Source organism: Streptomyces sp. NPDC005492, assembly GCF_040605995.1.
Classification (GTDB): Bacteria; Actinomycetota; Actinomycetes; order Streptomycetales; family Streptomycetaceae; genus Streptomyces.
Genome location: NZ_JBEXDX010000004.1, coordinates 1 through 112,111 on the forward strand (window position 1 = coordinate 1; position 112,111 = coordinate 112,111).

The 112,111-nt window shown below is 70.0% G+C and carries 105 protein-coding genes and 5 pseudogenes (1 of these 110 cut by a window edge); 57 read left to right on the top strand and 53 right to left on the bottom strand.

What is annotated here, in order from left to right; genetic code table 11:
• Positions 1-144 precede the first annotated feature (144 nt).
• Complete coding sequence (locus ABZT04_RS07045; RefSeq protein WP_356053876.1) at positions 145-936, bottom strand: SigB/SigF/SigG family RNA polymerase sigma factor; 792 nt, start codon at positions 934-936, stop codon at positions 145-147.
• Positions 937-1,240: 304 nt separating this feature from the next.
• Here ABZT04_RS07045 and ABZT04_RS07050 point away from each other — a divergent pair, with 304 nt between their 5' ends.
• Positions 1,241-1,639, top strand: coding sequence for a DUF2795 domain-containing protein (locus tag ABZT04_RS07050; RefSeq protein ID WP_356054567.1), 399 nt, complete (start codon positions 1,241-1,243; stop codon positions 1,637-1,639).
• Positions 1,640-1,688: 49 nt separating this feature from the next.
• Here ABZT04_RS07050 and ABZT04_RS07055 read toward each other — a convergent pair whose 3' ends face one another.
• Complete coding sequence (locus ABZT04_RS07055; protein ID WP_356053878.1) at positions 1,689-2,066, bottom strand: winged helix-turn-helix domain-containing protein; 378 nt, start codon at positions 2,064-2,066, stop codon at positions 1,689-1,691.
• A 209-nt stretch (positions 2,067-2,275) separates the two neighbouring features.
• Between ABZT04_RS07055 and ABZT04_RS07060 the strand changes: the two genes are divergently transcribed.
• Together ABZT04_RS07060 and ABZT04_RS07065 are read left to right on the top strand one after the other, a co-directional pair.
• On the top strand, positions 2,276-2,956 hold the full coding sequence (locus tag ABZT04_RS07060; protein ID WP_356053880.1) for an anti-sigma factor antagonist: 681 nt from the start codon (positions 2,276-2,278) through the stop codon (positions 2,954-2,956).
• Between the two features lie 73 nt (positions 2,957-3,029).
• The gene (locus ABZT04_RS07065; protein WP_356053882.1) at positions 3,030-3,986 is read left to right on the top strand and encodes an LLM class F420-dependent oxidoreductase; all 957 of its coding nucleotides are present in this window, start codon (positions 3,030-3,032) and stop codon (positions 3,984-3,986) included.
• Here the strand turns inward: ABZT04_RS07065 and ABZT04_RS07070 are convergent.
• The gene (locus ABZT04_RS07070; RefSeq protein WP_356053884.1) at positions 3,950-5,008 is read right to left on the bottom strand and encodes a Ppx/GppA family phosphatase; all 1,059 of its coding nucleotides are present in this window, start codon (positions 5,006-5,008) and stop codon (positions 3,950-3,952) included. The genes ABZT04_RS07065 and ABZT04_RS07070 overlap by 37 nt on opposite strands.
• Before the next feature lie 29 nt (positions 5,009-5,037).
• Positions 5,038-5,999, bottom strand: a pseudogene (ligD, locus tag ABZT04_RS07075) (non-homologous end-joining DNA ligase).
• 135 nt (positions 6,000-6,134) lie between these two features.
• On the opposite strand from ligD, the gene ABZT04_RS07080 reads away from it, so the two are divergent.
• The 3 genes from ABZT04_RS07080 (at position 6,135) to ABZT04_RS07090 (ending at position 8,706) form a co-directional block, all read left to right on the top strand.
• Positions 6,135-6,701 carry a carboxymuconolactone decarboxylase family protein gene (locus ABZT04_RS07080; RefSeq protein WP_356053886.1) on the top strand — a complete coding sequence of 189 codons (567 nt, stop codon included), beginning with the start codon at positions 6,135-6,137 and terminating at the stop codon, positions 6,699-6,701.
• Positions 6,698-7,564, top strand: coding sequence for an RNA polymerase sigma-70 factor (locus ABZT04_RS07085; protein WP_356053888.1), 867 nt, complete (start codon positions 6,698-6,700; stop codon positions 7,562-7,564). The genes ABZT04_RS07080 and ABZT04_RS07085 overlap by 4 nt, the downstream gene beginning before the upstream one ends.
• Before the next feature lie 479 nt (positions 7,565-8,043).
• Positions 8,044-8,706 carry a TMEM175 family protein gene (locus tag ABZT04_RS07090; RefSeq protein WP_356053890.1) on the top strand — a complete coding sequence of 221 codons (663 nt, stop codon included), beginning with the start codon at positions 8,044-8,046 and terminating at the stop codon, positions 8,704-8,706.
• 22 nt (positions 8,707-8,728) lie between these two features.
• Here the strand turns inward: ABZT04_RS07090 and ABZT04_RS07095 are convergent, their stop codons facing one another.
• Positions 8,729-9,451: a ScbR family autoregulator-binding transcription factor gene (locus ABZT04_RS07095; protein WP_356053893.1), complete on the bottom strand. Its 723-nt coding sequence runs from the start codon at positions 9,449-9,451 to the stop codon at positions 8,729-8,731.
• 121 nt (positions 9,452-9,572) lie between these two features.
• Here ABZT04_RS07095 and ABZT04_RS07100 point away from each other — a divergent pair, with 121 nt between their 5' ends.
• Entirely contained in the window at positions 9,573-10,436 is an 864-nt protein-coding gene (locus tag ABZT04_RS07100) for a ScbA/BarX family gamma-butyrolactone biosynthesis protein (RefSeq protein ID WP_356053895.1), read from the top strand.
• Positions 10,437-10,520: 84 nt separating this feature from the next.
• Here ABZT04_RS07100 and ABZT04_RS07105 read toward each other — a convergent pair whose 3' ends face one another.
• On the bottom strand, positions 10,521-11,057 hold the full coding sequence (locus ABZT04_RS07105; RefSeq protein WP_356053897.1) for a TetR/AcrR family transcriptional regulator: 537 nt from the start codon (positions 11,055-11,057) through the stop codon (positions 10,521-10,523).
• Between the two features lie 75 nt (positions 11,058-11,132).
• On the opposite strand from ABZT04_RS07105, the gene ABZT04_RS07110 reads away from it, so the two are divergent.
• From ABZT04_RS07110 to ABZT04_RS07150, 9 genes are all read left to right on the top strand, one after another.
• The gene (locus ABZT04_RS07110; protein ID WP_356053899.1) at positions 11,133-12,182 is read left to right on the top strand and encodes an aldo/keto reductase; all 1,050 of its coding nucleotides are present in this window, start codon (positions 11,133-11,135) and stop codon (positions 12,180-12,182) included.
• 213 nt (positions 12,183-12,395) lie between these two features.
• Positions 12,396-12,899 carry a hypothetical protein gene (locus ABZT04_RS07115; protein WP_356053901.1) on the top strand — a complete coding sequence of 168 codons (504 nt, stop codon included), beginning with the start codon at positions 12,396-12,398 and terminating at the stop codon, positions 12,897-12,899.
• 34 nt (positions 12,900-12,933) lie between these two features.
• Complete coding sequence (locus ABZT04_RS07120; RefSeq protein WP_356053903.1) at positions 12,934-13,956, top strand: NAD-dependent epimerase/dehydratase family protein; 1,023 nt, start codon at positions 12,934-12,936, stop codon at positions 13,954-13,956.
• Positions 13,957-14,079: 123 nt separating this feature from the next.
• Positions 14,080-14,595, top strand: coding sequence for a hypothetical protein (locus ABZT04_RS07125; RefSeq protein WP_356053905.1), 516 nt, complete (start codon positions 14,080-14,082; stop codon positions 14,593-14,595).
• Between the two features lie 86 nt (positions 14,596-14,681).
• On the top strand, positions 14,682-15,875 hold the full coding sequence (locus ABZT04_RS07130; RefSeq protein WP_356053907.1) for a serine hydrolase domain-containing protein: 1,194 nt from the start codon (positions 14,682-14,684) through the stop codon (positions 15,873-15,875).
• Positions 15,876-16,022: 147 nt separating this feature from the next.
• Positions 16,023-17,423, top strand: coding sequence for a glutamate decarboxylase (locus ABZT04_RS07135; protein ID WP_356053909.1), 1,401 nt, complete (start codon positions 16,023-16,025; stop codon positions 17,421-17,423).
• Positions 17,424-17,620: 197 nt separating this feature from the next.
• Positions 17,621-17,779: a hypothetical protein gene (locus ABZT04_RS07140; RefSeq protein WP_356053911.1), complete on the top strand. Its 159-nt coding sequence runs from the start codon at positions 17,621-17,623 to the stop codon at positions 17,777-17,779.
• 465 nt (positions 17,780-18,244) lie between these two features.
• The gene (locus ABZT04_RS07145; RefSeq protein WP_356053913.1) at positions 18,245-19,486 is read left to right on the top strand and encodes a serine hydrolase domain-containing protein; all 1,242 of its coding nucleotides are present in this window, start codon (positions 18,245-18,247) and stop codon (positions 19,484-19,486) included.
• Between the two features lie 261 nt (positions 19,487-19,747).
• On the top strand, positions 19,748-20,827 hold the full coding sequence (locus tag ABZT04_RS07150) for a HAMP domain-containing sensor histidine kinase (RefSeq protein WP_356054569.1): 1,080 nt from the start codon (positions 19,748-19,750) through the stop codon (positions 20,825-20,827).
• Here ABZT04_RS07150 and ABZT04_RS07155 read toward each other — a convergent pair.
• From ABZT04_RS07155 to ABZT04_RS07165, 3 genes are read right to left on the bottom strand one after another with little or no spacing between them, the layout of a single operon-like run.
• Complete coding sequence (locus tag ABZT04_RS07155) at positions 20,799-20,945, bottom strand: hypothetical protein (protein ID WP_356053915.1); 147 nt, start codon at positions 20,943-20,945, stop codon at positions 20,799-20,801. The genes ABZT04_RS07150 and ABZT04_RS07155 overlap by 29 nt on opposite strands.
• A gap of 19 nt (positions 20,946-20,964) precedes the next feature.
• Complete coding sequence (locus ABZT04_RS07160) at positions 20,965-21,537, bottom strand: XRE family transcriptional regulator (protein ID WP_356053917.1); 573 nt, start codon at positions 21,535-21,537, stop codon at positions 20,965-20,967.
• Complete coding sequence (locus ABZT04_RS07165) at positions 21,537-22,259, bottom strand: metal-dependent hydrolase (protein WP_356053919.1); 723 nt, start codon at positions 22,257-22,259, stop codon at positions 21,537-21,539. Before ABZT04_RS07165 ends, ABZT04_RS07160 begins: the two co-directional genes overlap by 1 nt.
• 310 nt (positions 22,260-22,569) lie before the next feature.
• Here ABZT04_RS07165 and ABZT04_RS07170 point away from each other — a divergent pair, with 310 nt between their 5' ends.
• From ABZT04_RS07170 to ABZT04_RS07180, 3 genes are all read left to right on the top strand, one after another.
• Entirely contained in the window at positions 22,570-23,073 is a 504-nt protein-coding gene (locus ABZT04_RS07170) for a hypothetical protein (protein WP_356053921.1), read from the top strand.
• 294 nt (positions 23,074-23,367) lie between these two features.
• A complete protein-coding gene (locus ABZT04_RS07175; RefSeq protein WP_356053923.1) occupies positions 23,368-23,904 on the top strand; it encodes a glycerophosphodiester phosphodiesterase family protein in 537 nt (178 codons plus the stop codon).
• Positions 23,888-24,685 (top strand): inositol monophosphatase family protein, encoded by a 798-nt coding sequence (locus tag ABZT04_RS07180; RefSeq protein WP_356053925.1) that lies wholly within the window; start codon positions 23,888-23,890, stop codon positions 24,683-24,685. Before ABZT04_RS07175 ends, ABZT04_RS07180 begins: the two co-directional genes overlap by 17 nt.
• 33 nt (positions 24,686-24,718) lie before the next feature.
• Here ABZT04_RS07180 and ABZT04_RS07185 read toward each other — a convergent pair whose 3' ends face one another.
• The gene (locus ABZT04_RS07185; RefSeq protein ID WP_356053927.1) at positions 24,719-25,132 is read right to left on the bottom strand and encodes a DUF6069 family protein; all 414 of its coding nucleotides are present in this window, start codon (positions 25,130-25,132) and stop codon (positions 24,719-24,721) included.
• Positions 25,133-25,328: 196 nt separating this feature from the next.
• Here ABZT04_RS07185 and ABZT04_RS07190 point away from each other — a divergent pair, with 196 nt between their 5' ends.
• Complete coding sequence (locus ABZT04_RS07190; protein ID WP_356053929.1) at positions 25,329-26,105, top strand: SDR family oxidoreductase; 777 nt, start codon at positions 25,329-25,331, stop codon at positions 26,103-26,105.
• Between the two features lie 19 nt (positions 26,106-26,124).
• On the opposite strand, the gene ABZT04_RS07195 is transcribed toward ABZT04_RS07190, so the two are convergent.
• Positions 26,125-26,427, bottom strand: a complete 303-nt coding sequence (locus tag ABZT04_RS07195) for an antibiotic biosynthesis monooxygenase (RefSeq protein ID WP_356053931.1) — start codon at positions 26,425-26,427, stop codon at positions 26,125-26,127.
• A gap of 106 nt (positions 26,428-26,533) precedes the next feature.
• Between ABZT04_RS07195 and ABZT04_RS07200 the strand changes: the two genes are divergently transcribed.
• Positions 26,534-27,496 carry a helix-turn-helix domain-containing protein gene (locus ABZT04_RS07200; RefSeq protein WP_356053933.1) on the top strand — a complete coding sequence of 321 codons (963 nt, stop codon included), beginning with the start codon at positions 26,534-26,536 and terminating at the stop codon, positions 27,494-27,496.
• 12 nt (positions 27,497-27,508) lie between these two features.
• On the opposite strand, the gene ABZT04_RS07205 is transcribed toward ABZT04_RS07200, so the two are convergent.
• Positions 27,509-28,441, bottom strand: a complete 933-nt coding sequence (locus ABZT04_RS07205) for an NADP-dependent oxidoreductase (protein WP_356053935.1) — start codon at positions 28,439-28,441, stop codon at positions 27,509-27,511.
• Positions 28,438-28,893 (bottom strand): MarR family winged helix-turn-helix transcriptional regulator, encoded by a 456-nt coding sequence (locus ABZT04_RS07210; RefSeq protein ID WP_356053936.1) that lies wholly within the window; start codon positions 28,891-28,893, stop codon positions 28,438-28,440. Before ABZT04_RS07210 ends, ABZT04_RS07205 begins: the two co-directional genes overlap by 4 nt.
• A 129-nt stretch (positions 28,894-29,022) precedes the next feature.
• Here ABZT04_RS07210 and ABZT04_RS07215 point away from each other — a divergent pair, with 129 nt between their 5' ends.
• Complete coding sequence (locus ABZT04_RS07215) at positions 29,023-29,679, top strand: maleylpyruvate isomerase N-terminal domain-containing protein (RefSeq protein ID WP_356053937.1); 657 nt, start codon at positions 29,023-29,025, stop codon at positions 29,677-29,679.
• Positions 29,680-29,740: 61 nt separating this feature from the next.
• Here the strand turns inward: ABZT04_RS07215 and ABZT04_RS07220 are convergent, their stop codons facing one another.
• Positions 29,741-31,522: an FAD-binding dehydrogenase gene (locus ABZT04_RS07220; protein ID WP_356053939.1), complete on the bottom strand. Its 1,782-nt coding sequence runs from the start codon at positions 31,520-31,522 to the stop codon at positions 29,741-29,743.
• 145 nt (positions 31,523-31,667) lie between these two features.
• Positions 31,668-32,366, bottom strand: coding sequence for an SDR family NAD(P)-dependent oxidoreductase (locus ABZT04_RS07225; protein WP_356053941.1), 699 nt, complete (start codon positions 32,364-32,366; stop codon positions 31,668-31,670).
• A gap of 87 nt (positions 32,367-32,453) precedes the next feature.
• Here ABZT04_RS07225 and ABZT04_RS07230 point away from each other — a divergent pair, with 87 nt between their 5' ends.
• On the top strand, positions 32,454-33,338 hold the full coding sequence (locus ABZT04_RS07230; protein WP_356053943.1) for a helix-turn-helix transcriptional regulator: 885 nt from the start codon (positions 32,454-32,456) through the stop codon (positions 33,336-33,338).
• Positions 33,339-33,343: 5 nt separating this feature from the next.
• Here ABZT04_RS07230 and ABZT04_RS07235 read toward each other — a convergent pair whose 3' ends face one another.
• The 5 genes from ABZT04_RS07235 to ABZT04_RS07255 all read right to left on the bottom strand — a co-directional run bounded on the left by ABZT04_RS07235 (position 33,344) and on the right by ABZT04_RS07255 (position 38,512).
• On the bottom strand, positions 33,344-34,252 hold the full coding sequence (locus ABZT04_RS07235) for an expansin EXLX1 family cellulose-binding protein (protein ID WP_356053945.1): 909 nt from the start codon (positions 34,250-34,252) through the stop codon (positions 33,344-33,346).
• A gap of 165 nt (positions 34,253-34,417) precedes the next feature.
• Positions 34,418-35,011 carry a hypothetical protein gene (locus ABZT04_RS07240; RefSeq protein WP_356053947.1) on the bottom strand — a complete coding sequence of 198 codons (594 nt, stop codon included), beginning with the start codon at positions 35,009-35,011 and terminating at the stop codon, positions 34,418-34,420.
• Positions 35,012-35,234: 223 nt separating this feature from the next.
• A complete protein-coding gene (locus tag ABZT04_RS07245) occupies positions 35,235-35,564 on the bottom strand; it encodes a hypothetical protein (RefSeq protein WP_356053949.1) in 330 nt (109 codons plus the stop codon).
• Between the two features lie 130 nt (positions 35,565-35,694).
• Positions 35,695-37,131, bottom strand: a complete 1,437-nt coding sequence (locus ABZT04_RS07250; RefSeq protein WP_356053951.1) for a carboxylesterase family protein — start codon at positions 37,129-37,131, stop codon at positions 35,695-35,697.
• Positions 37,132-37,225: 94 nt separating this feature from the next.
• On the bottom strand, positions 37,226-38,512 hold the full coding sequence (locus tag ABZT04_RS07255) for an MFS transporter (RefSeq protein WP_356053953.1): 1,287 nt from the start codon (positions 38,510-38,512) through the stop codon (positions 37,226-37,228).
• 139 nt (positions 38,513-38,651) lie between these two features.
• Here ABZT04_RS07255 and ABZT04_RS07260 point away from each other — a divergent pair, with 139 nt between their 5' ends.
• The 7 genes from ABZT04_RS07260 (at position 38,652) to ABZT04_RS07290 (ending at position 50,691) form a co-directional block, all read left to right on the top strand.
• Positions 38,652-39,905, top strand: coding sequence for an ROK family transcriptional regulator (locus ABZT04_RS07260; protein ID WP_356053955.1), 1,254 nt, complete (start codon positions 38,652-38,654; stop codon positions 39,903-39,905).
• Positions 39,906-40,471: 566 nt separating this feature from the next.
• Positions 40,472-41,479 carry a LacI family DNA-binding transcriptional regulator gene (locus tag ABZT04_RS07265; RefSeq protein WP_356053957.1) on the top strand — a complete coding sequence of 336 codons (1,008 nt, stop codon included), beginning with the start codon at positions 40,472-40,474 and terminating at the stop codon, positions 41,477-41,479.
• Between the two features lie 267 nt (positions 41,480-41,746).
• Positions 41,747-43,081, top strand: coding sequence for an ABC transporter substrate-binding protein (locus tag ABZT04_RS07270; protein WP_356053959.1), 1,335 nt, complete (start codon positions 41,747-41,749; stop codon positions 43,079-43,081).
• 7 nt (positions 43,082-43,088) lie between these two features.
• Complete coding sequence (locus ABZT04_RS07275) at positions 43,089-44,036, top strand: sugar ABC transporter permease (RefSeq protein ID WP_356053961.1); 948 nt, start codon at positions 43,089-43,091, stop codon at positions 44,034-44,036.
• Positions 44,033-44,890, top strand: a complete 858-nt coding sequence (locus ABZT04_RS07280) for a carbohydrate ABC transporter permease (RefSeq protein WP_356053963.1) — start codon at positions 44,033-44,035, stop codon at positions 44,888-44,890. Before ABZT04_RS07275 ends, ABZT04_RS07280 begins: the two co-directional genes overlap by 4 nt.
• 29 nt (positions 44,891-44,919) lie before the next feature.
• Entirely contained in the window at positions 44,920-47,640 is a 2,721-nt protein-coding gene (locus ABZT04_RS07285; protein ID WP_356053965.1) for an alpha-mannosidase, read from the top strand.
• Between the two features lie 6 nt (positions 47,641-47,646).
• Positions 47,647-50,691, top strand: a complete 3,045-nt coding sequence (locus ABZT04_RS07290) for a glycoside hydrolase family 2 TIM barrel-domain containing protein (RefSeq protein WP_356053967.1) — start codon at positions 47,647-47,649, stop codon at positions 50,689-50,691.
• A 63-nt stretch (positions 50,692-50,754) separates the two neighbouring features.
• Here the strand turns inward: ABZT04_RS07290 and ABZT04_RS07295 are convergent, their stop codons facing one another.
• Genes ABZT04_RS07295 through ABZT04_RS07310 form a run of 4 tightly spaced genes read right to left on the bottom strand, consistent with a single transcriptional unit; the run spans position 50,755 to position 55,047 of the window.
• The gene (locus ABZT04_RS07295) at positions 50,755-51,813 is read right to left on the bottom strand and encodes an ABC transporter substrate-binding protein (RefSeq protein ID WP_356053969.1); all 1,059 of its coding nucleotides are present in this window, start codon (positions 51,811-51,813) and stop codon (positions 50,755-50,757) included.
• A 41-nt stretch (positions 51,814-51,854) separates the two neighbouring features.
• A complete protein-coding gene (gene purU, locus ABZT04_RS07300) occupies positions 51,855-52,760 on the bottom strand; it encodes a formyltetrahydrofolate deformylase (protein WP_356053971.1) in 906 nt (301 codons plus the stop codon).
• Complete coding sequence (locus ABZT04_RS07305; RefSeq protein WP_356053973.1) at positions 52,757-53,629, bottom strand: methylenetetrahydrofolate reductase; 873 nt, start codon at positions 53,627-53,629, stop codon at positions 52,757-52,759. The genes purU and ABZT04_RS07305 overlap by 4 nt, the downstream gene beginning before the upstream one ends.
• A 32-nt stretch (positions 53,630-53,661) precedes the next feature.
• Positions 53,662-55,047: an aminomethyl transferase family protein gene (locus ABZT04_RS07310; protein WP_356053975.1), complete on the bottom strand. Its 1,386-nt coding sequence runs from the start codon at positions 55,045-55,047 to the stop codon at positions 53,662-53,664.
• A 276-nt stretch (positions 55,048-55,323) separates the two neighbouring features.
• Between ABZT04_RS07310 and ABZT04_RS07315 the strand changes: the two genes are divergently transcribed.
• Positions 55,324-56,598, top strand: a complete 1,275-nt coding sequence (locus ABZT04_RS07315; protein ID WP_356053977.1) for a helix-turn-helix domain-containing protein — start codon at positions 55,324-55,326, stop codon at positions 56,596-56,598.
• Positions 56,595-57,485, top strand: a complete 891-nt coding sequence (locus ABZT04_RS07320) for a methylenetetrahydrofolate reductase (RefSeq protein WP_356053979.1) — start codon at positions 56,595-56,597, stop codon at positions 57,483-57,485. The genes ABZT04_RS07315 and ABZT04_RS07320 overlap by 4 nt, the downstream gene beginning before the upstream one ends.
• Before the next feature lie 36 nt (positions 57,486-57,521).
• On the opposite strand, the gene ABZT04_RS07325 is transcribed toward ABZT04_RS07320, so the two are convergent.
• The 11 genes from ABZT04_RS07325 to ABZT04_RS07375 all read right to left on the bottom strand — a co-directional run bounded on the left by ABZT04_RS07325 (position 57,522) and on the right by ABZT04_RS07375 (position 70,012).
• Positions 57,522-58,502, bottom strand: coding sequence for a sugar kinase (locus tag ABZT04_RS07325; protein WP_356053981.1), 981 nt, complete (start codon positions 58,500-58,502; stop codon positions 57,522-57,524).
• Positions 58,499-59,161: a bifunctional 4-hydroxy-2-oxoglutarate aldolase/2-dehydro-3-deoxy-phosphogluconate aldolase gene (locus ABZT04_RS07330; protein WP_356053983.1), complete on the bottom strand. Its 663-nt coding sequence runs from the start codon at positions 59,159-59,161 to the stop codon at positions 58,499-58,501. Before ABZT04_RS07330 ends, ABZT04_RS07325 begins: the two co-directional genes overlap by 4 nt.
• A gap of 30 nt (positions 59,162-59,191) precedes the next feature.
• Positions 59,192-60,010 (bottom strand): hypothetical protein, encoded by an 819-nt coding sequence (locus tag ABZT04_RS07335; protein WP_356053985.1) that lies wholly within the window; start codon positions 60,008-60,010, stop codon positions 59,192-59,194.
• Positions 60,007-61,152 (bottom strand): galactonate dehydratase, encoded by a 1,146-nt coding sequence (gene dgoD / locus ABZT04_RS07340; RefSeq protein WP_356053987.1) that lies wholly within the window; start codon positions 61,150-61,152, stop codon positions 60,007-60,009. The genes ABZT04_RS07335 and dgoD overlap by 4 nt, the downstream gene beginning before the upstream one ends.
• A complete protein-coding gene (locus tag ABZT04_RS07345; RefSeq protein WP_356053989.1) occupies positions 61,149-61,922 on the bottom strand; it encodes a FadR/GntR family transcriptional regulator in 774 nt (257 codons plus the stop codon). Before ABZT04_RS07345 ends, dgoD begins: the two co-directional genes overlap by 4 nt.
• A 34-nt stretch (positions 61,923-61,956) precedes the next feature.
• Positions 61,957-62,730: an SDR family NAD(P)-dependent oxidoreductase gene (locus tag ABZT04_RS07350; RefSeq protein ID WP_356053991.1), complete on the bottom strand. Its 774-nt coding sequence runs from the start codon at positions 62,728-62,730 to the stop codon at positions 61,957-61,959.
• Positions 62,731-62,781: 51 nt separating this feature from the next.
• On the bottom strand, positions 62,782-64,845 hold the full coding sequence (locus ABZT04_RS07355; RefSeq protein WP_356053993.1) for an alpha-galactosidase: 2,064 nt from the start codon (positions 64,843-64,845) through the stop codon (positions 62,782-62,784).
• The gene (locus ABZT04_RS07360; protein WP_356053995.1) at positions 64,842-65,690 is read right to left on the bottom strand and encodes a carbohydrate ABC transporter permease; all 849 of its coding nucleotides are present in this window, start codon (positions 65,688-65,690) and stop codon (positions 64,842-64,844) included. The genes ABZT04_RS07355 and ABZT04_RS07360 overlap by 4 nt, the downstream gene beginning before the upstream one ends.
• Positions 65,690-66,625: a sugar ABC transporter permease gene (locus ABZT04_RS07365; RefSeq protein WP_356053997.1), complete on the bottom strand. Its 936-nt coding sequence runs from the start codon at positions 66,623-66,625 to the stop codon at positions 65,690-65,692. The genes ABZT04_RS07360 and ABZT04_RS07365 overlap by 1 nt, the downstream gene beginning before the upstream one ends.
• A gap of 1 nt (position 66,626) precedes the next feature.
• The gene (locus ABZT04_RS07370; protein WP_356053999.1) at positions 66,627-67,916 is read right to left on the bottom strand and encodes an extracellular solute-binding protein; all 1,290 of its coding nucleotides are present in this window, start codon (positions 67,914-67,916) and stop codon (positions 66,627-66,629) included.
• Between the two features lie 74 nt (positions 67,917-67,990).
• Positions 67,991-70,012: a glycoside hydrolase family 27 protein gene (locus ABZT04_RS07375; RefSeq protein ID WP_356054571.1), complete on the bottom strand. Its 2,022-nt coding sequence runs from the start codon at positions 70,010-70,012 to the stop codon at positions 67,991-67,993.
• A gap of 343 nt (positions 70,013-70,355) precedes the next feature.
• Here ABZT04_RS07375 and ABZT04_RS07380 point away from each other — a divergent pair, with 343 nt between their 5' ends.
• A complete protein-coding gene (locus tag ABZT04_RS07380; RefSeq protein WP_356054001.1) occupies positions 70,356-74,426 on the top strand; it encodes a discoidin domain-containing protein in 4,071 nt (1,356 codons plus the stop codon).
• A gap of 30 nt (positions 74,427-74,456) precedes the next feature.
• Here ABZT04_RS07380 and ABZT04_RS07385 read toward each other — a convergent pair whose 3' ends face one another.
• Positions 74,457-74,903: an SRPBCC family protein gene (locus tag ABZT04_RS07385; protein WP_356054003.1), complete on the bottom strand. Its 447-nt coding sequence runs from the start codon at positions 74,901-74,903 to the stop codon at positions 74,457-74,459.
• A gap of 205 nt (positions 74,904-75,108) precedes the next feature.
• Here ABZT04_RS07385 and ABZT04_RS07390 point away from each other — a divergent pair, with 205 nt between their 5' ends.
• A complete protein-coding gene (locus tag ABZT04_RS07390) occupies positions 75,109-76,077 on the top strand; it encodes an ATP-binding cassette domain-containing protein (protein ID WP_356054005.1) in 969 nt (322 codons plus the stop codon).
• A complete protein-coding gene (locus ABZT04_RS07395; protein ID WP_356054007.1) occupies positions 76,074-76,886 on the top strand; it encodes an ABC transporter permease in 813 nt (270 codons plus the stop codon). Before ABZT04_RS07390 ends, ABZT04_RS07395 begins: the two co-directional genes overlap by 4 nt.
• On the opposite strand, the gene ABZT04_RS07400 is transcribed toward ABZT04_RS07395, so the two are convergent.
• From ABZT04_RS07400 to ABZT04_RS07410, 3 genes and pseudogenes are all read right to left on the bottom strand, one after another.
• Positions 76,867-80,016: a BTAD domain-containing putative transcriptional regulator gene (locus ABZT04_RS07400; protein WP_356054010.1), complete on the bottom strand. Its 3,150-nt coding sequence runs from the start codon at positions 80,014-80,016 to the stop codon at positions 76,867-76,869. The two genes, ABZT04_RS07395 and ABZT04_RS07400, sit on opposite strands and share 20 nt — an antisense overlap.
• 9 nt (positions 80,017-80,025) lie before the next feature.
• Entirely contained in the window at positions 80,026-81,300 is a 1,275-nt protein-coding gene (locus ABZT04_RS07405; protein WP_356054012.1) for an MFS transporter, read from the bottom strand.
• Between the two features lie 271 nt (positions 81,301-81,571).
• Positions 81,572-81,682, bottom strand: a pseudogene (locus tag ABZT04_RS07410) (DNA-binding response regulator); the annotation flags it as partial.
• Between the two features lie 95 nt (positions 81,683-81,777).
• Between ABZT04_RS07410 and ABZT04_RS07415 the strand changes: the two are divergent.
• From ABZT04_RS07415 to ABZT04_RS07435, 5 genes are read left to right on the top strand one after another with little or no spacing between them, the layout of a single operon-like run.
• Positions 81,778-82,434, top strand: coding sequence for a DUF6461 domain-containing protein (locus ABZT04_RS07415; protein ID WP_356054014.1), 657 nt, complete (start codon positions 81,778-81,780; stop codon positions 82,432-82,434).
• Between the two features lie 17 nt (positions 82,435-82,451).
• Positions 82,452-82,892, top strand: a complete 441-nt coding sequence (locus ABZT04_RS07420; RefSeq protein ID WP_356054017.1) for a MarR family transcriptional regulator — start codon at positions 82,452-82,454, stop codon at positions 82,890-82,892.
• Positions 82,893-82,920: 28 nt separating this feature from the next.
• Positions 82,921-84,678, top strand: a complete 1,758-nt coding sequence (locus tag ABZT04_RS07425; protein WP_356054019.1) for an MFS transporter — start codon at positions 82,921-82,923, stop codon at positions 84,676-84,678.
• 55 nt (positions 84,679-84,733) lie between these two features.
• Entirely contained in the window at positions 84,734-84,928 is a 195-nt protein-coding gene (locus ABZT04_RS07430; RefSeq protein WP_356054021.1) for a hypothetical protein, read from the top strand.
• Positions 84,925-85,497: a YbhB/YbcL family Raf kinase inhibitor-like protein gene (locus tag ABZT04_RS07435; protein WP_356054023.1), complete on the top strand. Its 573-nt coding sequence runs from the start codon at positions 84,925-84,927 to the stop codon at positions 85,495-85,497. Before ABZT04_RS07430 ends, ABZT04_RS07435 begins: the two co-directional genes overlap by 4 nt.
• Before the next feature lie 314 nt (positions 85,498-85,811).
• Here the strand turns inward: ABZT04_RS07435 and ABZT04_RS07440 are convergent, their stop codons facing one another.
• On the bottom strand, positions 85,812-86,699 hold the full coding sequence (locus ABZT04_RS07440) for a sugar phosphate isomerase/epimerase (protein WP_356054025.1): 888 nt from the start codon (positions 86,697-86,699) through the stop codon (positions 85,812-85,814).
• Between the two features lie 536 nt (positions 86,700-87,235).
• Between ABZT04_RS07440 and ABZT04_RS07445 the strand changes: the two genes are divergently transcribed.
• From ABZT04_RS07445 to ABZT04_RS07455, 3 genes and pseudogenes are all read left to right on the top strand, one after another.
• Positions 87,236-87,478, top strand: coding sequence for a hypothetical protein (locus ABZT04_RS07445; protein ID WP_356054027.1), 243 nt, complete (start codon positions 87,236-87,238; stop codon positions 87,476-87,478).
• A 78-nt stretch (positions 87,479-87,556) separates the two neighbouring features.
• A pseudogene (locus tag ABZT04_RS07450) lies at positions 87,557-88,093 on the top strand (alkene reductase); the annotation flags it as partial.
• A gap of 36 nt (positions 88,094-88,129) precedes the next feature.
• Positions 88,130-88,483, top strand: coding sequence for an antibiotic biosynthesis monooxygenase (locus ABZT04_RS07455; protein WP_356054029.1), 354 nt, complete (start codon positions 88,130-88,132; stop codon positions 88,481-88,483).
• Here the strand turns inward: ABZT04_RS07455 and ABZT04_RS07460 are convergent.
• The 3 genes from ABZT04_RS07460 to ABZT04_RS07470 form a co-directional block, all read right to left on the bottom strand.
• Positions 88,477-89,703: a cysteine desulfurase-like protein gene (locus ABZT04_RS07460; protein WP_356054031.1), complete on the bottom strand. Its 1,227-nt coding sequence runs from the start codon at positions 89,701-89,703 to the stop codon at positions 88,477-88,479. The genes ABZT04_RS07455 and ABZT04_RS07460 overlap by 7 nt on opposite strands.
• 100 nt (positions 89,704-89,803) lie before the next feature.
• On the bottom strand, positions 89,804-90,616 hold the full coding sequence (locus tag ABZT04_RS07465) for a LuxR C-terminal-related transcriptional regulator (protein ID WP_356054033.1): 813 nt from the start codon (positions 90,614-90,616) through the stop codon (positions 89,804-89,806).
• A 189-nt stretch (positions 90,617-90,805) separates the two neighbouring features.
• Entirely contained in the window at positions 90,806-91,300 is a 495-nt protein-coding gene (locus ABZT04_RS07470; RefSeq protein WP_356054035.1) for a PaaI family thioesterase, read from the bottom strand.
• A gap of 93 nt (positions 91,301-91,393) precedes the next feature.
• On the opposite strand from ABZT04_RS07470, the gene ABZT04_RS07475 reads away from it, so the two are divergent.
• Entirely contained in the window at positions 91,394-91,876 is a 483-nt protein-coding gene (locus ABZT04_RS07475) for a helix-turn-helix domain-containing protein (RefSeq protein ID WP_356054037.1), read from the top strand.
• On the opposite strand, the gene ABZT04_RS07480 is transcribed toward ABZT04_RS07475, so the two are convergent.
• Positions 91,865-93,922 carry a GH92 family glycosyl hydrolase gene (locus ABZT04_RS07480; RefSeq protein ID WP_356054039.1) on the bottom strand — a complete coding sequence of 686 codons (2,058 nt, stop codon included), beginning with the start codon at positions 93,920-93,922 and terminating at the stop codon, positions 91,865-91,867. The genes ABZT04_RS07475 and ABZT04_RS07480 overlap by 12 nt on opposite strands.
• Positions 93,923-94,130: 208 nt before the next feature.
• Positions 94,131-95,315 carry an alcohol dehydrogenase catalytic domain-containing protein gene (locus ABZT04_RS07485; RefSeq protein ID WP_356054041.1) on the bottom strand — a complete coding sequence of 395 codons (1,185 nt, stop codon included), beginning with the start codon at positions 95,313-95,315 and terminating at the stop codon, positions 94,131-94,133.
• Positions 95,316-95,522: 207 nt separating this feature from the next.
• On the opposite strand from ABZT04_RS07485, the gene ABZT04_RS07490 reads away from it, so the two are divergent.
• The 3 genes from ABZT04_RS07490 to ABZT04_RS07500 all read left to right on the top strand — a co-directional run bounded on the left by ABZT04_RS07490 (position 95,523) and on the right by ABZT04_RS07500 (position 97,535).
• Positions 95,523-96,539 carry an SDR family NAD(P)-dependent oxidoreductase gene (locus ABZT04_RS07490; RefSeq protein ID WP_356054043.1) on the top strand — a complete coding sequence of 339 codons (1,017 nt, stop codon included), beginning with the start codon at positions 95,523-95,525 and terminating at the stop codon, positions 96,537-96,539.
• Between the two features lie 117 nt (positions 96,540-96,656).
• The gene (locus tag ABZT04_RS07495; RefSeq protein WP_356054045.1) at positions 96,657-96,920 is read left to right on the top strand and encodes a DUF5133 domain-containing protein; all 264 of its coding nucleotides are present in this window, start codon (positions 96,657-96,659) and stop codon (positions 96,918-96,920) included.
• Positions 96,921-96,980: 60 nt separating this feature from the next.
• Entirely contained in the window at positions 96,981-97,535 is a 555-nt protein-coding gene (locus tag ABZT04_RS07500; RefSeq protein WP_356054047.1) for an isochorismatase family cysteine hydrolase, read from the top strand.
• Positions 97,536-97,559: 24 nt separating this feature from the next.
• Here ABZT04_RS07500 and ABZT04_RS07505 read toward each other — a convergent pair whose 3' ends face one another.
• Both ABZT04_RS07505 and ABZT04_RS07510 read right to left on the bottom strand, forming a co-directional pair.
• Entirely contained in the window at positions 97,560-98,258 is a 699-nt protein-coding gene (locus ABZT04_RS07505) for a UdgX family uracil-DNA binding protein (RefSeq protein ID WP_356054049.1), read from the bottom strand.
• Between the two features lie 12 nt (positions 98,259-98,270).
• The gene (locus ABZT04_RS07510; protein WP_356054051.1) at positions 98,271-98,657 is read right to left on the bottom strand and encodes a DUF6479 family protein; all 387 of its coding nucleotides are present in this window, start codon (positions 98,655-98,657) and stop codon (positions 98,271-98,273) included.
• Between the two features lie 224 nt (positions 98,658-98,881).
• On the opposite strand from ABZT04_RS07510, the gene ctaD reads away from it, so the two are divergent.
• Complete coding sequence (gene ctaD, locus ABZT04_RS07515; RefSeq protein WP_356054053.1) at positions 98,882-100,555, top strand: cytochrome c oxidase subunit I; 1,674 nt, start codon at positions 98,882-98,884, stop codon at positions 100,553-100,555.
• Positions 100,552-100,953, top strand: a complete 402-nt coding sequence (locus ABZT04_RS07520; RefSeq protein WP_356054055.1) for a cytochrome c oxidase subunit 4 — start codon at positions 100,552-100,554, stop codon at positions 100,951-100,953. The genes ctaD and ABZT04_RS07520 overlap by 4 nt, the downstream gene beginning before the upstream one ends.
• Here ABZT04_RS07520 and ABZT04_RS07525 read toward each other — a convergent pair.
• Together ABZT04_RS07525 and ABZT04_RS07530 are read right to left on the bottom strand one after the other, a co-directional pair.
• Positions 100,871-102,337, bottom strand: coding sequence for a ubiquinol-cytochrome c reductase cytochrome b subunit (locus ABZT04_RS07525; RefSeq protein WP_356054573.1), 1,467 nt, complete (start codon positions 102,335-102,337; stop codon positions 100,871-100,873). The two genes, ABZT04_RS07520 and ABZT04_RS07525, sit on opposite strands and share 83 nt — an antisense overlap.
• 250 nt (positions 102,338-102,587) lie before the next feature.
• The gene (locus tag ABZT04_RS07530) at positions 102,588-103,220 is read right to left on the bottom strand and encodes a type III effector protein (protein WP_356054057.1); all 633 of its coding nucleotides are present in this window, start codon (positions 103,218-103,220) and stop codon (positions 102,588-102,590) included.
• Positions 103,221-103,347: 127 nt separating this feature from the next.
• Between ABZT04_RS07530 and ABZT04_RS07535 the strand changes: the two genes are divergently transcribed.
• The 3 genes from ABZT04_RS07535 (at position 103,348) to ABZT04_RS07545 (ending at position 104,820) form a co-directional block, all read left to right on the top strand.
• Entirely contained in the window at positions 103,348-103,779 is a 432-nt protein-coding gene (locus ABZT04_RS07535) for an Hsp20/alpha crystallin family protein (RefSeq protein ID WP_356054059.1), read from the top strand.
• Between the two features lie 97 nt (positions 103,780-103,876).
• Positions 103,877-104,272, top strand: a complete 396-nt coding sequence (locus tag ABZT04_RS07540; RefSeq protein WP_356054061.1) for a DUF2267 domain-containing protein — start codon at positions 103,877-103,879, stop codon at positions 104,270-104,272.
• Between the two features lie 56 nt (positions 104,273-104,328).
• A complete protein-coding gene (locus ABZT04_RS07545) occupies positions 104,329-104,820 on the top strand; it encodes a DUF2267 domain-containing protein (protein ID WP_356054063.1) in 492 nt (163 codons plus the stop codon).
• A gap of 44 nt (positions 104,821-104,864) precedes the next feature.
• On the opposite strand, the gene ABZT04_RS07550 is transcribed toward ABZT04_RS07545, so the two are convergent.
• Complete coding sequence (locus ABZT04_RS07550; protein WP_356054065.1) at positions 104,865-105,515, bottom strand: TetR/AcrR family transcriptional regulator; 651 nt, start codon at positions 105,513-105,515, stop codon at positions 104,865-104,867.
• Positions 105,516-105,616: 101 nt separating this feature from the next.
• Between ABZT04_RS07550 and ABZT04_RS07555 the strand changes: the two are divergent.
• Positions 105,617-106,030 (top strand): annotated as a pseudogene (locus ABZT04_RS07555) (NADPH:quinone reductase); the annotation flags it as partial.
• A 28-nt stretch (positions 106,031-106,058) separates the two neighbouring features.
• On the opposite strand, the gene ABZT04_RS07560 reads toward ABZT04_RS07555, so the two are convergent.
• Positions 106,059-106,448: an NUDIX domain-containing protein gene (locus ABZT04_RS07560; protein ID WP_356054575.1), complete on the bottom strand. Its 390-nt coding sequence runs from the start codon at positions 106,446-106,448 to the stop codon at positions 106,059-106,061.
• A 246-nt stretch (positions 106,449-106,694) separates the two neighbouring features.
• Here ABZT04_RS07560 and ABZT04_RS07565 point away from each other — a divergent pair, with 246 nt between their 5' ends.
• Positions 106,695-107,546 (top strand): chitosanase, encoded by an 852-nt coding sequence (locus ABZT04_RS07565; protein WP_356054067.1) that lies wholly within the window; start codon positions 106,695-106,697, stop codon positions 107,544-107,546.
• 142 nt (positions 107,547-107,688) lie between these two features.
• Here ABZT04_RS07565 and ABZT04_RS07570 read toward each other — a convergent pair.
• A pseudogene (locus ABZT04_RS07570) lies at positions 107,689-108,333 on the bottom strand (carotenoid oxygenase family protein); the annotation flags it as partial.
• A 55-nt stretch (positions 108,334-108,388) separates the two neighbouring features.
• Here ABZT04_RS07570 and ABZT04_RS07575 point away from each other — a divergent pair.
• From ABZT04_RS07575 to ABZT04_RS07585, 3 genes are all read left to right on the top strand, one after another.
• Positions 108,389-108,709: a hypothetical protein gene (locus tag ABZT04_RS07575; protein WP_356054577.1), complete on the top strand. Its 321-nt coding sequence runs from the start codon at positions 108,389-108,391 to the stop codon at positions 108,707-108,709.
• Between the two features lie 464 nt (positions 108,710-109,173).
• Positions 109,174-109,905, top strand: a complete 732-nt coding sequence (locus ABZT04_RS07580; protein ID WP_356054069.1) for a GPR1/FUN34/YaaH family transporter — start codon at positions 109,174-109,176, stop codon at positions 109,903-109,905.
• Between the two features lie 31 nt (positions 109,906-109,936).
• Positions 109,937-111,712, top strand: a complete 1,776-nt coding sequence (locus tag ABZT04_RS07585) for a CocE/NonD family hydrolase (protein ID WP_356054071.1) — start codon at positions 109,937-109,939, stop codon at positions 111,710-111,712.
• Between the two features lie 36 nt (positions 111,713-111,748).
• Here the strand turns inward: ABZT04_RS07585 and ABZT04_RS07590 are convergent, their stop codons facing one another.
• Positions 111,749-112,111 carry the 3' portion of a TetR/AcrR family transcriptional regulator gene (locus ABZT04_RS07590; RefSeq protein WP_356054073.1) on the bottom strand. The gene runs 324 nt beyond the window's last position, so the window shows 363 of its 687 coding nt (coding positions 325-687); the start codon falls outside the window, past its right edge; it ends in the stop codon at positions 111,749-111,751.

Here is a 112,111-nt window from a genome sequence, read left to right on the forward strand (position 1 = left end):
GTTCAAGCTGGAACAGCAGGACGACGGCACGTACTTGCTGAAGTACGCGGGCTACGAGACGTCCGATCCGGGTGGTCCAGCCCGGTCTACCTCGGCCCGACCGATGCGAACGGCACCCTCAGCCGGGTCCACCTTCCCCAACCGCTAGGCCGCGTCGGCCAGCACCCTTTCCCGTACGGAGGCACAGGAGTTGCTGATGAGCCGGGAGACATGCATCTGGGAGACGCCGAGTTGCTCCGCGATGCAACTCTGGGTCATGCCCCGGAAGAAGCGCAGGTAGAGGATGGTGCGTTCACGCTCGGGCAGTTGCTGCAGGGCTGGCTTGACCGCCTCGCGGTCGACGACCAGGTCGAACCCGGCGTCACACTCCCCCAGCAGGCCGGCCAGTGTCATACCGGACTCCTCACCGGGCGACTCGGCGTCCAGCGAAAGCGCGGTGAAGCTGTCCAGCGCCTCAAGGCCGGCGCGGACGTCCTCCTCGCTCAGGTGCGTGTGCTCGGCGATCTCGGCGATGGTGGGGCGCCGGTCCGACCCCGCGGCGGACAGCTCCCGCACGGCGATGCGCACCCTGTTGCGGAGTTCCTGGACGCGCCGGGGGACGTGCAGGGCCCACATGTGGTCGCGGAAGTGGCGCTTGATCTCGCCGGTGACGGTCGGGACGGCGTAGCTCTCGAAGGCGTAGCCACGCTCGGGGTCGTAGCCGTCGACGGCCTTGACCAGGCCGAGGGCCGCTACCTGCCGCAGATCCTCGAAGGGCTCGCCCTTTCCTCGATAGCGGCCGGCGATGCGCTCCGCCATGGGAAGCCAGGCCCGCACGAGTTCGTCCCGCAGGACCTCTCGTTCGGTTCCGTCGGGCAGGTGCGCAAGGCGGTCGAAGGCCTCGGCGGTGCGGGGAGCGTCGTCGTGCGGATGACGCTTCCTGGTGGCTGTGTCCATAGTGCTCACAACTCCCTCAAGGGGTTGTCCGACGGACGGTCCCATGGGAGGGAGCACACACTGACCAGGCGAAACACACCCGTGACCGGTGTCCACCAGCTCCCACGGACGTGCCTCCTGTCCGAAGCACTCATTCCAGCGCCTTCCCCCGCGAAGAGCCACGAAACAATTACGCGGGCACCATCACACTCGGAGGCTAAAACGTGACCAAATGTGACAAAACGAGTGGCGGGTAGACGTGTCGCCTTCATGGTCACGGGTAGGCGACGGACTCCCCCTCCCCCCGACAGACAGGGAGCGAATGATGGAACGCGGAAGCGGCCGCCTGAGCGTCCACCGCGACGAGGAGATGAAGCACGAACTGCAGGGTCTGCTGCGCTCCGGGCACCCGACCCGGACCGAGGAGTGGAACGACCCGGAACCGACCGCCGACGACGATCCGGTGATCGCGGGCGGTCCCGTGGCACCGAGTGCCGCATCGGCGCCCCTGGAGACGGTGCGGCTCGAACTCGCGAGGATCCTGGGCCGTACGTCGTTCCCGGCGGGGCCGCGCGAACTGGCCGTCGTACTGCGGCAGAAGTACGCGGCGGACAGCCTGGTGGAGCCGGTGGAACGACTGCCGCGCGGCGCCCGCTACGCCTCGGTGCAGGAGTTGGCGGAGGCCGTGACGGACGCGTCAAGTGGGCGGCCGTCCAACACCTGAGTGAGGTAGGGGAGTTGACGATCCGTCAACAGTTCGTCAACTCCCGCCGTCACTCGGCGGGTTGGTGGTCGCGCTCGCCGGACGCGACCGATCGCGCATGCTCGTGCCCGCCGTCGCGCTTCGCGTCGTGCTGCGCGAGAGCGGAGAGCAGCATCTCGACGGTCATTCCGACCTCCGCCTCTGCGGGATGTCGCAGGATGGCCCCCGACTGGATGCGATACGCGTTGCTCCGGCCCTCCCGCGTGTGCGTGAGGTAGCCGTCCTGCTCCAGATCGGAAATGATTTTCTGGACGGCTCTCTCAGTGAGCCTGCAGCGCGCGGCGATGTCGCGGATGCGGGTGCGGTGATCTTCGGCGATCGCGGCCAGCACCCGGGCATGGCTGGTGAGGAACGTCCACCCTGTGTGCGTCTCGGATACTCCATCCATGACCCCAGCATAGGGCCTACCTTTCACGTATCCCAAGACACGAAATAGATTTCATGTATATCTTGACGTGCTAGATACGGGGGGTGAGACTTGGACAGGCAGAAAACAGGGTGGACGGCTCGGGAGAGACTGCCATGTCAGAACACGAGCGTTGCGCCACTCCCACGAGTGGAGTCCGGAGTGTCTGTGCGGTATCACCCGTCGTCGCGGTGGACCCCTCATCGGCCTCGCTGATGATCGTGTCGCACCGGGCGGGAGACCGGACGGTCGTGACCGTCTCCGGCGAGGTCGACATCGATACGGAACAGACGATGCAGCGCGCCCTTCGGCTGGCCCTCGCGCGGTCGCCGGGGGGCGTGGATCTCGACCTCACCGGGGTCGGTTTCTGCGACTGCTCCGGCCTCAACGTCCTGCTCCGGGCTCGCCGACAGGCCCTGGCGGACGGCAAGACCCTCGGCATCCGGGCCGCCGCTCCGGGGGTCGGGAGACTGCTCGACCTCACCGACACCGCGTCGCTGTTCACCCACGCGCCTGCGCCCGCGAACGGGGTCGTCCACGCCTGGCACGAACATTCCACGACAACGCACGAGCTCATGGAGGAGACCGGGGTGTCCGACGACGCCGAAGAGCTGCGCACCGAGGTGGTCCAGCTCAAGCGCGCCATGCTGACCCGGCCGGTCATCGACCTGGCACGCGGAGTCCTGATGGCCTCCTTCAGTCTCACCGCCGAGGACGCCTGGAACGTTCTGGTCGACGTCTCCCAGCACACGAACACCAAGCTCCATCAACTGGCCGAGGATCTTGTCGGCTCGGTGAACGGTGCGCCGCTGCCCGACCATGTGCAGCAGCGGATCTCCATCGCCGTCACCGAGATCGCCCGCCCGGCATAGAAACGGACGTTTCCCGGAGCGCTCCACGGCCACCCGGAGGGCGGACGATCGACTGCCCCGAGGAGAGAGCGCCATGACGGAGTTCGGATACTTCCTGTCCTGTGAGGAGCACGATCCCGCCGCGTTGGTGGAGCAGGCCAGGATGGCGGAACAGGCCGGGTTCACGTCCTTGTGGATCTCGGACCACTACCACCCCTGGAACGACGAGCAGGGGCAGAGCCCGTTCGTCTGGTCGGTGATCGGCGCGCTCTCACAGGCCGTCTCGCTTCCCGTGCAGACCGCGGTGACCTGCCCTCTCATCCGCATGCACCCGGCCGTCGTCGCCCAGGCGGCGGCCACCAGCGCCGTACAACTGGGCGGCCGGTTCCGGCTCGGCATCGGCAGCGGCGAGGCGCTCAACGAGCACATCCTTGGCGACGCCTGGCCCGAGGCCGATGTGCGCCTGGACATGTTGGAGGAAGCGGTGCACGTGATGCGCCAACTGTTCACCGGCGACCAGATCAGCCATCGCGGCAAGCACTACACGGTGGAGAACGCCCGCCTGTACACGGTGCCTGAGGAGCCGGTGCCCATCGACGTCTCGGCCTTCGGCCCGCACGCCGCCGAGGTGGCCGGCCGCATCGGGGACGGCTTCATCACGATGGCGCCGGACACCTCCGCCATCGAAAGGTTCCGCCGCAGCGGCGGCGGCACCAAACCCGTCTCCGCCGGCCTCAAGGTGTGCTGGGGAACCGACAAGGACGAAGCCGTCCGTACGGCGCACCGGCTCTGGGCCAATGAACAGCTCCCCGGCGAACTCGCCCAACTCCTGCCCACGCCACGGCACTTCGAGCAGGCCTCGGAGCTCGTCGGCCCCGACCGTGTCGAGGCAAACGTCACCTGCGGCGATGACCCGGACGCCCATGTGAAGGCCGTGCAACAGTACGTCGACGCCGGGTTCGACACCGTCTACGTCAACCAGATCGGGCCGGACCAGCAGGGCTTCTTCGACTTCTACCGCTCCAAAGTGCTGCCCCGCTTGGGTGACTGACGGGCCGTCAGGGCCGACTGCGGCACCGGTGCGATCCGCAGGTCGGCCCTCGCGGCGGGGGCCGCCTCGTCACTGCGCCGGGCCAGCTCCGTCCACCACGAACCGCCGTCCTCGATGTACCGCAGCAGTACGCCTTCACGGATGCCCCAGGGGCAGACGGTGACGGTCTTGATGCCGGTGAGCTTCATGGCCGTGTGCCCGACGACGGCTCCGGCCAGGCTCTGCGCGGACCGCGGCGCCGAGACACCGGGCAGCAGGGCCCGTTCGGACGCCGTCAGGGCGGCCAGCTTGTCGACGCCCACGCGGAGCTGGGTGCGCGCCAACTGCCGTTCAACGAAGGGCCCTTGGCGTCCGGGAGCGGCGCCGCAGAGCCGGGCCAGTTGCTGGAAGGTACGGGATGTCACGACGGTGGTCCGCGGCCCTTCCCAGCGGATCCGCGCGGCCACGTCCCGCAGTTGGTGGCGTACCTCGCGACGCAACGCCCTGACCGCCTGTTCGGGCGGCGGATCCTGGCCGTAGAAGAAGTCCCGGGTCAACCGGCCCGCGCCGAGCGGCAGCGACGCGACGAAATCGGGCAGCCGGCCGCGCCCGAAGGCGACCTCGAAGGAACCGCCGCCGATGTCGAACAGGGCGAGCGGTCCGGCCCGCCAGCCCATCCATCTCCGGGCACCGAGGAACGTCAACTCGCCGTCCACCTCACCAGGTAGCGTGCACAGCCGTACGCCGGTCGCGGCACGCACCGAGCGCAGCACGTCGAGCCGGTTCGGCGCGCCGCGGACGACGGCCGTCGCGAAGGCCAGTGGTCCCACGGCGCCCCACCGCCGGGCCGTCTCGGCGGCGGCGGACACCGCCTTCACGAGATGGCAGAGGGCTTCCTCGGGGATCTCCCCGCACGGTCCGACGCGTTCGGAGAGCCGTAGCTTCCACTTGGCCGTGTGCACGGGCAACGGCACGCCGTCCCCTACGTCCGCCACCACGAGCCGCACCGTGTTCGACCCCACGTCCACCACGCTCATTCGCATGAGCCGGTGAGTACCCAGAGGGGAACCGGTCAGTCGTCCTGCTTGATCTTCGGGTGCGCGGATCCCCGGGTACGCAGGCCGTCCAGTCGCCGTGCGGCCGGGCCGAGGGCCCGTCTCCGGCTCATCAGTCCCGCCCAGGGGTGGTGCGGGCCTGTTCCACGGCGTCGGCGATGGTCCAGCGGCGGGCGTCGAGGTCAGGATCGTCGAGTTGGTCCCAACTGATGGGGACGGCGACCGGAGCCCCGGGTTTCGCGCGGACGGCGAAGGGCGCCACGGCGGTCTGCGCGTAGCCGTTGCGCTGCACGTCGAGGTAGAGGCGCTCGCCGCGGTCCTTCTTGCGCGCGGCCGTGGTGAGCCGGTCCGGGTGTGCGTCGGCGAGCTGGTCGGCGACGTCCTTGGCGAAGCCGCGTACGTCGTCGAAGTCCTGGTGCCCGTCGAGGGGCACGACCAGATGCAGACCGCGCGAGCCGGTGGTCATCGGCGCGGACGGCAGCCGCAGTTCGTCGAGCAACTCGCCCAGCAGCAGGGCGGCTTCGCGTACGGCGGCGAAATCGTCCCCGGTCGACGGGTCGAGGTCGAAGACCAGCCGGTCGGGCCGGTGCGGCTGCCCGGCCCGGGACAGCCAGCGGTGCGGGGTGATGCAGGCCTGGTCGGCGAGGAAGACGAGCGTCGCGGCGTCGTCGCAGACGAGGTGCGTGACGGTGCCGCCCTCCTTGGACACCTCGACGCGTTTGATCCAGTCCGGGTAATGCTCCGGCACGTTCTTCTGCATGAACCGGGGGCCGTCGATCCCGTCCGGGTGCCGCTCCAGCATCAGCGGGCGCCCGCGCAGGTGCGGCAGCATGAAGGGGGCGACGGCCCGGTAGTACGCGACGAGGTCACCCTTCGTGTACCCCTTGCCGTCTCCCTCGGCGGGGAACAGCACCTTGTCGGGCCGATGGATGTCGAGACTGCGGCGGCCCGCGCGGACGGTCAGTGTCCCGGTCGTCATCGCGGTCGAGTACCCGCGCGCGAAATGCCCAATCCGAGTCCCCGACCCAAGGAACCGGTATCCGTGTCACATCGGTGCGCCCGCCGGTGTCTTCATGTCCAACCGCCCAACAGGCACACGAACAAGGAGAACACCGTGACGCTACGTATCCCGAAGGCCGAGCTGCCCGTCGAGCTCCGCGACACCATGATCAAGCAGTTGGGATCCGTGCCCGAGCCCGTCGAAGTGCTGTGGAACCATCCCGAACTCGCCGCCGCCAACCAGGAGTTCACGGCGATGGTGGGCACCTGGGACGCGGTCGACGCGAGCCTCAAGACGTTCGCGCACATGGCCGTCGCGGCACAGGTCGGGTGCAGTTGGTGCCTCGACATCAACTACTTCCTCGCCCTGAACCAGGACCTGGACCTCACCAAGGCCAGCCAGGTGCCGCGTTGGCGGGAGTCGGAGGTGTTCTCGCCGCTGGAGCGGGACATGCTGGAGTACGCGGAGGCCATGACGGACACGCCGACCACCGTCACCGACGAGTTGTCGAAGAGGCTGCTGGACCGGCTCGGCCCCGCCGCGCTGGTCGAACTCACCGTGTACATCGGCTTCGCCAACCTGGCGGCCAGGTGCAACACCGCGCACGGGATCACCTCGCAGGGCTACTCCGCCGCCTGCGAGATCCCGCTGGCCGCACGGGCAGGGAAGACGACGGCATGACCCAGGACCCGTTCGTCGCCCACCGCCGCCTGCTGTTCACCGTCGCCTACGAGATGCTCGGCTCGGCCGCCGACGCGGAGGACGTGTTGCAGGAGTCCTGGCTGCGGTGGGCCGACGTCGACCGGTCACAGGTCCGGGACCCGAGGTCGTATCTGATCCGGATCGTCACCCGCCAGGCGCTCAACCGGCTGCGCGCCGTGTCGCGCCGGCGCGAGGAGTATGTGGGCGAGTGGCTCCCGGAACCCCTGCTCACCACCCCTGATGTCGCCGAGGATGTCGAGCTCGCGGAGAGCGTGTCGATCGCGATGCTGACCGTGCTGGAGACGCTCGGGCCCACCGAGCGGGCGGTGTTCGTGCTCCGCGAGGTCTTCGAGCTGCCGTACGGCGAGATCGCCGAGGTCATCGGGAAGTCCGCGGCGACGGTACGGCAGGTGGCGCGGCGGGCCCGGGAGCATGTGGCGGCCCGACGGCCCCGGGTGCGGGTGAGCCGCTCGGAGCAGCAGGCCGTGGTGGAACGGTTCCTGCTCGCCCTGCGCACCGGGCAGTTGCAGGAGTTGATGGAGGTGATGGCACCGGACGTGGTGCTGGTGACCGACGGCGGAGGCGTGGTCGCCGCCGCGCTCACACCGATCCTCGGGGCCGAGACGGTGGCGCCGATCCTCGCCCGCGGGCACCAGTCGGTGGCCGCGTTCGACACCGTACCCATGTGGCTCAACGCCGAGCCCGCGGGCCGGATCGAGATCGACGGCGAGCCGTCCGCGATCAGTGTCGTGGTGGAGGACGGGCGGGTCACTCGGATCTATGTGGTGCGCAATCCGCGGAAGCTGACGCAGTTGGACAAGCCGACCGAACTCGTCAGGTGAATCGGCCGACGCCCCGAACGTCGCTTTGCAGAGGGGGAGTTGAGGCATTCGAGCACGACGACCGACATGGCCGTCAGCGGGGTGGCGGCGGCCTGGGGACGCTGCTGCTGCGGGGGGAGGGAGGCCCGGCCCCTGGTCCACCGAGGCGTAGGACGGGAGGGCCAAGCCGATCCGTTTCCTGGGCCGGTACGACCAGGTGCGCCGAGCCCTTACTTGGCCCATTTCCCCAAGAATTGGGGATGAGCGGCGGCTGTCACCCGCAGGTCGGCGACGAGGTCCTCCTCCTCGACCTCGTCGCCCTCCCAGGACCGGACCGGCCACGCCCCGATCGGTTCCCGACCGCGTGCGCCGATCTCTGCGCGATCGCCGTCAATTCGATGATCCTCTTGACGGCACGCCGACCACCAGCCGTGCGGGTAGGACCCGCAGTACCACTCCCCCGGCCGGGCCCCGCGCCGCTTGTGGCATCCTCTGCTGCCATGGATGTCTCGACTGATCAAGAACTGCCGTCCGGGGAACAGGACATGGAGATCCGGGCGGTCTCCGCCGACCGCCTCACGTTCTTCGGGGACGCGGTGGTCGCCATCGCGCTGACGTTGCTGGCTCTGGAGCTGCCGGTACCGGAGGGGAAGACCAACTCCGAGTTGTGGCACTCGGCCACGTCACACCGCGAGAGCTATCTGGCGTTCATGATCAGCTTCGTGGTGATCGCCGCGCACTGGCGCTCGCACCACCGGGTGTTCCGCTACGTCACGGCGACGAACACCCGGCTGTCGTCCCTGACCATGTACTGGCTCCTCATGCTGGTGATCACCCCGTTCGCGACGGACGTGATCGGCGGCGAGGGAGCGTTCCAGGCCCGGTTCGTCTTCTACGCCGCCGTGCAGTTCGCGGCCTGTCTCCTGTTCATACTGATGGTCCGTGAGGTAGGGCGTGACGACCTGTACCGCGTGGGCACTCCGCCCGAGGTGTTCTCCCGGGCGATCCGCCGGATCGGCATGGTGGCGCTGGGCTTCCTGGTCTCGATCCCGGTCTCGCTGCTGACCGGCTGGGCGTACCTGTGCTGGATCGTGGTACCGGTCATCGACTCGATCGTCGACGCACGCCGAAGCCGCTCCGGGCAGGAGCCCTCGGAGGCCTGAGCGGCCGGCGGTCCGTGTCCTGTCACTTCACGGTCGGCGCCGCCGACGCCAGAGACTCCGCCAGCAGCCCCCTCGCTCCCGCCAGACACTTCGCCGGGTCCGTGGGCGACGCCTGCAGGCCCGGCAGCAGCAGTATCCACAGATCGCTCACCGCCTCCTCGATGTTGCGGCGCTCGTTCAGCGCGTCGGAGACGGTGTGGGTGCCGAAGAAGCTGGAGACGAGGACGCGCGCGGTGCGCTCGGCATCCGTACCGGGGGCGAGTTCTCCCGCTTCCCCGGCGGCGGTCAGGATGCGTGAGGTGGCGTCGATCCACCCGACGAAGGGCCGGGGCAGGGAGACCGGGATCGTCCTGCGCTCGCTCCAGAGCCGGTTGCCTGCACGGACGATCACGTTGTCGCGGAATTCCCGGGCCACGGCGAGGCTGAGACCCACCAGCCGCTGGAGAACGGGCGCGTCCCGAGATTCCCAGTACTCCACAAATCGCGGCCATTCGGCGAAATGGGCTTCCAGAACACTCCGGGCCAGCCCCTCTTTACTGCCGAAATGGAAATAGATCGCACCACTGGTGTAGCCGCTCGTACGCGCCACGTCGCTGATGCTCGTACCGACGTACCCGTGCTGCTCGAACAGCACCGCGGCCGTCGCCAGAACAGCTCGCCGGGTGACTTCCGCACGTTCCTGCATTTTCTCGGTCGCCCCTGTCCTCCGTGCCGGATCGTCTTTTCCGGTGAATCTAGCCGACATGCGGTCGTTTCCTGGACGCATGCCAAAAAGCCGTAGCTTCTATTATTTAATGACCGAATCGCATCTTCCCGCACCTCCCGAAGCCGGTCCGGAACATCTGACACTGAGCTGGGACAGGTGCGTGTCCCGGACTCTCGTGCACCGGAAAGCGGTGGCCGAAGTACTGCTCACCGACGCTCTCGCGCTGGCCGACGGCAGTTTCCTCCTCGCCGCGCAGTGGCCACGCTCGTACACCTCGTCCGGCAACGGATCCGACGAACGGCACGATCCGATGCTGGCCGCCGAGACCATCCGGCAGGTCGGCCTGTACCTCTGCCAGCGTTTTCTGGGCGCCCCGGGCACCAGCAGGCCCGTCATCAGGAGTGTCGGCTTCCGGCTCGACAACAGCGCGGAGCCGGTGGTCGGTTACGGAGCCACCGATGTGGTGTGCCACGCGGAGGTGTACGACGTCCGCCGCGTGGCCGACGTGCCGTGGCCGGTCGCGCTGAGCGTGCGGATGCGATTCTCCGCCGCCGGGCGGGAGTTCGGCTCGGCCTTCGGACGGGTCCGCGTCCTCTCCGAGGAGGAGTACGAGACGCTCCGCGGCCCGTACGCCGCTGCCCATCCCGTCCCGGACGACGTGCACCGGCGGCCGTCGCACACCGAGGTGTCGGCCCCGTCTCCCGGTGACGTGATGCTGGTCCAGGAACCGTCCGGGGCCCTGCTGGTGGCGCCTGCCGATCTGCGTCACCCGCGGTTCTTCGACCACCCCAGTGACCACATCCCCGGCATGGTGCTGCTGGAGGCCGCCCGACAGGCTGCGTGCCTGGCGGGCGCCTCCCCCGGCCGGCTGAGCGGCTGCTACATGCGGGCCCTGCGCTTCACCGAATGGGACTCGCCCGCGCACATCGAGTGCGGACCGGCCGAGGACGGCTGGGCCTTCCAGGTCACCCAGGACGGCGATACGACGGCCGCCGGCACGCTGTCGTTCGCGACGGAGGGGTGAGTCCTCCACAGGAGGGCCGAACGATGTGAACCGGCCGTCGGTGAGTGGTTCCGAACCTCGGTGTGGAGCTAGGCCGCGCGCCGTTTACCGGTGCGCGCGGAGGCCGTCGAGGATGAGCGCGAGCATGTGGGGTGCCCGGTCCTCGGGGCTGGACGCGGCGCGCCACAAGGCGCCGGTGAGTTGGAGGAAGTCGCCGGGGTCGGCGTCCGGGCGGATGCTTCCGGCCTTCTTGCCGGCGTCGAGGAGCTCGGTGATCGCGGCGACGACCGGCCCGTAGCTCTGCTCACTGATCGTCTGGTGCGCGCCCGGGCTGAGGGCGTCCCCGAGACCGTGCTTTCTGCGCATGGCCTCGACGAGGTCGAGCGTCCAGTCGCGGAGCGCGTCCAGCGGAGGCAGTTGGGCCAGCAGGTCGGGCACGGTGCCGACGATGCGTGCCACCTCGTCCTGGTAGACGGCCAGGACCAGCGACTCGCGGGTGGGGAAGTTGCGGTACAGGGTGCCGGCGCCGACTCCCGCGCGCTGGGAGATCTGGTTCATCGATGTGCTGCCGTCCGCCGCGAGCGCTTCGCGTGCGGCGGCGAGGATGCGTGCCCTGTTCTCACGGGCGTCCGAACGGACCACGGGACCTCACGTTGCTAAGTGGAGAGTTCTCCACTACGTTATGCGGAGAGCTCTCCACATATTCTAAGGAGCGTCATGCATTACATCAAGCTCGGCATGACCGGCCTCGACGTGTCCCCGATCGCGATCGGCGCGATGACCTACGGCGAACCCGACCGCGGGCACCCCGTCTGGTCGAAGGGCGAAGAGGACGCGCGCCCGCTCATCCGGCACGCGCTGGAGGCGGGGATCAACTTCTTCGACACCGCGAACATGTACTCCAACGGCTCCAGCGAGGAGATCCTCGGCCGCGCGCTCAAGGACTTCGCCGACCGCGATGCCGTGGTGATCGCCACGAAGCTGCGCCATCCGATGCGGCTGGGACCCAACGGACGCGGCCTGTCGCGCAAGGCGATCATGACCGAGGTCGACCATTCGCTCCGCCGCCTCGGCACCGACTACATCGACCTCTACCAGATCCACCGCAACGACCACTCCACCCCATGGGAGGAGACCCTGGAGGCGCTCAGTGACCTCGTGAGGGCGGGCAAGGTCCGCTACCTCGGCGCCTCGTCCATGCACGCGTGGGAATTCGCGAAGGCGCTGCGCCTGCAGAAGGAGAACGGCTGGGCACGGTTCGTGTCGATGCAGGACCACTACAACCTCCTCGCCCGTGAGGAGGAGCGCGAGATGATCCCGCTGTGCCTGGACGAGGGCGTGGGCACGATCATCTGGTCGCCGTTGGCCCGCGGCCGCCTCGCCCGCGCGTGGGACGACGCCCGTGCGACGGACCGCTCCGAGACGGACGGCGCCTTCGCGGACCTGCTCTACTCGCCCGAGCAGGAGGCGTCCAACCACGCGATCATCGACGCGGTCGGGCAGGTCGCGGACGCCCATGGCGTCAGCCGCGCCCAGGTCGCACTCGCCTGGCTGCGAAGTCGGCCGGTCGTCACCGCGCCGCTGGTCGGCGCCGGTTCGGTCCGGCAGATCGACGAGGCCGTCGCCTCCCTCGACATCGAACTCACCGACGACGAAGTGCGCGCCCTGGAGGCCCCGTACACCCCCCGCTACGACTGGCAGGGCATCTCGGACGAAGCCGAGATGGAGGCAATCCGCCGACGCGTCCCCGGCATGGCACTGGCGTGAATCCCATCGTCCGCTCCGGTGCCGCTGCCCGCGCCGGAGCCCTCCTCATCCTTCTCGGCCCGCTCGTGTCCTGGGTCGCCGAGTTCATCACCGCCGCGGCGTGGCAGGACCCGCCGTACTCGCCCCTGTACAACTGGGTCAGCCACCTCGGCCTCACCGGTCCGCCGCAGACCGCGTTCGGACAGGTCGCCAACTCCCCCCCTCGGCGCCGTCATGGACAACGGCTGGGTGATCTACGGCAGCCTCTTGATCACCGGCGCGTTTCTCCTGTTCGATCCGCGCAAGGGCACCCGCCCGATCAGCATCATGATCCTCGCCGTCCTCGCCGGCATCGGGGTCTCACTCGTCGGCATCTTTCAGGGCTCCAACGCCAACGTCGACAACAGCCTGATCGCGTTCCACACCTACGGCGCGCAGGGCGTCATGCTCGCCGGCAACATCATGGCGATCGCCGTCGGAGCGAGCGAAACACGCATCGGTCTCACCAGGGCCCGGTCGATCGCGAGCATCACCCTCGGCACCGTAGGACTGATCGCGTTCCCCCTCTTCATGACCGACGTGTTCACCGGGTGGTTGTGGAACATCGGCCTCTTCGAACGCGCCGTGATCTACCCGATCATGATCGCCCACGCCCTCCTCGGAAGCGGCGTGGCCGCTGCCCAGCGGCATCGTGCGACGCACCCGCAGGCACCTCTTACAGCGCTGGTCGAGAGCTGAGGAGACACGTATGACACACGTAGAGGAGACGCACATGACACGCGTACTGGTCACCGGAGGAACCGGATTCATCGGGAGCTGGTGCGTTGAGGCCCTGTTCGACGCCGGGTACACCGTCCGCACCACGGTCCGCGAACTGCGGCGCGAGCCGGACTTGCGCTCCTGGCTGCACGCGGCCGCACCGTTCGACGACAACCGGCTCACGGTCGTACGCGCCGACCTCGAACACCCCGACGGCTGGGACGCCGCCGTCGCCGACTGCGACTTCGTCCTCCACGTCGCCTCGCCGACCCTGCGCCGTACGCCGGCGAACGACGACGACCTGGTGGTACCGGCACGCGAGGGCGTCCTGCGGGTGTTGCGCGCCGCCCGCGACGCCCGAGTGCGCCGGACCGTCCTGACCAGCGCCTTCGGCGCCATCGGCATCGGGCATCCCCCGCGCTCGACCCCGTTCACCGAGGAGGACTGGACCGACGTCGACAGCGACATCCCGCCCTACCAACGGTCCAAGACACTGGCCGAGCGCGCCGCCTGGCAGTTCGTCCAGGACGAAGGCGGTGGTCTGGAACTGGCGGCGGTTCATCCCGTGGGGGTCCTTGGACCGCTGCTCGGTCCGGACGACCCGCCATCCCTGCGTCTTGTCCGCCGAATGCTAGAGGGGCGGGTTCCCGCGTGCCCTCCCTTCGGGATGGGCTTCGTCGACGTGCGCGACGTCGCGGACCTGCACCTGCGCGCGATGACCGACCCGGCGGCCGCCGGCGAACGCTTCGTCGCCATCGCCGGACACAGCCTGCGCGTCATCGACATCGCACGCATTCTGCGTGACCGCCTGGGCGAGCGGGCCGCGAAGGCCCCGACCCGGGAAATGCCCGTATGGCTCGCCCGCACCCTGGGCATCGTGAACCCGGAACTGCGGCTGCTCAAGCACCAGCTCGGCCAGGATCTCGACGCCACGAGCACCAAGGCGGAGAAGCTTCTCGGGTGGCGGGCGCGTCCCATCGAGGACACCATCGCGGAGACCGCCGAGAGCCTCCTCTCCCACGGCATCGGGACCTGACCGTCCCGCAACCGACCGCCGCGCCAACACGCCCTCGGCCAGACGGAACAGCAACTCCCAGGCACTCAGTCGGGGCTCAAAACATGTCGCGCGGGACAGTCCTCCTCTCGCAGGATGACAGCCATGCAGCACGTCGAGTTCCTGAACTACCCGGACATTGAACGGCCGTTGGACCTCCAGTGGGGTGTCCGTATCGACGGCAGGGATCTGCGCGCGCACGCCGCCGACGCCACTCGCGGCCTCTGGCGTCTGGAGAGCGAGGACGAGGACGAGGGCCCGGCCGAGGAGGAGCGCTTCCTGCTTGCCCAGCACGGCGGTCTCAGCGTCTCCGAGATCGGCGACCCCGTACGCCACTTCCTCGGCGACCGGGCACCGAGCTTCGCCGATCCCGCCGCCGGTACGACCCCGGTGCTGGGCTGCTCCTGCGGTATCTGGGGCTGCTGGCCCCTCCTCGCGGTCATCACCGCCGCTCCCGACACCGTCACCTGGTCCTCGTTCCGGCAACCTTTCCGCAAGGAGTGGGGCGAACTCGCCATCGGCCCCTTCACCTTCGACCGCCCTGCCTACGAGGCCACGCTCACCGGGCCGACCCTCCTCACCTCGGATCCACTGCGCACGCTCGACGGGACGTTGCCGTGAAGGTCGGCGCCAGGGGGACAGCCTCCATCTCGATCCGGGGGTAGGCCGGATCGCACCCGACTCGACGCGAAAAATAGCCTGCAGCCATGATTCCGACTCTGCGGAAACACCTCACCGTCGCGCTCGGTGTCGCCATGCTCCTCGCCGCCGAGGTCTCGGCCGCCGTCGCCGAGCCCTCCCGTCCTTCCCCTGCGGACCAGTTGAGGCAGGATACCGAGGCGATCCACGCCCTCGGTGTCAGCGGTGTGCAGGCCCGCATGATCGCCCCTGACGGTCGGCAGTCGGTCGCCATCGCCGGTTCCGCCGACTTGGACACCGGCCGGCCAGTCTCTCCTGACGGCTACTTCCGCATGGCCAGCACGTCCAAGACGCTCATCGCGACCGTCGTCCTTCAACTGGAGGCCGAGGGCCGGCTGTCGCTGGACGACACGGTCGACCACTGGCTGCCAGGAGTAGTGCGGGGCAACGGCAACGACGGCAGCCGTATCACCGTCCGCCAACTGCTCCAGCACACCAGTGGCATCCACGACGACCTGCCCGGATACACCACGCCGGAGGAGTACTACCAGCAGCGCTACGACGTCTACAGTCCCGAGCTGCTGATCGCCCGCGCCATGGCCCACGCACCGGACTTCCCGCCCGGCGAGGGCTGGGAGTACTCCAACACCGGCTACCTCGTGCTCAGCGGCATCATCCATAAGGTCACCGGCCTGCCCGCCCACCGGGAGATCACCGAGCGCATCCTCCGCCCGCTCGGCCTCGACCACACTCGGTGGACCGGCGCCGCTCACACCCTGCCCCGACCGCACGCCACGGCCTACCAACTCTTCGGTCCCGGCTTCTTGGTGGACGTCTCCGACCAGGTACCGGTGGACCACGAGAACCTGGCGTTCGTCACGACCACACGCGACGAGAACCGCTTCCTCCGCGCACTGCTGTCGGGCCGTCTCCTGCCACCCCGACAGATGGCCGAGATGAAGCGGACCGTCCCCGTGAGCGCGGAGGTCCAGCAACTGTGGCCCGGTGGCCGCTACGGACTCGGCCTGGCCGAACGTCCTCTGAGCTGCGGCGGAACCTACTGGAGTCACGAAGGCGGGGACGGCGGCTACATCACCCTCAACGGCGTCACCGATGACGGCACCCGCAGCGCCGTGGTCTCCATGTCCGAGGCACGCGGCGACACCTTCGAGCACATCCTGGCCCAGGAGGACGCGGCCAGCACCCTCGTCGACCACGCGCTGTGCGGTCCGGCCGCCCACCCGAATCACCGGAAAAAGTAATGGCCAGTATGTACTAGGGAAAATCCAGTTCATCAGTCCGCAAATCGATCACTGGATCGGTGTAATCGGCACCTACGCCGTACCGCCTGGCGATCTAGCGTCGGAGTGCACGGGGGCCGCACGGACCAGAAAGGCATCCAGACACTCATGCCCATCCCGCATACCGACGTCATGCCCGAAGCCGAGTTCGACACCCCCGCCGTATCCCGCGGCATCGGGCAGCCGCCCGCCGTCAACCTGTTGGCGCCGGTCGACGAACTGCCCGAGTCGTCGTCGGCGCCCGACCTGGTCTGCCGCCGCGTACGCGACGAGCTGATGCTCGACGGCAACGCACGTCTCAACCTCGCGACCTTCGTGACGACCTGGATGGAGCCGCAGGCAAGGGAGTTGATGGCGGAGACCGCCGAGAAGAACCTCGCCGACCGCGCCGAGTACCCGCAGATCACGGCGATGGAGGAGCGCTGTGTACGGATGCTCGCCCGGCTCTGGCACGCGCCGCATCCCGAGCAGGTCCGCGGTTGCTCGACCACCGGTTCGAGCGAGGCCGCCATGCTCGGCGGACTCGCACTGAAGCGCCGCTGGCAGGAGCGCCGGCGCGCCCAGGGCAAGGACACCGCTCGCCCGAACCTCGTCATGGGCGCGAACGTCCAGGTGTGCTGGAAGAAGTTCGCCAACTACTTCGAGGTGGAACCGCGTTACGTCCCGATGGAGCCGGGCCGCTATCACCTCACCGCCGACACGCTCACCGCGTACTGCGACGACAACACCATCGGCGTGGTGACCGTCCTCGGTTCCACGTTCGACGGTTCCTACGAGCCGGTCGCCGACATCTGCATGGCCCTGGACGGATACCAGGCGGCCACCGGCACCGACATCCCCGTGCATGTCGACGGCGCGTCCGGCGCCATGGTGGCTCCGTTCCTCGACCCGGAGCTCATGTGGGACTTCCAGCTCGAACGCGTCGCCTCCATCAACACCTCGGGACACAAGTACGGGCACGTCTTCCCGGGCCTGGGCTGGGCGTTGTGGCGCGACGCCGAAGCCCTCCCCGACGACCTGGTGTTCGAGGTCGACTACCTCGGCGGCAGCTCGCCCAGCTTCACCCTCAACTTCTCCCGCCCGGGCGCGCATGTCGTCGCGCAGTACTACAGCTTCCTTCGCTACGGCTTCGAAGGGCTGCGGAATCTGGCGTCCCAGAGCCGGACCACGGCCCGCGCACTCGCCGCGCGCATCCGCACGATCGCCCCCTACGAGCTGATCACGGACGGCTCCGAACTCCCGGCCTTCGCCTTCCGGTTGGCCCCCGGCACCCAGGGCTTCACGGTGTTCGACGTCTCCCACGCCATGCGCGCACGCGGCTGGCATCTGCCCGCCTACAGCTTCCCCGCACCCTGCCAGGACGTCTCCGTCCTACGCCTGGTGGTACGCACCGGATTCACCGCCGAACTCGCCGGCATGTTCATCGCCGACCTGACCGAGGCCACCAGGGGCCTCCACACCGCTCGACCGACACCGGCAGCGCCACGCCAGCCCCTCGTCACCGCCTGACAACCGGGGTCGGAGCCAACTCGCCCTGAGGGAACGGGGGTTCGCGTCCGGTCCCGCCCGTACCGCAGCGCAGGCGTCCCCCGTGGCTGGGGTACCGGTGCCCCCAGACCGTGGCAGAACTGGGCGGGTTGGAGGACCAGTAGACGACGCGGGTGGCGGGCGGTGCGGTGCTGCCGGTCCCGCACCATGGGGCCGGCGTGGACCAGGACGCGCTGCCGCCGGAGTACCAGCGCGTCCTCGCCATCGTGCGCGACGCGGGCGGGGCGGTCACGGTCGAGCAGGTCGGCGAGGGTCTGGGGCTGGAGGCGGCGGTGCGGGGCAAGCTGTCCGACGGCCGCCACACCGTGCGCCTGTGACCAGCACTGCGCGCACGACCAGCGCCTGCTCGCCGCGAGGGCCTCGCGGCTGGACCGCGCTCTGCGCAAGATGGCCAGGCGGGCGGGGAGGTCGAGCCCGTCGAGGGCCCCTGATCCCCACCCGGCGCCGCACCGGGCAGCAAGCCGCTCTGGATCTCGACGGCCCGGCCGGGCCGGACTGGCGACGCCACCGCCGCACGCCACGGCAAGATCGCCGAGCACTCGCAGGCGGTCGGTCTCGCCCCTGTCCAACGCAGGCTCGCGCATCTGAAGAACTGTCGGAACCTCGACAGGACCTCCAAGACAGCCGCCCACGACCAGCTCGTTCGAGGATGGCGCAGGCTCCGTATATCGCGGGCGTATCGAAAATCGCATACGCCAACGCAACGGCCTTGCGTCTTCGGTGGAGGCATGAATCAGAGCGCATCACTGTCGGCACCAGATCCGTCCGACCGGGAAAGGACCGTGATCTTAGACCCGGATTCCGTACAGGGCGTCGACCGGCGGCGGCTGTTCGGATGGGGCGGGTTGGCCGCAGCCGGCGTGGTGGCGGCCGGAGTGCCGCTGGTGGGCTCCGGAATCGGCCACGCCGACTCGACCGGGGACGACCGGATCCCGCCTGACACCCTGCCCGGCGGAGCCTACGACCGATATGTGGCGCAACTGGCCGCCGAGGGCAAGTTCTCCGGCGTGGTGCTGCTGTCGCACCGGGGCCGGACGGTCCTGTCTCGCAGCTACGGCATGGCCGACAAGGAGAAGGGGATCCCCAACCGCGAGGGCATCGCGTTCAGCCTCAGTTCGGCGGGCAAGCCGTTCCACGCCGTGGCCATCTTGCAGCTGGCACAGCAGGGCAAGCTGCGGCTGACGGACACGGTGGGCGCCCACCTGACCGGCTTCGCCAAGGACATCGCCGAGCAGGTGACCCTCCACCACCTGCTGTCCGGCACCTCCGGGCTGGATTCCCCCGATGAGGACGTGCGACGCGTCTTCCAGAGCCGGGACGAGGTACAGGAATACTACGAGCAGCGGGCCAGGCAGGCGAAACTGGTGGGCGTCCCGGGCACTCCCGACACCGCCCACGCGGAGGCGGAGGTCACCATTTCCGCGCTGATCGTGGAGGCCGTGGCCGGCACGACGTACTGGGACCACGTCGAGGAGAACATCTTCAAGCGCTGCGGCATGACCAGCTCGGCGTTTCGCACCAGGCCGCAGTGGCTCACCGACCCGCACATCGCGCACCCGTACATGGAACTGGCCGACGGCAGCGTGGTGGACGCGCTCCGCAACCTGGACCAGGGCAGTCCGTACCCGGACGTACTCGGCAAGAACCCGGGCCGCGCCTTCATCGATGCCCCCGGGGACGGCGGCTTCGCCACCGCGCCGGATCTGGTCCGGTTCGCGCAGGCGCTGACCGACGGCACGGTGCTGGACCGGCCCTGGGCCGACGTGCTCTTCGGGGCCAAAATCCCCCACGGGCCGACATCGTTCGGTGCGTACGGGCTCGCGATCGACATCGTCAACGGCCAGTGGGAGTACCAGCGTGCCGGTGGAAACCCCGGTGTCGGCGCCAACTGGAGCATCTACCCGTACACCGGCTGGGTCGCCGTCACCCTCCTCAACCGCGACTCCGACAGCCTGACGGACATCCTCGAGCAGCAGACGCGGGCCATCACCGGCGCCGCACCCTCCGGCGGGGCGGGCGGCTGAGGTGGGCATGGCCTACGGGACGGTGCCGATGGTGTGGCTGACACGCCGCCGGCGCCCTGCTGTTCAGGCCGGCGTCGCGCCGCTGGTGGCGCACTTCGGCGGCCCCTACCTGGCCGAGGCGGTCCGTGCCGGTCTGCGGGTGGAGGCGATACCAACTCCGTGCTGGGTAAACGGCTCGGCGAACCATGGATCATCGCCACGGTGCCCGGCGTCGGCTACCGAATGGAGACCGGTATGAACACCGTCGCCCCGGCAGTACGTATGCATAGACGCCCAGGGCTCAGCGCTCGACTGAGACTCACCCTCAGCTACGCCGGATTCGTTCTGCTCGCCGGCGTTCTCCTGCTTGCCGTGGTGTGGGTGTTCCTGCTGCGCTACGTGCCTGACGGCGATGTGGGTCTTCTCAGGGTGGCGCCCAATCGCTACGTCCTCCTTCAGGTCTTCGTCCCCGCCGCAGCCGCGGCGATGGTCTTCCTGCTCGTCTTCGGGCTCGTCGGAGGATGGATGCTCGCCGGCCGGATGCTCTCACCACTCACACAGATCACGGATGCGGCGCGGACGACCGAGAACGGATCGCTGTCCCACCGGATCCGCATGAAGGGCCGCCAGGACGAATTCCGTGAACTCTCCGACGCGTTCGACTCAATGCTCGAACAACTGGAGTCCCACGTCGCCGAGCAGCAGCGATTCGCCGCGAACGCCTCCCACGAACTGCGCACCCCGCTGGCGATCTCGCGGACGCTCCTCGACGTCGCCCGCAAGGACCCCACGCGGGAAGGGGACGAACTCATCGAGCGCCTGCACGCGGTCAATGAGCGGGCGACCGACCTCACCGAGGCCCTCCTGCTGCTCAGCCGCAGCGACCGCGGAAACCTCATCCGCGAGAGCGTCGACCTCTCCCTCATCGCCGAAGAAGCCGCCGAAACGCTGCTTCCCTTCGCCGAACAGCGCCGGATCACGCTGGACGTCACCGGCGGACCGGCTCAGTCCAGCGGCTCCGCGGAGCTCCTGTTGCGGATGGCGGCCAACCTCGTCCAGAACGCCATCGTCCACAACCTCCCCGCCAATGGCACCGTAACGGTCCACACCGAGGCGCACGGCGACACGAGCGTGCTGCGAGTCGAGAACACAGGTCCACGGCTCCCACCGGAACTGGTACCGACCCTCATCGAACCCTTCCAACGCGGAACAGAACGCGTGCGCACCGACGAATACGCCGGCGTCGGCCTCGGCCTGGCCATCGTGCACAGCATCGTCCGCGCCCACGACGGGACCCTCGACCTCGTCCCCAGTCCCGCCGGCGGCCTCCTCGTCACGGTCCGGCTTCCCGGCACGCCATAGGCGGCGTTCCCCGAGCGGGCCCGTTCGGGCCGGCGGCCGCGTCGGCGACGGCGTGCGCCACCTGCGCGGCCGCCCCGGCCATGTGGTCGCTGATGGAGGCACGGCTGACGGTGCTCATGCGCGGGAGTTCCTCGGTCTCAGACGCTGATGGGGGAAGCGATCACGACGGTGACGTCGACCTCCTCAGTACCGGTCCGGTAGAAGTGCGGGGCGTCGCCGGCAAAGGCAAGCATGTCGCCCGGACCAAGGTCCTGCGGAGCGTCGACCGGCCCCGCCGTGACGTACCCGGTCGCGACCAGCAGATGCTCAATGGTGCCGGTGGCATGCGGCACACCCGCCAACTCCGTCTCCGGCGGAATACGCAGCCGCCAGATCTCCAGGCTGTTGCCGCTGCTGATCCGGCGCAGCAACTCCCGGGAAACTTCGCCCGGTTCGATGTCCGTGCCGGGGCGGAAGACCGGCCCGGTGTCCGCGTCACGCGCCAGCAGGTCGGCGATCGGGATCCGCAGGGCGATGGCGATGGCGTCGAGGGTGTCGATCGTCGGATTGCCGTTGCCGGCCTCCAACTGCGACAGCGTGGCCTTGCTCAGCCCGGCGCGCCGCGCCATCTCCGCGGCGCTCATCCCGCGCTGCTGACGGCGCAGCCGGATCTTCGCGCCGACGGCGGCCGCGGTGCTGCTCACCGGTTGGCGGCCGGACAGGGGCGTCATCAACGGCTCCGGTGGGTCGCACTGTAGGACACGCGGATACGGCCCTTCTTGACCTTCAGCGTCGGCAGCACCACGTCAGCCAGGTCCCCGAGGCTGCGGACATGTGTGCCGCCGCAGGGCGCGGAGTGCAGCGTGCCGAGATCCACCTCGCGCCGGCCGTCGGGGAGGGATCGCGCGGAGACCGGAAGATCATCGGCGACCGCGGTCGCCACCGCGGCGCGCAGGACGGCGGTCGCTTCCTCCCGTCCTTCCGGGTCGGCCAGCCGCGCGACCGTGTCGGGCGCCTGGAACTCGATCCGCGCCTGGCCGGGAAAGTGGATGCTCCCGGCCATCTCCCATCCCTGCGCCCGCCCGACCGCCTCGACGAGATGTCCGGCCGTGTGCAGTGCGGCGTGCAGCATCCGGGTCCGGAGATCGATGCGGGCCCGCGCCCGCTCCCCCACGGCGAGGGACGGCAGGCTGCCGTCCCCGGCCGCCGTCACCACGACCAGTCCGGACTCACGGTCCCGCACCGGAACGATCTCCGTGTCCGCCAGCCACCCCCGATCCGCGGGCTGGCCCCCGCCCTGCGGATGGAACAGACAGTGTTCGACGGCCGCCCATGGCGTCCCGTCCCTCTCGCCGACCGCGATCACCCGCGTATCGACCTGCTCCAGGTAGGTGTCGTCGAGATAGGCGCAGCTCTGCGCGCCCGTCCGAGCATCCGCGATTGAATGAACCATACGTTCACTATACCGAACTCCTGGCGGTCACCGAACGTACCGTTCGTTTTAGTCAACGCATCCGAGCGTCCGCTATCACGCCAATAACGCCGCCCACTCCGCCGCAGCCCGATGGCACGTCGACACCTACTGCGAGCCGCCCACACCCTCCCTGTGCCGTGCACCTATCCGCCCGAGCGGTCACTTCACACACTCCCCGCACCCCTGTCACACGAGAAACACATCAAGCCGATCCCGAACGGGGCACCGGCCATGGGGCAGACGGGGTGTGCGCGAACGCCTAGCCTCCCGGGCCATGCGATCACCACGTATGAGACGCCTGGGTCTCGCCACCGTCCTCGGTCTCCTCCTCGCCGTCTTCGGCCTGGCCCCGAGTGCGAGCGCGGCGGACGCCGACCTGACCTTCGCCACCGACTCCGCCACCACGACGCCCGGCGGCGCGGTGCAACTCTCGATGACGCTGACCAACAACAAGACCTACGACATCCTGTTCGTCTACCAGACGCTCGAACCCACCTGGCTGACCACCCAGCGGCCCGACCTCAAGTACAGCTTCACGAGCTGCGCCCTGACGACGGACACCGGCAGCACCCCCTGCTCCGGCGTCGGACCCACCGACATCGGCCCGGACTACGGCGCCACCATCCCGCCCGGGCAGAGCCGGACCGTGACCCTGACGCTGCAGATCGCCGCCGACTCGGCCTGCAACGGCGACATCGGCTTCTACTCGTACTACTACTCCGAGTTCAGCGACTCGACGAACGTCAGCGGCGGCCCGGTCTACACACCGGAGACACGCGTCCTCTGCGCCTGAGGCACCCGTTTCGCCCCGCCGATCGCCCGACCGGTGGGGCGAAGTACCTTGTCCGGCAGGCGTGTTCGCGCCCTGAGACCGACACCCTCACCACACGCCGCCGAAGTGTCGTCCTGAAAAAAGTCCCTGTTCATCGGGTTGTTCCCGAATCACCGGCACCCCTGTCTATCGTGCGCCGGAACAGATCGTTCCGCCCCGATCCAGAATGCCCGGAGCAACCACCATGTCCGTCCGGACCGTTGGCCGGCAGGCCCTGTCGTGCGCCGCCGACCCCGCCGTAGCAACGGAGGCGGCATGAGCGCGCGGCGTGCGCCGGCCGTCGCGCACCGGGGCGACCCCTGGGCCGCGGTGGAGAACACCCTGGACGCCGTACGACGAGCGGCGGGCGCGGGTGCCGCCGCGATCGAGGTGGACCTGCGTCGCACGGCGGACGGCGTCGTCGTACTGCACCACGACGACGATCTGCGCCGCCTGTGGGACCGCACCGAGTCGATCGCGGACCTGACCCTCGCCGAGCTGCGGGACCTCGCTCCGGGGGTCCCGACCCTGCGGGAGGCGCTGGAAGTCGCCGCCGGGGTACCCCTGTTGCTGGACACCGGGGACCCGGTGGTCGAGGTGGCGGCTCACGCGGAAGTCGGCCGACTGGGGCCGGTGGCGATGTTCTGCGGGGCCGCGGAGGCGGTGGCCTACTGGCATGCGCGGGACGTGCTGGTGAGCTGCTGGACGGTGGACGACGCGGGACGGGCGCGCCGAACTGCTCGCCTGGGTGTGGACGCGATCATAAGCAACGACGTGAACGGAGTGGTGAAGAGCTGTGGCGAACGGACATGACCTGGACGGCGCTCTGCGGGTGGCCGTGGAGTTGGCGGAGTGGGCGTCGGCGGCGATCCGGGACGGGAACGCCGGAGGCACGGGTCCGGTCCGGCAGAAGGCGAGCCCGGCCGACATCGTCACGGACACGGACGAGGCGGTGGAGCGGCACGTACGGGCGGTGCTGCGGCGGGAGTTCCCCGGCTGGGGCATCGACGGCGAGGAGTACGGCGCCGAGGACGGAACGTCGGACGAGGCCCCGCACTGGGTGATCGACCCCGTGGACGGAACGACCAACTACGCCCACGGACTTGGCTGGTGCTCGTTCTCGCTGGGTCTTGCGGAGCCGGACGGCACACCGCTGCTGGGGCTGGTGGCGGACCCGTGGCGGCGCGAGGTCTTCACCGCGGTGCGGGGCAAGGGTGCGCACCTGAACGGAACCCCGATCCGCGCGGCGGACCACACCACACTCACCGGCCATGTGTTCCTGACGGAATGGGCAGCCCACGCGCACTGGCCGGGGCTCGACCCCCTGCTCGCCCAACTCGCCGCCCGGCACTGCACGGCACGCGTCATGGGCTCGACCGCCCTCTCCCTGGTCCAGGTCGCGGCGGGCCGGGCGACGGCCGCCGCGATCGGCGAGTTCCACCCCGTCGACGGACTGCCGGCCCTGCTGATCGCGACCGAGGCGGGCGCGGTCGCCATGCCCCACCTCCCGGCCTACGACGAGCCGTTGCTGCTCGCAGCGCCATACGCGGCGGCGGAGGCACGGGAGTTGTGGCGCACGACGGTCGGACGGTGACGGGGTCCGACTCCGCTCGCCGCGGCGGACGACCTACGTCAGGGGCATGACCTTGCGGTAGGTGAACACCGCGGCCGTCGCGACCGTCACGTGCATCAGCAGCAGCGCCCCGACGCCGGTCGCGCCGCCGTTGCCGTACTGCAGGAAGTCGGGCACGAAGGAGACCAGGACGACGGTCGGCACCAGCCACCGCACCAAGGCCCGAGGATCCTTCGACACCCTGCGCATGACGGCCCATCCGACGGCACCCACCACCAGCCCGACCGCCGTCAGGAAGATGTACGAGGGTGCCTTCAGCGGGCTGAAATCATCGGGCGCGCCCGCCGCCAGGGCGATGAGCGCGATCACCGCGTCCGCCGCACAGGCCGCGACGATCGCGGCGAACACACCTCCCACCACAACGAGCGGACCACGGCGGACGGTGACTTTGTCAGAGGCGATAGACATGACAACTCCAGGGAGTGTGGTGACAGGAAGATCGTCAAGGGCCTCGTCAGGTCAGGCCGTTTGAAGCCTCAAACAAGAGTCTGACCGACATCGATTGAAACTTCAAGCGGGACGGGTGGTGCTCCCGTGGTCCCTCAGGCCGCCCACCACAAAAGGCAGTTGCCGATCCCATGCCGGTCGTGAACGATCTCGGAACATGACGAGTAGCGACGGCCACCCACCTGCCCGCCCCCTCGCACTGATCACCGGAGTGGGCCGGACCGTCGGCATCGGTGCGGGTATCGCCGATCGGCTGGCGGCCTCCGGCTGGGACATCGCCTTCACCTTTTGGTCTGCCTACGACGAACGCATGGACTGGGGCGTCGAGTCCGGCGCCACCGGCGCGATCACCGATGCCCTCGCCGTACACGGCGCCGCCACCAGGGCCGTCGAGGCGGACCTCGCCGACCCGGACTCTCCGGCCCAGGTCTTCGACGAGGTCGAAAGGCGACTCGGCAAGGTCACCGCCTTGGTGATGTGCCACTGCGAGTCGGTCGACTCCGGGCTGCTCGACACCACCGTCGAGAGCTTCGACCGGCACTTCGCGGTCAACGCGCGCGCCACATGGCTGCTGATCCGCGAGTACGGCCGGCGGTTCGCCGCCGCGCCGGGCAGTGGGCGGATCATCGCTCTCACCAGCGACCACACCGTGAACAACCTCCCGTACGGCGCGAGCAAGGGTGCCCTGGATCGGATCACCCTCGCCGCGGCCCATGAATTCGCCCACCTCGGTGTCACCGCCAACGTCATCAACCCGGGCCCGGTGGACACGGGTTGGATGACGGTCGAGGGGCGCGCGCACATGATTCGCCAGACGCCGCTGAACCGTCTCGGCACCCCGCGGGACACCGCTCACCTCGTCGACTTCCTCTGCTCGCCGGAAGGCCAGTGGATCAATGGCCAACTCCTCATGAGCAACGGCGGATTCGCGTAGCGCGCCCGTTTTACCGAGTTCAGGAGACCTTGACCCCCAGCAGGTCGACCGGGGCTATCACCGGCGGCGCGCTCAGCTTGGTCTGCGCGGCCTCCCCCAGCGCCTCGGCGATCCGGCCCGTCAGGTGGGCCTGACGTCCCTGCTCGTCCTCGAAGGTGTCGAAGACCCCGAAGGTCGTGGCGTTCTCACGGAACGCGAACCACGTCACCGTCTTCTCCTCCCGCTCGGCCAACTCCTGCGCACCGCGGAGCATGGCCTCCACCTCGTCGGCGAATTCGGGCTTGGCCTCGATGCGTACCAACAGACCGACCTTCACTGTCATCACTCCTTGCGTACGAACCGCCGGGCTCCCGGCGCACGACGAACCTATGGCGGCCGCCGGTGATCACATCAGTGGCAGAAACGACACGGTTGATATCGTTCCCGCCATGGATGTAGCGGTCGTCGTCTACGACGGGGTGTTCGACTCGGGGCTCTCGGCCATCCTCGATGTGCTGAGCTACGCCAACGCGTTGGGCGAGCGGATCCACGAGCCGTCGCCGACCTGGAACGTGACACTGGTCGGCCCCGCCCCGCAGGTGCGGACCCGTACCGGATTCCTCGTGGCTCCCGAGCCGCTGGAGCTCGCCGAGACGGCGGACCTTCTGGTCGTCCCGGCGCTCGGGCAGAGCGATGCCGCCGCGCTGCTCGACCATGTCGGCGGTGAGGAGTCCCGTCCGGTGCGGGACCTCGTGGTGCGAACTCGCGCCCGGGGTACGCCCGTTGCCTCGGCGTGCGCGGGTACCTTCCTCCTGGCCGAGGCGGGAGTGCTGGACGGGCTGCGCGCCACGACGACCTGGTGGTTGTCGCCGGCGTTCCGGAGCCGCTATCCCGAGGTGCGCCTCGATCACAGCCGGATGGTCATCGCCTGCGAGGGCATCACCACCGCCGGCGCGGCGTTCGGCCATGTCGATCTCGCGCTGGCGATCGTCCGGACCGGCAGCCCCGCGCTCGCCGACCTGGTCGCCCGCCATCTCGTGGTCGACGAACGCCCCTCGCAGGCCGCGTACACGATTCCCAGCGCACTGGCCCAGAGCGATCCCACCGTCGCGGCCTTCGAACTCTGGACCCGGGAGCATCTGGCCGAGCCCATCACCATCCCCGAGGCGGCCGGCGCCATCGGTGTGAGCGAGCGGACGCTGCAGCGTGCCGTGCAGCGCACCATGGGCACCTCACCCATCCGCTTCGTCCAGGACCTGCGGATCGAGCGCGCCTCCCATCTGCTGCGCACCACCGGTCTGTCCCTGGAGACCATCTCCAGGAAGGTCGGTTACGAACACCCCAATACCCTGCGGGTGTTGCTCCGCGAGCGCACCGGGAAGACCACGTCGGCCCTCCGCGGCAGCAAGTGATGTCGGGTCGGTTCAGGGGATGAGCACGATCTTCCCGCGCGTGTGGCGCTGTTCGAGTTCGGCGAACGCGTCGCGGACGCGGTCGAGCGGGTAGCTGGCGGCGATGGGGATCTCGATGCGGCCGGAGGCGACGAGGTCGGCCATCTCGGTGAGGACCTCGCGGGTCGAGGCGTCGACGCTGCCCGCGCTCCTGGTGCCGAGTTCCTGTGCCTTCTGGAACGAGATGATCGTCTCGATCCGGTCCACGGGGATGCCCAGATCGGCGGCGAGTTGGACGTATTGGGGACCGAAGAGGTCGATGAAGGCGTCGATCCCGTCGGGTGCGGCGGCGGTGAGGTTCTCGGCGAGCTGGTCACCGTACGGAACCGGCGTCGCGCCATGGGCGGTGAGCCAGTCGGCGTTGGCGGATGAGGCGATGCCGAGGACGTGTGCGCCCCGTACGGCGAGGAGTTGGACGACGACGGTACCCACGCCACCGGCGGCGGCCGAGACGGCGACGGTCTCACCGGGCTTGGGGGCCACCGCGTCCGCGGCGGCCCACGCGGTGCAGCCGACGACGTAGAGGCAACCGGCCACCTCCCAACTGAGGGCGTCCGGCTTGGGGATGAGCTGCGACGCCGGTACGACGACATGGGTGGCGTGGCTGGAACGGCCCCAGGAGAAGCCGAGGACCTCGTCGCCGAGGCTGAAGTCGCTGACGTCCGCGCCGAGTTCGGTGACGACACCGGCGAGGTCGCTGCCCTGGCCGGACGGGAACGTCGCGGGGAGCCGCTCGTGCATCGCGCCCGAACGGATCGCCGCCTCACCGGGGTTGATCCCGGCCGCCCTGACCTCGACGAGGACTTCCCCCGCGGCGGGTCGGGGCATGGGTACCTCTTCGACATGGAGGACGTCGCGGTCGCCGTACTGGTCGAAGCGCACGGCTCGTGCTGCTGCGGGGCTCATCGGGTCTCCTTCGTCAGGGGTGTCGGCGCGGGCGGGGTGGCGGCACGGAGCACGGCGAGCGCGTCGGCGAGGTGACCGAGTGCCGCGTCCGGGAGCGGAGCGGCCAGCCGGGCCGAGAGCTCGCGATCGAACACCGGTCCGGCCTCAGTCACCAACTCCTGTCCGGCCGCCGTCAGTTCGACGATCGAGGAGCGGCGGTCGGTGTCGTGGGGCCGCCGCGCGCAGTGGCCCAGTCTCTCCAGCCGGTCGACGGCCTGGCTGGCGCCGCCGACGGTGATCGAGAGGGCGGCGGCTATGTCGTTCACCCGGCAGGAGCCCGCGCGCTCGACGACGAGCAACACATTCAGACCGCCCAGGGTCACACCGCACTCGTCCCGGAGCCGGGCGTCGATCCCGTTCCACAGGTCCGTCTCGAAGCGCACCAGGTCGTCGAAGACTTGCCGTAGGTCCACGGGCAGGGCCCCTTCCCGCTAGATGCATTAGCTCTAATTATCTTAGCTCTAATGTACTGGAGGCACACCGCCGAATCACCTGACACGGTCCGCTTGCGGGCCGCTGTGACGTCGCCCTAGCGTTCCGGGATGGATCTCTTCTCACGCTCCTGGACCGCGCTGCTCACGGCGGTAGCCGACCTTGAGGACGAGGACTTCGCCCTGCCGTCGGGCTGCGCCGGCTGGCTGGTGCGGGATCTGGTCTGTCATCTGGTCATCGACGCCCAGGACGTGCTGATCACCCTCGTGACTCCGGCCGCCACGGAACCGACCCGCGACGCGGTGACCTACTGGACGGTCACACAGACGCCGCCCACCGGCCAGGACCCGCTCGACGCGCTGATCGTCCGGCTGGCCGCCGCGTACGAGGAGCCCTGGTTGCTCAAGTTCCATCTGGACGACGTCGGTTCGGCCGCAGGCCGTGCCGCCCGGCTCGCCGACCCGGCCCTGCGGGTCGGCACCCAGGGCGAGGTGCTCACCGCGGGCGACTATCTCTCCGCGTACGTCCTGGAGTGGACCCTGCACCATCTCGACCTGGTCGCGCACCTCCCGCACAGGCCGGGGCCGCCCGCCGAAACGCTCGCCGGGGCACGCGAGTTGCTGGAGAAAATCGCCGGAGCCGCCTTCCCCGCGCCCTTCTCCGACCGGGACGCCCTGCTCGTCGGTACCGGTCGGCGCGCTCCGACGGATGCGGAGAAGACACAACTGGGCGCGCTGAGCGCGAAGTTGCCGCTCGTCCTCGGGTGACACGTCGGCAACCCGGGGTGGCTGCACCCGAGTTGCCGACGAGCTGAGAACGCTGTACCACTCAGATCGCGGCCGCCGCCGCGCGTCCCGCCTGGCGGCCGGAGAACAGGCAGCCGCCGAGGAAGGTGCCCTCCATCGAGCGGTAGCCGTGCACTCCCCCGCCGCCAAACCCGGACACCTCACCGGCCGCGTACAGACCGGGAATCGGTGTGCCGGAGGCGTCCAGGACGCGGCCGGAGAGGTCGGTCTGAAGCCCGCCGAGGGTCTTGCGGGTGAGGATGTTGAGGCGGACGGCGATCAGCGGTCCTGCGCTCGGGTCCAGGATCTTGTGGATCGCGGCCGTGCGGCTGAGTGAATCCCCGGGGTAGGACAGGGCGTTGCGGATGCCCATCACCTGGGCGTCCTTCGAGTACGGGTTGTCGATCTCGCGGTCCCGTGCCTCGATCTGCCGCTGGAGGTCGGCCAGTTGGATGAGGCCGTCGCCGGTGAGCTTGTTCATGCCGAGGACCAGTTCGGAGAGGCTGGAGGCGGTGACGAAGTCGACCCCGTTCTTCCTGAACTTCTCGATCGGCTCCGGCGTCTGCCAGATGCGCGAGAGGAGCATCAGGATGTCCTTGTTGGTGAGGTCCGGGTTCTGCTCGGAGCCGGAGAGGGCGAACTCCTTCGCGATGATCTTGCTCGTGGTGATGAACCAGGAGTAGTCGTAGCCGCTCGCGGTGATCGAACCCAGGGTGTGGAGCGTGTCGTAGCCCGGCATGTCGGGGGCGGAGAAGCGCTTGCCCTTGGCGTCGAACCACATCGAGGACGGTCCCGGCAGGATGCGGATGCCGTGGTTGGGCCAGATCGGGTCGTAGTTCCTGAGGCCCTCGGTGTAGTGCCACATCCGGTCGGGGTTGACGATACGGCCGCCCGCCGACGCGGTGATCCCGAGCATCCGGCCGTCCACGTAGGCGGGTACGCCGGTGATCATGGTCTTGGGCGCGTTGCCGAGCCGGGCCGGCCAGTTCTGTCGTACGAGATCGTGGTTGGCGCCTATGCCGCCCGAGGTGACGATGACGACCGGGGCGCTGAGTTCGAAGTCGCCCACCACCGTGCGGGAGGTGGCCTTGCCGCGCTGAGCCGTGCTGGGTTCGAGGATCGCGCCGCGTACGCCGGTGACGGCGCCGCCGGTGCGGACGATCTCGTCGACACGGTGGCGGAACCTGAAGGTCACGTTCCCGCCGGCGACGCCGGCCCGCACCTGCTTCTCGAACGGCTCCACCACGGCCGGGCCGGTGCCCCAGGTGACATGGAAGCGGGGCACCGAGTTGCCGTGTCCGTCCGCGAGGCCGCCGCCGCGCTCGGCCCAGCCGACGATCGGGAACCAGCGGATACCGAGGCCGTAGAGCCAGGACCGCTTCTCGTTGGCCGCGAAGTCCACATACGCCTCGGCCCACTTGTGGGCCCAGTAGTCCTGGCCGGTCGGGTCGTCGATGCCGCGGTCGAAGCCGGCCGTGCCCAACCAGTCCTGCCAGGCCAGCTCTTGGGAGTCCTTGACGCCCATGAGCCGCTGCTCGTCGGAGTCGATCAGGAAGAGGCCGCCGAAGGACCAGAACGCCTGGCCGCCCAGGTTGGACTCGGGTTCCTGGTCCAGGAGCAGCACTTTCTTGCCTGCGGCGACGAGTTCGGCCGTCGCGACCAGTCCGGCGAGTCCGTGGCCGACGACGATGGCGTCGGCGTCCGAGGTGTCGGCCGCGAACGCCGGTACCGCGTGCGCCGCGAGGGCGGCGCCGGCGGCGACACCGCCGGCCACCGTCAGGGCTCTTCGTCTGCTGATCACCGTGGGGGACGGCGCATTTTCCATGGGGTGCCTTCCGAAAGACGTACGGGAGGTGCGGGAGGTGCGGGAGGTGTGACGGACACGTGGAGCGTGCCGCGACACCTCTGTTGTTACCGTCGGTAGCACCCAGGGAAACCAAGCTGTGTCGGGTGTGTTGCGGGAGTGGGCTTCAGGCCAGGTCGAGCGGACCGTCACGGTCGACGAAACGGCCCGAACCGGCGCCGGGACCCTCGGTCGCGAGCCGCACGATCGCGTCGGTTCCCTCGGTGACGGTCTGGGGGCCGCTGTGCCCGTTGAGATCGGTCGCCGTGTAGCCGGGATCGACGGCGTTGACGCGAACGTCCTTGAGGGCCTTGGCGTATTGGGTGGTCAGCATCGTGAGGGCAGCCTTGGAAGCGGTGTACAGGGGCGCTACGACGGAGGACTCGATCCGCGACAGGTCGTGGGTGATGGCGAGCGACCCCATGCCGCTGCTGACGTTGATGACGACCGGATCCGAGGACCGGCGCAGCAGCGGAAGGAAGGCGGTGGTCGTGCGGACCACGCCGAAGAGGTTGACGTCGAAGACTCCGAGCGCGTCCGCGCCGGTCAGCTCGGCGGGGTCGCCGTGCGGTCCGTGCACACCGGCGTTGTTGATCAGGACGTCGAGAACGCCTTCGTGTGCGGCGACATCGGCCGCGGCAGCGGCGACGGAGGCATCGTCGGTGACGTCGATACGGACGAACCGCGCGCCCAGCACTGCGGCGGCCGCAGCACCCCGTTCCTCGTCGCGGGCTCCGACGATCACGGTGTGGCCCAGGGCGAGGAGGCGGCGGGCGGTCTCGTGGCCGAGACCCTTGTTGGCTCCGGTGATGAACGTGGTGGTCATGCGTCGATCGTCCCCATCGGGCCGGAGCCGTGCCAGGGACGCCAGGACCGTAGGAACGGCATTACCAGGATCGGGAGTTGAGGCAGGATGGAGGGCATGGCGACGAACGAGGGGCTCGGGCTGGGTGCGACGATCCGGGCCTGGCGGGAGCGGCTGGCGCCGTCGGCCGTCGGACTGCCGTCCGGCCGATCGCGCCGCGCGGCCGGCCTGCGTCGGGAGGAACTCGCCGAGCGCGCCGGTCTGTCGGTCGACTACGTCGTGCGACTTGAGCAGGGGCGGTCCACGGCCCCCTCGGCCCAGGTCGTCGCCTCGCTGGCGCGCGCCCTGCGGCTGACCGACGTAGAGCGTGACCACCTCTACCGCATGGCCGGGCTGGTCCCGCCGAACGACGAGCCGATCCCCGACCGCATCCCGCCGGGCGTGCGGCGCGTGCTGAGTCGGCTCGGGGACGTGGCGGTCGCCGTGTTCGCCGCCGACTGGCAGTTGATCTGGTGGAACCACGGGTGGGCCGCCCTGCTCGGCGACCCCTCCACCAAGCCGCCCGAACTCCGCAACTTCGCCCGCGAGCGATTCCCGATCGGATCCGGCGACGACGTACGCATCGCCTCATGGCCGGTGTTGGTGCGCGACGGCGAGAGCTCGGACCTGGCCATCGTGTCCGACCTGCGCCGCGCCACCGGCCGCTTCCCCCACGACGCCCGCCTGGCCGGGCTGATCCGGCAACTCACCGCGGGCAACGCGACGTTCGCCCGGTTGTGGGCGAGCGGCACGGTGGCCGCGCACCGCGAGGACCGCAAGACGGTCGACCATCCCGGGGTCGGGCCCGTGGACGTGGACTGCGATGTCCTGACGGACGGCGACTCCGACCTGAAGATCGTCATCCTGACGGCGGCGCCGGGCAGTTCGGACGAGGCGCGGCTACGGCGGGCCATGGCCGACGCCAGCGACAGCACTCCCACGCCTGCCGTCTGAGTAGGTCAGTGCCGGGCGAACTGGACCCGCGTGGGCTGTGTGACGTTCGGTCGCACCGGGAGTGCGTCGCCGACGGTGAGTTGTTCGCCGAAGATGTCGGTGAGCCTGATCTCGCCGCCGCAGCCGGTGCCGTCCTCGGAGAGGAAGTAGTTGTAGTCGGCGCGCGCCAATTGACGCCAGCCACCACCCGCGCGGACCTCGAGGCGGGCCAGCGGATTGCGGTGACCGATCGCCTGGATGCCGCACCAGTAGCGGGTGGAACCGGTCTTGTAGCGGATCGAGATCGTGTCGGACGTACTGGGGCTCACCAGGTTCCAGGTGATCGGGATCCGCCCGGCGGAGGGGCTGGCGAGCTTGGCGAAGGCCTGGGCGCTGAGGTCGATCTGGCCGGGGGCGCAGTCCCCCGGGCACTCGTTGGTGATGCGGACCGTCACGGTGGCGCCGCTTGCCGCGCGCACGCGTACGTACGCCCCGCACGCCTTGGACGACTCGTAGTCGGCGGTGTTCATCGCGCCGGTCAGGACGTCACTGCTCGGGTCGTACAGGCAGGCACCGCTGCCGTCCGCGTCGTAGAAGGTGGCGACTCCTCGGTAGGTGACACCGGGCCGAATGCGTCCCGCCAACGAGGCGGTGGTGGAGGCCTGTTGGCGGGCCTTGGTGGGCGACGGTACGGCCGAGGTGGCACTCGCGTGATGGGTCGGCGTCGCCGACGGCTTCTTCGAGGGGGCGGTCGGCCGCGCGGAGACGCTCGACGTGCCGCTCACGGACGGCGAGTTGGTCGCGGAGCCGCTGGCTGTGGGTTCGGACACGGCCGCGACGTCCTCGCCGCTGTCGTGGCCGGGCAGAAGCACCAACGCCAGGGAGACGACGATGAGTACCGCGGCCGCCGACAGGAACAGCCACCGCTTCGACACCGGACCTCCTTGACGGCCGCCACCCGCTGCTCGGAGTGAGGGAAGCAGCGATCGTGTCAGGCCCGGGGATACGGCGGCAAGCCCTTTCTGTGAAGGCGCAGTTGGGGACGGGTGTGACTCCTCGGGCTGATGGTTCTCCTGGTGCGTGCTTGCGGTGAGGGTCGGTCAGTGAGGGGCGAAGCCGTGGGCCCGGCTCCACCGCAGTGTTGTCTTCCTGCCGAAGACGACCCCTTGTCCGTCGGCGGAGACGGAGACCCGTTCCCAGCCGTCGAAGTTCTTCGTGACGTCGACGCTCCACCCGGTCAGGCCGCCGGTGGCGACCGCGGCGATGGACTCGGTCGGAGGCTCACCGTCGTAGCAGTACGGGCCGAAGTCCGCGATCGCCGCGACGGTGCCGTTGTTCGTGCGCAGTTCGATGCCCTGGCATGCGTCGGTTCCGGTGCGGTAGATGACGGAGGGTTGGGTCCAGGCCCTCTCTCGGGGGCTGTAGTGCTGCTCGACGAGTCCCTTGCCCCGGCGGTAGTGCAGGGCCACGCGGCGGCCGTCGTCGAGTTTCACCTCGGCGTTGTACGGGCTCGGGCCGCCGCTCCAAGGGAGGTCGCTCTTCTCCAACTCGGAGGCGTACACGGAGGAGTTCGGGGCTGGGCTCGCGATGGGGGCTTGCGTCGCCGACTCCGGGTGACCGCATGCCGGCGCGATGAGCATCACCAGCGCGGCAGCCGTTGTTCTGGCCAGCGCACGGATGCGGGGCTTGTGCATACGGGCCTCCTGTCGCCTCGTCGCAGGCAGCATAAGCGCTGGTCCAGCTGCCCACAGTGGGCTGCCGGTTGCTCAGCAGATCCCTCGCGGCCTGGAGGGCGTCGCGTTCGAGAGACTCGAAAGGCACGTTCCAGTTTTTCTCGTCCCAGTCGGCGAGCGACATCGCGCACCGGACGATCGGCTGAAGTGCGTCCGGGTAGTCGAGGTCCCCGGCTACCTCGGCTCAGATCAGGTCGGCTCCGGTGGACGGGGCAAGGCTGCCGTCGATGATCTGCTCGGCCAGCCAGTATGCGAGGGACCATTTCGCGGCCGTGGGGTCGGCAGGTGGCTCGAAGAACAGGCCCAGCTCGTCGAGTACTTGGTCGAAGAGCTCAGGTGCGTCGGGCTCCTCCCTTCGCGCAAGACCGGCCAGGAGGGGGACGGATGGACTGTCGACGTCCGCGAGGAGTGCGTCCAGCCCCGCCTGGATCAACTGGTCGGATCCCACATGCCGGCCGAACGCGCGCCACCGACCGAGTCGCCCGAGCTGCCTCATGGCCTCTTCCCTGGTCATGCTCACGGCCTCCCTTCACCTGATGGGGGAGCCGATGGTGCCACGACCAGGGCGCGGTTCCGCCACCGAGTTTTCCCGGCGCCCCGCAGATCACGTCGTCGGCGGGGCCGACCATTGCTGCACTACAGCCTCACGGTGTGGCTGCTCGTGCGGTCCAGATGCGGCGTTCCGCGCTCAGTGGGTCATCGAGGGTGTGCGGGGTGATGTCCCAAATCATCGTCGAGCGGCGCTTGTTGGTGTAGCGGGGCCAGTCGGGGCCGGGGTCGAGGTCGCGGACGAAGGCGACCCAGGCGGCGTGCATCGCCTCGGCGAGGGGCTGGGGCGGGTGTGGGCCCGTCGCGGCCGTGACGCGTTCGGCGTTCAGGAGGTCGAAGGCGAAGGGGATCTCGATGCAGTGGGCGGCGCTGCCCCAGGTGAAGTGGTAGAACCAGGTGGGGAGTTCGTGGTGGGCGCGGGCCTCGGCGAGGGCGAGTGAGGGGCCGCGGAAGATGGCGTCGGTGAGAGCCTGGCCCATGCGTTGCGCCGGGTCCTCGTCGGCACGGAGGGCGAGGTATTCGGCCACTGCGGAGGGGTCGAGGCCGTGACTGCCCAGCATGGCTTGTACGGCTTCGGGCGGTGCGGGTGGCGGGGTGGTTCCGGCCGGGGGGTTGAACTCGTGGTGGGTGAAGCCGAGGAGGAGGGGGACGGGGGCGGCGGTGCCGGCCGCGAAGGCGTCGGGGACAGGCACAGGGATCAACTCCCCGTCGGCGAAGGGGGCGAGGGGCAGTCCGGCCTCGGGGGTGGTGAGGGCGTCCTGTAGTGCTAGGAGTTCGTCGCCGGTGAGGTCGCGGAGTGCCGACGCGAGGGCGGGGACGCCGGTGCGTTCGGTCAGGCGGGCCGAGTCGGCGACGGCGTCGCGCGGGAGCTGGGGGGACCTGACCGCGCCGGACTGGGAGATCGCGGCGCGGAAGAGCCCGTGTGCGGAGGGGGTGGCCATCAGGGTCTGCGCGGCGCCGCCGCCGGCCGACTGACCGGCGACGGTGACTTTCCCGGGGTCGCCGCCGAAGGCCTCGATGTTGTCGCGGACCCAGGTCAGCGCGGCGATCCAGTCGAGCACACCACGGTTGTCGGGGGCGTCGTCGAGGTGCAGGAAGCCCTCGATGCCGAGCCGGTAGCCGATGGACACGAGGACGACTCCGTCCCGGGCGAAGGCCGAGCCGTCGTACCAGGGGCTGGCCGCGGATCCGGCGACGTAGCCGCCGCCGTGGATCCAGACGAGGACCGGCAGGGCGGCGCCCGGGTGCGGGTCCGGGGTGAAGACGTTGAGGTTGAGGACTCCGTCGCCCTGGATCGTGGGTTCGGGGATGGTGGTGGGGCCGTCGAGGACGAAGGGGCGGCGTTGTGCGGTGGGCCCGTACCGGGTGGCGTCGAGTGGTTCGGTCCACGGCCTGACCGGGACGGGGGCGGCGAAGCGGAGTGCGCCGACCGGGGGTTGGGCGTAGGGGATGCCGAGGAAACGGGCGGTGGTGTGCAGCCACGTCCCGAGGACGGGTCCCTGGGACGTGGCGGCGATCACGGACTGAGGCACGGAGCGACTTCCTTGGGGAGGTGGGGGGAACGGGTGGTCGTGGAGGTCTCTCGGTGACCTCTGTCCGCGGTCCTGCTTCCTACTTCCTACGTCGTTACTTCACTCCCTTGATCGGCCTGATGGCGAGCGCGCTGATCAGCACGACGGCCATGGCGAAGGCGAACAGGACGCGGTAGCCCGGCAGTTTGTCGGATCCGGCGGCGAAGGAGGTGATGAGCACGGAGGCGATGATCGGTCCGAGCGCCTGCGGCACGTTGGTGGCGATGTTGAGGATGCCGAGGTCCTTGCCGGCCGCCGAGCCCTTGGGCAGGACCTCGGTCATCAGGGCCATGTCCAGCGACATGTACGTACCGAATCCCATGCCGCTGATCAGCGCGTAGGCGTACATCGCGGGCAGGGTGGGGCTGACCAGCGGGATGGCCATGGACAGGGCGAGCAGGACCGACGCGCCGATCACGAAGATCTTGCGGCGGCCGGTGCGGTCGGAGATCTTCGCCGCGGGGACGGCGCCCGCGAGGGTGCCGACGAGGGCGAGCACGGACATCAGCTGCTGGGCGCTGTCCACGGCGTCGGCGTCCAGGCCGACATAGTCCTGGAGGGCGTACCGCTGGTAGGTGGCGACGCCCCAGTAGCCGAGGATGAAGGTCATACGGGCCACGAACGCCCAGGCGAAGTCGGGGTGTTGGCGCGGCGAGACCCAGAAGCCGGTCAGGAACTGGCGCCAGGAGAAGGGCTCCGGTGCCTCGGGGCGGGTCCGGTCGCGGTTGAGGAGGACGAAGGCGAGCACGGTCACGAGGACGATCGCGGCGATGACGCCGTAGCCCAGGCCGAGCCGTCCGGCGTAGCGGGCGGCGACGATCACGCCCAGGGTGGCGCCGAGGTTGGAGCCGAGGCCGACGAAGGCGGAGACCATGCCGAAGCGGCGGGGGGCGACGCGGTCGGCCATGACGGCGGTGAGCGGGGCCTGGATCACGTTCAGCAGTACTTGGACGGCGACCCACAGCAGCGTGAGCCAGAGCAGGGTGGTGGCGTGGGAGATGGCCAGCAGGGTGAGGACCGCGCCGACGGCGCCGAACAGCATCCAGGGGGTGCGGCGGCCGAGGCGGCCTCGGGTGCGGTCGGAGATCGCGCCGATGATCGGCTGGGCGAAGAGCGTGACGATCGACGAGGTCATCGTCACCAGTGCGAGGTTCGATTCCTTCGCGGCGGCGTCGAGGTTCTGGATCTGGGTGGGGAGCAGGACCACCACGAGACCGGCGTAGGCGGTGTAGAGAGCGGCGAATCCCGCGCCCATCGACCACATGAGGACGTTCACCTGGGGGCGGCCCAGGGTGTCGTCCGTTCGGGCGGTGGCGGGGGCGGAAGAGGTCGAAGCGGACAAGGACGCCTCCACGGGGACGGACCGGCGTCGTTGCCGGTGCCGGGAGTATGGCCACGCGGATTTATTTATTTCAAGGCTCGAAAAATAATGTCCTGGCCACCTTGACCGGATCCCGTCCGGCCGGGGCACAATCGTCCGCGTGAACGCACCCGCCGACTCGGCCGACGTACGACGCCGCAATCTGGCCCTGGTACTGCGGTACCTCGACGCCCATGGCCCGTGCGCCCGCACCGAGGTCGCCGTCGGCACCGGGCTGGTGCACGCCACCGTCACCGCGCTGGTCGCGGAACTCATCGACCGCGGCCTGGTGCGTGAGGCGGGATCCGTGCCGTCCGGCGGCCGGGGCCGGCCCCGGCGGCTGCTGGGGCTCGTTCCCGAACGGGTGGTCGTCCTCGCCGCCCAGGTCAGCCTGGAGTCCGTGCATGTCATGGCGGCGGACTTCCAGGGCAAGGTCCTGCACCGCGAGTCGGCGCCCCACCACGCGCCGTACGGCGATCCGCGCGCGCTCGCCGCGGTCATCGGCTGCGTGGTGCGGACGGCCGAGGCGGCGGTACGGGACGCGACACCGCACGCCCACCTCGCCCAACTCGCCGTCGCCATGGCCGGACCGGTCGTCGGCCCCTCCCAACTGGTCGCCGCCGCCATCGACTTCGGCTGGCGCAGCACCGACCTGCGAGCCCTGGTCGCCGCCGAACTCCCCTTGCTCGACTGCCCCGTCGAGGTGGTCAACGACGCCAACATGGCGGCGCTGGCCGAGTACCACGCCCTCGCGGCCGAGGGTGTGCGGCACCCCGACACCGTCGCCTACATCAAGGCGGACACCGGCGTGGGCGGCGGGCTGCTCGTCAACGGCCGGGTGCACAGCGGGAGTCACGGCATGGCGGGCGAGATCGGGCACCTGCCGATCGCGCTCGACGGTCCCGAATGCCGCTGCGGGGCGCGGGGTTGTCTGGCGACCTACATCGGCCCCGAACCCCTGCTCCACGCCGCCGGGTTGGACCGCGTCGCCGAGACACAGGGCGGCGAACCGGCACTCGCCGAACTGGACCGTCGCCTGCGCGCGGGCGATCCCGTCGCTACCGCCGCGCTCGGCGCCGCCGGGGACGCGCTGGGAGCGGCGATCCTCGGCGTCTCCGGTGTCACCGACGCCGGCGAGATCATCCTCGGCGGATACCTCGCCACCTGGGCCCCCTGGCTCAGGCCCGGCCTCGAACCACGACTGGCCGGCCGCCACACCCTGGCCCCCGACATGCAGCCCCTCATCACCTTCGGCGTCCTCGGCGGCGAGGCGACCCTGCGCGGCGCGTTCCAGACCTGCCGCGACGCCCTGCTCGACGACCCGACCAGGGTTCCGGCGACGCCCCGGGCTACGGTCGCCGCGCCGACGCCGTAGAACCTTCCCAGTCGAACATGCTGCGGGCGCGAGGCCGGCAGCTACATCGGCCACGCGCCGACACGCCGACGTGCGGCCACTCATTGGCGGCGAGGCGGCCGGGCGAGGCGCGTCCAGGACCTGCCGCGACACCCCGCTGGACGACCCGACAAGCGCTCCGGCGATCCGCCGAACACCGGTCGCCCCGCCGACGCCGTAGAACCCCCTCCGAGGATCGCACCGTTGACGCGAGGCTCAGCGCGCACAAGCGTGACGGCCGGACACCACGCCCTGGCACAACCCGCAACCACCCATCACCCCCGGCACCCACCGCCGTGAAGCCACCTTGCGCAGCGCCTTCCACACCCGCCGCGACACCCCCACCACCGTTCCTGGCATCCCCCGAACACCTCACCCCCCACCCCCGGTCCACCCCACAGACCCCACCACCTCAGCCCGACCGACCCCACCCCCAGCACCCACACCCCCACCAAAGCCGGAGGCCACCGCTTCGTCCCCCCGCCCCCGTACATGCATACTCGGGCTCTGCGCGCGCACCGGCGTTCGCGAGAAGCGGGAGGTGGGCGATGGTGGTGCCGTCGGCGGCTGGGACCGAGCCGCGGAAGGTCACGATCAATGATGTCGCCGCGTCGGCGGGGGTGTCACGGCAGACCGTGTCACGGGCGCTGAACGACAAGGGCGAGATCGACAGCGAGACGAAACAGCGGGTGCTGGACGCGGCGCGGGCACTGGGCTACCGGCCGAGCCGGTTCGCGCGGGGGCTGGTGCGGCAGGACACGATGACGATCGGGCTGGTCATCCCGGATCTGCTGAACCCGTTCTTCACGGAGGTCGCGGCCGCCGCGCTGGAGGCGGCCCGCACCCGTGGCTGGCAGGTCGTGGTGTACGACACCGGGGACCGGGCGGAGGAGGAACTCGGGACGCTCCAGGTGATCAGTTCGCAGGTGGACGCGGTGATCGGCTACTTCAGTTGCCCCGAGGGCGAGTTGGAGAAGTTCACCCGTGGCATGCCGGTGGTGCTCATCGGGCGTGAGCAGCGGACGCGGTTCAGCGCGATCCGGATCGACGGTGAGGAGGGGGTGCACGCGGCGGTCGCGCATCTGGTCGCGACGGGGCACACGCGGATCGGCATGCTCGACCACCACACCCGCGCCGAGCCGAGCATCCGGCACGAGTGGTTCACCACGGCGGCGAGGGAGCACGGGATCGACGCCGGCATGGTGGTCGGCGCGGATCAGACGGCGGACGGAGGTGGTGCTGCGCTCAGGACCCTGCTCGGCGAGCACCCCGACATCACCGCGGTGTTCACGTTCAACGACATCATCGCGATCGGCGCCCTGCGCGAAGCACGCCGGCTCGGCCGGAGCGTGCCGCGGGAGCTGGCGGTGATCGGCTTCGACGGTCTGCAGCTCGGCGCACTCGTCGAGCCCCCGCTCAGCAGCGTCGCCCTCGACACGCGCCAGCTCGGCGTGCTCGCCATCGAGCAGGTCGCGCGTCTGCTGTCGGGAGGGGAAGCTCTTGCCGCCGACGACCTCGTCGTGCGGGCCGCACTGCGGCTGAGCGGCTCCGCCTGACCGCCGCGCACGCGTCCGGTCCGAATGTCTTGACACCCGCCCGCGCCGAAGCGCAAACTTCCGAGCATTCATAACCCACTTCAAAAGGTCTATCTGCAAGCAGTCCCGGGAGCGCTCACGGGAGCGCTCACGGGACGCTCTTAGACCCCACGACAACCCCGCAACAAATGGTGTGCCCACGTCCCTTCCACCCAGAAGGCATCCCGCCCGAGGGATCAGCATCGAACCGCCTAGCACCGTCGCTAGTCGTTGTCTGGAACGGAAACCATGAGCAGCACAGTCAAGCGCATCCGCCTCGCCTCCGTCGCCGTGGCCGCCAGTGTCGCCGTACTCGCCGGATGCTCGTCGTCCACGCCGTCGGCCAAGACCTCCACGGCCTCCTGCGCACCGGCGAAGGGCAAGGTCACCCTCCAGTACTGGAACACCGTTCCGGGCATGGACAAGGTCGTCGCCCTGTGGAACAAGAAGAACCCGAACATCCAGGTCGAGACGAAGAACATCTCCAACGACCAGTACGGCACCCTCGGCAACGCCCTCAAGGCGGGCAAGGCGCCGGACCTGGCGCAGGTCGGCTACGACGAGCTCCCCAACCTCCGCACCCAGAGCGCCTTCGTGGACGCCTCGGCCTGCTCGGCGGCCACCGCGGCCAAGTCGAAGTTCGTGCCGTGGACCTGGTCGCAGACCAGCTTCGGCGGCACCGGCGTGTTCGCCCTGCCGCAGGACACCGGGCCGATGGCCCTCTACGTGCGCAGTGACATCTTCAAGAAGTACGGCATCGCGATCCCCACGACCTGGGACGAGTACGCGGCCGCCGCGCAGAAGCTGCACAAGGCGGACCCCAAGCTCGACATCACGTTCTTCGACCCGAACAACGCCGAGTGGTTCAACGGGCTCCTCTGGCAGAACAACGCCCAGATGTACAGCTACTCCGGCGACAAGTGGCAAGTCACCGTCGCCTCGGACCAGAGCAAGCAGGTCGCCGACTACTGGCAGAAACTGATCTCCGGCAAGCTCGTGCGCACCGACCTCGCCAACGGTTCGACGCAGATGTACGCCGCGTACCAGAAGGACCAGATCGCCAGCTACGTCGGCGCGGCCTGGGGCTACAGCATGTTCCGCGACAACCTGCCCAAGCAGGCCGGGAAGTGGACGATCGTCCCGATGCCGACGTGGGGTACGAACGGCGCCTCCGGCGACTGGGGCGGCTCGACCGTCGCGTTCATGAAGGGCGGCAAGCACCTCTACGAGTCGGTCAAGTTCAACACCTGGCTCAACACCGACCCGGAGGCCCTCGCGCTGGAGAACCAGTTGGGCGGCCTCTACCCGGCGGCGAACGCCGGGCTCCAACTGCCCGCGCTCTCCAAGGGAGTTCCGTACTACAACAACGAGAAGATCTTCGACGTCTTCGCCGACTCGTCCAAGAAGATCAACACCAGCTTCGCCTGGGGCCCCACCCAGAAGACGGTGAACCTCGCGCTCCAGGACGCGATGGCCAAGGCGGCGGCCGGTGACGGCACGCTCTCCGACGCGCTGTCGGCGGCCCAGGCGTCCGCGCTGAAGTCGATGAAGGACCAGGCGATCCCGGCCGCGGCGGGCAAGTGACCGCACGATGACCGACATCGCAACCCGCGCGACCCGCGTGGTGGCCTCCCACGGGGGCCGTCGCCGACTCAACGGCGGCGGCCCCCGGGCGGGCACCATCTTCGCGTTCGTGATCCCGTTCTTCCTCCCGTTCGTGCTGTTCTACCTGGTGCCGGTCGGCTACGCGCTCTGGCAGAGCGTCCGCGTCGTGCGCCGCACCGGCGGTCAGTACGGCACCTCGTACACGACCTTCGGCGGCTTCGAGCAGTACGGGAAGGTCTTCCAGAACACCGAGTTCTGGTCCAGCGTCGGACGCATCGGACTCTTCGGCATCGTGCAGGTGCCGGTCATGCTGTTCGTCGCGCTCGTCATCGCGCTGCTCCTCGACACTCCCCTGCTGCGGCTCAAGTCGGTCTTCCGCATCACCGCGTTCATGCCGTACGCCGTGCCCGGTGTCATCGCCGCGATCATGTGGTCGTACCTCTACTCGCCCCAACTCAGCCCCGTCGTAGACCTGTTGAACGGCATCGGTCTCAAGCCCGACTTCCTCGGGCCGGGCGCCGTGCTGTGGTCGGCGGCGAACATCTCCACGTGGCTGTGGACCGGGTACAACATGCTGATCATGTTCTCGGCGCTGCAGTCGATCCCGCAGGAGCTGTACGAGGCCGCCAAGTTGGACGGCGCCAACAACTGGACCATCGCCTGGCAGATCAAGGTCCCGATCATCGCCCCGTCGATCGTCCTCACCACGGTGTTCTCGATCATCGGTACCTTGCAGCTCTACGCCGAGCCGGCCGTGCTGCGGCAGATCTCCTCGAACATCTCCAGCACGTTCACCCCGAACATGCTCGCGTACGCGGTGGCCTCCGGGAACAACTACCAGCAGGCCGCGGCGATCTCCGTGGTCATCGCCGTCATCACCTTCGTCCTGAGCTTCGGGTTCATGCGACTGACGTCGAAGAGGGCCGGATTGTGAGCAACCCTTCCGTCAATCGTGAAAGCCAGGTCAGCCGTACGGCCGCCATGGCCCTGATGCTTCTGCTGGCGGTCTACTTCCTGCTGCCGATCTACTTCCTGATCGTCGCGGCCACCAAGCCGCAGGGCGACCTCGCCGCCACCAACGGGCTGACGTTCTCGCACTTCAACCTGTTCGAGAACCTGCGTGTCCTGTTCACCCGCAGCGACGGCATCTTCGGCCGGTGGGCCCTCAACACCGTGATCTACGCGGTGCTGGGCGCGGCCGTGGGAACGCTGATCTCGGCACTGTGCGGCTACGCGCTCGCCAAGTTCCGTTTCCGGGGCCGGGAGTTCCTGTTCTCGGTCATCCTCGGCGGCGTCCTCGTGCCCACCACCGCACTGGCGCTCCCGCTGTTCCTGCTGTTCTCGGCGACGGGCATCGTCAACACCTACTTCGCGGTGTTCCTGCCGAGCATCGTCAGCCCGTTCGGTGTCTATCTCGCGCGGATCTTCGCCAACGCGGCTGTCCCGCAGGAGCTGTTGGAGTCGGCGCGGCTGGACGGGGCCGGTGAGTTCCGTACGTTCTTCTCGGTGGCGTTCAAGCTGATGACGCCGTCGCTGGTGACGATCTTCCTGTTCCAGTTCGTCGCCATCTGGAACAACTTCTTCCTGCCGATGGTGATGCTGCAGAAGGAATCCCTCTTCCCGATCACACTCGGCCTCTACGAGTGGAACGGCCAGACGGCCCGCGCCCCGCTCCTCCAGGAGTCCGTGATCACCGGTTCGCTGGTGTCGATCGTGCCCGTGATCATCGTGTTCATCCTGCTCCAGCGGTTCTGGCGCACCGGACTCGCCGCCGGTTCCCTCAAGTGACCGCCCCCGCACGGAAGGTGCCGCCAGCCATGACCGACTCCGCCGTCTTCGTGCCCCATTTCCACTGGGACCGGGAGTGGTACGAGCCCTTCCAGGTGTTCCGGCACAGACTCGTCGCCGCCCTCGACACGGTGCTGGAGACGGCCGAGACGGACCCGGAATTCCGGTTCACCGTCGACGGCCAAATGGCCGCGATCGAGGACTACTTGGAGATACGGCCGGAGAACCGGGCCCGTGTCGCGGCCCTGGTCGGCGAGGGCCGGCTCGCCGTCGGGCCGTGGCTGATCCTGCTCGACGAGTTCCTCTGCTCCGGCGAGACCATCGTGCGCAATCTGCGCATGGGGTGGGCCGCCGCGGAGGAACTCGGCGGCGCCATGCCCATCGGCTATCTGCCGGACATGTTCGGCCATGTCGCGCAGATGCCGCAGATCCTGGCGCGGGCGGGGATCGAGCACGCGGCCCTGTGGCGCGGGGTGCCCGGCTCCGTCGCCGGTCACGCCTTCAACTGGCGTGCGCCGAACGGCTCCGAGGTCCGTACCGAGTTCCTCTTCGACGGCTACGACAACGGCCTCGACGTCCTGCTGGTGCCCGACCGCATCGGCCGTGCCCTCGGCGACTACGCGGAGATGACGGTCGAGCGATGGGGCGGCGATCCGGTGCTGGCGATGGCCGGCACCGACCACAACGCGCCCGACCCGCAGCTCGCGTCCTGGCTGCGGCGGGCGTCCGGCGAGGGGCGGGCCATCACCGTCGCCACCCTCGACGAGTACATCCGCAAGCACGTCCGCGACGAGGTGTCCACCGTCGTCACGGGCGAGCTGCGCAGTCACGCACGCGGCAACATCCTGCCGGGTGTGCTCTCCGTGCGGCTCGGGCTCAAGCAGCGGATGGCGGTCGCCGAGCGCACGATCGACCACGCCGAGCGCATGAACGCCCTGTGGTCCGGGCGCGACGACTCGCCGTTCCTCGACCTCGCCTGGCACAAGATCATCGAGTCGACCGCGCACGACTCGGTCGTCGGCTCCGGCACCGACGAGACCTGCGACCAGGTCGCCGCCCGGCTCGCCGAGGCCGCGCAGACGGCCCGTGCCGTCCGGGACGCGGCGCTCTCCGAGCCCGCCGCCCGCGTGCCGAGCGACGCCTACCTGGTCGCCAACCCGCTGCCGTCGGCACGGACCGCACTGGTCGAGGTGGATGTCGTAGCCCCGCCGGAGGGGACAGCGCTGATCGCGACCGCCGCCGACGGTTCGACGGCTCCCGTGCAGTTGATCTCCCAAGCACCGACCGTCCTCAGCGACGAGCGCATGGACGCCTCGCAACTCGAACGCGTACTTCGTCGTATCCACCGTCGCGAACTGTTCGGCCGGTTGATCGACCACTACGAACTCGTCCCCGGTGAACTCGTCTTCCACCTCGCCGAGGTACCGAGCGGCGGGCCCTTCGACCTGCTGATCCTGCGCCGCGAGGTCGCCGCCGCGGCCGCCGCGCATCCCGGTGAGTGGCGTGTGCTGACAGTTGAGGAGGCTCGGGCCACCGCACTCGTCCCTGTGCACGTGCCCGCCTCCGGACTGGCCGCCTTCCGGGTCGAGCCGAACGAGACGGCTGGTGCCACTTCGGTCAACTCCACGGCGACCGACCGCACCCTCTCCAACGGCCTGGTCGAGGTCGCGGTCGCCGCCGACGGCACCCTGGACATCACCGGTTCCGACGGCACCGTGCTGTACGGCGTCGGCCGGCTCGTCGACGGCGGGGACCGGGGCGACAGCTACAACTACGCTCCCCCGGCGCACGACGTCCTCGTGTCGGAGCCGACGGAGATCGCCGTCGAACTCCTCGAAACCGGACCGCTGCGTGCACGGCTGCGGGTGACCCGTGTCTACGCGTGGCCGGCCGCGCTCTCCGCCGACCGCGATGTGCGCGACGAGCGGACCGTGCCGACGCCGGTGGAGACGCTGGTGGAAGTGCGCGTGGGCGAACCCTTCGTACGCATCTCCACGTCCTTCCTGAACCAGTCCGCCGATCACCGGCTGCGCTTCCATGTGCCGCTGCCCGAGCCCGTGTTGACATCGGCGTCCGCCGGGCAGTTCGCCGTGACCGAGCGCGGGCTCACCGCGGAGGGCGGCTGGGGCGAGTACCCGCTGCCGACCTTCCCGGCCGGATCGTTCGTGTCGGCCGGTGCCGCCAACGTCCTGCTCGACCACTCCGGCGAGTACGAACTCGTCGGCGACGGCTCCGAACTCGCCGTCACGCTGCTGCGCGCGATCGGCTCGATCAGTGTCAACATCCATCCCCTGCGCGACGAACCGGCGGCGAGCGAGATCCCCGTACCCGGCGCGCAGGATCTCGGGATGCGGATCGAGAACCGGTTCGCCGTCGTGCCCTCGGCGGACGGCTGGCGCGGTGCGCACGCGGTGGCGCTCGCCGAGGAGTTCCGCAACGACGTCCTGGTGACTCGTGGCACCGCGCCCGCCGGGCGTCAACTGCCGCCCGACACGACCGGGTTGCGGGTCGAGGGGACGGGCGTCCTCGTCTCGGCCGTCCGTCGGGTCACCGACGACGAGTACGGGTCCGGCGTCGAAGTGCGGCTGACCGCGATGAGCGACAGCGCGTCGACGGTCCGCGTGACGGGGTCCTTCACCGAGGCCGCCACCGTGGACTTGCTGGGCCGGCCGATCTCGCACACCCAGGTCCGGGACGAGCTCGAACTCGCCCTCGGCCCATGGGAGATCCGCACCGTCGTGCTCCGGTAGACGTCCATGATCGAATGCAGTACGCCCGTTCTGTTCTCACGAAAGCGTTGTGACCTCTTGCTCCCCGAGTCGCTCCCCGAGTCCTCCCCTCTCGTTTCCGACATCGCACCCGGGCATGGCGCGCTGCGCCCGGCCCGCTCGTGGCTGCACTCCGACGCGCCGTCCCGTTCGCTGAACGGGCCATGGCGTTTCCGCCTGTCCCCCACGGCGTCGGCGGGGGAGGACTTCGCGGCCGAGGGCTTCGACGATCACGAGTGGGACAGCGTCCCCGTGCCCTCCCACTGGGTACTGGAGGGCGACGGGGCGTACGGCCGCCCGATCTACACGAACATCCAGTACCCGTTCCCCATCGACCCGCCGTACGTCCCGGACGAGAACCCGACCGGCGACTACCGTCGCACCTTCGACGTGCCCGCCGAGTGGTCGGACGCCGAGCGGGTCGTGCTGCGCTTCGACGGTGTCGAGTCGCTGTTCAGGGTGTGGGTCAACGGGGTGGAGGTCGGCGGCGCGAGCGGCAGTCGGCTGGCCCACGAGTTCGACGTGACGTCCGTGGTGCGCACGGGCGAGAACGTCGTCGCCGTACGGGTGCACCAGTGGTCGGCTGCCAGTTATGTGGAGGACCAGGACCAGTGGTGGCTGCCGGGCATCTTCCGTGATGTCACCCTGGTCGCCCGGCCGGCCGGGGGCATCGAGGACGTCTGGCTGCGGACCGGCTTCGACCAGGGGCGCGGCCGGGTCGACGCGGAGATCACCGCCGACGCCACGGCGTTCCCGGTCACCCTGCGCATTCCCGAACTCGGCGTCGAGCGGGTCTGGGCCACGCCCGCCGAGGTGGCTCCCGTCGACGTCCCGGACGTGGAACCCTGGTCCGCCGAGCTGCCCCGCCTGTACGACGCCACGGTGTCGACGGCCTCCGAGACAGTCGCCCTGCGCGTGGGTTTCCGTACGGTCGAGATCCGCGGGGACCAGTTCCTGGTCAACGGTCGCCGGGTCGTGTTCCACGGGGTGAACCGGCACGAGACGCACCCGGAGCGCGGCCGGGTCTTCGACGAGACGCACGCCCGCGAGGACCTGGCCCTCATGAAGCGGTTCAACGTGAACGCGATCCGCACCAGCCACTACCCGCCGCATCCCCGGCTGCTCGACCTCGCCGACGAGCTCGGGTTCTGGGTGATCCTCGAATGCGATCTGGAGACCCATGGCTTCGGCAAGGTCGACTGGGTCGGCAATCCCAGTGACGACCCGGCCTGGCGCGAGGCCTACCTCGACCGGATCCAGCGGACCGTCGAACGGGACAAGAACCACCCCAGCATCGTGATCTGGTCCCTCGGCAACGAGTCGGACACCGGCAGCAACCTCGCCGCCATGTCGGCCTGGGTGCACGCCCGGGACGCCGACCGCCCCGTCCACTACGAGGGCGACTACACCGGCGAGTACACCGACGTCTACTCCCGTATGTACGCGTCCCTGCTGGAGACCGAGCAGATCGGCACCGACGGTTCCCGTGCCCCGCTGCTCAACTGCACGCCCTCGCAAGGGGCCCGGCAGCGCACCAAGCCGTTCCTGCTGTGCGAGTACGCCCACGCGATGGGCAACGGCCCCGGCGCGTTCGACCAGTACGAGGCGCTGGTCCACGAGTATCCGCGCCTGCACGGCGGCTTCGTCTGGGAGTGGCGCGATCACGGCATCCTGGCCACGGCCCCGGACCGGACGCCGTACTACGCGTACGGCGGTGACTTCGGGGAGGTCCTCCACGACGGCAACTTCGTGATGGACGGCATGGTGTTGAGCGACGGCACCCCGACGCCCAGCCTCCACGAGTTCAAGGCCGTAGTGGCGCCGGTCGACTTCGCGTTCGACGGCGACAAGGTCGCGATCACCAACCTGCGGCATACGGCCGACCTGTCCGACCTGCGCTTCCGCTGGCGGGTCGAGCATGACGGAACGCCGGTGGATTCCGGGGAGTTGGAGGTCCCCCGGGTCGCGGCGGGCGACTCGGGATGGGTGTCGCTGCCAAAGGTGCCGGTGTCTCCCGACGCCGAGACATGGCTGACGATCGACGCGGTGTTGGCGACTGAGACGGCTTGGGCGCCCGAGGGCCATGTGCTCGCAACTGCCCAACTGGACCGCTCACTTCGACGCCCTGTCCCCGGTGCCCGGCCCCGATCCGGCTGGCTGCCCGGCGACGGAACGCTGAGGCTCGGCATCGCCGAGTTCACCGGCGGATCCCTCGCACGCCTCGGCGACCGTCCCGTCGCGGGACCGAGGTTGGAGCTGTTCCGCGCGCCGACCGACAACGACGAGGGCGCGTGGGGCGAGGTCGGGGAGAGCGACGCGAGCGTCTCCGGGGTCTCCAACGCCGAGCTGTGGCGCCGTGATGGACTCGACCGGCTGACGTCGCGACGGGTGTCCGTGGAGCAGACCACGGACGCCCTGCGCACGGTCGACAAGGTCGCGGCCGCCGACTCGGGCCTGTCGGTGCTGGTGGAGTCCGTGTGGTCGCTGGAGGACGACGGTGAACTGGAGCTGCGGGTGGAGATCCAGCCCTCGCGCGGCTGGCGGACGGTGTGGCCGCGGATCGGGATCCGTTTCGACCTGCCCGACGGCACGGCTCCCGTCGACGGCGCCGGCTGGTTCGGCCTCGGCCCGCTGGAGTCCTACCCCGACAGTGTGCGCGCCGCCGTCACCGGCCGGTTCTCCGCCACCGTCCACGACCTCGCCGTCGAATACGCCCGCCCCCAGGAGACCGGTCACCGATCGGCACTGCGCCAACTGTCCCTGACCAGCGGCGACACGGAAGTGCTGCACATCGTGGCCCTCCCCGACACGCACGGGCGCCGCCCCGGCTTCACCCTCAGCCGCCACACCCCGCAGGAGATCGCGCGGTCCCGACACCCGTTCGAACTGCCGGCGTCGACGACCAGCCACCTGTTCATCGACGCGGCCCAGCACGGGCTCGGCTCCAGGGCCTGCGGCCCGGATGTATGGCCCGAGTTCGCGCTGCGCCCCGAAGCCCGGACGATCAGGCTGCGGATCACGGCACCGCAGTAGGCCAGTACATCCGAGGGTGCGGTCCGCACGGCGCGGACCGCACCCTCCTCGGCCGCCCTCGTTCTACGGCAGGTATTTGTCCGTCCAGTTGTCGGAAGTCACCTTGGCCGTCGCGGGCAGTGTGTCCAACGAGTTGATGAACGCCAGCGTCGTGTTCCAGCCCGCGGTTCTCATCGCACCGTCGGCCGGCCAGTCGACCAGCGGCAGGCTCGACTTGATCACGTTCGCCGGCACTCCCGGAAGCGCCTTCTGTGCCACGCTCTGCACTTCCGCGGAGTCGAGGTGGGCGTGCATGTAAGCGGTCGCCTGCTGCACCGCGGTGACGAACTTCTTTGCGGTGGCGGCATGTTGGGACAGATAGCTGTTGCGGGCCACCACCAGGATCGTGTAACCCGTCTTCGCGTCGGACCAGGCCGGGACCTTCGTCGCATCCGCGACCACCACCCCGTCCCCGGAGTCCTGGATCTCCAGCGGGGTCGGTTCGGAGGTGGTGAACCAGTCGATCTCGTTGCTCTTCAGCGCGGCCTTGTCCGCGCTCGCGCTCAGCAGGGAGATCCACTTCACCTTGTCCGGGTCGACGCCGTACTCCTTGAGGAAAAGGCCTGCCTCCGCCTTGGTGTTGGCCGAGCTGGAACCGCCGGTGGAACCGGCCAGCGCCTTGGCGACCTCCGCGGCGGGCGTATCGGCGGTCAGGTGGTGTTCCTCGGCGAACTTGGTGCTGACGATCAGTCCCAGCGGGTTGCCGGCGCCGTCGGTGGAGATCGCGGTCTCCGGGAGATGCTTGCCGATGGCGGACAGGAAGTCGGTGGGGCTGTCGTTGAGGAACTGCACCGAGCCCGACTGGAGCGCCGAGGTGTCGGTCGCGGCGGTCAGGGTCACGAACTTGACCTTCAGGCCCTGCTTGGCGAAGTAGCCGTTGGCTTCGGCCAGGCGGATCGGCAGGTCGAAGATGTTGCCGCCGACACCCACGGTGACCGTGCCGTCCGCAGCGGAGTCGGTGCCGCCGCAGGCGCCCAGCAGCGCGGCACCGAGCGCCGCGGTGGTCGCCACCGCCAGGACACGGATGCCACGGGACAGGTGGAACGTGCGCGGAGCGCGGGCGTGCGGGGTGGGATGCGTCATCGGATCTCCAGTCGCCGTGCCTCGTCCAGGGGGTGTCGTCCTCAGGTGAAGACGATGGTGTGCTTGCCGTTGCGGATGACGCGGTCCTCCGCGTGCCACAGCACCGCACGGGAGAGCACCGCGCGCTCGACGTCCGCGCCACGGCGGGCAAGGTCGGCGGCGGTGTCGGCGTGGGTGACCCGCACGACGTCCTGTTCGATGATCGGGCCCTCGTCGAGGTCCTCGGTGACGTAGTGGGCGGTGGCCCCCACCAGCTTCACTCCACGTTCCTTCGCCTTGGCATAGGGGCCGGCACCGATGAAGGCGGGCAGGAAGGAGTGGTGGATGTTGATGATCGGGACGCCGAGGTTCTCGATGAAGTCTCCCGACAGGATCTGCATGTAGCGGGCCAGGACGACGAAGTCGACGTTGCCCTTGAGCAGCCGCAGGTGTTCCGCCTCGGCCGCCGACTTGTCCGCCCCCATGGAGGGCACGTGGAAGAAGGGGATGCCGAACGACCGCACCTCCTCCGCGACATCGGGGTGGTTGGAGATCACCATGGCGATACCGACCGGGAGTTGGCCCCGACGGTGACGCCACAACAGGTCGAGCAGGCAGTGGTCGGACTTGGACGCGAAGATCGCCACCCGCTTGGGCGCCGACAGATCGCGCAGCGTGTACGTCAGGGCGTATTTCTGGGCCAGTTCGTCCAGGGAGGCCCTGATACCGGGGAGGGCGGCGCGGAGGCCGTCCATGCCGAAGACGGCACGCTGGAAGAAGGCGCCGCCCTGCGGGTCGTCCGAGTACTGGTCCAGGGACACGATGTTGGCGCCGTGCTCGCTGAGCCGGGAGGTGATGGCGGCGACGATGCCGGTGGCGTCGGCCCCCTGAACGATCAGTGAGGCCTGGTGTCCGGCTCCCCCGCTCTTCTTGGCGGTGCCGGTGGACGCGGTCTGCGTGAGGGTCATACGAGGGCCTCCTTCCTGAACCCGGCGATCCACTCGGCGGTCGTCCGGAGCCCGCCGAAGGTGTAGAAGTGCACCTTCACCTCGCCGTGGCGGCCCGACTCGTAGCCGTCGGCGAGGGCGCGCAGGAACCGGTCGGGTCCGGCCGTCCCCAGCAGACCGGTGAGCGACAGGCCGTACTTCTTGGCGATGGACGCGCCGGTGCCGACTCCGAACCGGGCGGCGTAGGACATCAGGCGCCGCACTCCGGCAGGGCCGGGGACACCGATCCGGACGGGGAGGGTGACATCGCGCTTCCGCAGGTCCTCGATCCAGGTGAGGACGGGGTCGACGTCGAAGGCGAACTGGGTGATGACGCTGCCGCTCAGGCCCTGTTCGGTGAGCTCGGTGGCCTTGAGGTTCAGGGCGGACCACAACACGCCGGCGGGGATGGCGGGGTGGCCCTCCGGGTAGCCGCTCATGCCGACGTGGTGGACGCCGTAGCGCTGGAGCAGTCCGGTCCTGATGAGCGACAGGGAGTCGTCGTAGGGGCCTTCGGGTGTGTTCGGGTCGCCGCCCACGACGAAGACGTCGTCGCAGGTGCCGTCCGCCCGGAGACCGGCGAGGAAGTCCTCGAACTGCCGTTGCGAGCCGAGCCGTCGGGCCGATATGTGCGGCACGGGCACGAACCCGAGGCGCTTGACCGCGCGGGCGGCCGCCAGTCGCATGGCGAGGTTCTCGTTGCCGAGGAAGGTGACGTTGATCCGGGTCCCCTGCGGGATCGTGGCGGCGGCCTCCTCCAGTCCGGCCACGTCCTTGCCGGTCATCTCCAGGGAGAAGTCGTCCAGCAGTGAGGTGCTCACCGCCGTGGGTGCTGTGCTGCCGAAACTCATGGGGCTCCTCGTGTACGACGCTCCGGGGACGGTCAACTCTGCGGAGCGGAGCGGTACTTGGTCCGCGCGAAGGGGTCGAGCGGCGCGGACTCGACCGTGGCGCGGATCTCGGTCTGCTCATGCGGCTCGACGCCGGGCTTCACCGAGCGCGGGCTCTCCCCCCACACCACGCGGACCTGGGTCCCCGGGCGCGCGACCGCCTCGTCGACGACTGCCAGCGAGACCACGGACTGGTCACGCACGACGTAGCCGCAGTCCATCGAGATCCCCACCTGGTGGTCCTCGGACAGCACCGTGTCCATCTGGAACTGTCCGTAGCGCGCCTTGGGGATGTTGAAGTACTTGTACGTCGGTCCGGGTGTCCAGAGCGAGGCGAAGACCCGGGCGATGTCGTCGGGGTTCCAGACGAGGGTGACCTTGTGCCGGTGCGGTTCGTCGGCGCGGGCGCGCAGGGCGTCGCGGCCCACGAAGTCGTGGTCGAACTTGACGAGCCGTTCGTAGCCGAGGTCGTAGGGCGTCACGTAGTAGTCGGTGATGTCCCGCGAGTACAGGCTTCCGCCCAGCGAGCCCGCGCTGCTGGCCGGCAGCCAGTCGCGGTAGGCCGCGAGGTCGGCGCCGGTGAAGATCGCGGGCATCGGGCCGGGGATCCAGCCGGACTCCAGGTTGGCGGTGGAGTAGGCCATGGCGCCGACCTGCTTGATGCCGAACTCCTCGCCGGACGTCCGGATCGCCTCGTAGATCTCGGCTCCCTCCTCCCACGGACCGAACAGTTCGAAGCCGACCTGTCCGGCCATCCCGTGGCGGAGGGCCCGGACCTGTCGGCCGGCGATCGTCAGGGTGGCCATGCCGAAGAACTTCACGTCGGGTATCGGCTGTCCGGTCAGCTTCTCCACCAGCGGGCCGGCCGAAGGACCCTGGATCTCGAAGCGGTAGAGCCTCGGCGGGCAGCCTCCGCGCTGGACCGACTGCGGGTCGCGGTCGACGGTCACGTCCCAGTCGCCGCTGCGCGCGTTGAACTCGACCCAGTCGATCACGGTGCGCCGGCCGACCAGGTCGACGGAGTGGTCGTCGAGGCCGAACAGCACCGAGTCACCGATGTAGAAGCCGTCGTTGTTCACGGCCACGAACTGCTTCGCCCTGTCCTTGCCGAATCCGGCGAAGCTGTTGACTCCCAGGTGTTGCAGCATCCGGACCGTGTCCGGGCCCTCGATGAACAGGTCGGTCATGTGGTGGGACTGGTCCAGCAGCGCGCACGAGTTGTGCCAAGCCAATGCTTCCTCGCGCCAGTTGGTGAACTCGGCGGGGACGAAGCCCAGGCCGTGCGAGAACGCTCTGGTCGACTGGTTGCGTATGACGTCGACGGCGTTCCCGACCCGGTCGATCGCTGTCTGCAGACTCTCGGTTGTCGCCCTGTCCACGTTGCTGTGCCTTCCGTCCGACGAAGGGGGGTGCGGTCCGGCCGGAACCCGGTGAGGCTCACGATCTCGGCGCCTGCAAAACGGTCGCAGAGCACGGGCGGCCCTCGCGCGGTCGCCGACCCCAAAGCGAAGGGGCCGCTGCTTGTGGTGCACCACAGGGCTGCCGCTGCCGGGTTGGCAGCGTGCGCCGTCGGCAGCAGGATGGACGGGATGTGACTCCCGCGACGGAACTGCCGTCGGGGGCGGCCTTGTTCAGAAAGTGGGCCCTCGAACCCGATGACGACCTCGCGCGACGAGTTCGCCGACCTCCGTCAGGTGGTGGCCCTGTGCGGTGAACTCTCCAGCCTGGCGACGACCGACTGCGACCTCGAACAGATCGTCACGGTCGTCGCCGAACGCGCCGGTGTGTGGGCGGCGGTGGTCGACGATTCGCTCTCGGTGCTGGCGGTGTGCGCCGGTGCGTCCGCTCGTGCGGGTGAGGAACGGCTCACGAGTGTGCTGACCAGCGACCCCGAAGCGGTCTCCCAACTGGTCGCCGCGGCGGCCCATATGCGCCGCGCCCTGTCGCTGCCCGCTTCGGGTGCCTCGGCGGTGTCCCTGGTGGTGGCCCCGATCCTCGTCGGCGACGACTCGGTGGCCTCTCTGGTGACCGCCGGTCATGACATCGACGAGACCGGCGAGGACGCCCGGATCATGGTGACGGAGCACGCGGCCATGGTCTGCGCGGTGGTCCTCGGCCGCCGTCGGGTCGTCGCGATCGCCGCCGGACGCGCGCGCCGCGAGCTGTTCGACGGGCTGGTCTTCGTCGGCGACCGCACCGAGGCGGACGCCAAGGCATGGGCCCGGCACCTCGGTATCGAACCGGACGAGCGCCACCGCGTGCTGGTGGCGGCGCCGTTCTCACCCACGGGCGTACCCGCGCCCGCCGCCACCGATGTGGTCGAGCACATGATCACCACGCGCTGTCCGGCCGCGACGGTCGTGAACCGCGACGCCGAGGTGGTCGCGCTCGTCCCCGGTGACAACGACGCCGGACTCAACCGTCAACTCATCGCGCTGGCCCGGCTGTGCCGCGAGGTCGTGACGGCACGCTTCCCCGAGGTACGGCTCTACGCCGGGCTGGGTGACGCGCACACCGGAGCGGTAGAGATCAGCACCTCGTACGCGGAGGCACGGCGTGCCGTGGACGTCGGCCGGCTGATGACCGGGCTGTCCGATGTGACCGTGTTCGCCGAACTCGGTGTCCACCGGCTGCTGGCCCAGGTGCACGACCCCGCCGAACTGGCCGGCTACGCCCGCGACTTGCTGGGGGATCTGATCGACCACGACCGCACCAACGGCACCGACTTCTGCGCGACGCTGACCGCCTACTTCCGTCAGAATGGCAGCCTGCAACGCGCGGCCACCTTGCTGCACACACACCCGAACACGGTGGCCTACCGGGTGCACCGGGCCGAGAAGATCACCGGACTCGACCTCGGCTCCTACTCCGACCGGCTGGCGGTTCAGGTGGCACTGGAGATCGTCAACGGACTGGGAGGCAACGCGTGAGGGATGTGCTGGCCGCGCGAGGTGCTCCGCTCCTGGGCGCGTACGTCGTGCCGCAGGCGGGCGATCGGGAGTCCGCCGCCGATGCCGGTGCCACCGTGCGCGCCGCGGGCGCGGATCTCGTCGTCACGGCCACCTCCGGTCCCGAACGGCCGCGGTACACCAGCACCAACCAGTCGATCGACCTGGCGGCGGCCTGCCAGAACCGCGCCGGAGTACCGGCCCTCGCCACGGTGACCACCTGGAGCCGGACCGTCATGGCACTTCAGGCGCATCTGCTCGGTGGTCACGCCCGCGGCGTCACCCGGCTGATCTGCGGGAACGGCAGCCCGCCACCCGCCGGGGACCGATCGACGATCGACGGCCGGTGGGCGGTCGACGCCGTCGGGCTCATCGAGCTCCTGCGTGGACTGAACGAGGGCGTGGACCGCTACGGCCTGCGGCTGGAGGCGGCCACGAACTTCGACATCGGGGTCAGGATCAGAGCGGCGCCCGTGCTCTCGCCTGCGGCCCGCGCCCGAACCCGCCGCAAGATCGCGGCCGGAGCGCATTTCATCGTCACCAGCCCGGTCTACTCGCAACACTCCCTGGACACGCTGCTCAAGGTCATCGACGGCGATGTACCGGTGCTCGCCACCGTGCACCCGCTGCGCTCCCTCGCCGAGGCGGAACTCCTGCGGCGCGAGCTTCCGGACGGGTGTGTTCCCACGGCGCTGATCGACCGCCTGGCCCGTGCCGGAGACGGGGCAGCCGACGAAGGGGAGCGGATCGCGGTGGAACTCGCCGCGCAGTTCGCCAACTGCACGCAGGGCATCATCCTGTCCCGGGTCGACCGCCCGGAACTCGTCTCCCGCGCGCGGGCAGCACTGGCCCGCCCGGTCGTCGGCTGAGGCGGTGAGTACGGGCCGTCGTCGCGACGCGCCCTCTCAGAGAAGGCCGACCGCCCACTCGTCAGCCGAAAGCCCGAGGAGCCGTTCGATCCGGGCATCGTCCGGCAAGGGGCCGTGGTCGGCCGTCACCTTGAGTGCCGACGCGGCCGTGATGTGCCCCAGCCGCAGCGCACGTTCCACGCCGTGGCCGCGCAGCAGTCCGGCGAGAACGCCGGCGGCGAACGCGTCGCCCGCCCCGACCGGCTCCACCACGTCCGTGCGCAGAGCGGGCACGGTCCAGGTGCCTTCGTCACTGAACGCGGTCGCCGCACGGCCGCCGTCCTTGACGACGAGGAGGCGCGGGCGCGCCAACAGCTTTCGTACGTCGGCCGGTTGAAGGTTCGCGTCCCACAACTCCTGCGCCTCGTCGAGCCCGACGAAGGTGATGTCGGCGAGGTCGGCGAGATCGCGCAGCACGGTCGATGCCGTGCCGGGCGGCCACAGCGCGGGACGGTGGTTGACGTCGAAGCTGATGGCATACGGCCGCTCGCCGACCGGGACGGTCAACGCCGTTGTCACCAGGGTCCGGCAGGACGGGGACAGTGCCGGAGTCACGCCCGTGAGGTGGAGGACGGAGGCCGACCCCACCCTGTCGTCGTCGAGTACGTCGGGGCCCATCGCCGAGGCCGCCGAGTTGCCGCGGTAGTAGTGCACGCGGGTCCCGGCACCGTTCGGCTCCTTCACGAGCAGGCCCGTGGGTCGCTCCGGGTCCCGGCGCACCCCGCTGACATCGACGCCCGCCGCGCCGACTTCGGCCCGCACCCGCCGCCCCAACGCGTCGTCTCCCACCGCCGAGAGCCAGGAGACGGGGACCCCGAGATCCGCGAGATACATGGCCACGTTCGACTCGGCCCCGGCCACCGAGACCGTCAACTCCGCAGCGCTCTCCAGCGAGGCGTTCGGAGCGGGAGCCAGGGCCGCCATGGTCTCGCCGATGCAGACCACAGCTCCGGCCTCGTGCGGCCACCCGTTCGTCATGACGCCTGGCCCGCGGACGGGGCTTCTGCTACGGCGGCTTCTGCTACGACGGTGAGGAAGGCGCGGGCCCGGGCGCGCAGTTCGGTCAGGCTGCCGCCGTCGGCCGCGTCGCCGACCAGGGGCGAGCCGACTCCGACGGCGGTCGCTCCGGCGGCCAGATACGCGCGGGCCGCCGCTTCGTCGACACCGCCCACCGGCACGAACAGCTCGTGCGGGAACGGTCCGCGCAAGGCCTTCAGGTAGGAGGGTCCGCCAGCTTCGGCCGCTGGGAAGATCTTGAGTGCGGCGACACCGAGAGGGCGGGCGGCCAGGATCTCGGTGGGGGTCATCACCCCGGCGAGTACCGGCAGTCCGAGTTGGCGCGCCGCGCCAACGCCCTCCCCCAGTGCGGGAGTCACGGCGAAGTTCGCGCCGGCCCGGTGCGCGGCGCGGGCGTCGTCGGCGGTCAGGACCGTACCGGCGCCGAGGGGCCGGTCGGGGCCGAACTCCTTGCGGGCCCGGGCTATGACGGACAGCGCGTCCGCACCGCTGAGGGACACCTCGATCAGTTCGACGCCCTCCTCGGCCAGGGCCAGTACGGTACGCACCGCGGCTTCGGGATCGGTGCCGCGTACGATCGCGACCAGGCGATGGGCGGCCAGGGCCGCTCGCAGATCCATGTGACGAATTCCCTTTCCGTACAGGTCAGTTCAGGCGCAGCGGCAGGTCGTGGTCAGCGTCAGCCGCCACCGCACCTCGCCGGAGGCGGGTACCCGCGCGGCGTCACCGGGACCCGCCTGGGCGAGGTCGAAGACGCGGCCGAGCATCGGTTCGACGCCGGTGCTGCGGTAGGGGTGCGGGGCGGGGAAGCCGCCCAGGTTGCGCCACAGGGCGATGGACATGGGCTGCCCGTCGGCTTCGAGGGTCAGCGACAGCCGGTCCGCATCGTCGTGCACGCAGCATTCGGAAGCGTCCACGACTGCACCTACGGCGGTGCCGTCGTCCGGCCCGAACCGGTCCAGGCGCAGCCCGCCCGGTGCGGGCCACCGGCCCTCCACCCATGGGGCGCCGTCCGGCCACGCCCTCTCCAACAGCGGTGCCGCTTCCGGGAAGAGCCGAGTGCGAGCTCCGTCGCGGGTGTGCAGCGCGGCATGATCGGACAGGTCGAGGAGGGCATGGGCGGCCCATACGAAGCGGAAGCCCGCGTCGGCCGTCAGGACGTAGTCGGCCTGAGCCCCGTCGGCGGTGGCGCGCAGCGTGCGCGCCAGGGTGAAGCGGTCGCAGTGCAGGACGTCCGCTGCTCCCTCCCGTGTCCACGGCCGCGACCAGGCGTCCCCGTGGTCGGGGGTGCCCCGGACCGTGGGGACGCATTCCTCCAGTCCGCCCGCGTCCACGAAGGCGTCGCCCGGGGAGACGCTGTCCCGCTCGGGTGCCGTACGCCGCCACAGCCATTCGCGTCCGGCACCGCGCAGTGAGGTCCAACGGCCGCCGTGGGCAAGGTCGGTGACGATGTCCAGCGGCACGCTCACCACTCCGCGAAGGAGCCGTCGGGGTGCCGCCATACGGGGTTTCGCCAGGCGTGGCCGGTGCGGTCGGCGGCGCGTACGGCGGATTCGTCGACGGTGATGCCGAGGCCGGGGGCGTCGCCGCGCAGGGCGTGGCCGTCGACGAATCGGAACGGTGCGGGGTCGACGAGGTAGGACAGCAGGTCGGCGTCCTTGTTGTAGTGGATGCCGCGACTCTGTTCCTGGATGAGGAAGTTGGGGGTGGCGAACGCGATCTGGAGGCTGGCCGCCAGGGCGATCGGGCCGAGCGGGCAGTGCGGGGCGAGCTGGGCGCCGTAGGCCTCCGCGAGGGAGGCGATGCGGTGGACCTCCGAGATGCCGCCCGCGTGGGACAGGTCGGGTTGGGCGACGGCGATGCCCGCGGTGAGCGGGGGAAGGAACTCGGCGCGTCCGTAAAGGCGTTCACCGGTGGCGAGGGGTACCGGGCTCGACGCGACCAGGCCGGCCAGCAGATGGCCGTGCTCGGGCAGGACGGGCTCTTCGACGAACAGCGGGTGCAGCGGGGCGAGTTCGGTGAGGACGCGGCGGGCGGCGGCCGCGGTGAAGCGGCCGTGGAAGTCGACGGCGACATCACGGTCCGGGCCGAGTGCTTCGCGGGCGGCGGCCACGCGGGCGACGATCGCGGCGGTCTCGGCGGGGGTGGGGATCGGTGAGGTGGCTCCGGCGCCGTTCATCTTCACCGCGGTGAAGCCCGCCTCGACCTGGGCGGCTATCTGCTCGCCGAGTTGGGCGGGTTCGTCGCCGCCGACCCAGGCGTAGACCCGGACGCGGTCGCGCACCGGGCCGCCGAGCAGGGCGTGCACGGGAGCGCCGTAGGTCTTCCCGGCGATGTCCCACAGCGCCTGGTCCAGGCCGGCGACGGCGCTGGAGAGGATGGGGCCGCCCCGGTAGAAGCCGCCCTTGGACATGACCTGCCAGTGGTCCTGGACGCGCAACGGGTCCTGGCCGACGAGGTGTTCGGCCAGGACGTCGACGGCGGTGCGTACGACCTCGGCGCGCCCCTCGACGACCGGTTCGCCCCAGCCGATGACGCCGTCGTCGGTCTCGACGCGGCAGAACAGCCAGCGGGGTGGGACCAGGAAGGTCTCGACACGGGTGATCTTCACTGGGAGCGGGAGCCTTCCGTGTCTTCGGACTTCTCTTCGGAGGTCTCTTCGGACGTGTCTTCGGAATCGCCCAGGCGGTCCAGATCGCGGCCGGCCTGGTCGAGCAGGGCGCGCATCGCGGCCTCGGCGGCCAGCGGGTCCTGGTCGCGTACGGCGTCCAGGACGGCGCGGTGGGCCGGGACCGGGTCCTCGCTGTGCGGGGAGCTGTGCACGATGCGGTCGCGGTGGGCCAGGCCGGACTCGATGACCATCTCCATGCGTTCGAGGAGTTCGTTGTGGGTGGCGGCGAGCAGGGCGCGGTGGAAGGCGAGGTCGGCCTCGACGGCGTGGGCGGCGTCGGTGCCCTGCTCCCCCATCGCCTCGATGGCGCCGTCCAGGGCGGCCAGGTCGGCGTCGGTGCGGCGCTGGGCGGCGAGGCGGACGGCGGCGGGTTCGATGATGGCGCGGACCTCGGCGAGGTTGTGCAGCAGTGCCCGGTCGGACTCGCTGGTGGAGGCGCCCTCGAACTGCCAGCGCAGTACGTCGGCGTCGAGCAGGTTCCACTCGGCGCGGGGGCGCACGAAGGTGCCGCGGCGCTGCCGGGCGTCGACCATCCCCTTGGCGGCGAGCACCTTCAGCGACTCGCGCAGCGCGGTCAGGCTCACGTCCAACTCGCTCTGCAGCGCGACCAGATCGAGTGTGGCCCCTTCGGGGATCTCGCCGCCCAGGATGCGACGGGCGAGGAGTTCCACGGTCTGGCCGTGCACGCCGCGACGGGCATAGGGCGTCATGTCGTACAGCCTTTCTGCTGGTTGGGGAGCGTGGTCATGCGGAGGCCTTGACGACGCTCCAGCCACCGTCCACGACGAGACTCGTACCGGTGATGAAGGCGGCTTCCTCGGCGCTGAGGAACGCGATGGCGGCGGCGACCTCCTCGGGTGTGCCGAAGCGGCGCGCGGCCGTCTCGGCGACGCTGCGTTCCCGGTCCTCGGGCGGGACCCGGTCCCAGGCGGCGGTCAGTACCGGTCCGGGCAGGACGGCGTTGACGCGCACCTCGGGCCCGTACTCGACGGCGAGCTGTCCGCACAGGGAGAGCAGGGCGCCCTTGGCGGCGGCGTAGGCCGGGTGCCCGGGAATGCCCTTGTGCGCGTGCACGGACGAGGTCAGCACCACCGCGCCGCGCCGGTTCGTCAGATCGGGCAGGACCGCCCGGAAGCCGAGGAAGCTGCCGGTCAGGTTGACGTCGAGCTGCCGTTGCCAGGACGTCAGGGACATCTCGTGGGCGGGCGTGACATCGACGGTGAAGGCGTTGCTGACGAGGACATCGACGGGCCCGAAGGTGTGCGCCTCGATGACGATCCGCGTCCAGTCGTCCTCGGACGAGACGTCGGCGGACACGAACCGGGCCTGTCCGCCGTCCTTGCCGATGCGTGCCGCCACCGCCTCGCCCCGCTCCTCGGCGATGTCGACGAGCACGACGGCCGCTCCCTCCTCGGCGAGTCGTACGGCCGTGGCGGCTCCGATGCCGGAGGCCGCTCCGGTGACCACGGCGGTGCGGCCGGTGAAGCGGGCGCCGTGCCGTCGTACGGGCTGGTCCATCGTGGGGTTCGACTCCTTCGCGAGTAAGGGCTTGCTGAGAACATAAGGGGCTTACTCCCGCACCAGCACGACCAGGTCGGCATCGTGATCGGCACTCCACGCGAACGGCAGCCCGTAGTGCAGCAGATGGGCTCCGGAGTACGACGTCCCGGTCGCCTTGTCCCGATAGCGCGCCGCCGCTTGGAGCCCGCGCAGCCGGAGCCGGTCCGGGCGCCCCGGCAGGAGCGGGGCGCCGTCGAGCCGCCCGGTACTCAGCGCGGCGACGACCGTGCGGGCCCCGGCGTCGTACTGCACCCCGCAGCTCGGATCCTGCGGCGTGCCAAGGAGCCGAGCCTCGCCGTGGTGGATGACGTCCCGTACCTCCTTGTACCGGGCGATCCACCGGGCGGCCTCGGCCCGCTGGTCCGGTGTCCAGGTTCGCAGGTCGGCGCCGATGCCGAGCACTCCGCACAGGGCGTTGACGAAGCGGAAGGCGAGGCTGCGCGGGCGCGGGTCGAAGACGCCGGGCGCGTCGGTGACCCAGGAGCTCATGACGTGCGGGGCGTGCGCGTGCAGGAAGCCGTACTGGATGGCGAGCCGGTCCAGCGGGGCGGTGTTGTCGCTGGGCCAGACCACGTCGGTGCGCGCGAGGGTGGTGTGCTCGATCCGTCCGCCGCCGCCCGCGCAGCCCTCGACGGTGACGTCGGGGTGGGCGGCACGGAGATGGTCCAGGACACGCAAATATCCGGCGACGTGCTCGGCGTCCAGGTCGACGCGGCCTGCGCCGGGGCGTCCGCGTTCGGTGGGCGGGCGGTTCATGTCCCACTTGAGGTAGCTGATGTCGTAGGTGCCGAGCAGCCGGTCGAGCGTCCCGATCACGAAGTCCTGGACGTCGGTGCGGCCGAGGTCCAGGAGGAGCTGGTTGCGGACGAGCCGGCCGGGGCGGCCCTCGACGCGGTAGACCCACTCGGGGTGTTCCGCGTACAGGCGGCTGTCCGGGCTGACGGACTCGGGTTCGATCCACAGTCCGAAGTCCAGGCCCAACGCCCGTATGTCCGCAATGAATTGGTCGAAGCCCTGGCGGAAAGCGGCCGGGTCCGGCCACCAGTCGCCGAGTCCTCCGGTGTCGTCGGCGCGTCCGGTGAACCAGCCGTCGTCCACGACGAACAGCTCGGCGCCGATGTCGGCGGCCGTCTTCGCCAGCTCCAGTTGGCCGGCCGCCTCGACGTCGAAGCCGGTGGCCTCCCAGGAGTTGTAGAGGACCTTGCGGGGGCGGTGCAGGCGCTCACCGGTGAGCCGTCGCTCGTAGCGGTGCCAGACACGGGAGAGTCCGTCGAGGCCGTCCGGGCTGAAGGCGCAGGCGAGTTGGGGGGTGGTGAGGGTTTCACCGGGGGCGAGGACTACCGCGCCCTCGTGGGGCACCCGGCCCGCCCGTACGCGCAGCAGGCCACCGGGTTCCGCCTCCGCCGTGATGTGCCAGTTGCCGGGCCAGGCGAGGGCGATGCCGTACGCGGCCGGGTCCTCGCCGTCCTGCACCGCGAGCCAGGGCGCGTACGCGTGGCCCGGTGCGCCTTGGAGGCTGCCGATGGTGAACGTGCCTCTGGGGAGGTCGATTTGGGTGCGCTGGAACTCCTGCGACCACTGGCCCGCGAGGTAGGTCAGGCGGGCGGTGCCGCTGACGGGGATGTTCACGGCGGCCGAGTCGAGCCGTTCCAGGCGGAGTTCGTCCGTGGCGGTGAACTCTGTCCAGCGAAGGATCACGTCCGTGCCGGGGACGGTCTCGTAGTGGAGGACGGTGCGCAGGCCCAGCAACTCGTCGCGGAAGGCGAGCCGCAGCGCGCCCTCGTCGCCGGACTCCGCGCCGTCGAAGTCCCACCACACGCCCCGGTCCTCACCCGGACGGGACGCCACCAGCTCGGATCCGGTGAACGGCCTTAGCCCGTACGGCAGATACTCGGCGGGGGCCGCGTCGGCGGGTGTGATGAAGTGCGTACGCCGCGACCAGTCCAGGGTGGAGGGACCGTTCTCGACACCGAGCGGTCCCCAGGCGTCCAGTTCGGCCCAGGGGCCGTCCGGGGACAGACGCACGGTGTAGCTGGTGTTCTCCGTGCGCAACGTCCAGCGCTGGTGGGTCACTTCACCGCCCCGAGGTTGAGGCCTGCGACGAAGTGCCGCTGGAAGCGCAGGAACACGGCGACGGTGGGTGCGGCGGCGATGATGGAACCGGCCGCGATCACGTTCCACATCGACACGAACTGTCCCTGAAGTCCGATGAGGGCGGCGGTGATCGGCATGTTGGTGTCGCTGCGCAGTACGGTGATCGCCCAGAGCAGGTCGTTGAAGATCCAGGTGAAGGACAGGGCGCTGAGCGCGGCCAGGGCGGGGCGGGTCAGCGGGAGGATGATCCGCCAGAAGATCTGCCAGGGGCCGGCGCCGTCGACGACCGCCGCCTGCTGGATCTCCGCCGGGATCGACCGCATGAACCCGTGCAGGACGAAGACGTAGAAACCGACTCCGAAGCCGATCTGTACGCCGATGAGGGCGGGCAGGGTGTCGTAGACGCCCATGACTTCGCTGAGCTTGGACACCGGGATCAGGAGGATCTGCGGTGGGAGCAGGTTGCCGCCGAGCATGAGGAGCAACAGGGAGCGCCGGAAGGGGAGTTCGTAGCGGCTGAGGGCGAACGCAGCCATCGCGGCGAGGGCGAGGGTCACCAGGACGCAGGGCACGGTGACGACCATGCTGTTGATGAGGGCGCGCTGCTGGCCGCCGTCGACCCAGGCCTGGCGGAAGTTGCCGAGGGTGAAGGAGTGCGGCCAACTGCCCAGGCCGTTCGCGGCGATGTCGTCGAAGGAGCGGAGGCTGGTGACCACGACCAGGACGATGGGCAGCAGCCACAGGATCGCCAACGCGCCCGCGCCCAGATGGAATCCGGCGGTCGCGGCCCGCTTGCGGCGCAGGGCCGTGGAGCTGGCGGACATCAGTCGGCCTCCCGGAACGCGCGGACGAGGTAGGAGCAGATGACGCCGAAGGCCAACACGAAGATGACGACGGCGAGTGCGGAGCCGTAGCCAAGTCGCAGGGACTGGAAGGCGGTTGAGTACATGTAGGTGCTCAGCAGCTCTGACGAGTGGTAGGGGCCGCCGCGGGTCAGGGACCACACGACGTCGAAGGAGCGCAGCGAGTCGATGACGATGACGGACAGGACGACCGCGTTGACACTGCGCAGTTGGGGCAGGGTGACATGCCGGAAGCGCTGCCAGGCGCTCGCGCCGTCGACCTTGGCGGCCTCGTACAGGGCGGGGTCGATGCCCTTGAGGCCGGCCAGGTAGAGCACCATGACGTAGCCGATCTGGCGCCACAGCGCGGGCACGATCACCGCGTAGAGGGCGGTGTCCTGGTCGGCGAGCCAGGCGTGGCGGAGGCTGCCGAGGCCGAAGGACTGCAGGAGTTGGTTGAGGACGCCGTCGGGCTGGTAGATCGCCTGCCAGACGAGGGCGGTGGCGACCAGGGAGAAGACGACGGGCAGGAACAGGGCCGCGCGGTAGAAGCCGACGCCCCGGCGCTCCTGTTGGAGGAGCAGTGCGGTGGCGAGGCCTAGCAGGGCGGACAGGCCGCCGAAGAGGACGAGCCAGAGGACGGTGTGGCCGGCCGCGCTGCGGAAGACGTCGTCGTGGGCCATCTCCCGGAAGTTGTCCAGGCCGATGAACTGCGGTGGGGAGACGCCGTCCCAGCGGGTGAGGGCGAGGTAGAAGCCCTGGACGGCGGGCCAGAACACCCATACCGACTCGGCGAGCAGCGGGATGAGGACGAAGGCGAGCACCAGCGGGGGTGTGCGCCGGGGGCCCCGGGCCCGCTTGCCCTGGGTGGGCGTGCGGGCCGGGGACTTCCGGTCGGGCGCGGTCAGGACAGCCATGTCAGGCGTTCCAGATCTTCTCGGCGTCGCGCTGCCAGTCGGTGAGGATGGAGTCGATCGACTTGGGCTTGGCCAGGAACTTGATCAGCGCGTTGTCGGCGGTGGGCTGGAGGGCGTCGCTGGAGTCCCGGTTGAAGAACTGGGTGATCTCGGCGGCCGACTGGACGTGTGCGCGGCCCTTCTTGACCAGCGCGGTCCCGGAGTCCTTCGCGTCGGGGTTGCAGGGCAGGACGGTGCCGGAGGAGCCCTTGATGTAGGTCTCCTGGGCCTCGGCGGTGGCGAGGTACTTCATCAGGTCGACGACCTGCTCCTTGCGGCCGGTGCGGGCGCTGGCGAAGTAGCCGTCCGTGGGCGCCTCTTCGGCGATGGGGACCTTCTGGTCGATGATCGGGAAGCGGAAGAAGTCGACGTCGTCGAGGGCGTTCTTGGGGGCCGCGTCGGCGAAGAAGGTGCCGATGAGCATCATGCCGCTGCGGCCGTTGAGCAGCGAGGTGGAGGCGTCCTGGAAGGCGACGGCGGCGCCGTTCGGGTCGAAGTACGGCAGCACCTCCTGCCAGCGGTCGAAGACCTTGCGCACCTGCGGATCGTCGAACCGGTGCTTCCCGGCGAGGAGTTCACGGTGGTACGGGGCGCCGTTGATCCGGATGTTCAGGTAGTCGAACCACGCGGAGGCCACCCAGGCGGTGCCGCCACCCGCGCCGAGTCCGATCGGGGTGACACCCTTGCTCTTGATCTTGTCGCAGACGTCGAGGAAGTCGTCCCAGGTCTTGGGCTCGCTCACGCCCCACTTGGCGAAGTTGGACTTCCGGTAGAACATGCCCCACCAGTAGTAGGTGGTGGGCACGAAGACCTTCTTGCCGGAGGTCGCCGTGCACAGCGTGTTCAGCGCCTTGGAGTAGCGCTTGAGGTCGGGCGAGGAGGTCCACGCCTCGTCGAGGTCGAGCAGCAGGTTCTTCTTGGCGTAGGCGTCCGCGACCGAGCCGGGGTACCAGGTGTAGACGTCGGGCGGGTTGGCCGAGGTGAGGTAGGTCGGCAGTTGGGTGCGGAAGGTCTCCGCCGCGACCGTGTTGAGGCTCGCGCGCTCGGAGCCCTTCTTGGCGTAGGCGGCGACGAGGTCCTCCATCGCGGCCTTGGCCTGCGGGGCGGAGAGGTTGGACTGGAGGGTCACCGCGCCCTTGGAGGAGGTCTTGCCGGAGGAGGTGGAGGTGACACAGCCACTGAGCAGCGTCGCCGCTCCGGCGGCGCCGAGTCCGGCGAGGAACCGGCGTCGATCCGGCTGATGGTTCGTCATGGATGGCTCCCTGTGGATCCCGTGCGGATCCAGATTCACGTGGCGTCCCCACCACGTCAAGAATAATTACTAATTTAGTTGAACTGGGTCAGGTGTACGCGGCCGTCGACGCCTCGGTACACCGCGTCGACCGTTCCCCCCGGCCCGGCCGCCGCGCCGAGCGCGCCGTCGAAGGCGGCGCTCGGGAACTCGTCCCGCTTGGTCCACCCCTGCCAGGCACCGTTCTCGTACCGCTGCTGCCAGAGCGTGTAGTCGGCGGCCCGCGCGTACAGCACCACGGCGTCCCCGACGGCGACCAGCGTCGGACTCCCGCTGACGGTCCCGCCGAGCGACGTCCACGGCGACCACTCCCCCGACGCGTCCCGGTCCCGGGTCCACACGTCGTCGGCCGCGCTGCGGACGGCCACGTGCACCCGGCCCTGACTGTCCACGGCCGCGGACGGCCGCCCGTACACCGCCCGGCCGCCCGGCGCCCCGAGCGAGGACCAGCCGGTCGACGTTCCGCGCTGCACGACCTGCCCGTCCGTACCCGTGGCGAACAGCGTCCAGTGCGCGGGGTCGGCGAACGCCACCGACGGCGCGTCGGTCACCCGGCCGCCCAGGCTCTGCCACGCGCCCCAGCGGCCGTAGGTGAAGGACCGCCGGTAGACCCGGGAGTCGGTGCCGCGCACGAAGACGTCGATCCGGCCGCCGGCCGAGGCGTACGCGGCGGGCTGGCCGAGGATGCGGCCCTTCGTGGGACCGCCGAGGTCCCGCGTCCTGCCGTCGGCCTGCTGGACGAGCGAGCCGTGCGGGCCGCGCAGGAAGGTGGTCGGCGTGTCGCCGTCGCGCACGACGGCCGGGCTCGCCGTGGTCTGCGTGCCCAGACTCGTGCCGGGCAGGGCGTCCGCTCCGGTCAGCTTGAGGAACGCGGTGCCGTGCGCGGGGACCTCGACGGTGTACGACCCCGTGTGCGTACCCCGGGAGGCCCGCGCCCGCAGATCCCGGACCTGGACCGGTCCGCCGAGTCCGGTGTCCGCGAACTGCACGGTGCGCAGGGCGGGTTGGTCGGACCGGTTGAGCAGGACGACCGCGCGCCGCCCCTGGCCCTCCAGCACCTTGCTGTACACGTCGCCGACCGAGTCGGAGGCCACGCGCACGCCCTGGATGGCGAGCGGGTCCTGGTCGACGGCGATGATCTCCGGGTTGCGCAGGGTGGCGAGCATCGAGTCCGACAGGGTGCGCGGGTCGGAGCCGAGGACGAGCGGCGAGCCCATCTCGGCCCACATCACGAACTGGCTGGTGGACTCCTCCTGGCTCAGCTCGTACGACCCGTCGGTCATCTTCCGCATCGGGATCAGGTAGTCCGGGTCGTTGTAGTGCCCGGGTCCCTGCGCCTCGGGGTGCCAGGCGTTGGCGTCCATGTTGCGCAGCACGGTGGGCCATTCGCCGGCGGTCGGGGTGCCCCAGGCGATGTCGGTGCCGGTACGCCAGGAGTCGGCCGTGGTGGGGCCGTAGACGTAGGTGTTGTGCGCGTCCTGCTCGGGCGTGTGCGGCAGACCCCAGTCGTCGGTGAGCGGGTTGCACAGGTTCAGCAGCATCTTGCGGCCGGACTTGGCCACCGCGTCGCTGAACTCCTTGAAGGCCGGGCCCGGATCGAGCTTGGCACCGATCCCGCACAGGAAGTCGACCTTGACGGCGTCGAACTTCCAGTTCGCGAACTGCCGGGCATCCTGGTCGTAGTACCCCCTGCTGCCGAGCCCGCAGCTCTTGCCGCCGTCGTAGGTCCCGGCGTCGGTGTAGATGCCTGCCCTCAGGCCCCGCTTGTGCAGGTAGCTGACCAACGCGGGGATGCCGGAGGGAAAGCGGTCCGGGTTGGCGACCAACCGGCCTGTCGCGTCACGGGGGTTGTCGGCCTGCCAGCCGCCGTCGAGCCACACGATGTCGTAACCGGCGTCCCGCAGACCGCTGCTGACCAGCTTGTCGGCGACGGACCGCACCTGCTGTTCGGTGGGTGCGCCCAGGCCGTAGTAGGTGTTCCAGCCCATGTAGGGCGTCGGCGAGAGGCCGCTGTCGTAGTAGTCGGGGGCGCCCTGGTCGACGCCCGTCTGCGCCATGGCCGCCGGGGCGGCGGTCGCCGCCAGTACGGTCGCGATAGCGACCGCGGTGGCTCGGCGCGTCAGTCTGGACGCCGCGGGTGTGCGGACCTGCGGGGGTGAAGTCACGTGCCTCTCCCGAGGGTTGGGAAGCAGGAGGACGTGACGCGGGCCGCGCCGCGAGAGGGGGCTACCGGCGTCACGGCGACGACTGTGGCGTGCGACCGAAACCCTGTCAATATTAATTCCTAATTTATTAGAACGGTGCGCCAGGGGTTGACATGACCCGGCATGCGTCACAGCCTTTGGCAACGTTGTCAGCGCCACTGGTTCTTGAACTGGTTCTTGATGGGACATCACGCTCATGACAGATCAGCCGAGCTCGCCACACCTGTCGCGACGCTCCCTCGTCACCACGGGCTCAACTCTGCTGGCGGGGTTCGGCCTTGGTTCCCTGCTGCCCGCGTCGACCGCATCCGCCGCCGAGGCCGCCGCGCCCGCCACCCCTGGTGAACTCGCGCTCTACCGCCCCGTGTCCGTCTCCTCGACCGCCTACGCGCCCACCCCGGGTTCGTTCGTGGTGGACCGGCTCACCTCGCCGGGCGTACGGGGCAGCGGCTGGCGGGCCGGCGCGGGCGACCCGCAGTGGATCTCGATCGACCTCCAGGCCGCCTGCGACGTCACTTCGATCCGTCTCACCTTCGAGGCCGACGCGAGCGACCCGGTGTTCACTCCCCCGACCTCGGGCAATCCGGCCGACGGCACCACGGGCAAGGAGATCCAGTCGAGTTACTCCGTCGAGTTCGTCGTCGAGACGTCCACCGATCACTCGTCCTGGACCAGCGTGTACCGCACCACGTCGGGCACCGGCGGAGTGGTGACCGTCCAGCCGCCCCGCCCGGTCACCGCGCGCTGGGTCCGAATGACCTCGCAGCGGCGCTCCAACCCCAACCCCCTTGGCCTCAACGGCTTCGAGGTCTACGGCACCGCCAAGGGACATCGGCCGTCGGCCACGGGCTGGACGGACTGGGGCACCCACTCCGGACCGGCGCCCAAGCTGGCGGTGGCCGACGACGGCACGGTGCCGGTGGAGTCCGGCTGGCGGCTGACGCTCGACGACTGGGCCGGCGCCGACGGCCCAGCGCTGTCGAAGGCATCCGTCGACACCAGCAGCTGGCTGCCGGCCACCGTGCCCGGCACGGTACTGGGCTCACTCGTGGACCAGGGCAAGCTGCCCGACCCCGTAGCCGGACTCAACAACCTCCACGTCCCGGAGGCGCTGTCACGTCATTCCTGGTGGTACAAGCGGGACTTCGAGCTGCCGCGCGGTCTGCGCACCGGGGCCGGACGCCGGGTCTGGCTGGAGTTCGACGGCATCAACCACACCGCCGACATCTGGCTCAACGGCCACCACGTGGGCGGTCTGACGTATCCCTTCGCCCGCTCGGCCCACGACGTGACCGAGGTGCTCGCGACGGGCGGCGCGAACGCGCTCGCGGTGAAGATCACGCCGATGCCGGTGCCCGGCAGCCCCGGCGACAAAGGCCCCGCCGGTGAGTCCTGGGTGGACGCGGGCGCCAACCAGATGAACCTCAACTCCCCCACCTACCTGGCCTCTTCGGGCTGGGACTGGATGCCGGCGGTACGCGACCGGGCCGCCGGCATCTGGAACCACGTGCGGCTGAGATCGACCGGCCATGTGGTGATCGGCGATCCGCGTGTCGACACCGTCCTGCCGAACCTGCCCGACGTGTCGGTCGCCGAGCTGACGGTCGTCGTCCCGGTCCGCAACGCCGACACAGCCGACCACCGGACGACGGTCTCCGCGTCCTTCGACAAGGTTCGCGTCAGCAAGGTCGTCACCGTGCCCGCGGGGCAGAGCGTCGACGTCACCTTCACCCCGGACGCCTTCACTCAACTCCGCCTGCACAAGCCCGCGTTGTGGTGGCCCAACGGACTGGGCGACCCGACCCTGCACCAGCTCACCCTGGTCGCGTCGGTCGACGGTTCCGAGAGCGACCGCCGCACCACGCGGTTCGGCATTCGTCAGTTCGGCTACGAGTACGAGGTGCCGCTGCCGTTCGCCAACTCCGGTGACGCTTATACCCAGTCCGTCACCTTCGACCGGCAACAGGCACGGTACGTGCGCGTCAAATGCCTTACCCGGGCCTCCAATTGGGGCTACTCCCTGTGGACCGTCGCCGTACGCGACAGCGCCCGGCCCGCCACCGACCTCGCCCTGCACGCGACGGCCGACGCTTCGAGCACGGACTCGGACGACCACGGCCCGGCCAACGTGACCGACGGCGATCCCGGCACCCGCTGGTCCTCGGCCTACGAGGACGACCAGTGGATCCGGGTCGACCTGGGGTCCGCGCAGTCCTTCGACGGGGTCGACCTGGTCTGGGAGCAGGCGTACGCGAAGACCTTCGTGGTGCAGGTCTCCACCGACAACGAGACCTGGACCGATGCCGCCCCGGTGGACAACAGCGCGGTCCCGCTGCCCTTCAACAACGGCAGCGCGAGCCTCCAGGTGGAGGACTTCGCCGCTCGCACCGCGCGCTATGTCCGGATCGCCTGCGGGCTGCGCAACACCAGTTGGGGCAACTCCCTGTGGTCCCTCGGCGTCATCGACAGCGCCGGCCCCGGCACAGACCTCGCCCTCCACCGTACGACAACCGCCTCCACCGAGGATCCCGACCACCCGGCCGCACAGGCCACGGACGGCGATCCCAGCACCCGTTGGTCCTCGGCCTACGAGGACAACCAGTGGATCCAGGTCGACCTCGGGGCCGCGAAGCGGTTCGACCGGGTGGCCCTCCTGTGGGAGTCGGCCTACCCGAAGACCTATGTCATCCAGGTGTCGGACGACGCGGACACCTGGACCGACGTGAAGTCGGTGTCCAACACGCCCGACCCGTTGAAGATCAGCGTGAACGGGGTGCGGGTGCTGGCCCGCGGCGGCAACTGGGGCTGGGACGAACTGCTGCGCCGGATGCCGCCGGAGCGGATGGACGCGGCCGTGCGGATGCACCGCGACATGAACTTCACCATGATCCGCAACTGGGTCGGCACCTCCGACCGCGAGGAGTTCTTCGCCGCCTGCGACGAGCACGGCATCCTGGTGTGGAACGACTTCCCCAACGCCTGGGGCATGGACCCGCCGGACCACGACGCCTTCAACTCGATAGCCCGGGACACCGTCCTGCGCTACCGCATCCACCCCAGCGTCGTCATCTGGTGCGGCGCCAACGAGGGCAACCCGCCGGCCGCGATCGACCTGGGCATGCGCCAGGCCGTGGAGGACCAGGCCCCCGGCGTCCTCTACCAGAACAACTCGGCCGGCGGCATCATCACCGGCGGCGGACCCTACGGCTGGGTCGAGCCGGAGAAGTACTTCGACCCGTCCACCTACGGCAGCAAGGACTTCGGCTTCCACACCGAGATCGGCATGCCCGTCGTCTCCACCGCCGCCAGCATGCGGAACATGACCGGCGACGAGCCCGAGTGGCCGATACGCGGCGCGTGGTACTACCACGACTGGAGCGAGCACGGGAACCAGGCGCCGCAGAACTACAAGGCGGCCGTAGAGGCGCGGTTGGGGGCCGTCACCGACCTCGACGACTTCGCCCGCAAGGCCCAGTTCGTCAACTACGAGAACACGCGCGCCATGTTCGAGGCGTGGAACGCGAACCTCTGGGACAACGCCAGCGGTCTCATGCTGTGGATGTCCCACCCGGCGTGGCACAGCACGGTCTGGCAGACCTACGACTACGACTTCGACGTCAACGGCACCTACTACGGCGCCCGTTCGGCCTGCGAGCCGCTGCATGTCCAGGCCGACCCCGAGGGGCAGGTCCTGGCGGTCAACCACACGCGCGAAGGCCGGCAAAAGGCCGTCGTGTCCGCCCAGTTGCTCGAGCTGTCGGGCCGTCGGCTGGGGCAGAGCAGGAGCGCGCGTGTGGACGTGGCACCGGCCACGACGACCAAGGCGTTCACCGTCCCCTGGACCGCCGGCCTGCCCGATCTGCACCTCCTGCGCCTGACGCTGGAGAGCGGTGACGGCCGGGTCCTGTCGCGCAACACCTACTGGCGTTATCGCACACCGGCCGCGATGCGGGCCTTGAGCACGGCACCGCGCACGAAGGTGTCCGCGACGCCCGGGCGCCTGTCCCGGTCCGGCAGCCGGACCGTGCTGACCGGCACCGTCCACAACGACGGTCCGGCCGTCGCCGCGTTGGTCCGGCTCTCGCTGACGAACGGTGCGACCGGGAAGCGTGTGCTGCCGACGCTGTACAGCGACAATTACCTGTGGCTGCTGCCCGGCGAGTCACAGTCCGTCACGTTGTCCTGGCCGAGCCGGGCCCTGGCCTCGGGCCATCCGGTCCTGACCGTGGAGGCGTACAACAGCCGTCCCTCGACGGCCCGTTACTAGGCGGACCGGTCGTCCGGAGAGACCGGCAGTTCAGGAGGCCTCCACCGCCGTCTTGATCCGTTGCCCGAATCCGGGCGCGTCCTTGCGTGCCGCACTCAGCGCGAAGCCCACGAGCAGCTTTCCGATGCCGTGGCCTTCGAGGACATTGAAGATCCTCACCTTGGTCGTGCCCGGACCGACGATTTCGAGGTCGTAGCCGCCTTCGTCGGCCGTGACGACGTTCTTGGAGATCTCCGACCAGCGGATCCGGTGAGGTGCCTCCAGTTCGGTGATCCTGAACTTGCGGCCCGTCTTCATGCCGGCGTCCTTGACCGTGCTCGTGAAGACCGTGCCCACGGCCGTCGGCCCCTCCGGTGTCTTGGTGATCTCCTGGACCCTCGGGCTGAACTTCGGGTCGTTCGTGCCGGCGGCGAGGAAGGCGAAGACCTCCTCGATGGGGCGGTTGATCTCGGCTGTCGCCTCGAACTGACCGGCCACGATGCCTCCTGTGCTGCGGTCGCTGGGATTCCGGCTGGGGTGCGCCGACGTGCGGGGCCCGCGCTGCTGTACCGAGCGCTCTCAGCCTATCGGCGCGGCTCCCCGCGTGCTCCTTGTGGACGTGGGCCCGCCGAAGGCCCCGGTTCCAGGGCGCTGAAACCAGCGTGAAACCGCGCTGAATGCGCCGCGCCGCAAGCTCTGCGGCATGACGACAACGACCGACGAACTCGCGATCTCAGCCACCGGGCTGCGCAAGGCCTACGGGGGCAAGACGGTTCTCGACGGTATCGACCTGGCCGTGCCGGCCGGGACCGTCTTCTCCCTGCTCGGTCCGAACGGGGCCGGCAAGACCACCGCCGTCAAGATCCTCTCCACCCTCGTCACCGCCGACGCCGGCGAGCTGCGGGTCGGTGGCCACGACCTGGCCCGCGACCCGCAGGCCGTACGCGCGGCGATCGGCGTCACCGGGCAGTTCTCCGCCGTGGACGGACTGATCACCGGCGAGGAGAACATGCTCCTCATGGCCGACCTGCACCACCTCTCCAAGCAGGAGGGCCGCCGGACCGCCGCCGAACTGCTGGAGCGCTTCGATCTCACCGAGGCCGCGAAGAAGCCCGCCTCCACCTACTCCGGCGGTATGAAGCGCCGCCTCGACCTCGCCATGACCCTGGTCGGCGACCCCCGCATCATCTTCCTCGACGAACCCACCACCGGCCTCGACCCCCGCTCCCGCCACACCATGTGGGGCATCATCCGCGACCTGGTCGCCGCCGGGGCGACCGTCTTCCTCACCACCCAGTACCTGGACGAGGCGGACGAACTCGCCGACCGCATCGCGGTGTTGCACGACGGCGTGATCGCCGCCGAAGGCAGTGCCGACGAACTCAAGCGGCTCGTCCCCGGCGGACACGTCCGGCTCCGCTTCACCGACCCGGCCGCCTACCAGTCCGCCGCCACCGCCCTGCGCGAGGCCACCCGCGACGACGAGGCGCTCTCGCTCCAGATCCCCAGCGGCGGCAGCCAGCGCGAGCTGCGCTCCATCCTCGACTGGCTGGACTCGACCGGCATCGAGGCGGACGAACTCACCGTCCACACCCCCGACCTCGACGACGTGTTCTTCGCCCTGACCGGCGGCGCCAAGGTCCCCCACCAGTCCAAGGAGAACGCCCGATGAGCACCCCCCTGGCTCCCACCCGCCCGACCCGGATGTCCCTCGCGGTCCGCGACTCGTCCACGATGCTGCGCCGCAACCTGCTGCACGCGCGCCGCTACCCGTCCCTCACCCTGAACCTGCTGCTCACGCCGATCATGCTGTTGCTGCTCTTCGTCTACATCTTCGGCGATGTGATGAGTACGGGCATCGGTGGCGCGGACCGCTCCGACTACATCGCCTACATCGTCCCGGGCATCCTGATGATGACCATCGGCGGCACCGTGATCGGGGCCGCGGTGTCCGTCGCCACCGACATGAACGAGGGCATCATCGCCCGCTTCCGGACCCTGGCGATCCACCGCGGGTCGGTGCTCGTCGGGCACGTGGTCGGCAGTGTGCTCCAGTGCGTCGCCAGTGTGGTCCTCGTCGGAGCCGTCGCCGTGGCCATCGGTTTCCGGTCCGTTGACGCCACGCCCCTGGAGTGGCTGGCGGCGTTCGGACTGCTGGTGCTGTTCTCCCTGGCCTTCACCTGGATCGCGGTCGGGATGGGCATGGCCAGCCCGAGCGCGGAAGCGGCCGCCAACAGCGCCCAGCCGTTGATCCTTCTCCCACTCATCTCCAGCGCCTTCATCCCGGCCGACACCATGCCGGGTTGGTTCCAGCCGATCGCCGAGTACCAGCCGTTCACCCCGGCCATCGAGACCCTGCGCGGCCTGCTGCTCGGCACCGGGATCGGCGACAACTGGTGGATCGCGATCGCCTGGTGCGTCGGACTGACCGTGCTCGGCTACCGCTGGTCGACGGCCACCTTCAACCGCGACCCGAAGTAACCGCCATGACAGCGCGGGCCGCGTCCCGCAGCTCGTCCCGCCCCAGGGCGGCGTACTCCGACACCGCGTCGGCGTACGCCGCCCCGTCGGCGTCCTCGGCCGCCCGCCGGGCGAGGCCCGCCGACATCGTCGGCTGGAACTCCCGCATCGCGCCCAGCCGTTCGGCCAGCGCGATCATCCGTACGGCACCGGTGTCGCCGGACGTGAGTCCCACCATGCCGAGGGCGTGCAACATCGTCCCGAACAAGGGGAGTTCGGAGGGCGAGCCGTACGGCTCGACGAGCAGCGTCCGCAGGTGCCGTCGCAGCCGGTCGACCGCGTCCGCGACCAGCCCGAGCCGGCCGGCCCGTGCGTGGGCCGTCACCGCCACCGACTGGATCATGTACGCCCACGGGTCGAGCGCGCCGTCGTCCCCGCGACGCGAACCGGCCGCGAGCATGCGCTCCATCGCGCCGCGCCACAGGCCGAGTCCGACCTCCGTCAGTCCGCGAGCGAGCGCGATCTCGGCACGCCCGCCGAGGTCGGGCCGGTAGAAGTCGTCCTCCGGCGGCATGCTCTCGCGCTCCGACTGCCGCAGCCAGTACTCGGCCTCGTCGGCGTCGCCGCGCTGGAGACAGGCGAGGACGAGGAGCGAGCGGATGCCGATGTGGTCGCTCCCGTCGCCGAGCCGCGGCAGCACGTCGAGCGACGCCTTGAGATGTTCGTACGCCTCCTCGCCCCGCCCCGTCCGCAGGCACAGCTCGCTCAGCCTGGAGTGCACCATGAGCTGCACGGACGGATTGTCGACCGGCGCCAGTCCGGCGACGGTCCGGCGGGCCGAGACAAGGGCGCGGTCGATGTCGTGCTCGAACTCCCAGACGTAGCAGGCGACGCACTCGGCGATGCCGGAGAGCAACGGCTGCCCGCCGCCCCGGCCTTCGCCCGCGTCTTCGCAGAGTTCGCGCAGCACGTCGTAACCGGGCGGCCGTATCTCGGGAATGGCGCTCAGCACGATCGCGGTCGCGCGCATCAGGGTGTCCGGTGGGGCCGTCGGCAGCCGCCGGAGCGTGACGAGCTGGCGTACGGCGCGCGGGCCGGGGCCCATGAAGACCGTCACCGTGCCCAACACGGCTGCGGTGCGGGCGACTTCGACGTACGGGGGCTCAGGGCGGTAGTGCGACAGGGGCGGCCCGGTGTCCTCGGCGAGGGCAGCGAGGCGGGGGTAGTTGGTGGCGGTGGACCACAGGCTGCCGAGGACGGCGGTGAGGGCTGCGGTGGCAGGGTTGTCCGTGCGGGCCAGGGCATGGCGCAGGGCGGAGACGAGGTTGTCCTGCTCGGCCTTGATCCGTTCAAAGGCGGCCTGCGAGTCCGAGCCGAAGAGCACGTCGTGGTGCGCGACCCCGAAGTCCCGTGCCCAGGCGAGGAATTGACCGACGGCCTCCTCGTCCTCGCCCGCCTCCGCGCGCCGGGCCGCGCTGAACTCCCGTACGGTCTCCAGCATCCGGAACCGCACGCCGGCCGGGGTGTCGGCGACGGTGAGCAGCGACTGGTCGGCCAACTGCTCCAGCAGGAACAGCGCGTCGTCGCCGAGCACCTGCTCCGCCGCCTCGCCGGAGAAGCCGCCGGGGAAGACGGACAGCGTGCGCAGCGCGGCCCTGGCGTCCTCGGCGAGGAGGTTCCAGCTCCACTCCACGACGGCGTGCAGGGTGCGGTGGCGCTCGGGCGCGTCCCGGGCCGCGCCGCGCAGCAGCGCGAACCGGTCGCCGAGGCGACGGGCGATGTCCGGCACCGACAGGACGCGCACCCGGGCCGCCGCCAACTCCACGGCGAGCGGCAGCCCGTCGAGGTGGCGACACAACTCGGCCACCGCGTCCGAGGGCAGTTCCACTCCGCTTCTGGCGGCCCGGGCCCGCTGGGTGAACAGCTCGACCGAGATGTCGAGACCCAGCTCCGGCAGCGCGTACACCGCTTCCGAGCTGAGGCCCAGCGGGGACCGGCTGGTGGCGAGCACCCGCAGATCGCCGGCGGACGAGACGAGGGCCTGTACGAGGTCGGCGGCGCCCCGGACGACCTGCTCGCAGTTGTCCAGGACCAGCAGCGCGGGTCCGGTGCCGAGCACGCCGAGGATGCCGGACACCGGGTCGTGGCCGCTCAGCGCGCCGGGCCGCCCCTCGCCCGCGCCGAGCGCGGAGGAAACCTCGGCGGCCACGTCCTGATCCGCGGTGACACCGGCGAGGGGCACGAAGTACACCACGCGCTGCTCAGCCCGGCGACTGACGGCATGCGCGAGCCGGGTCTTGCCGAGACCCCCGGGTCCTACGACGGTGACGGCGCGCGAGACCCGCAGCAGCCGCTCCACGGCGGCGATGTCCTCGTCCCGCCCGAGGAGCGGGTTCGGCTCGTGCGGCACCCCGTGCCTGGCCACGGGCGCCTCGCCGCGCAGCAGTTCCTGTTGTACGGCCTTGAGCGCGGCGCCGGGGTCCGTGCCGAGTTCGTCGCGCAGCTCACGGCGGTACTCCTCGTACCGGGTCAGCGCGGCGGACGGGCCGGCCGTCCTCGCCTCACCGCGCAGCAGTTCGGCGAGCACCTCCTCGTCGCGCGGGTGCTCCGCGGCGGCCAGAGCCAGCGGTCCCGCGGCTTCGGCGTGCCGCCCGAGGCGGGCGAGCGCGAGGGCCTGCGCGCGGACGAGCGCATCGCGGACGGGGGCGCGTTCGGCGCGCAGCGCGGCGACAGGGTCGTCGGTGTCACCGCTCTCGTCCGGGGTGCCTTCCCACAGGGCGAGTCCGGCCTCGGCCGCGGCCAGTGATCCCGCGTGGTCCCCGGCCCGCGCCCGGTCCGCGCAGGCGGCGGCGTGCAGCAACAGGGCGGAACTGTCGACCTGTTCCTCGCTCAGGGCGAGCCGGTAACCAATCGGCGTGCTGATGATGAGGTCCGCGCCCAACTGCGCCCGCGCCCTGGACACGAGAACCTGGAGCGCCTTTCCCGGCCGCTCCGGCAGTTCGTCCGGCCACAGCCCGGCCACCAGCCGCTCGGTGCCGCAGCCCGTGCGCAGGTCGCCCGCGAGCAGCGCCAGGAGTCCGCGCAGCCGGGGCGCGGTGACCTCCTGTCTTTTGTGGGCGACACGAGGCAGCAGGGTCAGGTCGATGGTCACCGGTGCAGATTAGCCAAGGTCCCGGCCCAGACGTACAAGAGGAGACAGCGCCATCAGCGCCGGGGACAGCAACATGCCCGCGGCGGTCACCAGGAGGCTGGTCCGCAGCCCCAACTCCCGGGCGAGGAGACCGCCGAGCAGCGAACCCAGCGGTGTCAGCCCCATCCCCACGAACGTGATCGTCGCGGCCGCACGCCCCTGCATCCCGTCCCCGGTCAGGGCCTGCCGGACCGCCATGACAGTGACGTTCACGAGCTGACTGCCGGTCCCGAACACGAAGTTGACCGCGACGAGGACGGAAACCGTCATCGCGGACGGCCCGTGCAGCGCGGGTACACACAGGAACGCGCCGTCGCCGAGTATCGCCGCGACCAGGAGCACCCTGCCGTATCCGAACCGGCCCGGCAGCCGGGCGGCCAGGATCGAGCCGACGAGCGCACCCGGCCCGGTCGCCGCGAGCGCCAGACCTACGGCGGTGCCCGACAGGTGCAGTTCCCGTGGAAGGAAGACCAGATAGACGGTCATCATGGCCGCGAGCGAGAACTGGAAGGCGGCCGAGGCGAAGCACACGGTACGCAGCGAGGGATCGCCGGCGACGAAACGTAGGCCCTCATGAATCCGCCGCCATACCCGAGTTGGACGCTCCGAGCACGCCGGGATCGCTTCGGTGCGGCGGATCCGTCGCACCGACAGGAAGGAGAGCGTGAAGAACAACGCGCCGGAGGCGACGGCGACCGGAGCCGACAGCAGGGACACCAGCGCACCGCCGAGCGCGGGGCCACCGATCTGGGCCGCGGACCGGCTGCCCTCCAACGCACTGTTGCCCGGAACCAACTGATGGCGTGTCACCAGCCGTACCAGGGAAGCCTGGTAGGCCACATCGAAGAACACGGACAGGCTCCCGGCGGCGAAAGCGACCACGAACAACACCGGCAGACCAAGCCAGTTGAGGAATCCGGCCGCTGCGGCCGCGCCCAGCAGCAGGGTCCGGCCGACGTCCGCCCACACCATCACCGTGCGCGTCCGCCACCTGTCCACCCACGCGCCGACGAAGAGCGAGAGCAGCAGGATCGGCGCCTGCCCCACAGCGCGCAGGACGCCCAACTGTCCGGCACCGACGCCCAGTGTCAGGACGGCGAGGAGCGGCAGCACCACCAGGCTTGTGTGTTCGCCGAGTTGGGAGGCGGTCTGCCCCACCCAGAGTCGACGGAAGTCGGCGTCCCGCCACAGGCTCGACGGAACAGGCCGACCGGCATCGGATACAGCGGAGGAAGAAGACGGCACGGGAACCCTTTGAGTCGCCGACAACGAGGCCCGCGAACCGGCGCGCAGAAGGCGCTCCACGGTTCGGACGGGGGAAGGCTCGCTGTGCCGCAGCTTCGAGGGCGGCACGCGATGACGGGCCGATCAGGCCTACGACGTCAACGCGCGCCCGGACGACCGGGCATCTCCCTGCTCCAACTCCTCGTCGGTGACTCGCTGTTCGGACCCTAGCCCGTACCCGCCCCGACGGGAAAGCCGATTACCGTCGCGCACGGATTGCGGTTGGCCCCGGTCACCCGGCGCTCAGGAACCGCAGTACGGCCGGCACCCGGCGATGGTCGCTGTCGACCGACGGCAGATCGAGCTTGGAGAAGATGCTGTTGATGTGTTTGGCCACGGCGCTGTGCACGGCGGTGACGTGGAACGCGCTGCGCGGGCTGTCGCCGCGACTCCGTAGCTCGGGGTGTCTGTCACTGGCGCCTGGCAGCATGACCGCCCATGGCCAATCAACCCTCCCGCCGCTCCTGGCTCCGGGACTTCCACGGTGGTTATCTGCTTGAGGGCTACACCCTGACGCTGGTGCGCGGGCTGTCGCCGCAGGAGTTCCTCGATCTCATCGGCGCGGAACCGCAGGGCGACTTCGCAGGCTTCGACGCCTTCGTCGCCCGCGACCACGCATTCCAGGAGGACGAGGTCGACTGGGGCGACCATTTCTTCGTCGGTGCCATCCCCGTCCGCGGCGAAGACGCCGACTGGGTCCTGGCCCTGGAGATCAACGGCGGCATCGAGATCCATACCGACGCCATGAACCACGCGACTTCAGGCACCAGGGGCGTGTCGCATTTCCTCAGCCCCAACGCCTCGCACCTGTTCTCCTGGTGGGAGGACGGCGAGTTGCGTACCCGGTTCGAAGGCCCGCTCCACCGCGAGGGCAGCACCCCCGACGACCTCGTCGACCACATGCGGCGAGCCGGGTGCGACTTCGAGACCGGTTACTGCGGCCTTGAGGAATACATCGCCCTCGCCGAAGAACTCACGGGAGTCCGAGTGACCCCGGACATGCTCCAGAACGGCGTCTACTCCACCGGCATCGCAGAGGCCCCCCTCCCCTCGCACCTTCAGAACCAGCCGGACGGATCCCCTAAGGCAGGTTGATAAAGTAGCCTTAGCATATGAACGACGACCTGGACCCTGAGGCAGTCGCCTCAGCCCTGCTGTCGAGTATCGGCCTGCTGGTGCGGCGAGCACGCCAAGTGCCGCTCGTAGGCGGGCTCACGATGCCCGAGCGGTCCGCCCTGTCGCAGCTCGACCGCACGGGCCCCACCACCTCCTCGGCGCTGGCCCGGGACGCGCAGATCACCGCGCAGGCCATGGGGGCGACGCTGGGCGCGCTGCGGACGCGCGGCCTGGTCGAGCGTCGTCCGGATCCGGACGACGGCAGGCGGGTGGTGCTGTCGGTGACCGACGCGGGGCGCCAGGCGCTGCGGAACAAGCGGAACGAACGGGCCGAACTCCTCGCCCGCGCCCTGACCAGCGGCGCGTTCACCCCGACGGAGCTGGAGCAACTCGCGGCGGCGGCACCGCTGTTGCAGCGACTGGCCCAGACCATCTGACGCCGACGGATCCGGAGGAAGCAGGCGGATGACGAACACCCCCGAAGCGCATGCCCCGAGTCGTCAGGCCGGCGAGGACCGGTACAAGTGGACCGCCCTGACGAACACGACCGCCGCGGTCTTCATGTCCGCGCTGGACGGCTCCATTGTGCTGATCGCCCTGCCGGCGATCTTCCGTGGCGTGCACCTGGACCCGCTCGCACCGGGCAACATCGCCTACCTGCTCTGGATGATCATGGGGTACCGGCTGGTCCAGGCCGTCCTGGTGGTCACGGTCGGCCGCCTCGGCGACATGTACGGCCGGGTCCGGATCTACAACTCAGGGTTCGCGGTCTTCACGTTCGCCTCGATCCTGCTGTCCTTCGACCCGTTCGACGGCGGCCACGGAGCGATGTGGCTGATCGCCTGGCGGGTGGTGCAGGCCGTAGGCGGCTCGATGCTGACCGCGAACTCGGCCGCGATCCTCACCGACGCCTTCCCCGAGGAACAGCGCGGCTTCGCCCTGGGCATCAACCAGGTCGCCGCCCTGGGCGGCATGTTCGTCGGTCTGGTTGCCGGCGGTCTGCTGTCGGCCTGGGACTGGCGGGCGGTGTTCTGGGTGAATGTTCCCGTCGGCGTGTTCTTCACGCTGTGGGCCTACCGCACCCTGCGCGAGACCACCCGGCGCGACGGCGGTCGGATCGACTGGTGGGGCAACATCACGTTCGCGGTGGGCCTCAGTGCCACCCTGATCGCGATCACCGCCGGCCTCCAGCCCTACGACGGGCACACCATGGGCTGGACCAACCCCCTGGTCGACGTACTGATCGTCGGCGGGCTGCTCCTCCTGGCGGCGTTCGTCGTCATCGAGAACCGCGCCTCCGCGCCGATGATCCAGCTGAGTCTCTTCCGCCAACGGGCCTTCACCTTCGGCAACTTGGCGGGCCTGGCCATCTCGATAGGCCGGGGCGGGATGCAGTTCGTGCTGATCATCTGGTTGCAGGGCATCTGGCTTCCGCTGCACGGCTACCACTACAGCGACACACCGCTGTGGGCCGGCATCTTCATGCTGCCGCTGACCGCCGGGTTCCTCGCGGCCGGCCCCGTCTCCGGCTATCTCTCCGACCGCCTCGGCTCCCGGGGCCTGGCCACCGGCGGCGCGCTGCTGTTCGGCGCCAGCTTCCTGGGCCTGATGTCCCTGCCGATCGACTTCGGTTACCCGGTCTTCGCGATGCTGATCGCACTCAACGGGATCGCGAGCGGCATGTTCGCCTCCCCCAACTCCTCCTCGATCATGGGCAGTGTGCCCGCCCGGTCGCGCGGTGTCGCCTCCGGTATGCGCGCCACCTTCCAGAACTCCGGCACCGCCGTCTCCATCGGTGTGTTCTTCTCCCTCATGATCGCCGGGCTGGCCAGGAGCCTCCCGCACACCCTCACCGCCGGCCTGCAACAGCAGGGCGTCCCGGCCCATGTCGCCGCCCAGGTCGGCGGCCTGCCCCCGGTCTCGTCCCTGTTCGCCGCCCAGTTGGGCGTCAATCCGGTCCACCACCTGCTCCAGCCCAGCGGTGTCCTGGCCCATCTGACGGCGGCACAGCAAGAGACCCTCACCGGAAGCGAGTTCTTCCCGACCTTGATATCGGGCCCCTTCCACTCCGGCCTGGTCATCGTGTTCGCCTTCGGCGCCACGCTCGCCCTTCTCGCCGCGATCGCCTCCTTTCTGCGCGGCACCGGCACCCGCCCCACGGCCAAGTTCCCGGCACCGCGCGAGGCCGCCACCGGCGAGGTCCTCGCGCGACCGGACAAGTAGCCGACGGCTGAGCCCACCGCACCCCGAGCCCGGCAACCCGAGGAGGAGCAACCCCATGCCACCGACATCAACCGACTCGCAGAAGGGCATCGTCGATCCGGTCAAGGTCGTCACCGGACGCGCGCCGGGGCGTACTGACACCCGACAGTCACTGAATGCCGGTGCTCTGCCGACCGGTTGGGACGACCGCATCGACGAACCCGACCAGACCGCCGCCTTGGTCATCGCCATGGTGGAAGCGCCGCGATGACCCTGCTCGGCCGACTCCTGGCCAACCGCAGAGCGGGTGAGACCCACACCGCGTGGAACCTGCCCAACCTACGGGGCCCCGAGCTGCTGACCCTCACGAGCCAGGACTTCTCCGACGGCGAGGCCATGCCGCTTAAGCACTGCGCGAAGAGCGTCGACGGCGCCGACCTGTCGCCCCACCTGGCCTGGTCGCCGCTCCCCTCCGGCACCGCACAACTGCTGCTCGTGGTCGAGGACATCGACGTCCCGATCGCCAAACCGGCCGTGCACTGCCTCGCGTTGATCGACCCGAGGGCCGGACACCTGGAACCCGGCGCCCTGTCCTCCCGGCAACCGGGCCCCGGCGTAAGGGTGTTGCGCTCAACCATCGGCCGCGGTTACCACGGCCCCGCACCCATCAAGGGCCACGGCCCACACCGCTACGTCTTCCAACTGTTCGCCCTCTCGGCCGCCGTGGCCAACGCCCCCGGCACCACACCGATCGACCGGGCCCGGCCCCGCGCCCTCCTACCCGCGATCACCGCAAGCGTCGCCGGCCGCGCGCGGCTGACCGGCGTCTACGAACGCTGACCGCGCGCTCGCTGTGCCGGACATCGATGGTGAGGCCGCCCGCCGGATGCCCGGCCGCCTCGACGAGCCGTAGACCGCCGTGCACGGTCCTGAGGTTGGACCACGGCAGCGGCACAACCCCGAGCCGGGCATCCACCCAATCGGCAGGCGCCCGCCAGTGCGGCGAACTCCCCAGCCCAGACGTCGACTTCCCAAGGTCCGTAGGCCGGCGCCCTCGAAGAGGGCCCGAAATATCCGCCTCGTCGGGGGAGCGGCGTTCGCCCGCAGTGGTCCGGCAAGCGGCCAGAAGTTCGTCGGCCGATATTTCGGTACGGCTACGCGACGCCCCGCAGCACCGTGCGCAGGTGCTCCGCGCTGGCCCACACGTCCTCGACGGGCCCCTTGGCCGTGGGCTCCTCGGTGAGGATGGTGTCCTGTTCGAGGACGTACCAGCCGTCGTAGCCGCGTGCGCTGAGGTGCGTGACGATGGCCTGGACGTCCACGTCTCCCGCACCGAGCGGGCGGTACATGCCCTTGCTCACGGCCTCGGTATAACTGAGCTGTCCGGACTGGACCTTGGCGGCGAGGGAGGCGTCCACGTCCTTCATGTGGGTGTGGGCGATGCGCTCGGGCGCCTGCCGGGTGAGCTCGGCGGGGTCGGTGCCTCCGATGAGCAGGTGGCCGGTGTCGAGGCAGAGGGAGATCGCCGAGTGCTCCAGGACGCGGCGGACCTCGTCGCCGTTCTCGATCATCGTGCCGACGTGCGGGTGCAGGACGGCCCGTACGCCGCGTTCGGCGGCGAGCGAGGCGACCCGGTCGAGGTTGGAGAGCAGCAGCTTCCAGCCGTCGGCGTCGAGTTCGGGCCGGGAGTCGTAGCCGTCCTGGCCAGTGACGGCGGACAGGACCAGCACCTCCGCCTTCGAGGCGGCGTAGCCCTCCAGAAGCTGTTCGGCCTCGGGCAGCGGGTCGTGGCCGGGCACATGCAGCAGCAGCGGGGTGAAGCCGCCGACCGCGTGCAGGTCGTGGTCTGCGAGCGTCCGGGCCATGGCGTCCGGCGCGGCGGGCAGGAAGCCCTCGGGGCCGAACTCGGTGGCGGCCAGGCCGACCTCGCGCATCTCCTTCAGCACCCGTTCGGGCGTCAACTGGTAGCCCCAGCCGGGCACTTCGCACACACCCCACGAGATGGGGGCACCGGCGATCCTGTTCAGGGGGGAGGTGGTCATGCCGTGGCCTTTCTGAGGTTCGGGTGAGGGTGAGAACCACGCCGGGGTAGAGGAACGCGGGCCGGTGGAGGAAACGGGCAGGTGCGCTCCCCGGCTTCACGACGCCCGGCCCCACGGCGGCGAGAGGGCGGCCGGCGGCCGAGCCGCAGCACGGCGCCATGAGACAGCCCCTCCCCCGTCAACGCCTGCCATCGGCTTCCGATGACCGGGTCCGCAGGCGCCATCGCCTTCTCCCTCCAGGAACCGTCACGCCGACCCGAAGCGCTGATCAGCCGACGACCGGGCCGTTTACACGGACGCAACGGTAGGGGCGACGCAGGGCACTACTGAAGGGGGAAATCCATCATTTTCCCGTCATTGGCCACCTCTTTTTTCCTTCATCCGCCTCGGCAGATGACAGGGCGCGCTGTTCCGTCACGTGTGATGGCCGCTGAGCGGGTCGCGTCCGAGGAGGGCATCAAGTGGAGCTGCATCCCGGAGGTAGGCAGGCTGCTCAAGGTGGCCGCCGTCGCCTCGAAACCGCAGGAAGTCTGGGCGTGGGTACCGCCTGGCTGCACAGTGGGCTCGGCGCTGGTGCCCGGCTGATCACCGTGGAACACGACGAGGAGCTGGCCCGTCGCACGGCCGATGCCTTCGCGGACGACGACCGGGTCACGGTCGACGACCTGCGCCTCTTCTACCTCACACACCCGGCCCTCGACGCCACCGAAGTACTCACAACACCAGCCAGTTCAGCGGTTGTTGCCGCTCGTCGCCTTCAAGGGCCCGCAGATCATTGACGTTCGGACTGTCAGCAGGCTGTTTCATCGGCGGCGGCGAGGCTTTGGCGTACTTCGTCGAGGCAGGTGCGTCCGACCTCGCAGTTCCTGTCGTCCAACGCCAACCTAAGCACCGACTGCTACGGCGGCCCGATCGCCCACCGCATCCGCTTCGTCGTCGAGGCGGTCGCCGCCACGGTGGACGCCGTGGGCGCGGCCCGCACCGCGATCAGACTCTCCCCGGGCGGCACCTTCTGGGGCGTCGAGGAGAGGGAGGTGCCGGAGCTGTACGCGGCTCTGCTCGCCGAACTCGCCCGCCACGACCTGGCATACGTACACCTGGAGGCGACCGCCGAGGAAGAGGTGCTGATCGGGCTGCGCCGCGCCTGGCCGGGCACCCTGGTCATGAACCCGGTGCTCCCCATGGGCCCGAAGCAGGCCGACCGGGCCGCCGCCGACCACTGGCTCGGCCTGGGGGCGGATCTGATCAGCTTCGGCCGCGCCTTCCTCGCCAACCCCGACCTGGTGGAACGGCTCCGTACCGGCCTACCGGTCGCGCCCGCCGATCCGGCCACGTACTTCCAGGGCGGCGACGCGGGCTATCTCACCTACTCCGCCTACCAGCACACCGCCTGACCGAACACGACAGACGAGGAAGGACGAGGAAGATTGATGAGCTCCCAGAACAAGCTCCAGGACGACGCCCGGACGGCCGTCATCATCGCCGGCCGGGTCTTCGTTCCCGTCGAGGACGTCGAGACGTTCGTAGCCGAGGCACGGGCGACGTCGTACCCGCTCGCGGCGGCCAACCCGGGCAACGTGCTGATGTCGTTCTGCGTGGAGGCCGCGGCGACCGGAGCCGTCACGGTGCTCGAACAGTGGACGTCCCAGGACGCCCTCGACCGGCATGTCGCCACTCCGGAGGTCACGGCGCTCCTCGCCACGTGGGGCACGCGCATACGCAATGAGGTGCGCAGGTTCGACGCCAGCGAACCCGGCGCCCGCAGTGGACCCGATCGTCAGTGAGCCGCCCGCTTCAGGAACAACTCCAGTCCGGTCAGCAGCCGTTCGACGTCCTCGGCGCTGGTGTAGGGCGCGAGGCCGATGCGCAGGCCGCCCGAGTCGCCCAGGCCGAGTCGGCGGGAGGCTTCGAGGGCGTAGAAGGAGCCTGACGGTGCGTGGACGTCGCGTTCCGCCAGGAAGCGGGAGGCGTCCTGGGTGCCGTGTTCACCGAAGGACGCGTCGAGCGTGAGCAGCACGGTGGGTGTGCGGTGGGCCGCCTTCGAGTGGACGGTGATGCCGTCGAGCGCGGCGAGGCCCTCGTCGATGCGGGTGCGCAGGGTCTCCTCGTGCCGGTGGAGTGCGGCCAGGCTCGCGGTCAGGCGCTCGCGGCGGGTGCCGGTGGCGTCCGGGTCGAGGCCGGCGAGGACGTCGACGGCGGCGCTGGTGGCCGCGAGCAACTCGTAGGGCAGGGTGCCGAGTTCGAAGCGTTCGGGCACCATGTCGGAGGACGGCAGGAGCTTGTCGGGGCGCAGGGTGTCGAGCAGTTCGGGCCGGGCGGCGAGGACGCCGTGGTGCGGGCCGAGGAACTTGTACGGCGAACACACGAAGAAGTCCGCGCCGAGCGGCCCGATGTCGACCAGGGCGTGCGCGGTGTAGTGGACGCCGTCGACATGGACCAGGGCGCCCGCCTCGTGGGCCAGACGGGATATCTCGGGGATCGCGGGCCGGGTGCCGATCAGGTTGGAGGCGGCGGTGACGGCGACCAGCCGGGTGCGGTCGGACAGCGCGGCGCGGAGGTGGTCGAGGGTCAGTTCGCCGGTCGCGGGGTCGAAGTCCGCCCAGCGGACGGTGGCGCCGACCCGCTCGGCGGCCTGGATCCAGGGGCGGATGTTGGCGTCGTGGTCGAGTCGGGTGACCACGACCTCGTCCCCGGGCGACCAGGTCATGGCGAGGGTACGGGCGAAGTCGTAGGTGAGCTGGGTGGCGCTGCGGCCGAAGACGATGCCCGAAGGCCGCGCGCCGAGGAGGTCGGCCATGGCAGTGCGGGCCGCGATGACGATGGTTTCGGCGTTGCGCTCGCCCGAGGTCACCTGGCCGCGGTTCGACAAGGGGTTCGCCAGCGCCCGGGTGATGGCCTCGATGACCGGGCGGGGCGTCTGGGTGCCGCCCGGGCCGTCGAAGTGGGCGGTCCCCGCGTCCAGGGCGGGGAACAGGGCGCGCAGGGCGGTGATGTCGTACGTCACGGAAGGGAGCTCCTGTCGGTGCCGGGTGCGGGTCCTGGGGATCCGGGGGTCCAGAGCGATCATCGGGCATCGACGGGGTTCGGGGCAGTGGCCCTGCGGCTCAGCGTCCCGTCCGCCGTGGCAGCAGCCCGATCTCCTGCGCCCGCAGCACCGTGCTCACGCGGTCGCGGGTGCCCAGCTTCCGGTACAGGCTCTCGACGTGTTTGTGCACCGTGCGGACGGAGATGCCCAGGCGGTGGGCGATGGCCGAGGCGGTGAGGGCGTCGGCGAGCAGGAGGAGGACGGTGACCTGGCGGGGAGTGAGCCCGGACTCCGCCGTCGCCTCGGGTGGTGTCGTGGTCGCGCGCCAGCGTTCGAGGAGTTGCCGCTGCTGTTCCACGCCGGCCAGCAGGGGCTGCATCTGCTCGGCGATCCGGACGTGGTCCTCGGTGAAGTCGCCGCCCGCGCGGTAGACCATGCAGCCGGTGACCGGGGTGGCCGTGCCCGGCAGCGGGAGCGCGAGGACGTGGTCGGCGTCCATCAACCTGCTGATCGTGCCCGCGGTGCGACTGTCCGCCCAGCCCTTCCCGGCCATCCGTCGGGCGGTCCCGGGTCGGCGGGCGGCACCGGCCGTGACGTAGTGGTCCGCGAAGGGGTACCCCCTGCGCAGCACCGCCATCGCCTCGTCCCCGATGGCCCCGATGCCATCGATGCCGTCGAGCCGTCCGAAGTGTGCCGCGGCGGCGGGCGAGAGCCCCATCGCGCCGGTCCGGTCGGTCCATTCGCCGAGCTTGTAGATCAGCGCCTCTCCCCCGATCAGGCCCGGCAGGGCCTCGGCGACCATCGGCCACAGCCGCTCGGGGTCCCGTTCGTGCAGCGCGGCCACCGCCACCGCCAGCATGCGTTCGTACGCCCCGGCCGCCCCGCCCGTCATACGCCTCACGATCCCGCGTGTGTCATTTCCACGTACGCACCTACCTACGTACTTCTCCCCATATCACCACGGCCATGGCGCCAGGCAGAATTCACAGCGTTCCGTCAGCGCCTTCGACCTTGTGGATCAAGGGAGTTGACGGTACGGATCCGCCTGCGCGGGGGACAGGCGGATTTTCGCCGTCCCGGGTCACGCACCCGGGACGGGAAACAGCAGGCAACTGCTGGTGGCGTGCGCGAGCAGCCGGTCCTTCTCGTCGAACAGCTCGGACTGGGCGAGCGCGGTGCGCCGTCCGCCGTTGAGGACGGTACCTACGGCGCGGACCCGCCCGGTGTCGGCCGTGATCGGGCGCAGGAACTTCACGGTCAGGTCGAGCGAGGTGTACCCCATGCCCCGCGGCAGGGTGGACTGCACCGCGCAGCCCGCGGCGGAGTCGAGCAGGGTCGCGTAGACCCCGCCGTGCACGCTGCCGATGGGGTTGTAGTGCTCCTCCCCCGGTATCAGGGAGAACACCGCGCGTCCGTGCTCCACCTCGTCGAGGGTGAAGTTCAGGGTGGCGCCGATGGGCGGCGCGGGCAGCCGCCCGCCGATCAGCTCCCGCAGGAACTCCAGACCCGTGGCCTGTCCGACGGCGGCCGCCGAGACCCCCGGGTCCTCCCACTCGTAAGTGCGTGACCGTCCCATACGGCGTTACCTCCCAGTCTGGCTTCCACGATGAAAGCTAGATCCGGTGACGGCTGGCTGTCAATGACAGAGCCAGGTGGCTATGGTGGCGGCATGGAATGGCTCGATGTGAGCACGGAGAACTGTCCGGTCCAGAGCACGCTCGATCTCGTCGGCGAGAAGTGGACCCTGCTGATCCTGCGGGACGCCTTCATCCGGGTCCGCCGTTTCGACGACTTCCGGCGCCATATCGGGCTCTCGGACGCGGTGCTGTCCGACCGGCTCCGCAAGCTGGTCGCGGCCGGCATCCTGACGACCGTGCCCTACCGGCAGGCGGGGAGCCGGACTCGGCACGAGTACCGGTTGACGGCCAAGGGCCGTGATCTGTGGCCGGTCCTCATGGCCCTGCGGCAGTGGGGCGAGGCCTATGCCGCCGATCCCGCGGGCCCGGTCCTGGACGTCCGGCACACCGGGTGCGAGGCGCCGGTGCGGGTGGTGGTGGAGTGCGACGGACCGCACGGCGCACTCGCACCGACCGAGGTGACGGCCGCTCCCGGACCCGCGGCCCGTCCCGTTCGAACTCCGCTACCGGAGTGACTGCTTGGGCGACGCGGCGCCGACCGTGAGCGAGGTGCCGTCGCCCCGGTGGACGGTGGCGGTGGGGAACAGCGGTGCGCTGCGGGTGAGTCGGGCGCTGCCGGGGACCTCGGGGTACAGGCCGAGGCTCGCCCACACCGCCCAGGACGACATGGCGCCGAGGTCGTCGTTGCCGACCAGTCCGCCGGGGGTGTCGCTGAACAGCGTGGACAGGGCGCGCTGCACGACGGCCCCGGCGCGGTCGGTGTGGCCGACGTGGGTGTAGGCCCAAGGGGTGGCGAACGAGGGCTCGTTGCCGAGGTAGGCGTAGGGCTCGCCGGCACCGGCGTTGAGGCTGGTGAAGAAGGTGTCGAGGCGGGCGGTGACGGCCGCGTCGCCGCCCATCGCGGCGAACAGGCCGGGCAGGTCCTGCGGAACCATCCACGTGTACTGGGCGGCGTTGCCCTCCACGTACTCCGTCTTCTGGGCCGGGGTGAAGGCCGGCCAGGTCCCGTCGGCGGCGCGGGGCTGGAGGTAGCCGGTGGCGGGGTTGAAGAGGTTGCGCCAGTTCCCGGAGGCGCGCAGCAGGGTGTCGTAGGCGGTCGAGTCACCCAGTCGGTGCGCGAGTTGGGCCAGCGCGTAGTCGGCGACGGCGTATTCGAGGGTGGTGGAGACCGAGCCCCAGACGCCCTTGGTGCCGGCGGGGACGTAGCCGAGGGTGTCGTACTGCAGGTGTCCGGGGCGCTGGCGGTCGTCGTGTCGGCCGGCGAGGGCCGTGCGCAGCAGTGCGGTCGCGTCGAAGTCGGTGGCGCCGAAGGCGTGCACGGCGGAGGCGATGGCGGGGAGCGGGTCGCCGACCATGACGCCGCTGCCGCCGTTCGCGAGGGTCCAGCGGTCGAAGTAGCCTGCCTGGAGGCCCTGGTTGAGGACGGACTGCGCGATGTCGGAGGCCTCGCGCGGTGCGAGCAGGGCCAGGAGCTGGACCTGGCAGCGGTAGACGTCCCAGCCGGAGAAGTTCGCGTACTGCACATGCCCGGCCCGGGTTTGGTGGACGGTGCCGTTCATTCCGATGTAGCGGCCGTCGGTGTCGCTGAAGACGCTGGGGTGCAGGAGGGCGTGGTAGAGGGCGGTGTAGAAGACGCGGCGCTGGGCGTCCGTGCCGCCGTCGACGGTGATGCGGTTCAGCCACCGGTTCCAGTCGGCGCGTACGGCCTGCTGGATGGCGTCGTAGGACCGCGCCTTCTGCTCTGTCAGTGCGTTGCGCCGCGCGCCCTCGACGTCGACGAAGGAGACGCCGACCCGGGCGGTCACCGTGCGCACGTCGGGGGCGAAGGTGACCATGGCCGCGCCGGCTCTGCCGTCGGGGTGGGTGGCCTGGGCGAAGGGCTGGTCGAAGGTGGCGTGGAAGTAGAGCCGGTAGCGGTTCTTGGACTTGCAGAAGGCGCCGCTGTCGCTGTAGCCGGACAGGGTGTTGGTGCCGATGTCGACCGATCCGGTGGCCGCGGTGAACGCCTTGGCCGCGTCGATGCTCAGGGCGGCGGGGCGGGTGTCGGTCGCCGGATAGGTGAAGCGGGCGATGCCCGAGCGCTGGGTGGTGGTCAGATCGGTGCCGATGCCGTTCTCGAAGGTGACGTGGTAACTGCCGGGCGCCGCCTGCTCGTTGGCGTGCGAGAAGGTGGCGTACGCCGGCGGTGCGGCGTCCTGGGTGGGCATGAAGGGCACGTTGCCGTAGGCGGCGCAGCCGGCTCCGGAGATGTGCGCGAGGCTGAAGCCGCGGATGCGGTTGTCGCCGTAGGAGTAGCCGCCGTGCTGGTAGGTCACCGTGTCGGGGCTCCACTGCACCCCGCCGAGCGGTGCCGAGGCCCCTGGGAACGTGTTGCCGGCGCCGCCGCCGTGCCCGAAGTCGGTCCCGCCGGGGGCGGTGCCGACGAACGGGTTGACGTATCGCGCGAGGTCGTCGACGGCCCGGGGCCGGGGCTTGCCGTCGGCCCGGACCGGGGCGGCGGCCGCTCCGGACGCCACGAGCACCGAGGCCGCCAAGGCGGCCCGAAGCAGGGGAAGTCGCACCACGTTTCTCCAGCCAGAGGGGGAATCCGCCGCCTGCGCGGCGCCGGACCGCAGTGTCCCCAACGCGGCGTCCGCTCCCGTGCCGCCACACCGGCGTGGCCCGAGGACCAGCCGGTCGGGTCATCGCTCCCCTACGTCTCCGATGGGCTGTTGCGACAGGTTCGGCTGGCGCCGGTGCTGGGCGTGGTGCTGTTCGGGCTGCGCCTGGTCAGGGACGCAGCAGGGTTTTGACCATGCCGTCCCGCTTGGCCTGGAAGGTCGCGTAGGCCTGGGGCGCGTCCTCAAGCGGCAGGTGGTGGGTGGCGAAACCGTCCACGCCGAGGGGGTCCTCGTCGATGAGCAGCGGCAGGATCTCCGGCACCCAGCGCCATACGTTCGCCTGGCCCATCCGGAACTGGAGCTGCTTGTCGAACATGCGCAGCAACGGCAGCGGGTCCATGGCACCGCCGTACACCCCGGAGAGCGAGACGGTCCCGCCACGACGTACGAGATCGATCGCCGCGTACAGCGCGCCGAGCCGGTCCACTCCCGCCTTCTCCATGAACGGCTGGGCCAAGGCGTCGGGCAGCAGCGCGGTCGCCCACTGAGCGGCCTTGGTCACCGGGTTCCCGTGCGCCTCCATGCCGACCGCGTCGATCACCGCGTCGGTGCCGCGCCCACCGGTCAGTTCACGCACCGCGTCCCCGAGGTCCTTCTCGTGCCGGCGCAGGTCCAGGCAGGTCACACCGTGCGCGGAGGCGCGGTCGAGTCGTTCGTCCACGAGGTCGACGCCGATGACGAGGCCGGCGTCCCGGTGCCGGGCGATACGCGCGGCCATGTCGCCGATCGGGCCGAGCCCGAGCACGGTGAGCGTTCCACCGGGTGGCACCGCCGCGTACTCGACGGCCTGCCAGGCGGTCGGCAGCACGTCGGAGAGGTAGACGAAACGGTCGTCGGCCGGCCCGTCGGGCACCTTGATCGGCAGGTTGTTGCCGAACGGCACCCGCAGGTACTCGGCCTGCCCGCCCGGCACCTGCCCGTACAGCTTGGTGTAGCCGAAGAGGGAGGCACCGGAACCGTAGGCGCGCACCTGTGTCGTCTCGCACTGCGAGTGAAGGCCCTGGGCACACATGAAGCAGGTGCCGCAGCAGACGTTGAACGGGATGACGACCCGGTCCCCGCGCGCGACGGCGTGCACCTCGGGGCCGGCCTCCTCGACGACACCCATGGGTTCGTGTCCCAGGATGTCGCCCGGGTCCAGGAACGGCCCGAGGACTTCGTACAGGTGCAGATCGGAACCGCAGATACCGGTGGACGTGATGCGCACGATCACGTCGTCGGGCTGCTCGATCACGGGATCGGGGACCGTCTCCACCCGGACGTCCCGTCGACCCTGCCAGGTCAGAGCGCGCATACTGTCCGCCTCCTCGCTTGTCCTTCGACCAGTGATGAGAACGGCCGGGTGTCCGCTGTGCGCACCCTCAACCATCGGTCGCCGTCAAGTGGGCTGCCGGGGCGCACGCTCGGAGACGGAGTCCGGCCGGCATCGGATTACCGGTCCGCGAGGGGGGTACTCAGCGGTACCGGGGATTCCGTCCTCAGTCGCACAGGGAGACATTCCATGTCGACACCACCGCCGTCTCGTTCGACCGAGCCCCTGCACGACCTGTCCGCCGTGGTCACCGGCGGCTCACGCGGTCTGGGCCTCCTCCTCACCGACGAGCTGATGCGGCGCGGCTGCCGCGTGACCATCGCCGCGCGCGACACCGCCGAGCTCGAGCGGGCCGGCGAGCTGCTGCGGCAACGCCATCCCACGGGCTCGGTTCGCACCGTCGTGACCGACGTGCGCGACAAACAGTCCGTCGCCGACCTGTTCCATGGGACAGCCGCGGACCTCGGAAGCGTGGACGTGGTCATCGCCAACGCCGGCATCATCCAGGTCGCACCCGCCGAGACCGTCGGCGCGGCCGGATTCGACGACGCGATGAACACGATCTTCTACGGCGCACTGAACACCAGTCTGGAAGCGCTCCCCCGCCTGCGCGAGAGCCGGGCCGGCGGACGGCTGGCCCTGATCGGCTCGGTGGGCGGTCTGCTCGCCGTACCGCATCTGCTGCCGTACTCGTGCGCCAAGGCCGCCGTGGGGGCCTTGGCCGAAGGGCTGTACGCGGAGGCGGCACGCGACGGTGTGTCCGTGACGGCCGTACATCCGGGCCTCATGCGCACCGGCTCGCATCTGCACGCCCTGTTCGGCGGTGACCGGCCGCGCGAATTCGCCTGGTTCTCCGCTCTCTCGGGCACACCGTTGATATCGATGGACGCGCGCCGCGCGGCCGATCGGATCGTCACCGCCGTGCAGCGCCGCCGCCTCCGTCTCGTGCTCACCCCTGCCGCTCGCGCGGCCGACAAGGCCCACGGCCTCGCCCCGGTACTCACCTCACGGCTCAGCCACGTGGCGACCGCACTGCTGCCGAGCGCGGAGGACGAGCCTGAGCTGCGGCCGGGTATCGACGTCGAACCGGTCGCCCCACGCACCCTCGGCGAACGCCTGCGCTCGGTGGGCAGCGCGCTCAACGACCGGTCGGCACGGGCCTACAACGAACGCCACCGCACCGCCGCGGAGCGACGCCACCCCTGAAAGAGCGGGGCGAATGACCCATGGTCCGTAGGCGCGCGGGTAACCACGACCACGCATGAAACGTGCCTGGCGGGACACCCGGGGAGCGAGTCACTTCAGAACAAGGAGCCGCTTCGCATGGTCACTCCCCCTCCCCGGATCCTGCGCGTGCTGCTGGCTCGCTACGCCGAAGCGTGCGTGCGGATGCTCGAACACGACACAGCGGCAAGGCGGAACACCCTCAAGGACATCGCGAACACGCTGTGCGCGGTCACCGGGACCGGCGAGATCAGGGAAGCCCTCACCACGGCGGACCGGCTGCTCGCCGAGGAGCAGGCGGACGCGGCGGCCCGCCGACATGGGGCAGGCCCGACTCGGAACGACCGGACCCTGACGGCCTGAACCTTCTCGAAAACGGAAACCGCGGCTGCTCGGGGCTCCCCTTTTCCCTTGGTGGTAGGCATGGCAGAGACCGCGCTGATCGTCATCGACATGATCAACACGTACGACCACGACGACGCCGACCTGCTGCTGCCCTCCGTGAAGGCATGCCTGCCCGGAGTAACCAGGCTGCTGGAACGCGCGCGCCGGTCCGGCGTCCCTGTCATCTACGTCAACGACAACTTCGGCCAGTGGCGCTCCCACCACGGCGAACTCCTGGAGGCCGCGCTGCGCGGCCCGCACGCGGACCTGGTGCGGGCCGTCGCCCCCGACGACAGCTCGCTGTTCGTCGTCAAGGCACGACACTCCGCCTTCTACGAGACCCCGCTCAGCTATCTCCTCGGCCAGGAAGACGTCGACCAGGTGGTGCTCTGCGGACAGGTCACCGAGCAGTGCGTGCTCTACTCCGCGCTCGACGCCCACATCCGGCACCTGAAAGTGACCGTGCCCCGCGACGCCGTCGCCCACATCCACCAGGACCTGGCCGAAGCCGCCCTGCGGATGATGGAACGCAACATGGCCGCACACATCACCACCGCCGACGACGTGCACTTCTCCGACGCCACCGGCCACTGACAGACAGCCGGCCGCTCGGCGCGATCAGCTGTCGTCCCTCCGCAAGGCCCTCGCGGCGACTTCCAGGTCCGCCACCAGCCCCGCGTAGGCGGCTTCCCTGTCGTCGGACCTCAGCACGGCCGACGGATGAATCGTCGCCATCGCCCAGCGCTCCGCCACCTCGCCGCCTCCGTCCTCGTCCGGTAGCGGAATCAGGGTTCCGCGGTCCTTGGTCACGCGGAACGAGCGTCCGAGCAGCGCCTTCGCGGCCGTCGCGCCGAGGGCCACGACCACCTCCGGCCGGATCAGGCGCAGCTCGGCCCGGAGCCAGGGCCGGCAGGCGGTCAGCTCGCGCAGGTCCGGCGGCTTGTGGATACGGCGTTTGCCGCTTTCGGCGAGGGTGAACTTGAAGTGCTTCACCGCGTTGGTGACATACGTACTGTCCCGGTCGATCCCGGCCTCTGCCAGGGCCTTGTCCAACAGTTGGCCGGCCGGTCCCACGAAGGGCTCGCCCCGCCTGTCCTCCTGGTCCCCGGGCTGCTCCCCGACGAGCACGATCCGCGCTGTGGACGTGCCCTTGCCGAAGACCGCCCGGGTGGCCTTCTCGAAGAGGGGGCAGCCCCGGCACTCGGCCGCCGCCTGCCGGTGCGCGGGCAGCCCGCCGCGCTCCGGCAGATAAGGGGTCGCGTCGTACGCGCCCGGACCCGAGGCATCGTGCCGGTGCGCGTCCCCGGGTCGGCTCATCCGCTCACCTGGTTACTTCCTGCCGGACCCACCGCTCCCGAAGGAACCGCTGGAACCGGGCTCCCACTTGGGAACGTCCTGGCTCTCGCCGCGTCGGCTCCCTGAGGCGTGAAGGTTGCTCGGCCTGAGCCGCTCGCTCTCGTCGGCGGCCTGGGGGACCTCGTCCGGCTCCCGCACCTCACGCACTTCCCGTACGGGTCCGGACTCCGGCAGCTTGGGGTGTTCGTCCGGTCGGGGCGGCCGCGGCTCCCGCCGCCGCACCTTCATACCCAGCCAGACCGCCCACGTCAGCAGACCCACGACAACGAGACCGCCGACAAAAGCGCCGAGCGCCCCCCTCGCGGCGTCGGACGCGGCGAGGTACTGGAGTGCGTTCTGAAGTCCGCTCTGTGTCGTCATGGGCACCGGGTACCCGGTCGGCGCGGCGATAAAAAACCGTCCTCCTGTCGTGATCGTTGCTCCGAACGTCGCTGTCGTCCCCCGCGCCCTCGTGGCACGGACGGATCTCGCCGGTCCCGGCGGTACCGTCGCGGCCCGGAGCCCCCTTCGGCCGTCGTGACATCGCCCGTTTCCCAGGGGGCCGCCGGGGAACTCGCCCGGGGTTCTTTCGCCGGAGGAGGAGCATGACCGAACTGTCGGAACGACGCGACGACACACGGCAGGACGAGGTGGGCACACCCTCGCTGGGACGTGCGCTGCTGCGCTGGGCCTCCACGACCGATCACAAGGTGATCGGCAAGCTCTACATGGTCACGGCCTTCTGCTTCTTCCTGTTCGCCGGACTGCTGGCGCTGGGGATGCGTGCCGAACTCGCCCGTCCCGGGCTGCAGTTCATGAACGAGCACACCTACAACCAGCTCTTCACGGTGCACGGCACGATCATGATGCTGCTGTTCGCCACCCCCATGTTCGCGGGGTTCGCGAACGCCGTGATGCCGTTGCAGATCGGCGCTCCCGACGTCGCCTTTCCTCGCCTCAACGCGCTGTCCTACTGGATGTACCTGTTCGGCGGCCTGATGGTCGTGTCGGGGTTCCTGGTGCCCGGCGGCGCCGCGGCCTTCGGCTGGTTCGCCTACGCGCCGCTGAACAGCTCCTACCACTCCCCCGGCGCGGGCGGTGACCTGTGGGTGATGGGGCTGGTGGTGACGGGCGTCTCGACGACCCTCGGCGCGGTCAACTTCATCACCACCATCCTGTGTCTGCGCGCGCCCGGAATGACGATGTTCCGGATGCCGATCTTCACCTGGAACATCCTGTTCACCTCGATCCTGGTGCTCCCCGCCTTTCCCGTCCTGACGGCGGCCCTGCTCGCCCTGGAGACGGACCGGAAGTTCGGGGCGCACGTCTTCGACGCGGCGGACGGCGGCGCCCTGCTGTGGCAGCACCTGTTCTGGTTCTTCGGGCATCCAGAGGTCTACATCGTGGCGTTGCCGTTCTTCGGGATCATCTCGGAGATCCTGCCGGTGTTCTCCCGTAAACCGCTCTTCGGGTATCTGCCGCTGATCGGCGCGACCATCGCCATCACGATGCTGTCGTCGGTCGTGTGGGCGCACCACATGTTCGCCACCGGGGCGGTGCTGCTGCCGTTCTTCTCCCTCATGTCGTTCCTGATCGCGGTCCCCACCGGCATCAAGTTCTTCGCGTGGATCGGCACCATGCGCAAGGGATCCCTGTCGTTCGAGACCCCGATGCTGTGGTCAGCTGGGTTCCTGGTGTCGTTCCTGCTCGGCGGCCTCAGCGGCGTCCTGATCGCGTCGCCGCCGCTCGACCTCCATCTCACGGACTCGTATTTCATCGTGGCGCATCTGCACTACGTCCTGTTCGGCACCGTCGTCTTCGCGATGTTCGGCGGCTTCTACTTCTGGTGGCCCAAGTTCACCGGGAAGATGCTGGACGAGCGGCTCGGCAAGCTGCACTTCTGGCTGCTGTTCCCCGCCTTCCACCTGACGTTCCTGGTGCAGCACTGGCTCGGAGAGGCGGGAATGCCGCGCCGGTACGCGGACTACCTGCCCGCCGACGGATTCACGGCCCTCAACACCCTTTCGTCCGTCGGGGCGTTCCTGCTCGGGATCTCCACCCTGCCCTTCCTGTACAACGTCTGGCACACGGCGAAGCACGGACGTCGCGTGGAGGAGGACGACCCGTGGGGCTACGGGCGCGCGCTGGAATGGGCGACGTCCTGTCCGCCGCCCCGCCACAACTTCGTGGCCCTCCCCCGGGTGCGGTCCGAATCTCCGGCCTTCGACCTGCACCACCCCGAGATCATCGAACTGACCAAGGCGGAGGGACCGCGATGAAGGTGGAGGCCCTGCTCTTCGGCGGTGTGGCGGTGTTCTTCGCCGGTGCCGCCGCCCTCTACGGCTGGTGGTCAAGGGACCCGGCCGGGACGGCGGCGCTGGCGGTCGCCTTCCTGATGGCAGCGCTCGTCTCGTTCTTCTGCGCGGTCCAGTACCGCCGCAAGGGGCGGCGCCCCCAGGACCGCACCGACGCCGAAGTGGCCGACGGTGCGGGCCCGTTGGAGTTCTTCCCGGCGCAGAGCCCCTGGCCGCTGATCACGGCTCTTGGCTTCGCGGTCGTGTGCACGGGCGTGGTCTACGGGCTGTGGCTGCTGCTCATCGGCTTCGGTGTTCTGGCTCGGGGAGTTCTCGGGATGGTGTTCCAGTACGCGAACCGGGGCGTGGGCCAGGAGGACTGACGGCGGCGGGTGTCCTGGGCGCACCCGGCCGGAACTTCTCGACGGGCAGATGGTCGCTCTCGTATCCGCCGTTCACGGACTGCCGTACGTCGCCTGATTCGTCGCCCTTCGTCAGGCGCTCCCGTTCTGCCTCCAAGAGGGCACGGCACAGGGTCCGGGTGACGAAGAACGCGATCACGGGCGCCACGACCAAGGCGATCCGCAGTACCCAGGTCAGCGCGTTCAGGGAGATCCGGAACGTCTGCGCCACGACGTCGTTGCCGCCGGCCATCAGCAGCACGCCGTAGAAGACGATCCCGGCGACGCCGAGGCCGGTGCGGACGGGCCGTTCGCGCGGGCGGTCGCAGAGGTGGTGTTCCTGGTCGCGCTCCCCCGTCAGCCGCTGTTCGACGAACGGGTAGGCGTACAGGGCGAGGAAGAACAGGCCGGGCAGGACGACGGCCGGGAGCAGCACGTTCCACATGATGGTGTGTCCGGCGATGTTCGTCTCCCAGGGCGGCACCAGCCGCAGCGCGCCCTCCAGGAAACCCACGTACCAGTCGGGTTGGGAGCCGGTCGACACCTGGTCGGGGCGGTAGGGGCCGTACGTCCACACCGGGTTGATCTGGGCGACGGCGGCGAGCACGGCCAGTATGCCGAAGACCATGAGCGACAGGCCGCCCGAGGTCGCCGTGAACTGGGGGTAGAGGGGTTTGCCGACGACGTTGCCGTTCGTCCTGCCCGGGCCGCGCCACTGGGTGTGCTTCAGATAGAACACGAGGATCAGATGCACGGTGACGAGCCCGATCAGGAGGCCGGGCAGCAGCAGGATGTGCATGCCGTACAGCCTGGGAACGATCTCGTGGCCGGGGAACTGGCCGCCGAACACGAACATGCTCACGTAGGTGCCGACGACCGGGATGGACGCCATGATGCCCTGGGCGATCCGCAGCCCCGTGCCGGAGAGCAGGTCGTCGGGGAGCGAGTAGCCGGCGAAGCCCTCGGCCAGGGCGAGCACGAACAGCGTGACGCCGATGACCCAGTTCGCCTCGCGCGGTCGGCGGAAGGCCCCGGTGAAGAAGATCCGCAGCAGGTGCAGTCCGATCGCGCCGATGAAGACGAGCGCCGCCCAGTGGTGCAGTTGCCGGATCAGCAGTCCGCCGCGGACGTCGAAGCTGATCCGGAGGGTGGAGTCGAACGCCTCCGACATACGGACGCCGCGCAACGGGCCGTAGCTTCCGGCGTACACCACCTCATGCATGTCGGGCGTGAAGAACAGGGTCAGCCACACGCCGGTGAGCACCAGGACGATCAGGCTGTACAGCGCCAACTCCCCCAGGAGGAAGGACCAGTGGTCGGGGAACGCCTTGCGGAGAAGTTTCCCCGCGCCGTCGTACGACGGCAGCCGCGCGTCGACGGCGTCCGCGAGACGTTCTCCGGGCGGGCGCCCGGGAGGGTCTTCGACGGGCTCCCTGCCAGATTTCCGGCCCACGGACCGCCTCCTTCTGTACCGACTGCGCTGCCCGGCTCAGCCCATCCCTTGCCTCCGATTCCGCACGCGAGTACCCGGATCACGCGAAACACTCGCCCGGCCCGGGGACGGCACTCCTTCGGGCGCACGGGCACGGTCGAGGGGGCTCGGAGAGGACTCGGCCTCAGGGTGGTGTGAGCATGTCGAGTTGGGCCGCAAGGCCGGGGTGGGCGGTGGCCAGGTGGGGGCGTGCGGCATTGAGGGGGCGAATGAGCTCGGCGGGGTCGTCCTGGGCAAGGGCCGTGTGAAGCTCGCCGAGCGGGCCGCGGGCCGCTTTGGGCAGGTCGGTGAGGGCGGTGATCTGGCCGGCGAGTCGGCGCAGGTCGGCCGCGTTGGCGCGAGCCCAGGAGGCGGTGGTGCGCCGGGCGGCGCGGCGTTCGCGGGTGGCCTGGACACGTTCCTCGCCGGTGGATCCGGCCGGGCCGGGACGGCCGCGCAGGTAGCGGCGTTCGGCGGCCTGGCGGCTGGCGACGCCCAGGGGGTCGGCGAGATCCGCCCAGCTGGCACCCGCGTCGCGGGCGGTCTCGATCAGTCCGGTCTCCCATCCGGCGAGCTGCTCGCGCACCTGCCTCAGCAGCATCAGGGAGGCCAGCACCTGCTCCGGCCCCGGACCGAGGCCGTTGGACGTGTCCGGGGACTCTCTCCGGGCGTCGCGCAGGGCGTCGTCTATGGCGTGGAGCGCTGCCGCGGCAGCGAGGAAGGACGTCGGGCTGTGGGCGTTCGGGCTGGCCGTGGACGGCCGGTCACCTGCGGTCACGGGCATCTCCCTCTGGTCGTCATCACGTGGACGACATCATGTTTGTCATCCACTCGATGACATGTTACAACGGTGTCAGCGAGGCGCATTGGCAGCAACTGCCCGAACCTGCTGGAGGTGTTTCACGATGTTGATGCGCACTGACCCCTTCCGTGAGCTGGACCGGCTGGCACAGCAGCTCATGGGCCCTGGCACCTGGTCACGGCCGTCGGCGATGCCGATGGACGCCTACCGCGAGGGCGACGAGTACGTGGTGGCCTTCGACCTCCCCGGCGTCACCTCGGACGCCATCGATATCGACGTCGAGCGGAACATGCTGACCGTCAGGGCCGAGCGACGGCCGGTGACGAAGGCCGACGACGTACAGATGGAGCTGTCCGAGCGGCCTCTGGGTGCCTTCTCCCGCCAGATCGTGCTCGCCGACACCCTCGACACCGAGCACATCCAGGCCGACTACAGCGCGGGCGTGCTCACCCTGCGCATCCCGATCGCCGAGCGCGCCAAGCCGCGCAAGATCTCCATCGGCGTCGGATCCGGCCGCAAGGAGATCTCCGACTGACACCAGCCGGACCGATGCGGAGGGCGGACACCTGATCTCCCCCTCATTCCGCCCTCCGCATCCCCTGTGCAGTCCGAAGAAGAAGAGGGCGGCCGAGATGACCCTGCGACGCGAAGCGTTCCTCGACCACGTGTCCGAACGCGGCGAGTACGCCACTTTGGAGGAAGCCGAGCGCGCGGCCCGTGTGGTGCTCGCCCTGCTCGGCGCGCACCTGGTCGGCGACGTCCGTGCCCAGTTGGCGGCGCGCCTGCCGGAGGGCTTCGCCCTGATCCTGCTCAATCCGCTGCACAGCGCCGAGCCGCTGTCCGCGGAGCGGTTCGTCCGCGCGACCGCCGCATGGATCGAGGGCGCCAGCGAGCAGACCGCGGCCTGGGACGTGAGCGCCGTGCTGTCCACCGTCGCCGACGCCGTCGGCGAGGATCTGCTGGGTCAGATCCTGCTCCAACTCCCCGCCGGCTACGACCTGCTCTTCGGCCGCCCTCAGCCCACCTGACCATCCCGCACCCCGGTGCCCGGACACCGGCCCCAGCAAGAAAGGCAACCACCCCAGTGATCTCCGCCCGGCATGTAGCGCCCCAGCAGCCCTACGGGACGGCCTACGAACAGATGCTGGAGAAGGTCCGCTACGACGGCGCCTATCCCACCCGTGAGAAGGCCGAGGAAGCCGTCCGCCTGGTCCTCGCCGGACTGGGGCGTCAGGTGACCGGTGACGAACGCGTCGACCTGGCGCGCTGCCTGCCCGTGGAAGCCGCGCGGGTGCTGACCGCGCAGATCCCCGACGCGCTTCCACTGACCGGCTGGGCCTTCGTCAAGGACCTCGCCGCCCGCACCGGCGCCTCCCTGGCCACCACCCGCTGGGACACCGGCTCCGTCTTCTCCGCCGTCGCCTCCTACGCCGGCCCCGACCTGATCACCCGCATCATCCACCAACTCCCGTCCGGCTACGCCCTGTTGTTCGGCCGCGCCGAACTCACCCCGGCCACGCGGGTGACGACGTCGACGCTCGCGAAGGGCCGGGCCGCGGCGCCATCCGCTGCCTGACGGAGTTGCGGGGCCCCGGTCCGGTGGACCGACGACGTAAACCGCTACAACTTTGCCGCCAAGGCCGCCAGTTCGGACTCGAACAGCACAGCGGGGTCGAAGCCCATGCCGGTGAAGTGTCCCGCGAGTTCCAGTGACAGGACGCCGTGCAGGCGGGTCCAGCACAGCAGCGCGCGGTGGAGGGCCGCGGGCGGGGCGGGGTGGTCGCCCGCCCAGTGGCGGTGGGCTTCGAGGTGTGCCTCGAACGGTGCCGCCGGGCCCTCCGCCGGCAGCGCGGCACAGGCGTCCAGCAGGGCCGCCATGATCTCGGACGCGATATGGGTGATGTCGTCCGGCGCGTGGTAGCCGGGGACGGGTGTGCCGTAGATGAGGAAGTACCGCTGGGGGTCGTCGAGGGCCCAGCCGCGCAGGGTGTGGGCCAGGCCGAACAGGTCGGCGCCGGAGTCGGCGGCCGCGCGGAAGGCGTCGGCGAGACTTCGGTAGGCGTCCCTGATCAGCTCGGTGATCAGGTCGTCGCGACTGGCGAAGTAGCGGTAGAGCGCGGGGCCGCTCATGCCCATCCGCTTGGCGATGGCGTTCAGGGAGAGCGCGGAGGCGCCGGCCGTCGCGATCTGCTCACGCGCGTGTTCCTTGATCTCCGTGCGCACCTGGTCGCGGTAGCGCTCGCGTGGGGTCTTCGTGCCCGTCTCCGTCATGCCCGGCTTCCTTTCGCACCCACGTGACTACACACTCAAGTTTCAGTTAGAAGCTATCACGGCCACTCTCGACGACCGGTTCGAGCGAGCGCTACCACCAGCACGGAGCCGTGCCCGTCGCGGGCCCCGGCCAGGTGGTGGTCCGGATGGAGGCGACCAGGGCAGCCCCGGCGCCGTCCTGAGTACCGGCGCCGGCGTCGATCCCGGCTTGGTCAGCACCCGAGCCGCCGCACCGGTCAAGGTCGGCGGCTGGGTCGACCATGCACTCGTCGACGCGGCCGACATGGCGCCAGTGCCCGTCGGGATCGGCGCGCCGAGGCGGAAACCGTCTTGATCAACGGCATCACCGCCTGGCAGATGCTGCACCATACGGCCCGCCTCCGCAGCGGTCCGACAATCCTGGCGCCCGGCGCCAACGGCGGCGTCCGCACGGTCCTGGTCCAACTCGCCGGCCCACGGGCGTCCACGCGATCGACACGGCACACCGGCGCCACCACGACACGCTGCGCGACCAGCAAGGTGCTCCTGACCCCGTAATGCCGCTCAGGTGCGCCAAGCCTCGACATGCCCGAGCACATAGTCCGCCAGCTCGGCCGGCTGGAGGTTCAGGGCCGCCACGGCCGGACGGCTCGCCTCGACGCGGATCGGCTCGAAAGCGCCCGTGTCGGGGTCGTCGAGTTCGGGACCGTGGCGACGGGCGAGGTCCATCTCCAGCAGGTCGGCGAGGAAGTAGTGCTGCACGACGGTGGTCGTCCCGCGCGGTTCGGTCAGGGTCAGGAACTCGGCGACGGGACCGATCGTCGCACCGATCTCCTCCAACACCTCGCGCCGCAGCGCCGCTTCGAGGTCCGCATCGTCGGGCTCGACGCTCCCGCCGACGGTCGTGCAGTAGGTGTCACCCGCCCGGCCAGCCCCTTCTGAGGAACACCAGATGACCGTGGTCGAGCAGAACGACCCGCACCTTGTGACGAACCTTCATGGCCGGAGCCTAGGGGACGAGGCCCGTCAAGAGCGGGCAAACCGTTAAGCACCGCCCTCGCACAGGCATACAACTCTCGTTCATAGCTACGAACTTGACTCCCGGTGGGTGCCTTCTGCGTCGAACTTCTGATAGTTAACTTTCCTATCAGTTCGACGGTACGACCAACTCCCCACCCCCCACCATCATTTGGAGTCCCCGTGGTCCACCCGTTCCACGACCCCGCGACCCCCGAGCCGACGAACCCCTCTCGTCGTACGCTCCTGGCGCTCATCGGCGTATCGATCGCGGCAGCACCCCTGCTGCGCACTCCGCACGCCTCGGCAGCCACCACGGCCGCGGCGATCGGCCTCGACGACCCGGCGAAGAAGGAGATCGCCATGAAGCTGGTGTCGAGCGCGGAGAACTCCTCGCTCGACTGGAAGGCCCAGTACAAGTACATAGAGGACATAGGCGACGGCCGCGGCTACACCGCCGGCATCATCGGCTTCTGCTCCGGCACGGGCGACATGCTCGACCTCGTCCAGCTCTACGCGACCCGCAAACCCGGCAACGTCCTCGCCAAGTACCTGCCCGCGCTCCGCTCGGTGAACGGCACCGACTCGCACTCCGGACTCGACCCGGACTTCCCCAAGGACTGGCGCACGGCTGCTCAGGACACGGTGTTCCAGCAGGCGCAGAACGACGAACGCGACCGCGTGTACTTCAACCCCGCCGTCAGCCAGGGCAAGACGGACGGGCTGCGCGTCCTGGGCCAGTTCACCTACTACGACGCCATCGTCATGCACGGCGACGGCGACGACCCCACCAGCTTCCGCAACATCCGAGCCCGCGCCCTGCGTTCGGCCAAGCCGCCGGCCCAGGGCGGCAACGAGACGACGTACCTCAACGCCTTCCTCGACGCGCGCGTCTGGGCCATGCAGCAGGAGGAGGCCCACAGCGACACCAGCCGCGTCGACACCGAGCAGCGCGTGTTCCTCCGCAACGGCAACCTCGACCTCAACACGCCGCTGTCCTGGAAGGTCTACGGGGACAGCTACAAGATCAACTGACCTACTACGTCGGCGCGTTGGGCGGCACTTCGGGCAGCCCGGGACGCAGGAGCGGACAGCGCGGCGCCAGGACCCGTGGGTAGGGGTCCTGGCGCCGTGGTCGTCCGCTGCCCACCGCCTCCGATCCGCAGGGTGCGGTGTGTCAGGCGTCCGCCAGCCAACTGCCGTGGAATCCGGCGGGTACACGGCGCGGCAGGTGGATGGTGGCCACCGGTTCGCGGGTGAGGTTGTCGGCGTCGAGGATGACCAGGTCGCTGCGGTCGGTCGAGGCGTCGTAGACGTACGTCATGAGCCAGCCAGGGCCGCCGGGCCGGTCGTCGGCGGGGGCGAAGGCCGCCTCGCCCGGGAAGCGTCCGGGGCGAAGTAGTGGCTGGCGACGCTCGCACTTGCGGAGGTCGTACCGGTGGATCGCGGCACGAGACTCGTTCGGGTCGTACTGCGGGAGTTCCGGAACGGGTGCCGCGGTGGCGTGGCCGAAGTCGGCGGGCAGGCCCGCGAGTCGGTCGTCGATACGCGGGAACTCCCCGGGGTGGTCGTCCAGTTGCTCCTCGCTGATCGCGCCGGTGGTGAGGTCGATCGTCCACCGCCACAGGTGCGCGGCGGTCGCCACGGTGACGCCGTCCCGCAGGGACGGATAGCGCATGCCGAGCAGGACGAGGCGCTGACCGTCGTTCTCCTCATGGGAGTTGAGGGTGTGGAAGACATAGCAGGGGTCGATGTCGAACCACCGGATGTCCCCGTGCGGGTCGTCCCTGCGCAGCACGCCGAGCCTTGCTCCGTAGGTGTCGGACACGGTGCGCTGGCTGAAGGAGACCCGGGAGAGCCGGCCGCTGCGCAACCCGATGCTCCTGCAGACCTTCTTCCTCGGACTCCTGCCGCGCGAGGAAGCGGTGCAGCGACTCCTCGACCACGCGGAGGCCTCGGCCAAGGAGCACGACGCCCTCGTCGCCCTCCGCGACACGGAGAAGTGGGACAAGGACATGCTGACCGCCTGCGGCAGGCTCGTCCTTGAACACGGCATCCGGCAACGGGTGTTGGAGCAGGAGTGGGCCCATTGGGCCGCGGAGCAGTTGCGCGACGGACCGGGTGCGGGTCCCGCCGAGGGGATGACACCCCCGGACACGGACGGGTCGAGCGGCGACTCCGGGGAGAAGTCCCACTGATCATCGCGTCAGGGAGTAGTGGCTCAGACCTGAGCGCCACCTCTCGTCGAGTTCGCGGCGGGTAGCGGGAAGGCGGGCGTCTGCGGGATCTCCGAGGACGCCGCCACCCTCACTCTACCCTCGTTGTGGAGAATATATCTCCACTTACATCGACCCAGGAAGCCCCCAGCCGGACCCTTCCGGACGATCACTCACCGCCCACGCGGCCGTTTCGAACGTAACGGGGAATACCCTCCCCCACCTGCGGCGATGTCCGCGACTCTGATGTCGAGCGCCCGCCGCCGACGCGGCACCCGCTCCACCGCCACCGCGCTTCCAGCCCTCGCCGGGCGGCCTCGAGCACGTTTTCCACTTCGGTTCGATCCCTTGACAGCCTCAACCGGCCGTTCTCAAACTACCGACCATTCGGTTGACGCCTTGGGCCCGATGCCCCGGCTGTCCGACATCAATGAAGGGTGATCACCATGGCTGAAGTGTCGCTTCGCGATGCCCAGAGACCGCCGCGCCCCGCAGGCACCCCCTCCCACATCGGTCACGCGACGGCCGTGGGGGCGGCCGGGTTCGCGTGGTGCTCGCTCATCCTCGGCCTGCACACCGCCGGCGTCATCGACGCGGCCGACGGCACGATCGTGCTGGCGGGAACCTTCTTCTACGGCGGCGTCGTCCAGCTCGTCGCTGGCTTCTTCGCGCTGGCCTCGGGTGCGACGTTCGCGGCTTCGTTCCTGACGGCGTACGGGGCGTTCTGGCTCGGGTACACGGCGATCGAGTTCTGGGCGGCACCCCATATCGCGGGTGCGGCGGCGGCCGCGGCGAAGGTCGACGGAGCGTCGGCGGAGGTGGCGGCGGCTCAGGCCGGGCATGCGGTGATGCAGTCGCTGGGGCTGTTCCTCATCCCCTGGCTCGTCGTCACGCTGGTCTTCGCGGTCGCCAGTCTGGGCACGAACGCGGTGATCGTGAGCGCGTTCGCCCTGCTGACGCTGACCATCGTGCTGCTGGTGGTCGCCTATCTGGGCGCGTCGAGTGCGGGCGTGCCGAGCGAGTCGGTGCTGCACACCGCCGGATACGTCGAGATGGTGCTGGCCGCTGTCGCCTTCTATCTGGTCCTGGCGGAACTGACCAACGACCTCCGCGGCCGCACCGTGTTCCCGCTCTTCGCCCTCAACCGCGAGCGTCAGGCCGTCCCTCAGCCGGCGTGACGAGGTACCCCCACCCACGCCAAGGAGCCGCATGAAGAAGCCCAGGGCAAGAGACCGATTCTCCATAGTGAGCGGCGCCTCCGCCGCACTCCTCCTCGTCGCGGCAGGCCGGACGACGGCCACCGCCCTCCCCGCGCACACCGTCAACTGGCAGCCACCCGCGGCGACTTACACCGTGAGCACGCCCGTCCACACCACCGTCACCATGGACGACGGGGTGAAGATCGCCGTCGAGGTCGTCTATCCGACCGACCCGGACACCGGCGCCCGCGCGTCAGGCCCGTTCCCCGTGCTCCTGACCCAGAATCCCTACGGCGCCCAGCGCTCCGATCCGGCCGCCGGCGGCACCTACTTCGTGCGGCGGGGCTACATCTACGTGGCCTCCGCCGTACGCGGTACCGGCGACTCCGGCGGGCAGGTCGACTGGTTCGGGGGCCGGCAGGGCAAGGACGGCGCCGACCTCGTCGACTGGGCCGCGCACACGCTGTCGGGGTCCAACGGCAAGGTGGGGCTTGACGGTTGCTCCTACCTCGGGGTGAACCAGTGGTTCACCGCGGCGGCCGTGGGCCGGCATTCCGCGCTCAAGGCCATCACCCCGTTCTGCACCGATTCGGACTTCTACGACGACCTCACCGCAGACGGAGGTATCCCGACCAGCTTCGTGGCCGGCATCGCCCAGGCCGAGCCGCGCGGCCCCGAGGACGACCCCGCCACCGATCCGCAGTCGGTGACCATAGCCCAGCAGGCATCGGGCGGTTCTCGGTCGTACAACGACGTCTACTGGCAGGCACTCGACGTACAGAAGCTCATGCCCCGGATCGTGGACAACGGCATTCCGGCCCTGTCCGAGGCCGGTTGGAACGATCTTTTCCCCGGCGGCAACCTCGGGGCCTACACGGCCGCTCAAAACGCCTACTTCCACCGGCCGTTGACCGATCCGGTCTCGTCGGACGAAGCCGTCACCGGGCGCTACCAGGCGATCGTCGGGCCCTGGACCCATGGCGAACACGTCAACGAGGCGACGCTGCAGGCCATCCGCCTGGAGTGGTTCGACACCTGGCTCAAGAACGCGCCCACCGGCATGGCCAGCACGTCAACTCCCTTGCACCTGTTCGAGAACGGGGCCGACACCTGGGTCGACAGCGCCGCATGGCCGCTGTCCGCCGACGCCCGGACGTACTACCTGGGCGACGGCTCCCTCACCACCGACAAGCCGACCGCCCCAGGAAGCGACACGCTCACCTGGAGTACGGCGACCGCGGCCAACACGCTGACCTACACCACCGCTCCGCTCTCCAAGGCGGCCCTCCTCGACGGTCCGACCGACGTCACCCTCTACGCCGACTCGACGACACCGGAGACCGAACTGACGGCCAAGCTGAGCATCGTCGCCCCGGACGGGACCGTGACCAAACAGGCCGACGGAATCCTCCTGGGCAGCCAACGCGCCCTGGACACCCGGGAGAGCTGGTACGACGGCGACAGCACGCTGCTCAAGCCCAGCCATCCCTTCACCCAGGCGGCACAGCGCCCGGTGACACCCGGGAAGACCACCCGGTACGACATCTCGCTCCTGTCCAACTTCACCAGGATTCCGGCCGGTTACCGCATCCAGGTCAGCATCAACAGCCAACCCCCGGCCGACTTCCACTCCCCCGTCGCCCCGACCCCGCAGGAGCTGGCGAACCTGGCCGGTGGCGTCTACACCATCATCCGATCGCCGCAAGCTGCGTCCTTCATCAACCTGCCGCTGACGACGCCGAGTTCGGCCACGCCCAGCCAGGACGACTGGGGCCCGTCCTCCTGAGACTCGGGTGGCAGGTCTGTACGTACGGCAGACCTGCTACTCCTGTGTCGGGGCCGGCCTCGCCAGCCCCATCACCTGCTCCACCGTCTCGTTGCTCAGACTCGGTGTCGAGAGGGGAGGGTTGTCCGGGCGCTGTCTGATGCCGTTGAGGAAGATCTCGAAGTAACGGCGCCAGACGTCGGGGCGCTTGCCCTGGGTGAACTGGCTGGCGGCGCTGAGCATTTGCACGATGACGGGGATGTCGGACGGAGTGATCTCCGCACGCAGATCCCCGCTCTCCTGGGCCCGCGAGATCAGCGCTTCCAGGAAGGGGAGCATGCCGCCCCGCACCGTCTCCATCGGCTCGGAACTGTGGCTCCCCAGCATGATCACCTCATTGAGGCCACGGTTCTCGGCGAG

Excerpts from the sequence above, each read along its gene's own strand:
- ABZT04_RS07045 (WP_356053876.1), bottom strand. The coding sequence starts at position 936 with ATGGACACAGCCACCAGGAAGCGTCATCCGCACGACGACGCTCCCCGC.
- ABZT04_RS07050 (WP_356054567.1), top strand. The coding sequence starts at position 1,241 with ATGGAACGCGGAAGCGGCCGCCTGAGCGTCCACCGCGACGAGGAGATG.
- ABZT04_RS07055 (WP_356053878.1), bottom strand. The coding sequence starts at position 2,066 with ATGGATGGAGTATCCGAGACGCACACAGGGTGGACGTTCCTCACCAGC.
- ABZT04_RS07065 (WP_356053882.1), top strand. The coding sequence starts at position 3,030 with ATGACGGAGTTCGGATACTTCCTGTCCTGTGAGGAGCACGATCCCGCC.
- ABZT04_RS07070 (WP_356053884.1), bottom strand. The coding sequence starts at position 5,008 with ATGCGAATGAGCGTGGTGGACGTGGGGTCGAACACGGTGCGGCTCGTG.
- ABZT04_RS07085 (WP_356053888.1), top strand. The coding sequence starts at position 6,698 with ATGACCCAGGACCCGTTCGTCGCCCACCGCCGCCTGCTGTTCACCGTC.
- ABZT04_RS07090 (WP_356053890.1), top strand. The coding sequence starts at position 8,044 with ATGGATGTCTCGACTGATCAAGAACTGCCGTCCGGGGAACAGGACATG.
- ABZT04_RS07095 (WP_356053893.1), bottom strand. The coding sequence starts at position 9,451 with ATGTCGGCTAGATTCACCGGAAAAGACGATCCGGCACGGAGGACAGGG.
- ABZT04_RS07110 (WP_356053899.1), top strand. The coding sequence starts at position 11,133 with ATGCATTACATCAAGCTCGGCATGACCGGCCTCGACGTGTCCCCGATC.
- ABZT04_RS07115 (WP_356053901.1), top strand. The coding sequence starts at position 12,396 with ATGGACAACGGCTGGGTGATCTACGGCAGCCTCTTGATCACCGGCGCG.
- ABZT04_RS07120 (WP_356053903.1), top strand. The coding sequence starts at position 12,934 with ATGACACGCGTACTGGTCACCGGAGGAACCGGATTCATCGGGAGCTGG.
- ABZT04_RS07125 (WP_356053905.1), top strand. The coding sequence starts at position 14,080 with ATGCAGCACGTCGAGTTCCTGAACTACCCGGACATTGAACGGCCGTTG.
- ABZT04_RS07130 (WP_356053907.1), top strand. The coding sequence starts at position 14,682 with ATGATTCCGACTCTGCGGAAACACCTCACCGTCGCGCTCGGTGTCGCC.
- ABZT04_RS07135 (WP_356053909.1), top strand. The coding sequence starts at position 16,023 with ATGCCCATCCCGCATACCGACGTCATGCCCGAAGCCGAGTTCGACACC.
- ABZT04_RS07150 (WP_356054569.1), top strand. The coding sequence starts at position 19,748 with ATGCATAGACGCCCAGGGCTCAGCGCTCGACTGAGACTCACCCTCAGC.
- ABZT04_RS07155 (WP_356053915.1), bottom strand. The coding sequence starts at position 20,945 with ATGAGCACCGTCAGCCGTGCCTCCATCAGCGACCACATGGCCGGGGCG.
- ABZT04_RS07160 (WP_356053917.1), bottom strand. The coding sequence starts at position 21,537 with ATGACGCCCCTGTCCGGCCGCCAACCGGTGAGCAGCACCGCGGCCGCC.
- ABZT04_RS07165 (WP_356053919.1), bottom strand. The coding sequence starts at position 22,259 with ATGGTTCATTCAATCGCGGATGCTCGGACGGGCGCGCAGAGCTGCGCC.
- ABZT04_RS07170 (WP_356053921.1), top strand. The coding sequence starts at position 22,570 with ATGAGACGCCTGGGTCTCGCCACCGTCCTCGGTCTCCTCCTCGCCGTC.
- ABZT04_RS07175 (WP_356053923.1), top strand. The coding sequence starts at position 23,368 with ATGAGCGCGCGGCGTGCGCCGGCCGTCGCGCACCGGGGCGACCCCTGG.
- ABZT04_RS07185 (WP_356053927.1), bottom strand. The coding sequence starts at position 25,132 with ATGTCTATCGCCTCTGACAAAGTCACCGTCCGCCGTGGTCCGCTCGTT.
- ABZT04_RS07190 (WP_356053929.1), top strand. The coding sequence starts at position 25,329 with ATGACGAGTAGCGACGGCCACCCACCTGCCCGCCCCCTCGCACTGATC.
- ABZT04_RS07195 (WP_356053931.1), bottom strand. The coding sequence starts at position 26,427 with ATGACAGTGAAGGTCGGTCTGTTGGTACGCATCGAGGCCAAGCCCGAA.
- ABZT04_RS07200 (WP_356053933.1), top strand. The coding sequence starts at position 26,534 with ATGGATGTAGCGGTCGTCGTCTACGACGGGGTGTTCGACTCGGGGCTC.
- ABZT04_RS07205 (WP_356053935.1), bottom strand. The coding sequence starts at position 28,441 with ATGAGCCCCGCAGCAGCACGAGCCGTGCGCTTCGACCAGTACGGCGAC.
- ABZT04_RS07215 (WP_356053937.1), top strand. The coding sequence starts at position 29,023 with ATGGATCTCTTCTCACGCTCCTGGACCGCGCTGCTCACGGCGGTAGCC.
- ABZT04_RS07220 (WP_356053939.1), bottom strand. The coding sequence starts at position 31,522 with ATGGAAAATGCGCCGTCCCCCACGGTGATCAGCAGACGAAGAGCCCTG.
- ABZT04_RS07225 (WP_356053941.1), bottom strand. The coding sequence starts at position 32,366 with ATGACCACCACGTTCATCACCGGAGCCAACAAGGGTCTCGGCCACGAG.
- ABZT04_RS07230 (WP_356053943.1), top strand. The coding sequence starts at position 32,454 with ATGGAGGGCATGGCGACGAACGAGGGGCTCGGGCTGGGTGCGACGATC.
- ABZT04_RS07240 (WP_356053947.1), bottom strand. The coding sequence starts at position 35,011 with ATGCACAAGCCCCGCATCCGTGCGCTGGCCAGAACAACGGCTGCCGCG.
- ABZT04_RS07245 (WP_356053949.1), bottom strand. The coding sequence starts at position 35,564 with ATGACCAGGGAAGAGGCCATGAGGCAGCTCGGGCGACTCGGTCGGTGG.
- ABZT04_RS07265 (WP_356053957.1), top strand. The coding sequence starts at position 40,472 with ATGGTGGTGCCGTCGGCGGCTGGGACCGAGCCGCGGAAGGTCACGATC.
- ABZT04_RS07270 (WP_356053959.1), top strand. The coding sequence starts at position 41,747 with ATGAGCAGCACAGTCAAGCGCATCCGCCTCGCCTCCGTCGCCGTGGCC.
- ABZT04_RS07275 (WP_356053961.1), top strand. The coding sequence starts at position 43,089 with ATGACCGACATCGCAACCCGCGCGACCCGCGTGGTGGCCTCCCACGGG.
- ABZT04_RS07285 (WP_356053965.1), top strand. The coding sequence starts at position 44,920 with ATGACCGACTCCGCCGTCTTCGTGCCCCATTTCCACTGGGACCGGGAG.
- ABZT04_RS07290 (WP_356053967.1), top strand. The coding sequence starts at position 47,647 with ATGATCGAATGCAGTACGCCCGTTCTGTTCTCACGAAAGCGTTGTGAC.
- ABZT04_RS07295 (WP_356053969.1), bottom strand. The coding sequence starts at position 51,813 with ATGACGCATCCCACCCCGCACGCCCGCGCTCCGCGCACGTTCCACCTG.
- purU (WP_356053971.1), bottom strand. The coding sequence starts at position 52,760 with ATGACCCTCACGCAGACCGCGTCCACCGGCACCGCCAAGAAGAGCGGG.
- ABZT04_RS07305 (WP_356053973.1), bottom strand. The coding sequence starts at position 53,629 with ATGAGTTTCGGCAGCACAGCACCCACGGCGGTGAGCACCTCACTGCTG.
- ABZT04_RS07315 (WP_356053977.1), top strand. The coding sequence starts at position 55,324 with ATGACGACCTCGCGCGACGAGTTCGCCGACCTCCGTCAGGTGGTGGCC.
- ABZT04_RS07325 (WP_356053981.1), bottom strand. The coding sequence starts at position 58,502 with ATGACGAACGGGTGGCCGCACGAGGCCGGAGCTGTGGTCTGCATCGGC.
- ABZT04_RS07330 (WP_356053983.1), bottom strand. The coding sequence starts at position 59,161 with ATGGATCTGCGAGCGGCCCTGGCCGCCCATCGCCTGGTCGCGATCGTA.
- ABZT04_RS07345 (WP_356053989.1), bottom strand. The coding sequence starts at position 61,922 with ATGACGCCCTATGCCCGTCGCGGCGTGCACGGCCAGACCGTGGAACTC.
- ABZT04_RS07350 (WP_356053991.1), bottom strand. The coding sequence starts at position 62,730 with ATGGACCAGCCCGTACGACGGCACGGCGCCCGCTTCACCGGCCGCACC.
- ABZT04_RS07360 (WP_356053995.1), bottom strand. The coding sequence starts at position 65,690 with ATGTCCGCCAGCTCCACGGCCCTGCGCCGCAAGCGGGCCGCGACCGCC.
- ABZT04_RS07365 (WP_356053997.1), bottom strand. The coding sequence starts at position 66,625 with ATGGCTGTCCTGACCGCGCCCGACCGGAAGTCCCCGGCCCGCACGCCC.
- ABZT04_RS07370 (WP_356053999.1), bottom strand. The coding sequence starts at position 67,916 with ATGACGAACCATCAGCCGGATCGACGCCGGTTCCTCGCCGGACTCGGC.
- ABZT04_RS07375 (WP_356054571.1), bottom strand. The coding sequence starts at position 70,012 with ATGGCGCAGACGGGCGTCGACCAGGGCGCCCCCGACTACTACGACAGC.
- ABZT04_RS07380 (WP_356054001.1), top strand. The coding sequence starts at position 70,356 with ATGACAGATCAGCCGAGCTCGCCACACCTGTCGCGACGCTCCCTCGTC.
- ABZT04_RS07390 (WP_356054005.1), top strand. The coding sequence starts at position 75,109 with ATGACGACAACGACCGACGAACTCGCGATCTCAGCCACCGGGCTGCGC.
- ABZT04_RS07395 (WP_356054007.1), top strand. The coding sequence starts at position 76,074 with ATGAGCACCCCCCTGGCTCCCACCCGCCCGACCCGGATGTCCCTCGCG.
- ABZT04_RS07415 (WP_356054014.1), top strand. The coding sequence starts at position 81,778 with ATGGCCAATCAACCCTCCCGCCGCTCCTGGCTCCGGGACTTCCACGGT.
- ABZT04_RS07420 (WP_356054017.1), top strand. The coding sequence starts at position 82,452 with ATGAACGACGACCTGGACCCTGAGGCAGTCGCCTCAGCCCTGCTGTCG.
- ABZT04_RS07425 (WP_356054019.1), top strand. The coding sequence starts at position 82,921 with ATGACGAACACCCCCGAAGCGCATGCCCCGAGTCGTCAGGCCGGCGAG.
- ABZT04_RS07430 (WP_356054021.1), top strand. The coding sequence starts at position 84,734 with ATGCCACCGACATCAACCGACTCGCAGAAGGGCATCGTCGATCCGGTC.
- ABZT04_RS07435 (WP_356054023.1), top strand. The coding sequence starts at position 84,925 with ATGACCCTGCTCGGCCGACTCCTGGCCAACCGCAGAGCGGGTGAGACC.
- ABZT04_RS07440 (WP_356054025.1), bottom strand. The coding sequence starts at position 86,699 with ATGACCACCTCCCCCCTGAACAGGATCGCCGGTGCCCCCATCTCGTGG.
- ABZT04_RS07455 (WP_356054029.1), top strand. The coding sequence starts at position 88,130 with ATGAGCTCCCAGAACAAGCTCCAGGACGACGCCCGGACGGCCGTCATC.
- ABZT04_RS07465 (WP_356054033.1), bottom strand. The coding sequence starts at position 90,616 with ATGACGGGCGGGGCGGCCGGGGCGTACGAACGCATGCTGGCGGTGGCG.
- ABZT04_RS07470 (WP_356054035.1), bottom strand. The coding sequence starts at position 91,300 with ATGGGACGGTCACGCACTTACGAGTGGGAGGACCCGGGGGTCTCGGCG.
- ABZT04_RS07475 (WP_356054037.1), top strand. The coding sequence starts at position 91,394 with ATGGAATGGCTCGATGTGAGCACGGAGAACTGTCCGGTCCAGAGCACG.
- ABZT04_RS07485 (WP_356054041.1), bottom strand. The coding sequence starts at position 95,315 with ATGCGCGCTCTGACCTGGCAGGGTCGACGGGACGTCCGGGTGGAGACG.
- ABZT04_RS07490 (WP_356054043.1), top strand. The coding sequence starts at position 95,523 with ATGTCGACACCACCGCCGTCTCGTTCGACCGAGCCCCTGCACGACCTG.
- ABZT04_RS07495 (WP_356054045.1), top strand. The coding sequence starts at position 96,657 with ATGGTCACTCCCCCTCCCCGGATCCTGCGCGTGCTGCTGGCTCGCTAC.
- ABZT04_RS07500 (WP_356054047.1), top strand. The coding sequence starts at position 96,981 with ATGGCAGAGACCGCGCTGATCGTCATCGACATGATCAACACGTACGAC.
- ABZT04_RS07505 (WP_356054049.1), bottom strand. The coding sequence starts at position 98,258 with ATGAGCCGACCCGGGGACGCGCACCGGCACGATGCCTCGGGTCCGGGC.
- ABZT04_RS07510 (WP_356054051.1), bottom strand. The coding sequence starts at position 98,657 with ATGACGACACAGAGCGGACTTCAGAACGCACTCCAGTACCTCGCCGCG.
- ctaD (WP_356054053.1), top strand. The coding sequence starts at position 98,882 with ATGACCGAACTGTCGGAACGACGCGACGACACACGGCAGGACGAGGTG.
- ABZT04_RS07520 (WP_356054055.1), top strand. The coding sequence starts at position 100,552 with ATGAAGGTGGAGGCCCTGCTCTTCGGCGGTGTGGCGGTGTTCTTCGCC.
- ABZT04_RS07535 (WP_356054059.1), top strand. The coding sequence starts at position 103,348 with ATGTTGATGCGCACTGACCCCTTCCGTGAGCTGGACCGGCTGGCACAG.
- ABZT04_RS07540 (WP_356054061.1), top strand. The coding sequence starts at position 103,877 with ATGACCCTGCGACGCGAAGCGTTCCTCGACCACGTGTCCGAACGCGGC.
- ABZT04_RS07550 (WP_356054065.1), bottom strand. The coding sequence starts at position 105,515 with ATGACGGAGACGGGCACGAAGACCCCACGCGAGCGCTACCGCGACCAG.
- ABZT04_RS07575 (WP_356054577.1), top strand. The coding sequence starts at position 108,389 with ATGCTCCTGCAGACCTTCTTCCTCGGACTCCTGCCGCGCGAGGAAGCG.
- ABZT04_RS07580 (WP_356054069.1), top strand. The coding sequence starts at position 109,174 with ATGGCTGAAGTGTCGCTTCGCGATGCCCAGAGACCGCCGCGCCCCGCA.
- ABZT04_RS07585 (WP_356054071.1), top strand. The coding sequence starts at position 109,937 with ATGAAGAAGCCCAGGGCAAGAGACCGATTCTCCATAGTGAGCGGCGCC.